Source organism: Halobium salinum (genome assembly GCF_026586625.1).
In the GTDB taxonomy this organism is placed as follows: Archaea; Halobacteriota; Halobacteria; order Halobacteriales; family Haloferacaceae; genus Halobium; species Halobium salinum.
The window spans coordinates 1-111511 of record NZ_JAODIW010000008.1; the positions used below are offsets into that span (position 1 = coordinate 1).

Consider the following 111511-nt stretch of genomic DNA (forward strand, 5'->3'; position numbering starts at 1 on the left):
GCTGATTTCTGGCATAGAGCACCAAGAAATCACGTCGCCTCACTTTTCACGCTTAACTAAACACGACCGTTCACGCCACCTCAACATTCATATACACGGACACACACTCCTACCCAGGAGACCCACGAGATGGCACAGGACCCGCCGGACGATTCTGACACCGAAGGCGACGACTCGGCGTCGATGGAGCCGTTCGAGACCGACTCGCTCGCGGACCCGGAGGGCCGGGTGCTCGACCCGTCGGAACTCGACTTCTCCGAACGCGACGAAGTGTCGGACCTCGGCGAGGGTCGGTTCATCGTCTCGGCGGGGTCCGACGGCGGACCTGGTGACGTGTCCGACCCGGCTGGGGCCGTGCCGTCACCGTCCGAGTCGAGCCCTCGGACGCCGGCGCCGACCGAACAGGGCGCCGTCGGCGCCGACGGGGCCGACGAAGCCAGCAACGCCGGGAACGGTTCCCGAGACGCCGTAGAGGACACCGACGAGGCGAACGCCGCACCGCCCCCCGACTCCGCTTCGGAGGGCGACCGTAGTCGGCGCCCGAACTCGCGCGAGCCCGTCGAGTCCGAGCCCGTCGACGGCGAGGCGGTCTCGGAGTGGCTCACCGAGTCGATGACCGACAACGGGTTCGACTACGGCTTCGACGCGACGCTGAAACACGACGGGGAGGTGATGCGTCACCGCATGGACTCCACGGAGGCTGAGGCGACCTTCGAGACGCTCCTGCTCTGGTACGCGCGCCAGGTCGACGACGACCGCCCGGTCGAGGAGACGCTCGGTCGGTTGCTCGCCGACTCGGAGGTGCCGGTGACGTTCCCGCCGGACGCGTTGGTCACGATGCTCTGTCACCACGGACTCTCGCGCGACGACACGATAGACGACCTTCTGGGGGCAGTCAAGCGGGACGGCGGGCTCCAGCTCTCGACCCGATAGCTCCCGACTCCGGCGGTGTTGCACTCGTAGTCGAGAATCAGTACCGATAATTTCGACGGTGGGGTTATATCCCGCCTCCCGTAACCCGACGACAGAGTAGCAATGGCTGTACGAGTGATGATAGCGGACGATTCGGAGTTCATGCGGAGCCTGCTGCGTGAAATCCTCGAGGGGGAGTACGAGGTTGTCGGCGAAGCCGAGAACGGGGTCGAAGCGGTCGACCTCTACGGGGAGAAGAACCCGGACCTCGTGATGATGGACATCGTGATGCCCATTCGCAACGGTATCGAGGCGACGACGGAGATTACCGACGGCGACCCGGGCGCGAAGGTCATCATGTGCACCAGCGTGGGGCAGGAAGAGAAGATGAAGGAGGCCATCAAGGCCGGTGCCCAGGGGTACATCACGAAGCCGTTCCAGAAGCCGAACGTCCTGGAGGCGATCGACGACGTGGTCCCGGCCTGAGCGATGCTGGTCGACATCCACTCGCTGGGCGTGTTCAGTCGACTCGCGAAGCAGGGGTCGAAGCAGGCGGCAGGGTCGCTCTCGCGGATGACCGGCGTCGACGTCCACGTCGACGTGACCAACATCTCGTTGCTCTCGCGGCGGGACCTTTCCGACGCGTTCGGGGACGAGGAATACGTCGGCGTCGAAATCGGGTTCGTGGGGGGACTCCAGGGCGAGACCGTGCTGGCGTTCGAGCGCGACTCCTCCGCACGGTTACTCGAACTCCTGATGCCGGGGCACGGGGGCGCCACCGACCCGGCCATGGCCCGGAGCGGTGTGAAAGAGGTGGGGAACATCATGACCAGCGGGTTCATCGACGGGTGGGCGAACCACCTCGGGGTGAGCATCGACATCACCCCACCGACGTACATCGAGCGCTCCGGGAGCGAACTGCTCGACGTGCAAGCGTCCGAGGCGGACGACCAGGTGTTCCTCTTCGAGAGCCGTCTCACCACCCCCGAGCGCGACCTGGACTTTCACATCTACATGAGCCCGGAGTACTCGGCACTCACCGAGTTGATGGCGGCCCACCGACGCGACGACGACGCCATCCCCGTCGACAAGCTCTCAGTGTTCAACGAGATGATGAAACGCGGCGCCGAGGGGGCCGCCACCCACGTCACGTCGATGACGGGTATCGAGACGACCGTCGACGTGAGCCGACTGAGTTTCGTCCCCATCGCGGACGCCCCCGACTACCTCGACGACGGGAGTCACGCGGGCGTCGTCTTCGGCATCGAGGGGCTCCCGAGCGGGTATCTCCTCATTCTCTTCGACGAACCCTCGGCGGTGAACGTCGCGGAGGCGCTCCTCCCGATGGAGACCGAGGAGTCGGGGTTGGGTGAGCTGGAACGGAGCGCCATCAAGGAGTTGGGAAACATCATGACCAGCGGGTTCATCGACGGCTGGGCGAACGTCCTCGGCACCTCGATAGACCACACGCCGCCCCAGTTCGTCCACGACATGGGGTCGGCCATCATGAGCCCGGTCATCGCGCGCCTCGGACAGCGACAGAACTACGCGTTCATGATAGATTCGACCATCGAGACCGCCGAGAACCGGTTCAGCTGTGACATCTACGCGCTCCCCGACGAGCGGGAGCTCGTCCGCGCGCTCGAGGCGCTCGGGCCGGAGTCGGGGACGCGGGTGGGAACCGACGCCGACGAAGTGGTCTGACCCGTGAGCGAGTCGGCTCCGGGGGCCGAACCGCGTCTCGTCAGGGTCGGCGTGGCCGAGTACGAGGTCGCGACCGGCGACGTCGTCCTCTCGACCAGCGGCTTGGGCTCCTGTCTGGGCATCGCTCTCCACGACCGGTCGGCAGGCGTCGGGGGACTGCTCCACGCCATGCTTCCCGCCGCTGCCGAGGGGAGAGAGGCGCACACGCCGGCGAAGTACGTCGACACCGGCGTCGCCGACCTCCTCTCGACGATGGTGGCGACGGGAGCGGAGCCCGGTCGGCTCCGGGCGAAACTCGTCGGAGGGAGTCGGATGCTCGACTTTTCCGACGAGGCGGGTCGAATCGGAGACCGCAACGCCGAGGCCGCCGAGGCGGCGCTGAGTGAGACCGACGTGGCCGTCGTCGCGCGCGACGTCGGCGGGAGTCACGGTCGGTCGGTCCGCCTCGACGTCTCCAGCGGCGACCTCCACGTCAGGACGGTCACCGACGGCGAGTCCGTCATCTGAGACGGCGGGACCGTTCGTCCCCCTTCGTCGACGATTCGTTTCCTCCCGTCGACGGGTCGCGACGCCCGCCGGCGTGGGCGAAACGTTCTTATCAGCTCGGTAGAACGACCTGGCGAAGTATCAGGAGTGATAGTGGGATGAGTGGGTTAAAGACGGATGACACGGTGGGTGAGGTAGAATGAGTTTCGCGACTCCGCACCACGCAGCGGCTTGGGTCGCCGTCACGGCCGGCGGAGCGCTCGTCAACGCGGACCCGACGTCGCTCGCCACAGTCGGCGAGGTCGGACCGTTGAGCGTCGTCCTACTCTCCTCGGGGCTGTTCGGGAGTGCAATCCTCGACCGTCTCCGCGGCGGAGACGACGAGGAGACGGTGGACGACGGCGACGACGACGCGCTCATGTCCGACGACGGGTTGGGCGGCGAGATGGGCGGCGAGATGGATGGCCTCGACGACATGGACGACTGGGGGGGCGACGACGACCCCTTCGGCGGCATGGGCGGCGACGAGGAGGGTGACACCGACGAACTCGAACACCGGCTCGACGAACTCGAAGGCGAGGTCGGGAGTCTCTCCTCGACGGTCGGAACCGTTCGGAGCGAGAACGAGGAGATCGCCGGGCAGGTCGAGGAGGTCACCGAGAACGTCCGGAAGCTCCTCGACATCTACGAGATGGTGACGCGCGGCATCAACCCGTTCGTCGACGACGTGGCCGCGGGCGGGAACGTGGCTGGTGGCCCCGGCGGTGCCGACGGGATGGACGGCTCCTTCGGCCTGTTCGGCGGCGAGGAGGCGGAGGAGGAGTCCGACGACGACGAACTCGACGAGGACATCGCGAACGCCGACGCCGAGGGGTTCTTCGACGAGGAGCTGGCGGAGGACGAGGCGGAGGACGAGGACGCCCTCGACGGGTTCTACGAGGAGGAAGACGGAGACGAAGCGGACGACGCGGAGCCCGCCGCCGACCTCGGCGGGATGGACGACCTGGAGGACTCAGACGAGATGACGACAGACGATACCGACGGTGGCGGGAAATCGTTCGCGGAACTGAAAGCGGAGTACGACTCCGGCGACGCCGAGTGGGCCGGGGAGGGCGAGCCCGAGCCGACCGAGGCGGCCGTCGACGACGACCAGACGGAGCCCGCCCCCGAACCGGAGGCCGCGCTCGACGGCCCCGAACTCGCCGCCGACGACAGCGCCACCGCACTCGACTTCGGCGACCGCGACGACGTCGGGAGCGACCCGGACGACACCCTCGGGGCCGGGCTCGACGACGACCCGGTGACGGACACGGAGACGGTCTCGTCCCCCGACGCCGAGGGCGACCGCTCGGAGGTCGACGACGCCGAGACCGCCGACGCGACTGCGCCCGACGGCACGCCTCACGAGGGGGTCGACGACGACTGGACCGTCTCCGAGAACGCCGACGACTCCGGGTTCCAGTTCGTCGAAGAGCCGGAGCCGGGTCGACCGTACCTCCGCGCGCTGCCGAGCGCCTACGCGGGCGACCTCGTCGTGATGGAGTGGCTCGAGTACCTCGTGTCCGAGTCGAGCCCCACCGACGCCGCGCGCGCCATCCGGTACTACGAGAACGTCGAGTGGATCAGCGAAGGCGTCAAAGAGGACCTGCTCGACTTCCTCGTCGGCTTCGGCGAAATCGACGAAGGGGAGGCGCTGGTTCCGGGCACCGCCGAGCTGTCGCGCAGTCACCACACCCGGAGCCTCTCCTACATCAACCGACTCGACGATGCCGACGCCGAGTCGCTGATCGTCGACCGCTGGGACCGGCTCTCGGGGGACCCGGATGGGCTTTAGCGTCTCGGGGTCCACCGCAATCATCTTCGTCGGTATGTTCATCGCCCTCGGAGTCCTGCAGCCGGCGGTGTCGAACGGGTTCGAGCGAGTGGAGGACGCCCGGTCGGCCGACGCGGACCGACTGCTCGACGAGCGGAACACGGACATCGACGCGACGGAGCTGATTCACGACACGGCGGCCGACGAGGTCACGCTCGTGGTGACCAACACGGGGACGACCACGCTGAACGTGGACGACGTGGACGTCATCTACAACGGCAGCTACGAGTCGTCAGTACAGACGACGGTCGCGGGAAACTCGACTACCGGCGTCTGGCTCCCGGGTGAAACCCTCAGAGCGACGGTGAGCGTTCCGGACGCGAACCAGACGGGCGCGCGGGCCGTAGTGGTCACCGAACACGGCGTCAGCGACGCCGAGGTGGTGTCGTAATGGCGAGCGTCTCGGTCTCCCATCTCATCCTCTTCATCGCGAGCCTCATCGTCGCCGGCAGCGTCGCCGGCACACTTATGACGGGGGTCGACCGTCTTGGAAGTGCCATAGAAGACGAAAGTCTCGATGTCAGTAAACAAGTGCGGACCGACATCGAGGTAATCAGCGACTCGGGGAGTGCGGTCTACGATACGAACAACGAGGGGAACATTACCTTGTACGTGAAAAACACCGGTTCTCGAAACTTACCGCCCGACGGAACTGGGCTCGACGTGCTCGTCGACGGGCAGTACGCGACAGACACTTCGCTGACGCTGTTGGACGGCGACTGGGACACCGGCGACGTCGTAGAACTCCAGATCTCGACGACGCTGTCCCCCGGCGACCACCGGGTGAAGCTAATCATGGGTGGCGACGAGGAGGTGTTTCACTTCCGCACATGAGTAGTCGACACAATCTCCTCTCGCTCGGCCTCGACGACCACGACCGGCTGAACAAGGAGCTCGGCGGGGGCATCCCGCGCGGGAGCATCGTCCTCATGGAGGGTGATTACGGCGCCGGCAAGAGCGCCATCTCCCAGCGGCTCGCGTACGGTCTCACCCAGGAGGACGCACGGGTCACGTACCTCTCGACAGAACTCACGGTCCGGGGGTTCATCGACCAGATGTACTCTCTCTCGTACGACATGACCCGGGCGCTGCTGGACGAGGAGCTCCTCTTCCTGCACGCGGACCTCGACGCGGGCGGGAGCAAGTTCGGCGGCGGGGGGAACGACGACCGCAAGGAACTCCTGCGCCGGCTGATGGAGGCCGAGGTGATGTGGCAGTCGGACGTCATCATCATCGACACGTTCGACGCCATCCTCCGCAACGACCCGACGTTCGAGTCGCTGGTCCGGAACAACGAGGAGCGACAGGCGGCGCTGGAGATCATCTCCTTCTTCCGCAACGTCATCTCGCGGGGGAAGGTCGTCGTCCTCACGGTCGACCCCTCCGCCGTCGACGACGAGGCAATCGGCTCGTTCCGTTCCATCGCCGACGTGTTCTTCGAACTGCAGATGGTCGAGGTCGGGAGCGACGTCAGACGGCAGATCTCCGTGAAGCGGTTCGCGGGGATGGGTGAACAGGTCGGTGACATCGTCGGGTTCTCCGTGCGGTCGGGGACGGGCATCGTCATCGAATCGCGGAGCGTGGCCTGAGATGGCGACGCGGGCGACTGGCCGAGGGGTGAGCGACGCGTGACGGAGCACGGGACGGCCAAACCGTCCGCCGACCTCAAGCGGCTGGCCGGGAAGCGCCCGCACCTCAGGGACCACCTGATGAAGTTCAAGCAGATTACGGGCGAGTTCCCCCGCCTCATCGAGGAGGCCGACGGGGAGTTCGAATCCCACCGCCCCAACGTGCTCTACCCCGTCGGCGGTCCCATCTTCTGTCACATCTACGGCGACATGGGACAGGACACGAAGTACTACACCGTCGAGCCGACGCTCTCGGAGGAGGAGGGCGGCGTCCTCCAGCAGGTCAAACGGAAGCTCCTGTCGAAGAGCGGCCACAGCCAGTCCCCCGAGAACGAGGCGGAGTACGACGACCTCATCGAGCAACTGCTCGAAGATTCGACGGTCGTCCGAGACGGGGCACCGTCGGGGCTGGCCGACCGAGCGCGGCAGGTCCTCGACTTCGGGAAGATTCAGGTGACCAGCGAGACCTACGAGAACATCCGCTACCGCCTGAACCGGGACATCATCGGCTTCGGGCCGCTCGAACCGGTGATGCGCGACCCGGCGAACGAGGACATCCACGTCATCGGCCCCCACGAGTGTCACGTCGACCACAGCGTCTACGGGATGCTGGAGACGACGGTCGACTTCGGCGACCCGCAGCAGTTCGACGGGTGGCTCCGAAACATGGGCGAGCGGATGGGCGACCCCGTCTCCGACTCCGACCCCATCGTCGACTCGACGCTGCCGGACGGCTCGCGTATCAACATCATCTACTCCGACGACGTCTCCATCAAGGGCTCGTCGCTCACTATCCGTCAGGGCGAGGACACGCCGCTCTCCATCAACCAGATCACGAACTGGGGGACGCTCTCGCCCGAGCTCGCGGCGTACCTCTGGATATGCCTGGAGAACGAACAGACGGTGTTCGTCGTCGGGGAGACGGCGTCCGGGAAGACGACGACGCTGAACGCCATCCTCTCGTACATCCCCGGCGACTCGAAGATATACACCGCGGAGGACACCGCCGAGGTGCTCCCCCCACACAACACCTGGCAACAGCTGCTCACCCGGGAGGGGAAAGGCGAGAACTCGACCAGCGTCGACATGTTCGACCTCGTCGCCGCCGCCCTCCGTTCCCGTCCCGACTACATCATCGTGGGTGAGGTGCGTGGGGCGGAGGGACGGATGGCGTTCCAGGCCGCACAGACCGGCCACCCCGTGATGCTCACGTTCCACGCGAGCGACATCGTCTCGATGATTCAGCGGTTCACCTCCGACCCCATCAACGTCCCCGAGACGTTCATGGACAACGCCGACGTGGCGCTGTTCCAGAACCGCGTCAAGCAGGGAGACAAGGTGCTGCGGCGGGTCACGTCGGTCCAGGAGATCGAGGGGTACTCGAAGGAGATGGACGGGGTCGTCACCCGCGAGGTGTTCTCGTGGGACCCCGTCGAAGACGAGATCGTCTTCCAGGGGATGAACAACTCCTACGTGCTCGAGGAACAGATCGCGACCCTGCTCGGTTACGCGGACACCCGGAAGATATACGACGACCTCCAGTTCCGGGCGGACATGACCGAGCGGATGATTCAGGAGAACATCCTCGGATACCACGAAGTGAACAAGACCATCAGGGACTTCCAGCGTGACGGCGTGGAAGGGCTCCCCTTCAACATGCATCGCTCGAGGCGGTGACCATGCGACGCGAGGGTGGGCCAGGAGCCGACAGGAGCACACCGGAGAGCGGGTACCACGCGCCGGGGCCGGACCGCCTCGACCGCCACGGTGCAGGGACAGGGGGACGTGACTGACCGTGGGGACGAGCCAGTCCTCCGGGTTTCTCGGCGGGTCGCTCGCGTTCGCCGAGACCGTCCTCGAGTCGTTCGACAAGATAGACATCTCGAAGCGGCGGTACGTCGGGGCCATCCTCCTCCCCTCGTTCGTCTTCTTCCTCCTCACCGCGGCGGTGGCCGTCGTCGCCGAGAGCCTCCCGACGTTCGTTCGGCTCCCGATTCCGATGCTCGGGCTCCTGTTGCTCTCGGCGGCCGTCTTCTACCCGAAGGTGTACGTGAGCGGCCGGCGGACGGCTATCGAGCGCCAGATCCACCTCGCGATGACGCACATGACCGTGCTGTCGACGACGAACATCGACCGGATGGAAGTCTTCCGCGAGCTCGCGGGTGTGGAGGAGTACGGCGTCCTCGCGGAGGAGATCGGTCACGTCGTCCACCTCGTCGACACCTGGAACCAGAGCCTCGACGACGCCTGTCGACGCCGTGCGAAGGAGGTGCCGAGCGACGTGCTGTCGGACTTCTTCGACCGGCTCGGTTACACGCTCGGGGCGGGTCAGGAGCTCTCCGACTTCCTGCTGTCCGAGCAGGGGGTCGTCATCCAGCGCTACCAGACCATCTACGAGGGCGCCCTCGGCAACCTGGAGGTCATGAAGGACCTCTACATGTCGATGATTCTCTCGATGACGTTCGCGCTCGTGTTCGCGACGGTGCTCCCCATCCTGACCGGCACCGACCCGACGACGACCGTCTCGGCGGTCATCACGATGTTCGGGTTCGTCCAGGTGGGGTTCTACCTCGTCATCCGGACGATGGCGCCGTACGACCCGGTGTGGTACCACCCCGAGGAGGGGGAGGAAGAGAGCGCCCACACCGAGACGAAGCTGACGCTCGTCGTCGTCGCCAGCGTCGCCCTCGTGTTCGTCCTGCTCGCGATTACGGCGGGCGGCATCTTCGGGGTGACGCCGGTCGGCCTCCCCGACCTCCTCTTCTTCCTCGACGAGGTACCGCTCCCGCTGTACATCGCGGTTCCGGTCACGCCGCTCGTGGTGCCGGGCATCGTCTTCCGGGCCGAGGAGGGGATGATCAGCGAGCGTGACGAGGAGTTCCCGAACTTCATTAGGGCGCTCGGTGCGACCGAGAGCGCGAAGCAGGCGACGACCGGCTCCGTCCTTGAGAGCCTCCGAAAGAAGGACTTCGGCGCGTTGACCCCCGACATCGAACGGCTCTACCGCCGGCTGGGCATGCGCATCGAGGCCGGCCGGTCGTGGGAACTGTTCGCCATCGACACCCGGTCGTACCTCATCCAGAAGTTCTCCGAGATGTACGTCGTCGGGCGGGCGATGGGCGGCGACCCGAAACAGCTCGGCGAGCTCATCAGCCAGAACATGAACACGGTGAACCAACTGCGCGAGCAGCGTCGACAGGCGGCGGTCACCCTCATCGGCCTCCTGTACGGCATCACGGCCGCCTCCGCGTTCGCCTTCTTCATCGGCCTGCAGGTCGTCGCCATCCTCGCCGAACTCTCTTCAGAGCTCACCGTCGACCAGTTCGACTTCGGGAACCTCATCTACGCGGGGGTGTACGACATTCCGACCATCGAGTACCTCCTCCTGCTCATCATCCTGTTCAACGCCGTGCTCTCCTCGCTGATGATTCGGACCATCGACGGGGGGAACAAGTTCAACGCCTACATCCACTTCGTCGGGCTGACCTGGCTCGGCTGTCTGACCGCCATCGCGACGAAGGAGCTCGTCACGGCCATCCTCATGATTTGAGGCGGGGTGGTGTGTCACCGTCCGCGGCGGCACTTTCCGACGATGAAAACAGTCAAGACCCGTGACTCGTATCCCCCGAACAGCAACGGGTAGCATGACTGAATCAATCGTCGCGGATTTCGTCGGTCGCTTCCAGACGCCCGAGCACGCGGGCGCGGAGCCGGTCACCGGTCGAATTCTGCTGAGTCGCAAACGGCTGGTGCTCGCCGCGGACGCGGGGAAGACGACGGTTCCCCTCTCGAGCGTGTTCGACGTATCGGTCGGGTTCGTTCCGGCGGAGATGGAGGAGTTCTTCGACGACACCGTCACGGTCGCCTACACCGAGAAAGGGGCGGGCAACCGGACGGTCGTCATCGAAGGGAAGGGGACGAACGTCGACAAGTTCGCCTCGGTGCTGTTCAAGACACTGCTCAGCGGCACGAAGACCTACTACCGCCATCCGGCCAAGGTCGGCGGGCGCGTCACCGACGCCCCCGTCAGAAAGGGGAAGCTGAAACTCGAACCCCGTCGGCTCGCCTTCGTCGGCTCCGAGCCGCTCTCCATCGACCTCACCACCGTGACGAACATCGGGCGCACCCACCGGGAGTTCGGCGGCAGCTCCCGGGAGGTGCTCGCCGTGAGCCACATGGACGGCGGGTCCGCCATCACGACCGACCTCGCGGTGAGCTCGCGCCGGAAGACGAACGTCCTCGGCCGGTACGTCCGGCTGGAGTACGCCTCGTTCGTCGAGGAGATCGCCGACCTCGAGCAGACCGAGGAGGAACTGGAGGCGCTCGTCGCGGTGTACTCGGCCGGCGGCGCCGTCGACCTCGGCTCCCTGCTCGACGCCGAGCCAGCGCAGGTGACGATGGTGCTCAACTCGCTTCGCGAGGACGACCTCGTCGTCGACCGCGAGGAGGCGACCGAGCTCACCCCCAAGGGCCGGGTCGTCGTCACGCGCCACCTCGAAGACGTGAACTTCTGACTCCCCTGCCGTGACCACGCCTCAGTCTCGGTTCCAAGCGGCGTCGTCCCGGTCGATGACCCGCGTTCGGTCGTCGACGCCGTCGAGCGCGTCGAGCGCCGCCTCGCCGAGTTCCACGTCGGTCGCGCGGTAGTTCTCCGCCACGTGGTCGCCCGTCCCCTTCGGGATGGGGACCACCCCGCGTGCCATCGCCCACGCGAGACAGACCTGTGCGGGGGTGGCGTCCACCTCCGCCGCGACGCGCTCGACGACCGGGTGGTCGAGAGTTCGTCCGCGGCCGAGCGGCGAGTAGCCGACGAGGGTGTGACCGTGGCGCTCGGCGTACTCGCGGAGTTCGCGCTGGGGGAAGAGCGGGTGACACTCGACCTGGTGGGCGACGACCGGGGCATCCAGGACGTGGCGGGCTTCGTCGAGCAGGTCCGGCGTGAAGTTGCTCACGCCGACGTTCCGGGTCAGGCCGCGGTCGCGTAGCTCGTCGAACGCCGGCAGCGTCTCCTCGGGGTCGTACGCCTCGGTCGGCCAGTGGACGTACAGGAGGTCGACGGCGTCGACGCCGAGGCAGTCGAGACTGGCTTCCGTCGTCGCCAGCACGTCCTCGCGGCCGAGGTTCGACGGATGCACCTTCGTCGCGAGGACGACCTCCTCCCGGTCGACCCCGCTCTCGCGGAGGCCCCGGCCGACCGCGGCTTCGTTGCCGTACATCTGTGCGGTGTCGACGTGGCGGTAGCCGCAGTCGAGGGCCGACCTGACCGCGGCCGCGCAGTCTTCGCCCTCGGCTCGGCTGGTTCCGAGGCCCATCGCGGGGAGTCGGAAGTCGTGGCGGGAGGTCACGACCGACACGACGGGCCGGAGCGACATAGTCCCGGGCGCATCGGCGCGGGCCGCCGCCTCGTCGCCGACGCCGGACCGTCTCCGTCGCCGGTCTCCCCGTCCCCGCTCCCGACCGAAACCGACAAACGACGCCGACGAGCAGAGTCGGGCATGTACGAGGCGGTGCACCCGTACCCGGACGGCCGGAGCACGCCGGCGCGCTACGCCCGCGAGGCCGCGAGGGGCGGTTTCGAGGGCGTCGTGGTCCGGGGTCGGAGCGCCGTCGACGAGGGTTGTGGGGCCGGACGGGCGGACGGCGGCGACGGCGGCGGCGGCGACGGCGACAACGGTGACACGCCGGCCGGTCCCTTCGGCGCCGTCGCCGACCGCTACGGGCTCGACGTGGTCGACGCCGTCGAGGTGAGCGGCGACGACCGCTCGTCGGTCAGCGGGGCCATCGGGAACTACCGCCCGAAGACGACCCTCCTGTTGGTTCGCGGCGGTGACGACGACGTGAACCGCCTCGCCGTCGAGCAGGTGCAGGTGGACGTGCTCACCCGCCCGATGCGCGGCGACGGCGGGTTCAACCACGTGCTCGCGAAGGCCGCCCGCGACAACGGCGTCCGCGTGGAGTTCGACCTCTCGTCCGTCCTGCGCCGGGACGGCGGCCACCGCGTCCAGGCCCTTCAGGACCTCCGTCTCCTCCGGAAGCTCGTGACGAAGTTCGACGTGCCCTACGTCGTCAGCGCGAACCCGCGCTCGCATCTCCAGCTCAGGGCGCCCCGCGAACTGGCCGCCCTCGGCGAAGTCGTCGGCTTCGAGGCGGCGGAGATTCGGGAGGGGCTCGCCGAGTGGGGCCGACTCGCCGCCCGGAACAGGGAGCGGTCGTCCGATTCGTTCATTGCGCCCGGCGTGCAACGCGGCAGGTATGAAGAAGACCATCGAGGAACACGCTGACCGCTTCTCGGACATCGCCGCCGACTACGACGACGACCAGTCGAGCGAGGAGTACCGCGCCTGCGTGAGTCTCGTCGTCGAGCACGCCGCCCCCGGCCCCGACGACGTGGTGCTCGACCTCGGCACCGGCACGGGCGCCATCGCGCTCGCGCTCGGCCCCGAGGCGAAGCGGGTCGTCGGTCGCGACATCAGCGAGGGGATGCTGGAGCAGGCCCGGACGAAGGCCGCCGAAGCCGGCATCGAGAACGTCGAGTTCGGCTACGGGGAGTTCCGCGCTCCCGACTACGACGGCGAGGTCGACGTGGTGGTGTCGAACTTCGCGATGCATCACCTCTCCGACGCGGAGAAGCGCGAGGCCATCGAGGTCGTCGCCGCGACCGGTGCCCGCCGGTTCGTCCTCGGCGACGTGATGTTCTTCGGCGAACCGGACCCCGAGGAGCCGTTCTACAGCCCCGAGGTCGACGACCCCGCGACGGTCGGGACGCTCGCCGACGCGCTCACCGACGCCGGGTTCGCGCTCACGGCCGTCGAGTCCGTCCACGACCAGGTCGGCGTCCTCGTCGCCGAGCGCGCCGCGGGCGAGGGGACGGAGGAGGCAGTCGTCGAGGACATCGAGGAGTGAGCGTGCAGGGGACGACACACCGAACCAGCAGAGGGGCGACGGTCGGCCCGACAACCGCCGGAACGGCGATAGGTCCGACACCCACCACGGGCGGGGCTCCGGAAGGGGCCGACGGCTCCGGGAAGCACGACGTTCACGAGAGCACTGCTCTCGTGCAGCCCACAAGAAGTGCCGCCGGCACTTCTTGGGACGACGCAAGCACCGCAGCCGCGAGCGAAGCGAGCGGCGAGGAGCGCAGAGCGTCGCGCGACCGGAGCCGTCGGGGGCTTCCGAGGGTCGTCTCCGAGGGTGAGCCGTCGACACCGACAACAACGCCGTACACCGAGAGATGAAACACCTACCCAAACACCTCACCGAACGCTGGCGCTACCTCGCCGTCGAGATAACTACCTGGCCGGACGCCTCCATCTCCCGGGGCGCCTTCCAGCGCGAACTCTGGTTCGCGGCCCAGAACCTCGTCGGGGACGTGGGGAGCGCCGACGCCGACCTCACCGTCTTCGACTTCGAGGGCGGGGCAGGGGAGTACGAGACGGTCGTGCGCGCCCGCCGCGGGGAGGTCGGGCCGGCGCGGGCGGCGCTGGCCTGCATCGACGCCGTCGGCGGCGACCCCGTGGGGGTTCGTGTCCGGGGCGTCTCCGGGACGGTACGGGCCTGTGAGGAAAGGTATTTAGGACGCGCGGCCGGAGCCACAGGACAGAGACACGTCGCGTTCGACGGCGCCGACCGGCCCGCGCACGTGCGGGACGACAGCCTCGACGTCTCCCTCCCGGACGGGTACGTCGGCGCGGCGGAACTCGATTTCGAGTGATACCATATGCAGGGACAAGCCCAACAGCAGGCGTACGACCGCGGCATCACCATCTTCTCCCCCGACGGCCGACTCTACCAGGTCGAGTACGCGCGTGAGGCTGTCAAGCGGGGCACCGCGAGCATCGGTGTTCGGGCCGAGGACGGGGTCGTGCTCGCGGCCGACAAGCGCTCGCGCTCGCGCCTGATGGAGGCCTCCAGCGTCGAGAAGATTCACAAGGCCGACGACCACGTCGGCATCGCCTCCGCGGGCCACGTCGCCGACGCCCGCCAGCTCATCGACTTCGCCCGCCAGCGCGCGCAGGTGAACCGCCTGCGCTACGGCGAGCCCATCGGTATCGAGGCGCTCACCAAGGAGGTCACCGACCACATCCAGCAGTACACCCAAATCGGCGGCGCCCGCCCGTTCGGCGTCGCGCTCCTGCTCGGCGGCATCGAGGAGGGTGAACCGCGCCTCTTCGAGACCGACCCGTCCGGCACGCCCTACGAGTGGAAGGCGGTCTCCATCGGCGCCAACCGCGGCGAGGTCCGCGACCTCCTCGAGGAGAAGTACTCCGAGGAGATGAGCCTCGACGACGCCGTCGACCTCGCACTGGAGGCCCTCGGCGAAGTGAACGAGGAGGGGCTCACCCCCGAGGGAATCGGCGTCGCCACGGTCAGCGTCGACGACGAGCAGTTCCACGAACTCTCGGACGAGGAACTGGAGAGCCACCTGACCGACAAGGACCTCCTCGCCGACGAGGACGAGGCGGGCGACGACGAGTCGGCCGCGGACGACGAGTAGCGACCGACGCTCCGGTCCCCCGCTTCGACGGCGTCTCGCCCGCACCGTCTCCGCTCCTCCGCACCTCCGTTCGTCTCGTCGCTCGACTCGACGACGAGCGCCTTTCGGGCGTGAGCCGCGGCTCCGCCACACCGTAGCCGTGGCTCGATACGACGACGGACGCGAGAAACGCTGCAGCGCTCGGCGGCGTTCGCAGAACGGGGTCGGTCTCCGGGGGTCGCGGGCGGGCTCAGTACTCCTCGTACGCGAGGTTCATCAGCCACTGGGAGAAGGCGTCGCTGTTGGCGTTGACCTCCTCCTCGCCGATGAACGGGGAGAGCATGTCGCCGGCCATCAGCAGTGCGAAGTCGAGGTCCTTCGCGGTCGGGCTGAGGTAGTAGGTGTTGTGTCCGTCGTACACCGCCTCCTCGCGGTCGACGAGCCCGAGGTCGTACAGCTTCTCGGCGATTCGACTCCCCTTGCGCGAGGAGACGTCCAGCTCCTTCCAGAAGTCGCTCTGGTGGATACCGCCCGATTCGCGGACCAGTTCGAGACCGGCACGCTCGTCCTCGGAGAGTTCAGACTCGGCCGCGCTCATGTACGAACCACCGCCCGCGCCCCGCTTAAACTTGGCTCTCTCCCGGTGCTGGTGAGGACGCGCCGGAGGGCCACCGCCGTCGCCGTCTCAGACCGGGTCCTCGACGGGGTCGAAGTCGGTGGTGCACGGCGGTCCCGGGGCGAACTCGTAGCGTCTCGACCCGTCCCGGCCGAGCCGAATCAGACACGACGAGACGGTGCCGTACCCGACCCCGTGCACACAGACGCCGTACTCGTGGTCGCCGAGCACGTCGGCGGCGCGGTCCAGCCAGTCGTCCGCGGTCTCGCCGGCACGGGGGTCCAGCGCTTCCCGCACGGTTCGGGCGTTCTCGGCCTGTTGACGGCCAGCCTCGGGTCGCCGGTCGGGGACGAAGAAGGAGTCGTCGGTGCCGACGTTGACGACGACGTGGACGCCGGGGGCGTACTCCCGGACGTGGAGGTGGCCGTCCCACTCCAGTAGGGTCGCGCTCTCCGCGTCGGCGACGACGAGGTTGAACCCGTCGTACTCGTGGTCGGCGACGGCGTCTTCGACCATCCGAACCGCGGCGTCGGCGCTCCCCTGTCGGAGGGCGTCGCGGACGAGGAGCCCGCGGGAGCGCTCGGCGGCCAGTCCGCCGACCCAGCGGTTCGTGACGCCGACGAACAGGCCGTGCTCGTTGTAGCCGACCCAGGTGCCGCCGGCCTGCGCGTCGGCGGGGGCGACGACGGCGGTCCCGTCGAAGTCGCGCGCCCGGGGCGGTTCGGAGGGTCTGTCGAGCGCCTCGTCACGGTTGGCGGCGACGACGACCGGCGCGTCCTCGAAGACCTGCCACGCGAGGGTGAGGGTACACACGGAACGGGGTACGGATGGGAGGTGCTTAGCTTTCCTCACCCTTCCGCGAAGCAGTTGAACTCGAGGACGAGGTGGTCGACGGGCGAGGCCGGCCGCCCGCTCATCGACGTCAGCGTCAGTCGGTCGTGGATGGGCCGCTGTCCCAACCGGAGCCAGTACTCCCGGCGGTCCTCGACGACGGGCACCTCGTGGTCGCCGTCCACGTCGACCCACCCGACGGCCTCCTCGTCGAGCGCCGACTCCGAGAGGGTGAACCGCAGGACCGCGTCCTCGTCGTCCAGCATGACGGTCGCTCCCTCGAGGAGCCCGCCGTCGCCACGGCGAGTGATATCGGTCCGGCAGGCGGCGTTCGACTGCGACTCCGACCCGGTCCCCGAGTCGGCGCTCGACCCGAACGGGCCGGAGCAGCCGGCGAGCGCTGCCGTGCCGGCGGCCGAGAGCGACGCGAGGAGGCGGCGACGGGAGGGCGAGTCGGTGTCTTCGTCTGCGTCGGAAGCGGAGGGCATCTGCGTCGGATGCCGGCTCCCACGACAAGTAGCCTTTCGTCTCACTCCGTCGCCGGGAACAGCGCCGCCACGTCCGGTTCCGCCTCGACCAGCGCGTACCGGTGGCCGCCGCTCTCGGCTCCCCCTTCGTCACACTCGACGACGCCCGCCGACGCGAGGTGGTCGAGGTGCGCGAACGCCTCCCCCGGCCCGTGGAGGATGTGGATGTCCGAGAGGTCGCCGAACAGGTGGGCACTGACGGTCCACGCGTCACAGGGGCCGTGTTCGTCGAGGACGGAGACCACGCGCTCGGTGCGCTCGCGGTGGTGAGCGAGAATCTCCCGGGCGCGACCCGCCGGGTCGTCGATGGGGTCGCGGTGGCCCGGCCACGCGCGGGCCCAGTCGCGTTCGACGACCTCGACGAGGCTCTCGGCGTAGGTCGCGAGCGGGTCCTCGACGCGCACGTCCGCGCCGCCGACGTTGGGCGTGTACTTCGGGAGGATGGCGTCGCCGACGAAGGCGTGTCGGCCGGGGGCGTCCGAGTCCAACGTCTCCCCGGCGGTCTCGAAGGCCGACAGGCCGGCGGCGTGGCCGGGGAGGTGGACGACTTCGAACGACCGTTCGCCGAGGTCGAGGACGTCGCCGCCGTCGAACGGCGTCACCTCGCAGGGCGTCCCCCGGATGTCCTCGTGGGTGTCGAAGAAGTCGAGGAGCTCCTCGCGTGGCCCGTGCGGGAGCCCCCACTCGTCGAGTCGGCGGCGGGTGCGCGCGGCCTCGTCGGCGACCGCCGCTTCGTCGCCGGCGACGAGCGGCGCGTCCGCGGCGTGGGCTCGGACGGTGGCGCCGCTCTCGGCCTGAATCTCGCCGGCGAGGCCGGTGTGGTCGTAGTGCCAGTGCGTGACCAACACCTCGTCGACGTCCTCGACCGCGAGCCCGGCCTCGGCGAGCCCCGCTCGCAGGGCGTCGCGGCCGGCGTCGGTGGCGATGCCGGCGTCGACGAGGACGGTCGGCTCGCCGGGGAGGAGATACACGTCGTTGCGCCCCTCGAACGCGCGGTTCGCGAGCTGAATTCGCTTCACGGCGGAGGGAGGTGGCGGGGGGAGAAAGGCGTTGGTGTCGACGTCGACGAGACAGCCGATGGCGACACCGTCTCCGGACCCAGGGCCGAGGACGGAACCGTCCCCGGAACCGTCCCGCCGGCTACACTTCGTCGACGTCCGAGTCGGCGCGCCGGTAGCGCCCGACGCGGCGGTAACCGGTCACCCGGGCGGACTCGTCGAGGTCGAGTTCGTACCGCCCGAGGATGTCCTGCGTGTCGGGTACGGAGTGGCGCTCGACCACCTCGACGACGGTGATCCACCCCTCGCCGTCGCTGGTCACCTGGATGACCCCGTCGAGGTCGTGGCCGATGAGTTCGGCGGCGGTCGCGCGTGCCGCGTCCCGCACTTCGACGATGCTCGCGACGGCGTCGCTCCCGTCGCCGTCGTCGCTGCCGGCGTTCGAGCCGCCGGCGTCGTCGGCCGTAGTACCCGAATCGGCGTCGGCCCCGTCTTCGTGGGTCTCGTCTTCGTCGTCTTCGCCCGCGTCGTCTTCGTCGCCACCGGCATCGCCGTCGTCTCCGTCCTCCTCGGCGCCGTCGCTGTCGTCACCGTCCGGGTGGTCGCCTTCGGTCGCCTCCTTCACGGCGGACAGCACCTGCGAGGCGTGGGAGGCGCCGATACCCTCCACGTCGAAGAGGGCCGAGCGCTCGACCCCTCGGAGGTCGCCGAGGGTCTCGTAGCCGCCCTTCCGGAGCTTCTCCGCCGTGGATTGGTCGATGCCGTCTACGTCGCCGACGTCGGTGTCGTCGTCCATCTCGTGTCTCCCTGTCCTCGCTCAGGTGGGGAGTTACTCCGAGGCGATGCCCATCTGGGCACGCTCGACGTCCTGACTGTGCTCGCGGGCGGCGGTCGTCTCGATCTCCAGGTCGCTGAGTTCGTCCATGTCTCCGGTCTGGGAGGCTTGCTCTATCTTCGATATTTCGGAGGCGTAGGTGAGGAACGTGTCGACGGAGGCGACGACGACCCGAGCCTCGACGGTGAGAATCTCGATGCCCACGACGGAGACGCGGGCCCAGACGTCGATGACGACGCCCTTGTCGAGGATGCGGTCGAGGACCTCCGCGAGACTGGCACTGCCGGGGGTTTGTGTTGCCATGCGGACAACGACTCTCTCCCCACTAATAGTCGCTGTGGCTGTATCTACCGAGACCCCCGGTTACGTCCGCCAGTTTTCGTCTCCGTGGCCACAACGGTTAGGCGGCCGCGACGAGTAGACGGTCGCATTATGAGTGGGAACCACCTCTACGTCTACGGCGTCGTCGAGGCCGAGGACCTCGAACTCGACGTCGAGGGCGTCGAGGGCGCGTCACCGGTTCGGACGGTCGACCACCGGACCCTCTCGGCCGTCGTCACCGACATCGACGACATGGAGCCCGAACGCACCGACGAGAACGCCCAGGCGCACGACCGGGTGCTCCGGGCCGTCCTCGACCACGAGGGCGGGCGGACGGTGGTGCCGATGCAGTTCGGGATGACGTTCAAGGGCGCCCGGGAGCTGAAGAACGTCCTCCGGAGCGGTCGCCGGGCGTTCACCAAGGCGCTCCGGGACGTGGACGGCGGCGTCGAGCGCGGTGTGAAGCTCGTCGCCGACGAGGGGGTCGACCTCGACCCCGAGCGCGTCGAGGCGGAGGTCGCCGAGTGGCTCGACGGCCTCGCCGTCGAGTCGGTCGCGAACGACCGCTACAGCGACCGACTCGTGCTCAACCGGTCGTACCTCGTCCTCCGGGAGGAGACCGAGGCGTTCGAGACGGCCGTCGACGACCTCGAAGACGTCTACGACGGCGTCACGGTGAAACAGAGCGGCCCGTTCGCGCCGTACAGCTTCGTCGACATCCGAATCGGGGCCCAGTGATGATTCTCGTCGACGACCTCCTCGTCCGGCCGTTCTTCTCGATTCTGAACATCCTCCACTCGATGGCCATCGAGGAGATGTACGACGTGCGGGCCATCTCGAACGAGCTGAAGGAGAACCAACTGCTGTACGAACTCGGCGACCGCGACACCGAGGAGTACGAGCGCCGCAAGGCCGAACTGGAGGCCGAACTCGAGGTCGCCGAGGCCGCCCACGAACAGCTCAGCGGTCGGGTGGAGGTGCGCCGATGACGCCCGGTCGGGGGCGGGATAACGACGCGAACGGCCCCGGCGGCGACGACCGCGACGACGGTCGGGAGGACGAACCGCGGGGGTTGTTCGGTGCGCTCCGGCGACTCGCCGACACGTTGGTCGACCTCGACGCCGGCGCTCGTACCGGGACCGGTTCCGGCGGTCCCGGCACTCCCGGTAGCCGGGGGCGACCGGAGGGCCCGAACCGGGTCGTCGGCGGCGACGACACCGGCCGGTTCGAGTACCGATTCGGCGTGTCGACGCTCGACGACCTGCTGGCCGCGAGCGAGGCGGAGGAGGCGGAGGAGGCGGACGGGGCGAGCCGTTACGGTCGAATCGACCCGCCGACGAGCGTCCACGAGGGGCCGGAGGGGGTCGTCGTCCACGTCGACCTGCCGGAGGTCGAGGGCGACACGGTCGCCGCCGGCGTCGACGGCGGGACGCTCTACGTCGGCGTCGGTTCGGAGGTGCTGACGCGCGTCCAACTCCCTCGTGAGGGCCTGGAGGTCCAGCACGGCACGTACAACAACGGCGTCCTCGAGTTCTTCCTCCGCGACGGCGGAAGCGAGGACGGCGAGCGCGACGACGAGGACGCGGGCGACGGTGCGAGCGGCGAACGGGAGACAGGAGACGCATGACCGACGAAGACACCACAGAGTCCACGGAAGAACCGAACGACCCCGAGTCGAACCGGGACGAAGGTGAGGACGGGAACGGGGCCGAAAGCGAGAACGGGGCCGAGCACGCGCCCGACACCGACGAGGCACCGGATGCCGACGAAGTCGTCGAGGACGCGGCCGAGGTGGCCGAAGACGCCGCCGACGCCGCGGTCGCGGAGGCGGCCGAGGCCGCGAAGGGAGCCGCGGAAGTCACCGAGGCGGTCCCGGTCGGGCGAATCCAAGAGCTCGCGGAGACCGCCGAGGAGCGCCTCGACGCGTTCGTCGAGGCGGAGAAGCAGGGGGAGGCCGACAAGGGGCTCCTGGAGGAGCTCTGGGACGTCGCCGAGGAGGCGGAGGCGCTGCTCGCGACGGTCGAGGAGTCCGCCGTCCACGAGGTCGTCGACGAGGACGCCGGGATGGAGGAGTTCGGGGAGTACGTCGAGGCCAACAAGGAGATGGCTGGCCTCCCCAGCACCGTCGACGAGGCCGAACACGAGGTTGCCGTCGCGTACCGCGAACTGCTCGACCTCGTGGAGCTGAGCGAGGTGTGGGACGCGGTCGACATCCGCGAGTTCCTGCGCAACAAGCGCGACCTCGACGAGGAGTTGGACGACGTGACCGACTACTTCGGGGGCGACGGCTGGGTGGGAGACGACGACGGCGGCTGGGTAGGTGACGACGACGAAGGGGTCTTCGAGACCGACGACGACACGCGGGTCGACCCGCAACTCGACCCGGACCTGGGCGAACTCGGCGGGAGCGAGGGCCAGCAGGCGGCCATTCAGGCGAAGGTGAACGACGCCGTCGAGGAGTTCAGGGGGAGCATCCTCGACGCCCACGAACGCCTGAAGGAGGTAGTCGAGAAGAACCGCGAGCGCACCCGACAGGCCGGCCAGCCGGACTCGCGCAACCCGACGGCGGTGTCGACGATGCCGCCGAGCGCGAGCCGGACCGACCTCAAGGGCGGCACCCGCCACTCGACGGTGCCCTCGGAGACGCTGCACTCCTCGGCACCGAACCACGGACGCATCTACGGGAGCCGGTTCGACCGCGCCCGGAAACGCCGGGACGAGGAGGACGACGATGAGTAACCCCGGCCCAACCCGACAGCAGGACAGCCTGAAAGACGTCGTCGAGATGCTGCTCGACAAGGGCGTCGTCATCAACGCCGACATCGCCGTCTCGGTCGGCGAAACGGAACTCATCGGCATCCGGCTCCGGGCCGCCCTCGCCTCCTTCGAGACCGCCGCGAAGTACGGACTGGAGTTCCCGAGCGGCACCGACATGCAGCGCGTCCAGGAGGCGTCGGGCGCCGACGGGGTGATTCGCGGGACGGCCGACGCCGCGAACGAGGTGGTCGGCGGGACGGCCGACGGGGAAGACGGAGACGCGGGCGACCGGGGCGAGAGACGGCTTCGCGGCCGCCCCACGGAGCCGGGACTCGCCTCGCGAATCGCCGTCGAGGACCCGAGCACCGACCCGGCCGAGGGGGCCGTCGAGGAGTCGGGTGAGGAAGATAGCGAGTCGACCGAGGTCGAAGCGACCGTCGAAACCAGCAGCGGCGAGGGCGAGTCGAGCGACGACGCTGTCGACGCCGCGAACGAGGGGACCGACGACACCGACGGTGACGACGGCACCGAGACGAGAGACGACGACGGCGAGGGGGACGAGCCGACGTGACGACCATCGACATCGACGGTGACGACGCGGCCGACGGCCTGCTGACGCTCGTCCTCGCGGTGGTCGACCTCCTCGTCGACGCCCTCGAACGCGAGGCGTTACGCCGGATGGAGTCCGGTCGACTCGAGGACGACGAAATCGAGCGCCTCGGCACCCAGCTCGCGAATCTCGAAGCCGAAATCGAGGGGCTGAAAGCCGAGCGAGGTATCGAAGACGAGGTGGCGCGCCTCCGCTCCGACCTCGACGGCCTGGTGAGCGATACGATGCGGGCCGCCGGCGGCGAGGCCGTCTTCGAGGAGGTGACGCGATGAGCGAGCGCGGCGGGACCACGGCCGCGGGCGCCGGCGCCGACGCCGACTTCGAGGAGGGTCGATACGTCTTCTGTGTCGTCGCCGTCGACGACCCCGACGACGTCGTCTTCTCGACAGCGGGTATCGAGGAGGGCGAGACCGAACTCGTCGTCGCGGACGGGGAAGACACCGACACGGTCGCGGCCGTCGTCCAGCCGGTGACTGGGCCGTTCGACTCCTCGGTACCGGCGGAGATACAGCGGTGGCTCCTCGACCACCAGCGTGTCGTCGACGAGGCCGGCGAGCGCTTCGGGACGCCGCTTCCGTTCCGCTTCGATACCGTCGTCCGAGGTGACGACGACGCGGTCCGAGCGTGGCTCAGCGAGGAGCGACCGCGACTCGTCGAGGCGCTCGACCGCTTCGACGGTCGCTGGGAGTACCGCGTCGAGGTCGTCTACGACCGGGAGGACGCCCGCGAAGAGGTCGCCGCGGCGGACGACGAACTCGCCGAGCTACAAGCGGAAATCGACGCCGCGGACGAGGGGACGGCGTTCCTCCTCGAGAAGAAGTACGAGCGGCGACTGGAGTCGCTGCTCGGGGAGCGCGAGGCCGAGCGCGCGGCCGGCCTCGCGGCACGGCTCGAACCGCTCGTCGACGGGTTCGGCGACCTCGGCGACCGCCCTTCGCTCGGGCTCGACGTCGGCGACGCGGACGACGAGTCGGAGACGCTCGCGCGCTTCGCACTCCTCGCAGACGACGATGGGACCGAGGCCGTCGGCGACGAGCTCGACGCGGTCGCCGCCGACCCCGGCGTCGAGGTCCGATTCACCGGCCCGTGGCCGCCGTACAGCTTCGCGCCGTCCTTCGGCGAGGTCGGCGACCGCGGCGAGGGGCGCGGAGACGGTGACGGCGGCTCCGCTCCCGGAGCCGACTCCGGGGCCGAAGCCGACGGTCCGGACTCCGACCCGACGCCATGAGACCGACGCGCGAGCAGGAGGACGCGCTCGTCGACCTCGTCGACGTCATCCTAGAGGAGGGCGTCGTCCTCCAGGCGGACGTGATTATCAGCGTCGCGGAGGTGCCCCTCGTCGGGCTGAAGCTCCGCGCGGCGCTGGCCGGGATGGCGACGATGACCGAGTACGGCCTGTTCGAGGAGTGGGACGAACGAATCCGTGGGGAGGCCTCGAACGACCGACGGGAGGCGACGCTCGGCCACGAGCGCTCGCCCGGCGTCGGCCACCGCCCGACGCCGCGAACGGGCAACGACGGGTAGCCGGCCACGAGCCTCCGAAACCCCCGTCGTCGGGTTCTGTTCGAACCGCGTGCAGACGGTCTGCTGGCGAACAGGCGGCACGTTCCGTCGCGGCGAGTCGGCGTGCCACACGTCCGCCGAGACCGACTCGCCTCCGGCGTCAGGTCACGTGGCGTCTGGTCCCGCCACCCGGGATAAACGTTCGTTGATAGAGTACCGTCCGGAAAGTTGAAATTACCCACTCACGTACGACTCGCGAGAGCCGGATGCACGAGGATTTCTACGAACTGCTCGGAGTCGAATCCGAGGCGACGCGGGACGAGCTCAAGCGGGCCTACCGGGAGGCCGCCCGCGAGTACCATCCGGACGTCAACGACGACGACCGAGCGGGCGCGCAGTTCAAAGCCGTCCGCCGCGCCTACGACGTCCTGCGGGACGAGGACGAACGCGCCGATTACGACGAGATGGGCCACGAGACGTACGTGAGAAAACGTCTCGGGGGGCTCCCGTCGACCTCGCCGAAACGGTCGGGTGGGAGCGACGGGGGTCGGTCGGGCACCGCATCACGGTCCACCTCCCGGTCGTCCCGCGACTCCCGCGACGGCGCGCGGGGTGCGACAGCGGGCTCGGCGTCGGACACGTCGAGCACGTCGAGCGCGTCCGCAGGCTCGTCGAATTCCTCGGCCTCGAACTCGTCGACGAGGTCGGAGACGGACGGTCGTTCCCACCCCAGTCGGGAGGAGCGAGCCCGGCATCGTGCCCGGCGGAGCACGACGGCGGGCCGGGCCGGCGGGAGCGAGCGGGTCGGCCGGTCGTCGGATACGGCTCGGGGGGGATCGACGCGGCGTGCGTACGAACACCGGACCGACCAGGTGGAAGAAGCGACCACAGCGACCCCCGACCGGACCGCGGCGCTCCGGGTACGCTGGCTCGCGGTGCTGGCCGGAACGCTGGCCTATCTGGCCGGCGTCGCTCGCTACGTACTGTCGAGCGCCGACGCGCTGGCCGCGTACGTACGGGGTGTCGCCACCACACCGGCGGTCGCCTCGCTGACGGCCGACGCCGGCCTAACGGGTTCCGTGGCGTTCGTCCGTGAAGCGGTCGCCACCCCCTCCGCCGACCTGCTGTTCCCGGTCGGCGTCGTCGCGTTGCCCCTGGTTCTCGCGCTCACGGTCGCCCAGTACGGCCGCGGGAAGGCGTGGCTCTACGTGGTCGCCGCACTCGCCCCGGTGGCGCTCCCGGCCGCCGCGGGAGCGCCGACGGCGACGACCCTGTCGGCGGTCGTCCTGCTCGCGCTCCCCGTCGTCGCCGCGGGCGTCTTCCTGGGCGACGTCGGACGGTACCTCCTCGCCGCAGGTCGCACGGACGGGGCCACCGACCGCCGGTAACCGGCCCGTTTTTGTCAGTCGCGGAGCACGGTTCGGATATGACTCTCCCCCCGAACCGGGTCTGGCGGCTCAGGCTCCGCGGCGTCAACGCCTACCTCGTCGACGCCGACGTGCTCACGCTCGTCGACGCCGGGACACCGTGGGACGCGAAGCGAATTCGCTCGCGGCTCGAGGACGTGGGGTTCGAGGCGAGCGACATCGAGCGCGTCCTGCTGACGCACTTCGACCTCGACCACGTCGGGGCGCTCGCGGACCTCGGGCCCGACCTCGACGCGACGGTCCACGTCGCCGACCCGGACGGCCAGTTTCTCACCGGCACCGCCCAGCCGCCGATGACGAACCACAAAGGGGCGCTCCAGCGGCTGCTCGGGGCGTTCCTCACCCGCCCCGACCTCCCCGTCGAGGTCGTCGAGGACGGCGACGAGGTCGGTCCGTTCGAGGCCGTGCGGACCCCGGGACACACCCCCGGCCACACGAGCTTCCTCCACGAGGGGTTCGACGTGGCGTTCGCCGGCGACGTCGTCCGCGAGATAGACGGCGAGCTGAAACCCACCTCCTGGGTGATGTGTTACGACGCCGGCCAGAACAGACGGAGCGTCGGTCGACTCGCCGACCGCGCGCTCCGACTCGACGTGGTCGCTCCCGGCCACGGGAACCCGCTTCGCGGCGAGGCGGGCGACAGTCTCCGTCGACTGGCGGACCGGCTCTGACTCCCACCGCGTCGAGCGCCCCGGTCCGGGCCCGGTACGGCTCCCCCGGCCCCCACCCGCGGCATACAGTTTTCACACTTCGGTCCATCACGGTCGACGATGTCCGACCACAACCTCGGCGACTACGAGGAGCGGTACGCGTCGTTCGACTGGAGTGAAATCTACGGCGAGGCCGACTGGGACGCTCCGGAGCGGTTGAACATCGCCCACGAGGTCTGTGACCGGCACGCCGACGCCGACCCCGACCGGGTCGCCCTCCGGTACGTCGGCGTCGACGACGACGGTGGGGTCGGCGGGAGCGAGGAACTGACGTTCGGCGAACTCCGCGACCGCTCGAATCGGTTCGCGAACGTCCTCGAATCTCTCGGCGTCGACCGCGGCGAGCGCGTGTTCTCCTACATGCCGCGGGTCCCCGAGCACTACGTCGCGCTCGTCGGAACCCTGAAGCGAGGTGCCGTCTGGGGGAGCGTCAACGAGCGCTTCGGCCCCGACGGTATCGCCTACCGGCTCGACGACTGCGACGCCAAACTCGTCGTCACGACCGCCGACAACGAGGAGACTGTCGAACGCGCGCTCGACGACGCGCCGAGCGTCGAGACGGTGGTCGTCCTCGGCGCCGACGAGGCCGAGGGCGACGAGCGACACGACGACGTGGACTTCGAACGCGCGATGGGCGAGGCCAGCACCGAGTACGACGCCGCCGACACCGAAGGTGAGGACGACGCCCTGCTGTACTACACCAGCGGTACCACCGGGCTCGCGAAGGGGGTGCTCCACAAGCACCGCTGGGTCGCCGGCGTGGCCGCCACCCAGCGCTTCGCGGTCGACCTTCGAGACGACGACCTGTACTGGTCGACGGCCGATTTGGGGTGGCTCACCGGCCCCATCAACACCCTCGGCGCGTGGTTCTGGGGGACGACGCTGTTCACCTACGAGGGGGAGTTCGACCCCGAGTCGTGGGCGGAGCTACTCGACTCCTACCCGATTTCGGTGCTGTTCAGCGTCCCCACGGCGTACAGAATGCTCCGGACGAACGAGGAGCTACTCGACGACGTGGACCTCGACCTCCGCCACGCCCTCTCCATCGGCGAACCCCTGAGCGCCGGCGTGGTCGACTGGGCCGAGGAGACCCTCGGCGTCACCGTCCACGACACCTACGGCCAGACGGAGACGGGGAACATGGTCATCAACAACTACCCGACGATGGAGGTTCGACCGGGGAGCATGGGCCGTCCGCTCCCGGGCGTGACGAGCGACATCGTCGACCCCGAGACGGGCGAACCCCTGGGACCCGGGGAGACCGGCGAAATCGCCCACCGCGGCGACTTCCCCTGTTTCTTCGCCGAGTACTGGGAGAAGCCCGAGCAGACCGCCGACTGCTTCGAGAACGACTGGTATCTCTCCGGCGACCTGGCCCACAAGGACGAGGACGGCTACTTCTGGTTCGAGGGCCGCGCCGACGACGTCATCCTCTCGTCGGGCTACCGCATCGGCCCCTTCGAGGTCGAGTCCTCGCTCGGCGAACACCCCGCCGTCGCCGAGGCCGCGGTCGTCCCCAAACCCCACCCCGAGCGCGGCAACATCGTGAAGGCCTACGTCGTGCTCACGGACGACGCCGAGGCGAGTGACGAGCTGGCCGAGGAGATGAAAGAACACGTCAAGCAGGAACTCTCGGCACACGAGTACCCCCGCGAGGTCGAGTTCGTCGACGACCTGCCGAAGACGGTGACCGGGAAGATTCGCCGCACGGAACTCAGAGACCGTACCGACGACCCGACCGAGTAGTCACAGCAAGACCCGCCGCGAGCCGTCGCTCGGGACCGTAGAACGGGTCCGCCGAGTGCGGCGGACCTGACTGACCAAGCCACTGCGGTCTGTGAGCACCAGTCCGCAGTCGTCGACGGTCGCGGCGGAGACCACGAGCGTCACTTCCACCTTTGACGGATAGGGTAAAAGGCTCTCGTTTCGCGTCAATATCGGCCACCGGCGCTCGAGGGATTGTAGGGAAGTACATCTAATCGCCGACCAGTACCAGATTTTTCAACTAGTATCGAAAACCATTACGTTTCGTGTACGTGTGTCCGCCCGGACACGAACGGACCGACAGTTCTCGGCCGCTCCGTGGTACGAAATCACATGACGCGGCGGGGGTCACCGAACCATGTACGACTCGTCGCCGGCGAGGAAGCGGCCGAGGTCGACCTCGCGGCGGAAGTCGGTCGACTGGAGCTCGCGGAGGCCGGCGACGAGGCGGTCGTGGTCGGTCGGCGCTCCCTCGCCGCCGTTCGTCTCCGGGTCGCCGCCGTCTCCGTCGGTCCACTCGGCGGGCTCCTTGATGGGGACGACGAGGAAGCCCGACCCGCGAATCTCGGTGCCGTGGAGCCGGTCCATGTCGAGGTCGACCTTCCCGAGTTGTGCGGAGTAGTTCTCCAGGACGTGCGTGGTCGCTCGCAGGCCGACGGGGAGCAGGACGTGGGCGGCGATGGCGCGGAGCTCCGCGTCGAAGAATCGCTCCATGTCGCCGTACTCCGCGGGGGTGGGGTCGCGGTCGCCGTCGACCTCGCACATGTGGAGGTAGGAGAGGAATGTCCCCTCGGCCTCGGGTTCGACGCCGACCGATTGGAGCAGGCCGCCCTCGTTCAGCGCCCGCTGGAGGCGGAGCCCGGCGTCGTTGGTGAACGGGACGCCGGTGTCGATGCCGCCGTGGACTCGCGGGTGGTCGCCGACGACGTGGAAGTTCGCGTTGGCGTCGCCGTACCCCGGGACGTACCGGTCGCAGGACGGGCGCATCCCGAACGGGTTGCTCGTCCGGTCCGTGACGTTTTGCACGGGGACGGGTAGGTCGTCCGACGATAAAAGGCGGCTCGGTTTCGGGAGCGGCGAGTGCGAGGCGATACGGCTCCCGTTCCGACTTTCTTTCGACGTAGATGTCAGTGGGTCAGTTCCTGGAGATAGAGCGTCTGTCCGTCAGGCCCGGAGAAATCTCCCAAAACGAGATTTCGTCAAGGGGCGATGTGCCGAATGCTTATACGGCTCATCCGGCAACTATGGGTACGATGGCCAGCTCGACTCGGAATGGCGACGCCAACGATGGTGAAATTCGTCTCTGGCAGGAGGACGGCTGGTGGATCGCGAAGGACGTCGATACAGGCGTAACCACGCAGGGAGAGTCCAGAGAAGAAGCGCTGGTCAACCTTGACGACGCCGTCGCTGTCCACTCCGGCGAGAGCGGCCGCGAGCCAACGGAGGAAGAACTCCGTGCGCTGGGAATCGACCCGGCGAACAACACGACCGGCGACGAAGAACCACCGGACGTGCTGAAGTAGTCGATGAGTCGACGAACGTTCTCCGGGATGGAGGTCGTGAAAGTGCTGGTCAACGCCGGTGGATTCGAGTGGCGACGGACGACCGGCGACCACGCGCAACTTTACTACGAACACCCAACCAACGAGGAGGACCGTCGACGGGTGGACGGTCCCGCTACACGACGAACTCCGTACAGGGACGCTTCGGAGCGTTGCTGAGAGTGCTGGAGCAAACGACTTCGATGCGTTCTGCAAGTGGGTCGACAAAAACGCGTAAACACGAGGCACAGGTGTACGAGTTAGGTCTCGTTGAGTTCGGTTGGAACAAACATGTTTCTTCCACCGACGCTCGGAGTGATTCAGCTCCTAGAGATAGAGCGTGAGTCTAGAAGGACTCAGCTAACAACAAACCATTCCAGAGTTAGCTTGTCAATCTATCTCGCAAGGTGAATCGGTAGCTGATAGTAAGGACGAGAAACACCAGAGCGAGGACTGCAAACCAGACTGAACTCTCGACTACTGAGACGGCTCCAGATACTACGATACCACCAGGAAGTAGCTTCAGAACGTCTTCTTCCAGAATTGGCACCAAGAATCCGCAGAGTCCGATGAACAACCACGGGAGCATCCGAACATACTCGCCGTCCAAAAATGGACCAAGAGACAGGGCCAACCCTCCAAATCCGGCACCTATTCCACCCACCACAATCAGACTCCGCTGATACCACTCTGGTCGGTTCTTCGGAAGAATCGCTACTGAGACAAATAGCATGCTAAGCGACACGTAAAACAGGACGTTGTTGGGGGATAGCTGCGTGAGGGCGTACAGGAAGCCAATTCCAGAAGCGACCCCCTCCAGCCGTACTCGTCCTCGAACCACACAACATAATGTAATTTATAGATACAAATCAGTTCTGCTAGTAGTGAACGAAGCATCTCATTGGGTCGCGGCTCTAATAGAGTAGACACGCGGCACCCCTTTAGAATCTGATGCATCCGAGCCAGGGGCGAAAGAAACATCGAAGCCGTCGGCCCGCCGAAACGACAACGGCGTACTCCGACACGGTGGTGAGCGACTGCCTACCCTCATGACAACCTTCACGCCCCGGGGCGACGGAGGGTTGGCCATGCCCGAAACCCCCTTCGAGCGTCGCACCCGCGCCGCACAGGACCGTCTCCGCGACGGCGCCGGCGACGCGCTCGTCCTCTTCCCGAGTCGAAACCTGCTCTACACCGCCGGCTTCGACGAGGAGCCGGCCGAGCGCCACCTCCTGCTGTTCGTCCCGGCGGAGGGCGACCCGGTCTTCCTCGTCCCCGAGTTGTACGGCGAGCAGGTGCGCGAGGAGTCGTGGGTCGGGGACGTGCGGACGTGGGCCGACGACGAGGACCCGGTGGCGGCGCTCCGGAGCGTCGTCGACGACCTCGGACTCTCGGGTTCGGACGGTGCCGCCGGCGACGTCGCCGACGGCGACGTTCCCCACGTCCTCGTCGACGACACGATGTGGGCGCGGTTCACCTTCGACCTCCGCGAGGCCCTCCCGGACGCGACGTTCGGCCTCGCAAGCGAGGTACTCGCTCCACTGCGTCGGAGAAAAGACGAGGCCGAACTCGACGCGCTCCGTCGGGCGGGGGCGGTCGCCGACCGGGTCGTCACGGAGGTGCGGGCGCTCGGCGCCGACGCGGTGGGGATGACGGAGCGCGAACTCGCCGCCGACATCGAGCGTCGACTCCGTGAGGCGGGCGGCGAGGGGATACCCTTCGGCCCCATCGTCGGCTCCGGGCCGAACGGCGCGAAGCCGCACCACGCCTACGACGACCGGGAAATCGAGTCCGGTGACCCGGTCGTGCTCGACTTCGGTACCTACGTCGACGGCTACCCGAGCGACCAGACCCGAACCGTCGTCTTCGACGGCGAGCCGAGCGAGCGGTTCCGCGAGGTCCACGAGGTCGTCCGGGCGGCACAGGCCGCCGCCGTCGACGCCGTGGAACCGGGCGTGACAACGGGAGCGGTCGACGCGGCCGCCCGCGACGTCATCGAGGAGGCCGGGTACGGCGAGCGGTTCGTCCACCGCACGGGCCACGGTGTCGGCCTCGACGTCCACGAGGAGCCGTACGTCGTCGCCGGCGGCGAGGTCGAACTCGAACCGGGGATGGTGTTCAGCGTCGAACCCGGCGTCTACCTCCCGGGCGAGTTCGGCGTGCGGGTCGAGGACCTCGTCGTCGTCACCCGGGAAGGCTGTGAACAGCTGAACGACTCGGACCGCGGTTGGGCGTGAACCGGCCGCGGAGACGGGTCGCTACCGAGGGTTCGGCGTTCGGGGGTCTCCGCCCGGTGCCGAGGGTTCGTCCCCCGCCTCGGCGCCGTTCGCCGCGCCTGCGCCGCTCGCGTCGGCGTCGTCCGTCACGTCGCCGCCGTCTGCCGCGTCGACGTCGTCCGTCGGGCCGGCATCGCCTGCCGCGTCGGTGTCGTCCGTCAGGCCGTCCCCGTCGAGGGACTCTCGACCCACGTCGGCGACGATGTCGGCGGCGGTGTCGACGTTGCCTTCGACCGGCTCGGCCGTCTCGGACGTCCTCGCGGCCGATTGGACCGCCGCCGGCTCCTCGACGGTGGACCTGGCGTTCACGACCGCCGGCCCGTTCGCCCGTTCGGGGCTCCCTCCGAGGTGCGCTCTGATTTCGTCGGCGTACGGCGTCGAGTCGTACACGTCGCCGACGGTGATGGTGAGGTCCCCCGTCGCTCCCGCGCGGACGTACACCCGGCCGAGGCCGAACAGGGCGTCCCACATCGACTGGCGCTCCTCGACCGCCCGGACCTTCTCGAGGGGCACCTCGTTTCGGACCAGCGAGAGGAACCGGTACTCCTCCATCACCCGCTGGTCGGTCAGGAGGTACGTGGTGAGCGTGTTTCGCCAGTAGCGGTGGAGTCCGGTCGAGAACAGGTACAGCCCGACCGCGAGGGGGACGCCGGCGACGAGGTACGGCTGTGTCGTGGCGTAGAGGAGGTAGAACCCGACGCCGAGGAGCGGCAGGGACAGCGTCGCCTGCGCGAGCGCGTTGCGCTGTGCGGGGTCGCGCGTGTCGACGATGGACTCGCCCGGGCGCAGGGTCGGCGCGGCCGGCGCCGCCACGTACTGCACGTAGAGGCCCAACCCGACGACGAAGACCCCGAAGAGGGCGAGGACGGCGCCCGCGGCGGGCGGGGCCGTCGCCCCTCGCGGGAGCAGCGGGAACTGCGACTGGAGGGCGAACAGGTACGCCCCGACCGCGAGCAGCGGTCCACCGAGGGCGGCGCTCCACAGCGCCGGTCGTCCTCGCGTCATCTCAGTCACCCCTCGTCAGCTGGTGGACGATGCCGAACACGGACGCGAACGTCCCGAGGACGGTCAGCGTCGTCTCGTCCAGGGGGGTGCCGCCACACTTCGTGAGGAGTCCCCGCGAGCAGGTGTCCGGGTCGTCGGCTCCGACGGCACCACCGTCCGCGTCGGCAGCGTCGGCCGAGTCACCGGCGTCTGGCGTCGGCGAGAACGTCGCCGCCGGCGTCGGCGTGGTGGCGGTCGCGGTAGGTGCGTGGACGGTCACCGGCCGAGTCCGGACGGCGTCGTCGCCGACCCAGACGCCGTGGCTCGTGTCCTGTGCGGAGAGGGGTACCGCGGCCCGCTCGACGTCCGCGTAGCTCACACGGAAGCGCACCGTGCGGCGCTCGCCGCTCGGGACGCGCGCCCACTCGGTGGCGACGACCGAGTCGTCGAGGCGGTACGAGAGCTGGCCCTCGAAGTCGGTCGCGGCCACGTTTCGCAGCGTCACGTTCACCGTCACCGTGTCGCCCTCGCGGACGTCGTCGGTCGCCTCGAACCCTTCCACGGCGAGCGTCTCGGCGTCGGCGCTGGGGCCGCGGACGACGCGGACGGAGCCACCCCGACGGTCGCCGCCCGTCGTCCCGACCGCGTGGTAGTAGGTCGTCTCGTCGCGCACGTCACCGACGACCGCCTCGATTTCGTCGACGCCGACCTCGAAGGCGACCTGTCGCTGCTCGCCGGGTGCGACGGTGACGGCGCGCTCCGCGACGACCTGTGAATCGAAGCGATACGTCACTTGCCGGGTAATCGTCGACGCTCCGGGGTTCCCGACCGTCGCGAGGACGACGAACGGCTCGTCGCGGGAGATGTCGGTCGGGGCGTCCAGTCCGTCGACGGTGAAGTCCACGTCGGGGGTGACCCGGAGCCGGCGGGCGACGCCCGCACCGGACCCGTTTCTGACGCCGTGGACGTACGTCCGCACCTCGAGACCGTCGTCGCCGACGGCGTCGGCCAGCTCCGCGGTCGTCGCCCGGAACCGGACGTCGGTCGACTCGCCGGCGGCGAGCGTGAGGGTCGTCGAGTCCACGGTCGCGCCGCCGAACGAGTAGTTCACCCGCTCGGTGCCGCCGTCGCCCGCGTTGGTCACCGTCGCGGTGACGGTGACGGCGTCGCCGACACGGAGGTCCCGGGGCGCAGAGAGGTTCGAGACGACGAACGAGGGGTCACCCGTCGACGCCGGCGTGCGGGTCGGTGTGAGGGTGGGAGACGCCGTGGCCGTCGTCGGAGTCGGTGTCGACCTCGGCGTCGCGGTGGTCGTCTCGTTCGAGCGGGGCGTCGTGGTCGCGTTCGGGTGGTCGGTTCCGGGTTCCGACGCGTCGTCTTCGGCGTCCGTGTTCGGTCGGTGCGTGGTCGTCCCGCTCGTGCCGTTCGTATCCGTCGCGGCTCTGTCGAGTCGGAGCGTCCGGTCGCCGTCCGCGCTCCCGGTCGCGTCGGCGCTCGTGGCGGCCGTCACGGGGACGGACAGCGGCGCACCGACGACGGCGAGGAGAGCGAGGGCGAGGAGGGTGGTTCTCGCTGGCGGAGCCCGTTCTGGTAACACGAGAAGAGTGTATCCAGAACATTACGTATAAGATTACCGTTGTTTATGGTATCAATTATGAAAATCAGGGGTGCTCGGCCGGTTCTGCGGTGCCTCGAAGAATATAACAGCGGAAACCACATTCCATTATTCTGCCTTTTCAATCGGCGGCGTCCGACGCGCCGCGGAGGTTACTCGGTCGCCGGTTCGTCGAGCGGTCCCGCGGCGTACAGCCGCTTCGAGAGCGCCGTGAGTCCGACGAGGAAGGTGAACCCGACCAGCGTACTGGCGCCTCGCTCCTGGTAGTCGGGTTCGTCGGCCTGGTCGGAGGGTTCACCGCCGCCGACGAACGGAAGCTTCGACCACACCGTGCTAGCGAGATTTCGGCCCGCCGCGGTGCCCCGGAAGAGGAATCCACCGAGGGTGCCGACACCGAGCAGGAGGGCCCCGACGAGGAGTCGCCGGACGAGTGACCCGCCCTCCTCGTCCCCACCGTCGTCGGCGCGGTCCGCGGGTCGCTCGACCGTGACGTGCTCGTCGGCCGCCTCGGTTCTACCGTCGGCATCGGGGGCCACGTCGAACCGGAACAGCGTAATCTTCCGTCCCATGCAGGGGGGACGACGGCGGGGGACTTGGCAGTAGGGGCTCCGGTTCAGTTCCGCCGGTCGGTCCCGCCGTCGGTCGACGCCGGACCCGGCGGGTTGACGACGTTCTCGACGGCAGAGTCGCCCGAACCGGTCGAAATCGACCGACCGGCGGCCGTGACGTCCGTGGCGCCCGCGGCGCCGTCGACCTCGAAGCGTTCGAGTAGCGAGTGGAGTCGGTCCGCGCGGTCGGACAGCGACTGGACGCTCTCCGCCACCTCGTTTACCGACGCAGTCTGCTCCTCGGCGGCCGCGCTCACGTTCGACGCCTCGGCGGTGGTCTGTTCGCTGACGCTCGCGACCTCTTCTACCATCCCGACGACCTCCTCGGTCGAACTCGCCTGGTCGGCGGTCGCATCGTCTATCTCCTGAACCCCCTGGTTGGTCTCCTCGAACCCCTCGACCACGTCGTCGAGCGCCTCCAACGCCGATTCGACGGTGTCGACGCCCTCGGTGACGCTCTCGCCGGTCGCCTGCATGTCGTCGACGGCCTCCTCGGTGGAGGCGACTATCCCGTCGATGATGCCCTCGATATCGTCGGTGGCGCGACCCGCCTCCGTCGCGAGCCCCTTGATTTCGTCGGCGACGACCGCGAACCCTTCGCCGGCTTCACCCGCACGGGCGGCCTCGATGGAGGCGTTCAGCGCGAGCAGGTTCGTCTGTTCGGCGATGCCGTCGATGAGCTCGACGATGTCGCCGATGCGCTTCATCTCCTCGTCCAGCGACTCGACCTCCTCGACGGTCTGAACGGTGCGTCGTTCGACCGCGTTCATGTCCTCGATGGCTTCCCGTGCGTGCTGCTGTGCGTCCTCGCCGCGTGCGGCCGCCGCCTCGGCGGCGGTCGCGACCTGGTTGGCGGCGGCGGCGACCTCCTCGACGCTCGCCGACAGCGACCCCGTCTCGTCTGCCACCGCCAGCAGGTCCTCGTTCTGACGCTCGGCGCCGACGACGATCTCCTGGGTCGACTCGCTGACCTGCTCGCTCGCCTCTCGGACCTCGGTGGCGCTCGTGGCCGCCCGCTCGCTCTCGTCGGCGACGACGTCGGCGAACGTCTGAATGTCGACGACGGTCCCCTCGATGTCGTCCATCATCGCGTTGAACGTCGTCGCGATCTCGCGCATCGACTCGTTGTCGGACTCCGTCCCCATCCGCTGGGTGAGGTCGCCGTCCGCACAGCGGGCCATGACGGTGCCGTACTCGGTGGCCTTCCGTTCGAGCGTCTCCGCCATCTCCTCGACGGCCTCGCGCTGGCGTTCGGCCTCGGCCTTCGCCTCCTCGACCTCCTGAATCTGCTCGGTCCGTTCTTCGACCTGTTCGAGGCGGGCTTCGGACTCCTCCCGGGAGCGCTCGATAGAGTACCAGTTCGTCATCAGCGCCGCCGAGAGGGCGAGGATGAACGCCGCGTGGATGCCCGCCCACGCGAACGGGTACTCGATGGCCGCGGGGTGGTTGTACACGTTCGCCGGGTTGATGAGGCTGAAGACGACGTGCCCCGTGGCGACGTATCCGAGTCCGATGAGGAAGGGGAGCCAGTCCTCGTACAGCGCGACCACGGCCATGACGACGAAGAAGTGAAAGTGCGCCTCGATGTACCCGCCGGAGAACTGCACCATCAGGGTCGAAGTCGTCATCAGCCCGAACGAGCCGATGGCCGTCCGCGCGCGCCGACCGAAGCGCGACCAGTTCGCCAGCAGCGCGATGGCGACGACGATTCCCACCTGCCCGAGGACGAGCGGGGTCGGAATCGAGGGGAGGGTGGCGCCCGTAACCGCCGACTCGGTCCCCTCGTAGAGGCCGAGTACGAGCAGGAAGGGAACGTGTGCGAGCAGCGAGACAATGACCCCCTTGTGCCGTGCCGCCCATCGTTCCTCGGGAATCGTCGTTCCGTCGGGCACGTACCTGACCAGTTCGTCGAACTGTCGCCGCCACCGACCGACCGCCGAAGGGCCACCTCGCGACCCCGCCGTGGTTCCAGCCATGGGACGTGGCCTCCGGCCACGGTAAATAACGTTCGTGTCAAACTACACGTTCTGATAACGGAGCGCGAATTTTTCCGGTTTCCGGCCCGAATTCATCAGCGACACCCGGTCTGTCCGTCGTCCGGCCCCTCGACGACCGGCCCGCGGAGCCGGTCGCGTACGCCGTACAGCGCGCTCCCGGTGCCGGCGACGTCGAGCACACCGTGACTGCTCGAGTCAGCGACGGCCACCGTGTTCGTCTCGGTTGCCCCCGAATCCGCCGCCCAGCCCGCACCGTCGTCGGTGCGGTCGACAAAACCCCACCCCGCAGGCACCGGTGTGTTCGCGTTCGTGCCGGACGTGGAACAGACGACGGGCCGTGAGCGGCAGCCGTCGGTTCGCTACGCCACGCCGACGAGGGACGGGTCCGTCCAGAGGACGTAGTCGTCCTCGTGCCGGACGAGCCCCTTGATGGTGCGCTCGTTCGGGCGTTCCTCGACGTCCGCTCGCTCCGTGCGGAACACCGTGTGGACCTCGTCGACGAGCCAGCCGACCCGGTCGCCGCCCTCCCCATCGTCGAGGATGACGACGTGCTGGCCCCCGGAACCGGTCGTCCCGAGTGCGGCTTTCAGGTCGACGACGGTAGTCGTCCGCCCACGGAGGTCCAGCACGCCCAGTTCGGCGGGCGACGACCCGGGGACCGCCGTCACCGCGTCGAGGTTCGCTCGGACGATCTCCGTCACGTGCTCGATTCCGACACAGTAGCGGTTGTCACCGAGGCTGAACGCCAGCACCTCGAACTGCTCCCCGGTCATCGGTCGGGGCCACTCCCGTCCGTCGGCCCGTCGAAGTCGAACCCGCCGTCGGTCGACGCCGGGCCGGTCGGGTTGATGACGCCGTCGACCGCCGAGCGGGTCGACACCCGTTCGGAGTCGGATTCGAGGCCGGCGTCGGGGTCGGCAGCGCGCTCGGAGCCGACGTCGGGGTCGGCAACGGTCCCACGGGAACCGGCGTCGTCGACCTCGAACGCGTCGAGCAGGCCCTGAAGTCGCTCGGCGCGGCCCGAGAGCGACTGGACGCTCGTCGTCACTTCGTTCAGCGAGGCGGTCTGTTCCTCGGACGCCGCCGAGACGTTCGACGCCTCGGCGGTGGTCTGCTCGCTGACGCTCGCGACCTCCTCGACCATCCCGACGACCTCCTCGGTCGAACTCGCCTGGTCGTCGGTCGCGTCGTTTATCTCCTGGATTCCCTGGTTGGTCTCCTCGAACCCCTCGACCACGTCGTCGAGCGCCTCCAGCGCCGATTCGACGGTGTCGACGCCCTCGGTGACGCTCTCGCCGGTCGCCTGCATCCCGTCGACGGCCCCCTCCGTGGAGGCGACTATCTCGTCGATGAGTTCCTCGATGTCGGCGGTGGCGCGGCCGGCCTCCTCCGCGAGCTGTTTGATTTCGTCGGCGACGACCGCGAAGCCTTCGCCGGCCTCGCCCGCGCGGGCCGCCTCGATGGAGGCGTTCAGCGCGAGCAGGTTCGTCTGTTCGGCGATGTCGGTTATCATCTCGACGATGTCGCCGATCTGTTTCATCTCCTCGTCCAGCGACTCGACCTCCGCGACCGTTCGCTCGGTGCGGGACTCGACTTCGCTCATCTCGGCGATGGCCTCCTCGGCGTGAGCCTGCGCGTCCTCGCCGCGGTCGGCCGCCGCCTCGGCCGAGCCGGCGACCTGGTTGGCGGCGGCGGCGACCTCCTCGACGCTCGCCGACAGCGAACTCATCTCGTCTGCGGTCTCCGCGAGCGACTCGCTCTGGCGCTCGGCACCGGTGGCGATCTCCTGGGTCGACTCGCTGACCTGTCCGCTCGCGTTCTGGACCTCCTCGACGCTCGCGGTCGCCTCCTGACTCTCGGCGGCGACCTCGTCGGCGAACGCCCGAACGGTGACCATCGTCTCCTCGAAGTCGTCCATCATCCCGTTGAACGCCTCGGCGATGTCGCGCATCGCCTCGTTGTCCGTGCTCGCGTCCATCCGCTCGGTGAGGTCGCCGTCGGCACACCGCTGCATCACCGCTCCGTACTGGTCGGCGCGCCGCTCGAGCGTCTCGGCCATCTCTTGAACCTCCTCGCGTTGCCGCTCGGCTTCCTCGGCGGCCTCGTCGGCCTCGCCGATACGCCGCTTGAGCGAGTCGCGCATGCTCGCAAACCGTCGGTAGAGGGCGCCGATTTCGTCCTCGCGGTCGCTCTCGACGTCGACCTCCAGGTTCCCCCGTTCGAGTTCGGTCGCCTTCGCCTCGACGTCACGAATCGACCGCACCGTCGTCCGACCGAACGTGATTCCGAGAACCGCCAGCCCGCCGATGGCGACGGCGAGGAGCACCAGGAGGTTCGCCCCGACGCCCGAGGAGAGCGCGTACGCGGCCCCCTTCGGCGCGTGGACCACGACGCCCCAGTCGGTCCCGGCGACGGGCGCGAACGCCATCAGGTAGGGCTCGTCCAGCAGCCCCTCCGTCGGCTCCATCGACATGATGCCGGACTCGCCCTCCCCGGCCATCTGCACCGCCGGCGCGTCAGCGCCGAGGACGTACTGTCCCGCCGAGTTCTCGTCGGTGCTGTCCATCATGACCTCGCCGTCGCCGCTGTCGACGACCTTCACGAACCCGCCCGCGACGGTCGTGCCGACGTGGTTCGATATCGTGCCGGTGTCGACGCTGACCACGACCAGCCGGTTCTCGACGCCGGAGACGGGCGAGGCCCACGAGATGGTCGACGCGCCGGTCCGCTCGTCGACGAACACGTCCGACCGGAACACGTCGTTGGCGGAGTCGAACGAGCGCTTGTCGGCCGCCCACGCCGCGTTGGGCGCGTAGTTTCCGACGCGCTCCTCGTTCGTGCTCGTGACGATTCGGTTGGTGCCGGCGTCTACGTAGTGGACCGCGGTGACGTCCTCGGGGAGCGCCCCCATCTCACCGACGAGGAACGACCTGATTTGGGTCGGCTCGTTGCTCTTCATCACGCCGTACTCGGAGAGCATCCGAGCGGTCTGTCGCCGCTGGTCGACCCACACGCCCACCTCGTTGGCCTGTGCCTCGGCCGACGCGGTCAGCTCTTCGTTCACCTGTTGTTTCAGCTTCGAGTCGGTCTCGGCGTAGGTGTACGCACCGGCCGTCCCGACGAGCAGTCCGACGACGAAAATCCCCAGAAATATCTTGTACGCCAGATTTCGGCGCACTCGAGAGGGAATCACGCTGTTCAGCCAGTCTCGGCTCATCGATAGTGGCTGGTATATCAGATAGTATAAACTATCGGCCCTCAGTATCGGCTATGATAACGAACCGAGACTCCAGAGACGAACGGCCGGACCTCCGCAGACCGTCGATGAGTTCCCGACCGGCGACGGGACCGGCGGAGGCGACTGGCCGACCGACCTACTCGTCCGACTCGGTCGCTCCCCCGACCAGCGCGTCCACGTCCGCGTGGTCGTGGAGCAGGTCGCGCATCCGCTCGACCGTCGCCTCGTCGCGGGTGCGCCCGCTCCGAATCACGTCCTCCGCGCGGTCGACGACCGAGAGCGTGTCCTGGTTGACGACGAGCACGGGAACGCCGCGTTCCTCCGCTTTCCCGAGCACGGCGCTCGGGGGCCGGTGGCCGCCGGTGAGGATGAGACACTTCACGCCCGGCGCTTCGAGCGCGGCGGTGTGAATCTCGGCGCGGTCGCCGCCGGTGATGACCGCGGCGTCCTTCGTCCGGCGGAAGTACCGCAGGGCGGCGTCCCCGCCCATCGCGCCGACGAGGAACCGCTCGACGAACGCGTCGGTGTCGCCGTCGGTGGCGAGCTCCGCCCCGAGTTCGTCGGCGAGGTCGGCGACGGTGACGCCCGCGAGCTCCTGCACCCGCGGGAGGACGCCGAGCACGTCGACGCCGCGCCCCTCGAGGAACGGGACGACCTCGGTCTCCAGTTGGTCGTACGCGCTGTCGCCGACACGGTTGAACACGACGCCCGCGAGCCGGTCCCCGAAGTCGTCCGCCGCGGCGAGCACGTCGTCCAAGTCGCTCGGTTTGGTGTAATCGGCGACCAGCACGACCGAGGCGTCGAGCAGGTCGGCGACCTCGGGGTCGGTGAGGTCGATGACGCCGCCGGTGGTGTACTCGCCCGCCCCTTCGACGAACATCCGGTCGGCGCCGTCGGCGAGCCCGTCGAACTGCTCGCGGACGACCTCCGCGAGCTCCTCGGGGTCCTCCTGCCCGCGCACCGCGCCCTCGACGAACGTCGGCGAGTAGACGATGGGCTCCATCTGGTGCATCTCGGCGTCGAGGCCGAGCAGTTCGCGGGCGAGCATCGGGTCCTCGTCGAGCGTCTTACCGACGTTCGACTGCAGGCGGGTCCCCTTCGGTTTCATGTAGCTCACGTCGTTGCCGCGCTCCTTCGCGAGGAGCGCGAGCGCGAGCGTGATGGCGGTCTTGCCGGTGCTGTCCTGCGTCGAGCTGACGAGTAGGGTGTCGGTCATCGGGTGTCTCCTTCGGGTGCTTCGAGTTCCTCGGGCGTCTCGGGCTCCGGTTCCGCGGGCTCTTCGTCCGCCTCGGGGTGGGCGAGCGCGTCCGGGTCCACGGTCAGTCGCACGTCGACGGCGGCGACGCCGCGGTCGTCCTCCGTCTCGCCGTCCCCACCGTCCGTCGGCAGCGCGACGAGCGGGTTGATGTCCAGTTCGACGATGGCGGGGAAGTCGTCCACCAGTTGCGAGAGCCGTTGAATCGTCTCGACGACCCCGTCGACGTCGACCGGGTCGCGGCCACGGGCGCCACGGAGGAGCGGCGCCGACTTCACTTCGCGGGTCATCTCCCGCGCCTCGGACTCGGCGACGGGGGCGACGCGGAAGGTGGTGTCCTCCATCACCTCGACGAAGATGCCGCCCAGCCCGAACATCAGGAGCGGGCCGAACTGCGGGTCGCGGTTCATCCCGACGATGGTCTCCACCCCGTCCTCTAAGTCGACCATCTCCTGGACCTGCACGCCGATGATGTCGGCGTCGGGCTGGTAGTTGCGGGCGCGGGTGACGAGGTCCTCGTAGGCGTCGTAGGCGTCCTCGTTGGCGACGCCGACCTTGACGCCGCCGATGTCGGACTTGTGGAGGATGTCCGGCGAGACGATTTTCATCACCACGTCGCCGTCGATGTCCTGGGCGACCGCGACCGCGTCGCTCGCGTCGTCGACGATGTCGCCCTGCGGCGTCGGGATGCCGTAGGCGTCGAGCAGGCCCATCGCCTCGACGCCGAGGCGGTTGTCGCCCCGTTCCTCGACCCGGGAGAGGACTTCGAACGCGCGCTCGCGGTCCACGTCGAACTCGGTCGGCGCGTCGTACTCGCGCTCCGAGATGCGCTTGTACCGCAGGAGGGCGTCGAGGCTCTCGACCGCGCGGGCCGGGTCGAAGTAGTTCGGGACGCCGGCCTCCGAGAGCACGTCGGCGGCGGGGGCGACGCTGTCGCCGCCCATGAAGCAGGCCGCGACGGGCTTGTCGTGTTTCTCGCGCAGTTCGACGGTGGCCTCCGCGAGTTCCTCGTAGTCGAGCACGGCGGTCGGCGCCGAGAGCACGATGGCCGAGCCGACGTTCTCGTCGCCCAGCGCGGTGTCGAGTGCGGACTCGAAGCGGTCGATGTCGGCGTCGCCGACGATGTCGACCGGGTTGTAGATGTTCCCCTCCTCGGGGAGGTTCTCGCCGAACGTCTCCAGCGTCTCGTCCTCGAAGGAGGCCATCCGGAGTTCGGACTCGCCGACGGCGTCGGTCGTCATGACGCCGGGGCCGCCGGCGTTGGTGACGACCGCGACCGTGTCCGAATCGGGGAGGGGTTGGCCGGCGAGCATCTGCGAGGCGTCGAACAGTTCCTGGACGCCCTCGGCCCGCAGGACGCCGGCCTGGTCGAGACCGGCTTCGTACGCCTGCTCGGAGCCGGCGATGGTGCCGGTGTGTGAGGAGGCGGCCTGCGCCCCGGCCTCGGTCCGGCCGGACTTGACGAGCACGATGGGCGTGTCCTGTGTCACTTCACGGGCCGTGTCGATGAACTCGCGGCCGTGTTCGATGCCTTCGAGGTAGCCGATGACCACGTCGGTGTCGGGGTCGTCGCCCCACTCGTCGACGAAGTCCGCCTCGTCGAGGACGGCCTTGTTGCCGAGCGAGACGACGTCCTTGAACCCGATGCCCTCGTCGTTGGCCCAGTCGAGGACGGCGGTGATGAACGCGCCCGACTGCGACATGAAGGAGATGTTCCCCGGCAGGGCGTTGTCGGGGCCGAAGGTGGCGTTCATCATCTTCGTCGTCGACATCACGCCGAGGCTGTTGGGGCCGACGAGGTTCAGGTCGTAGCGTTCGGCGACCTCCGTCAACTCGCGCTCGCGGGCGGCGCCCTCGCCGCCGGTCTCGCCGAAGCCGGCGGTGATGACGACGACGTTCTCGACGCCGGCCTCGCCGCACCCCTCGACGGCGTCGACCGCGATTCCCGGCGGGACGACGACGATAGCCACGTCGGCGTCCGCCTCCCCGACCGAGTCCACGCAGTCGAGGCCGAGCACCTCGTCGTAGTTCGGGTTGACGGGGACGACGGTGCCGTCGAAGTCGGCGAGGAGGTTGTCGGTGATGGCCCGACCGATGGACCCCTCGCGTGCCGTCGCGCCGATGACCGCGACGCGGTCCGGCGCGAACAGTTCGGATAACGTTCCCATCGTCCCGGCGTTGGGTCCGAAATCGCTTAACTCCCGGTGTGGAGGCGATGGCGCGGGAGTCGGTGTCGTGGCTCGCGGCCGGTAAATCGTGAGGGTTCCGACGGTCGCGGCAACCCTCGAAGCACAAGCATAATCGCTGGGGCCGATACCGGTCGAGCCGGCCGCAATCGACAGTACCGGGTCGTCTCGCCCCCAGCCGACCGTTCTTTCCCCTCCCGTCCCTCCTCCCGACCACGATGAACGCAACCGTCGGCGACCTCGAAGGCAAAGCGGCAATCGTCACCGGCGCCTCCTCGGGTATCGGCGAGGCCACCGCGGAGATGCTCGCGGAGGCGGGCGCGAGCGTCGCGCTCGCCGCCCGACGCGAGGACGAACTCGAACAGCTCGCGGACCGCATCGAGGAGAACGGCGGCGAGGCGCTCGTCGTCCCCACCGACGTGACCGACGGCGACCAGGTCGACGCGCTGGTCGACGAGACCGTCGAGACGTTCGGGAGCCTCGATATCCTCGTCAACAACGCGGGCGTGATGCTGCTCGAACGCCTCGACGAGGCCGACACCGACAACCTCCGACAGATGGTCGAGGTGAACCTCCTCGGACTGATGGACGCGACCCACAGCGCGCTCCCCTACATGCAGAAGCAGGGCGAGGGCCACATCGTCAACATCTCCTCCGTCGCGGGGCGGAAGGCGATGGCCGGCGGTAGCGGCTACAACGCGACGAAGTTCGGCGTCAACGGGTTCACCGAGGCCCTTCGACAGGAGGTCTCCGGCGAGGACTTCATCCGGACGACGCTCATCGAACCCGGCTACGTCGACACCGAACTCGCAGAGCACATCCCCGACGACGAGGCACAGGAGCAGACGAAGGAGGCCCTGGAGCAGATGGACGCGCTCGAAGCCGAGGACATCGCCCGCACCATCGCGTTCGCCGTCGGTCAGCCCGCCCACGTCGACGTGAACGAGATTCTCGTGCGGCCGACCGAGCAGGAACTCTGAGGCCGCCCGTCGGCGACGCCGACGAACCGCGGAGCCGACTCCGTTTTCCGAGCCGAGGCCGGATTTGCACCCGAACGACCAGTGACACCTCCACCGTCTCCCGACACCGACTCCGGGACCGACACCGACTCCGGGACCGACACCGGTTCGGGTACCGGGACCGATAGCGACGCAAACGCCGACCCCCGGACCGACCCGACCCCCGACGACGGCCTGTCGGTCGTCGTCTCCGGCGGGTCGATGGGCGGGCTGTTCACGGGGCTCGCGCTTCTCTCCGCCGGCCACGACGTGGACGTGTACGAACGTGCCGAGGGCGGACTCCGGAGTCGCGGCGCCGGTATCGTCGCCCAGCCGGAGATTCTCGACTTCGTCGCCTCCCACGGTATCGGGCGGCCGGCCGACCTGACGACCACCACGTCCCGCCGGCAGTACCTCGCACGGGACGGGACGGTCGAACGGGAACGCCCCGAGCGCATGACGTTCACCGGTTGGGACGCCCTGTACCGACGGCTCCGCGGGGCGCTCCCGGACGAACGCTACCACGCCGGACGGCGCACCGTCGGCGTCGAGGGTTCGGTCGGAGACGGTGACGGGGGCAGAGACGACCTCTCGGACGCCGCGGCGCTGCGCTTCGAGGACGGGTCGAGCGCCGAGGGCGACCTCGCGGTCGTCGCGGAGGGAGGTCGGTCCGCGACCCGCGAGGCGCTCCTGCCGAACGTCGACCCGGAGCCCGCCGGTTACGTCGCCTGGCGTGGCGTGATATCCGAGGACGCCGTCCCGACGCGCGTTCGCGACGCCTTCACCGACACGTTCGTCTTCTACGAGGGGGACGGGGAGCTCGTCCTCGGCTACCGCATCCCGGGGCCCGACGGGGGAACGGAGCCTGGCGGGGGCCGGCTCAACTGGGTGTGGTACGACGACGTCGGTGACGCGGCCGACCGCCGGCGGCTCATGACCGACGCCGACGGGGAGCGAAACGAGTTCTCGGTATCGCCGGGGAGGCTCCGGGACGGCGTCCGGGAGGACCTGCTCGCGGCGGCCACGAGCCGGCTCCCGGACACCTTCACCGACCTCGTCGCGGCGACCGACGACGCGTTCGTCCAGACCGTGTACGACCTGTCGGTGCCGCGGATGCGCTTCGGCCGCGTCTGTCTCCTCGGCGACGCGGCGTTCGTCGCGCGGCCGCACACCGCCGCCGGTACCGCGAAGGCGGCCGCCGACGGGACCCGGCTCGCCCGCGCCCTCGACGGCGCTTGCGGCGTCGACGACGCGCTCGCCGACTGGGCGGGAGCGCGCCTCGACGCCGGACGTCGCCTCGTCGCCGAGGGCGTGCGGATGGGCGACGGGTACATGGAGTGAGCTGACGAGGCGTGCCGGGGGCCGACGAGCCGACCGAACCAGTGACGCGCCGGCCGAACCGAATCGGGGAGAAGGGGGGCCCAAAGCGGCAGAACCGTCTGTAGTGCCTTCCGGACCGACGACCGCCGGCATCGACCCCTCCGCTCGTCTGCTCGACCCGACTCAGTTCACGTGCGCGCCGCCGTCGACCCACACCGTCTCGCCGGTGACGTAGGAGGCGAGGTCGCTCGCGAGGTAGAGGTACGCCCCCGGCAGTTCGTCGGGGGTTCCGGCCCGAAGCGGGAGCGACGGCTCCTCGTCGTCGGGCTCCATCTCCCCCGCGCGCTCGGACCAGCCCTCGGTAATCTCGGTCGCGACGGGGCCGGGGGCGACCGCGTTCACCCGGATTCCCTCGGGGGCGAGTTCGAGCGCCGCCGACCGGGTTATCATCTCCACCGCCCCTTTGCTCGCGGCGTAGTGTGAGTGGGTCCACTCGGCGACCCGCGAGGTCGTCGAGGCGGTGTTGACGACGACGCCCGGTTCCTGCCGGTCGAGCATGTCGCGGGCGGCGGCCTGCGTCCCGAAGTACACCCCGCGGGCGTTGACGCCGAGCACCCGGTCGAACTCCTCGGGTTCGACGTCGAGAAAGCGCAGGTTGCGGTGGACGCCGGCGTTGTTCACCATGACGCTCACGCCGCCGTAGTCGCGGGCGGCCTCGACGACGGCCTCGACGGCGCTCGGCTCGGACACGTCGGTCTCGACGAACTCGGCCTCGCCGCCGTACTCGCGAATCAGTTCGTGGGTCGGCGTCGACTCGCCGTCGACTTTCGGCTCCTCGCGCACGTCGGCGACGAGGACGGTCGCGCCGGCCTCGCCGAACGCGCGAGCGACGGCCCGGCCGATACCGCTCGACCCGCCGGTGACGATGGCGACCTCGTCCGCGAAGTCGGGAGTGAGCGTTCGCATGGTCGTCGTTCGGGCCGACGTGGCCTCAACGTTCGTGTGGCCGTGAAGCGTGCCGGATTCTCGACGAGCGCGCCTTATATCAGGTCGTTCGGGTCGTGTTCCGCCCGCATCCGCCGAGCCTCCGCGGCGTAGCGCTCCCGTTCATCGGTGTCCTCGACCGCGCCGAGGCTGTCCTCGTCGGCGTCGACGGCGGCGGTGGTGTCCCGCCGGTCCCCGAAGCTCGTCAGCGCCCGCTCCTTGCGGAGGTAGCGCGAGCCGTCCGGCGTGGCGTAGACGAGGATGACGATGTTCTGTTCGTCGTCGGAGTAGGTGCGCTCGACGAGCCAGACCCGCTTCGTCTCGGTCTGCCGGTTCGTGGTCGTGTTCATGTCGTATGGTCGGGTTGGCGAAGAGTTAGCGGTTCTGTGAAGTGTGATATCAGCCCAGCACGCCGAAGCCGAACATCGGGCCGAACAGCAGATGCATGCCGACGCCGACGACGAGCGCCGGCACCGTCGTGTAGATGGACGCGATGACCGCGGCCTTCTTGTCGATGGCGATGAGCGGGAACAGCGCGTCGCCGTCCTGGCTGATTGCGTTCGCGGTGAGCGCCGAGAACGGGATGGCCCCCTCGGCGTAGGCCGTGGCGAGCACGATCTGCGGGCCGCAACCGGGGATGAGTCCGAGCGCCGCGCCGGCGACGGGCGCGAGGACGCCGACCGCGGCGGCGACCGCGGCGAGGTCGAGCCCGCTGAACAGCATGGTGTACTCGTACAGCAGGTACGCCGTGATGACCCAGACGGTGACGAAGGAGGTCTCCATCCCGGCGTGGGTCAGGGTCTCGCGGACGTTCGCGAACGTGTCTCGGGCCTGCCCGACGTGCCCGTGCCCGACGTACCGCCGGCCGACGAAGTACAGGTAGAACGACAGCGCGGTGCCGGTGATGCCGAAGACGGTGAAGACGCCGGCGTAGTCGAGACCGAGTGCGAGCGGCACGTCCGGGGCGCCGCGCAGGAGATAGAGGGTCCCGGCGACGAGCGCGACCGCGGCGGCGACCCACCAGAGGGCGAGCGCGCCGAGCGAGAGCCGTCTCATCAGGGGGTTGTTCCGGGTCGGTGCGTCGACCTCACAGCCGGCCTCGTCCTCGTAGTGGTGGACCTGACTGCCGACGCCGGCGGCGGCGAAGTGTTCACGTCGCCCCGCGCCGGCGACGGGGACGCCGCCGTCCGTGACGGAAGGCCGGAGGCTGGCGACCGCGCGGTCGATGCGGTCGACGCCGAGGCCGAACGTGTCGACGGCGTAGCCGAACACGACCGCCGAGACGAACGCGATGCCGTAGGCGTACAGCGCCGCCTCGGGGGCGAGCGCGAGGATGACGAACGCCGAGTCGCCGGCGGTGGCGATGAGCGTCGCGACGACCGTCCCGAACGACACCGAACCGCGCACGTACAGCGGCATCATGACGATGGCGCCGCCACAGCCGGGCGTGAGGCCCATCAGGGCGCCGACCAGCGGGCCGGCGCGGCGGTTCTCTTCGAGGCGGCGGATGAGCCTCCCGTCGGTCTTGTACTGGACGTAACTGAACAGCAGGACCGTGACCGCGACGAACGCGCTGACCTGGACGAACCCGTCGCGGACGGAGGCGAGAAAGATATCGAGTAGTTCTGACATAGCGGGGTTCCGGTTTAGACGTATCTAAATATCAGTTTCGTCGGAGAGAACTTATACGTTCGTATGTGAACGAGTGAATGTCGGTCGAGTTATAGGTCCGGCGACCAGCGGGCGAGGCCGTTCAGGTGGATCGCGTCTCGTCGCGGTCGGTATCAGGGGTCGGTAGGGTGTCCGCCGTCGACCCGTCGCCGTCGGCGACGACGTACCCGTGGCAGGCGAGCGCCCGTTCGACGACCGAGGAAAGGCGTTCTCTGGGGGTTCCGCTCAGTTCGAGCAGCGCCTGGTCCTCACGGACGAGACGGATCGGGGTTCGTTCGCCCACCGCATCCTCCTTCCCCTCCTTCACCCGGCCATCTTCGCTCTTGACGCCCTCGCGCTCCTCGGACTCCACGAGCGCGTACTGCCGGAGATACTTCTTCCCGTCGTCGCCGAAGAGGGCGACGAGCACGGTCGAGGGGCTCCCACTCGTGTCCCCGGTGTCGTCGACGTCGGGGTCGTAGTCGCCGCTCTCGACGACGGTGACGCGCTCGAAGTCCGAGAGGTCGGTGCTGAGTCTACCCCGGACGAGCTGCTCTTCGACCCACGAACGCTCCCACTCCTCGCGCTCGTCGGTGTTCTGTGTTCGGCCGACCACCCGGTCAGGGGTGACCTCGACGACCTCCCACTTTCGGACGTGTGCGGACTCCATCTCGGGGCGGCTCCGGCCCCGAACGTCCCCCTCCATCAGGAGGTCGCCGCGGCGGACGCGGAAGTATCGGGGGCTCGGGAGGGCGAAGTCCACGTAAATCTCGTCGGGCGTCAGGCCGACGCCCGCACGGGCGCCCTGATAGTGGCGCGTCTCTAGAGTCGTCGTCTCGGTTTTGCGGTCGATGTGTGTACTCATACGCCGCAGTATGAGGCGTCCTGAGGGGATAAGCGCAGAGTCGCCCCTGGCGGAACGAAACCGTCGGCTGGCGCGGTTTCGGCCGCGCGGCTCGGGTCGTTCGAGTCGTCTGTGTCACCTGCACCGTCCGCGCGTCCGTGTCACCTGTGTCGCCTACATCGCCTGCGCGTCCGTGTCCTCCCGGGTCGGAGAACTGGTCGCTCGATGGCGACGGTCAGCGGCGGATTCGCGAGCGCCCCCCCTCGACGGCGGCGTCTCGTACACTCGTCCACGTCGCTCGCGGGACGTGAGCCACGTTCCGAGCGTGAGCCCGTAAACGGCGTGACCGGCGTGGAAGACGAGCGCGTGGTCCGGCTCCAGCCCGCGCCGCAGGAGTCGCGGGAAGAGCACCCGCGTGCCGAATATGGAGAGCAGGAGGCCGTACGCCACGCCGAGGGTGACCCCGGTCGGGTCGCGCCCGAGCGGCGACCGACGCGTCGCCCACTCCAGAATCGGTCCGAAGAGGGCGCCGGCGACGGTTCCGTAGAGGAGGTGGAGCACGAACCCCTGAGCCGGGTACTGTTCGGCCTCGCCACCGCCGACGTAGCGCGCCCAGAACTCGGCCGTCGGCGGCAGGGCGCGGAAGACGGGGGCGCGATAGACTGTCATCACGACGGTCGCCACCAGCCCCCCAACCGCCCCGTCGACCGCCGCGTGGCGTGTGAGGGGGTCGGTTCGGTCGGTGACGACGGTTCGGAGTCGGGTCAGTGCGTTCACGGTCCGGAGTCAACGCTCGCCGAGCGGGTAGCCTTGTCGTGGCCGATTAGTCGATGAGCAGACATGAACCCGAACACGGCCGGCTGAGCCAGCCTCAGCCACGAACGCCACGACTCGGCCTCAGGCGGTCACGTCGGCGACGGTCGCCTCGGCCAGTTCGCGCAGGCGCTCCGGGTCGACCTCGAACACCGTCGTCGGGGTCCCGGCGGCCGCCCACACGGTGTCGTAGTCGAGCAACGCGGGGTCCATGAGCGTCGGATTCTCCGCGGTGTGACAGATGGGCGGAACCCCACCGATGGCCCACCCCGTCACTTCGCGGACGGTGTCGGCGTCGGCCATCGCGACCGCGTCGGGGTCGACGCCGAAGTGGTCGGCCAGTCGGGACTCGTCGACGCGGTTCGCGCCGCTGGTGAGCGCGACGACCGGTTCGCCGTCGACGACGAAGACGAGACTGCTCACGATGGCGCCGACGGGACAGCCGATGGCCGCCGCGGCGTCCGCGGCCGTCTTCGTCCCCTCCGGGAACTCCTGGACCGTCGGGTCGAGGTCGTATCGTTCGGTCGCCTCCGTGACGAACTCCTCCGCGCGAGCGTGCATGACGTGGTCGCGAGATTCCTCGGCGACAGCATAAGGTTTCTCGAACGGGGGCCGGGACGGAATCGACCCGCGCTACAGGAGGAGGGAGACGACGAACAGGACGAGGAAGATGATAACGAGGATTCTCGCGATTCCCATCGAGACGCCTGCGATTCCACGGAATCCGGCGACGCCGGCGAGAATCGCCAGGACGAGGAACACGACGGCGTACCAGAGGAAGCCGCCGCCGGACTGCAGCGGAACGGCCGCGAGAGCGAGCGCTGTCGCCGTCATCGTCGTACCTTCGGGTCCTCGCTCACTCCGCCCGATTCGATGCCGTGTTCTCCGTGTGGGCAACAGCAGTTGTGACGCATACGTCCCGATGGTCGGGTACCTCCACCTTCGTTCTGCTTCCCCTACACCCGATTATGAAGTTGATAGTGCGTGGCGTGTAGCCACCGACGACACCCTACGATGGCCTACGGTGGCGCTCCCTCGACGGAAAAAACTGGGTTCGGACCCGGTCGCTCAGTTCGGGTGCGGCCGGAGCCACACCGGTGTCTCGGTGCTCGCGCGCGCTTTCGTCAGGTCGTGGCGCTCGGCCAACTCGTCGAGGAGCCGAACGGCGCGCCGGCGCTCGATGTCGAGTTCCTCGGCGACCATCAGGGCCGTCTTGGGTTGGTAGACGGAGAACGTCGACAGGACGTCCTCTTCGGTCAGTTTCTCCCCCGTCGTCGCCCGCTGTTCGAGTCTCGCTGGCATTGCTCCTCCCTGCCCGTGAGGTATGCTACCGGTAACCAAAAACTTGTCTGACCCCTGAAAAACAGGTTCGGTTGGTGGAAATTCTCACCCGAATTCGAGTTGCGAACGGGTCGGTTGGTCGGCGCGGTCAGTGGCTGTGACCCGTCGCCTCGGCGAAGGAGACGCCGAAGCGCTCCTCGAACAGCTCCTGGGCGGCCTCGTCCATCTGCTCGAGGTCCGGGGGCACCTCGCCCTCGGAGTGGTGGACGATGGCGTGCGCGCGCTGGACGAACGCCATCAGCGTCACGTCGCCGACGACGGCCGTCGGCTCCTCACCCTGCTCCGCCAGTACGTCGACCAGTCCGGCCGGCAGTTCGACCTCGTCGCTGTCGCCGTCCGGCCCTTCTATCGTGTAGGTCTCGGTGTCTACCATACCGCGCACTGAGCGTCCGATACTTAAGGGTCTGTGGGAATCGAGCGGCCCGACTCCCGATAATACCATCCTCTGGAGACAGAGGGCGCTCCGTTTCCTCTCGCTCAACGTCGCATCAGAGGCATCTAGCAGTGACAGTTATTATTCATTCGTACCATTGGTCTCCAATGTCCCTCGTTAGTGTACTCATCCCGACGTACAACAGAGCTGGATACATCGGCGGGGCCATCGAAACGGCGTTACGCCAAACTTATCGGGATATCGAAGTCGTTGTCGTCTGCGATGGATCCGCAGACGGAACCGGGAGAGTCATCGAAGACTACACTAACGATGACCGAGTTCGGGTACGATACAACGACGAGAATCGGGGCATCTCATACAGTTTCAACCGGGCAGCCGAGGTGGCTGACGGGGAGTACTACTGTATTCTTGGGGACGACGACCGATGGCATCCGGAGAAAGTGCAACGCCAGGTCGAGCGTTTGAGCGAGTTAGACGAAGAGTTCGGGATGCTCTACACGGGCGGCGTCGTCACGGACGAGGACGGACGGGTCATCGTCCGCCACCGTCCGAAAAAGCGAGGAGACGTCTATCCGGAGGTGCTCGCCGCGTTCGATTTTGAACCACATTCGAGTCATATGATAAAACAGCGCTTCTACGAGGCGGTTGGCGGGTTCGATGTGTCGCTCCCTCGTGGTGTCGACTGGGATATGACCATCCGACTCGCGAAACGGTGTAAAATCGACTACCTACCAGAGGTGCTCGTGCGCCGTATTAGCCACTCCTCGAACGTCTCCGAGGATCCGAAGCAACAGCTCTACGGTAGTCTCGTCTGGCAGAAGTACCGCGACGAAATCGTGCAGCATCCGAACGTCGCCCGTAAGTTCGTCGCCGGTTGGCTTCGGGAGAAAGCACGCTACGACCTGCAGGAGAACCGAGCGTGGGCGGCGAGCGTCTGCGCCGCGGCTACGGCATTTGGATGCGACCGCTCGCTTGTCAGCGCCGTGTATCTCGGCGCCGCCCTCACAGGGCCGACTGGTTTTGACGCAACGGCCGCGGTGAGGCGCGAACTCGTGGACACTCGTTCGAGGCGTCTGAATAGGAATCACAGTTGGACGGAGTGGTGACGTACATCCCGATGGTTCGAGCAGTCGGATTTCGAATCTGATGACGATCACGCGTGACCAACGCAGTCCGGCGAACGTCCGTCTATGGCGTCCTGGATAGACGTACGTCTAGGCCGAAACGAGGCTAGCTGATTTTGGCACATTGAGTGTCCCTCCAATCGGTGTTCGTGGCATAGACTGGAACTGGAGCGCCACGAGGCTTTCTAGAGCCGAACTGACTCGACCTCTAAACTCGAAGCGCGAATTCGGACATATGTTAGAGAACTAGTTGCTGCTCGGAAATTGACCTCTGTTCCGTCTCGCAGTAATCGCAGTATTCGTCCTCTATGTAGACTCCGCTCACCTCCGTCCGCAGCTGGGGCACTTTCGGAGTGAGTCGCCTTCACCCTCCATCGGGTTCCCAGTCGAATCAGAACCAGTACGTCTCCGAGGCCCACATATCAGTATTTTCACTACCGGTGGGCGCCCCTTCGACGCAGGCACCGAATGTGGACCGAGAGAGCCGACGTGAACGTCACCTTCCTGAGTTGTGTATTCTAGTGCCCACCCTCATCAGGATCTGCAATCAAGAGTACGGGAATGTACCGTAGTACTATCGTGAGGGCTCGGGTGACAACTCGAAGGCAACGATTTCCGGCGAGGGAAGTCGAGCGACACGCGATACGAGCCCGTCAGCGCGCACCCACAGAGAACAGTCTCCATCGCCCCAACCCGTCTACTTCTCGATGATGCTCTCTTCGATCTCCTCGCCGAAGTGCCGGGCCTCGGCGCCGTAGTACAGCAGCACCTTGTCGCCCGGTTCGAGGTCGGTGACGGCCTTTCGCCCCTCGCTGGTGGGCACTTTGATGGTCTCCGCGTTCTGGAGGAGGGTCTCGACGCGGTCCTCGCCCTCCTCGGTCTCGACGCGGGCCTCGACGCGGAACATCGGGCGCTTCTCTATCTTGACGCGGCCGACGATGGCTTCTCTCGTCTTGCCGTCGCCGTCGACGATCTGCACCTCGTCGCCGGACTGGAGTTCGGCGAGGTACTTCGTCCCGCCGCCGGGGGTTCGAACGTAAGCGTGGACGGCGCCGGCGTTGACGCGGAACGGTCGGGAGGCGACGTACGGCGACTCGGCGGTCTCGCCGTGGACGAAGAAGAGTCCGCGGGACATGGAGCCGACGAGCATCCCCTCGTCGTGGTCGAGCAGGCTCCCGGTGTCGACGCAGACGCGGTCGGCCATCCCGGTGCGCTCGACGGTCGTCACTTCGGCCCAGACCAGGTCGAGCTGTTCGCGCTCGCTCGCGTCGCGCACCGCGACGGTCTCGCGAATCTCGTCGGGGTTGTCCGAGTCGAGAAGCACGGCGTCGGCGCCCTGTTCGAGCGTCTCGAAGGCGGTTTTGGCCTCCTCCGCGCTCGTGACGCCCGCGACGAGCGTCGTCTCCTCGCCGATGCGCGCGATGAGGTTCTCGAGGGGGATGATCTGCCAGTTCTCGCCGACGACGACTGTGAACTCGGCCTCGCGGGCAGCGGCCTCCGCGAACGCCTCGTAGTCCTCGTCGAAGACCCGAACGAAGGCCCCCTGTGCGCGGTTGTCACTCCGGCGAAGCGTCGAGAGGTCCGCCGAACCCGAGAAGTCGGAGGGGAGGTCGACCGTCCCGTCGCCCTCGCCGTCCTTCCCGACGACGTAGGCGTCCGGCTCCGCGCGGTCCGTCTCGGCCTCGTCGACCATGTCGGCGTCCGAGCGGAACGCCGCGACCTTCACGTCGCCCAGCTCACGGACGCGGGCCACGTCGGCCTCGTCGACGAGCACCCAGTCCACGCCGGCCTCCAACCCGGCGGTGATGCGTCGCTTTCGCACGTTCCAGTCGCCGACCTCGTCGTCGGCCTTCAACCAGACGCTCCGTGTCATTAGGTGGGCCTCACGGTGACGCGGTATCAAAATGGCGGATGGAGCAGGGTCGGACGACGACTCGAGTTGGGCCCGACACCCGTCGGCCGAAATTGTAAATAATATATTATTTCTACTCGGAGTACATGTCAGAATCCGATACATTGATGTCGGGGAGTTGCCATTGTCCGCAGGCATGGCAACAGCAGTAGAAGCCGAAAGACGGACGGATTCGCCGACCTCGGTGGGCACACCCACCCGGGAAGACACCGACATCATCGGGAAGCGCGTGGGCGCGGAGCTCATCGACAACGTCCTGATGTTCGTCCTCTACGTCGCCGTGATGGTCCCGTTCGTTGGCGCGAGCGCCCTTCTCGGCGGAGCGGGAGGCGACACGGCCGCTGCGGCCGCGATGGGCGGTGCACTCGTCGGCACGCTCCTCGCCTCGCTCTCGCTGTACCTGTACAACGTCGGTCTGGAGGGGTGGTGGGACGGGCAGACCGTCGGCAAGCGCCTCCTCGGCATCACAGTCGTTCAGGAGGACGGAAGCGACGTGACGCCCGGCAAGGCGGCCATCCGCGCGGCCCCGCTCCTGGCGATGGCCCCGTTCGGGATGCTCGGCGTTATCGGCGGCATCCTCTCGATGCCGGTGTTCGGCTGCTTCCTCGTCGTCGGTATCGTCTCCATCGCGGTCAGCGACAAGCGCCAGCGCCTTGCCGACCGCGTCGCCGGGACCGTCGTCGTCGAAGCGCACTGAGACCCGGACGCGAGACGCGTCGGTTTTCACCGGATTCACGCCCCGAAAGCGGCGGCCACGGTCGCTCGAGCCGACCCCCGAGCAGCGGGGCCCGTCGCCACGGGAGGAGTGGCCGCGACCGTCGCCGACCTAATACACCTGCCAGCCGCCGTCGACGTGCAACAGCTCGCCCGTCACGTACGAGGCGGCGTCGCTGGCGAGGTAGAGGTAGGCGCCGGCGCAGTCCTCGGGCGTCCCCGCCCGACCGAGCGGAATCGGCTTCGCGAGGCCGCCCTCGGCTCCCTTCTCGGTCGCCTCCGCGGTCCACCCCTCCACGAACTCGGTGGCGATTTGGCCCGGCGCGACGGCGTTCACCCGAACTCCGTGTTCGGCGAGTTCGAGCGCCGCGCCGCGCGTAATCATCCGGACCGCACCTTTCGTCGCGTCGTACTGCACCTGCCCGGCCTGCGCGAGGTTCGAGGAGATGGACGCCGTGTTGACGACGACGCCCTCGTGGTCGCGGTCGACGAACTCCCGCGCCGCGACCTTCGTGCCGAAGTAGACGCTCCCGACGTTCACCGACAGGATACGTTCGAGTTCGTCGCGCTCGACGTCGAACATGCGCTTCGGGAGCTGCATCGCCGCGTTGTTCACCATCACGTCCAACCCCCCGTAGTCGCGGGCGGCCTCGACCACCGCGGCCAGTTGGTCCGGGTCCGAGGCGTCGGTCTCGACGTACTCGGCCGTCCCGCCCGCCTCTCGGACGGCCTCGTGGGTCGGCGTCGACTCGCCCTCGTCTTTCGGCTCCTCGCGAAGGTCGGCGTTGATGACGGTCGCACCCGCCTCGCCGAACGCGCGGGCGACGGCCCGGCCGATGCCGCTCGACGCACCCGTGACGACGACGGTTCGGTCCGTGAAATCCGTGGGGCTTGTCGGCATAGGCCACGAGTCGACCGGGAGGGACAAAACGACTCGGTCGGTCTACGGCCCATCGAGTTTAGGCGAACCGAAAATTAGTTCGCTATTTGAAAAGATACTTCGCGTTCGGTGTGCTAGCCACACTCGTCATGGGGGTGCTCGAGAACCTCGTCTTCGTCTTCGTCGCCGGGCTTCTCACGGCGTTCGCGACGGGGCTCGGAGCGGTGCCGTTCTTCTTCGTCGACGAGTTCAGCGACCGCTGGCGCGTCGCGCTGTGGGGACTCGCCGGCGGCATCATGGTCTCCGCCTCCGTGTTCGGCCTCGTCACCGAGGGGCTGGCGGCGGCGACCGGACGCTGGCAGCTCGCGGTCGGGCTTCTCGCCGGCGTGGTGCTCGTCGTCGTCGCCGACGCCGTGCTCGACCACGTCGACATCGGCGGAGATGGCCACGACCACGACGACAGCCACCACCACGGAGCCGGAGACGACGACGACCACGACCACTCCGACGACCAGGCTCACGAGGTGACTCGGCCTTCACCGGACGGCGGTCGCGGTCACACCGACGGTCACACTCACGCCGACGGCCACGGCCACGACCACCACGTCGACCCGCAGGCCATCGTCGAGGGCGACCTCAAGAAGCTCGTGCTCATCCTCGGCGTGCTCACCGTCCACAGCTTCCCCGAAGGCGTCGCCGTCGGCGTCTCCTTCGCCGAACTCGGCTTCGAAGGTGGCATCCCCGTCCTCGGACTCACCGTCCCGGTACTCGCGGTGTTCATGACTGTCGCCATCTCCATCCACAACGTCCCGGAAGGGCTCGCCATCTCCATCCCGCTCCAGGAGCTGGGGGTGAGCCGCTGGCGGATGGTCGGCGCGGCGGTGTTCTCCAGTCTCCCCCAGCCCATCGGCGCCGTCATCGCCTTCTACTTCGTCCGCATCGCCCGGGAGTTCCTCCCTATCGGCTTCGGGTTCGCCGCGGGGGCGATGATATTTCTCGTCCTCACCGAGTTCATCCCCGAGGCGCTCTCGGTCGGTCGAGAGTTGCCCGGGAGGGGGTACCGCGAACTCGCCGTCGGGCTGACGGTCGGCGTGCTCGGGATGGTGCCGCTGGCGTTCGTCTGAACCGCCTCAGAACAGTCGCGCGACCACAGCGTCGAGTGCGAGCGTCCCGCCCCACGCCAGGAGGCCGACCGCGAGAACCGACCCGACGAGGACGACCACTCCCGGCGGGGCCGTCGCCGGTGCACCGCCGTGGAGCAGGGTCGGAGCCGTCGACCCGACGACCGGGACCGTCACGTCCGCGACACCTCCGCGTTCCGGTAGACGAGGACACCCGCCGCGGCGAGCAGCAGGCTCACGACGAACCAGTGAGGGTCGTAGGCCCCGTCCATCCCGACCGCGTGGTGGAGACCCAGCAGCCAGTGGTTGACGACGACGTCGAACACGTCGAAGGTGCCGAGGCCGAACAGCGCCGCCCCGGCGAGCGCCCGCGCCGGGAGCGGGTCGACCGCCCGACGCTCCGCGCGCCAGACGACCCCCGCGCCGGCGAGTGCGACGACGAGCATCGCCACGGAGAACAGGCCGTCGGCGACGAGGTTCGTCCGGAGTCCCGACAGCGTCGCCGGGGACACGACGTTCGAGACGAGGTGGTGCCACTGGAAGACGAGATGGAGTACGAGCACGTCGACGAGCCCGCTGACGCCGAACCCGAAGACGCCGGCGCCGACGAGTCCCCGCCGGGTCTGGTCGTCCATACCGAAGTCGCGCCCGGCGGGTAGGTAGGCGTTGAGGCCGCGAGAAGCGTCACGTCGTGGCGCGTGAGAGACGTACTCGATTCCCCTCCGAACCGCGCTTACTCGCCGCTCAATCCGGCCGTCGACAGCGCCTCCTCGACGGAGCGGTCGTCGTGGACGACGGCGGCGACGGCCCGCGCGATGGCCTCGGGGTCCTCGTGCTGGAAGATGGAGCGGCCCATCGACACGCCGGCCGCGCCGGCGTCCATCGCGCCGCGGACGTTCGAGACGGTGCGTCGGTCGGTTCCCTTCGCGCCGCCGGCGATGACGACCGGCAGTCGCGTCGACTCGGTCACGCGCTCGAAGGAGTCGGCGTCGCCGGAGTAGGCCGTCTTGATGACGTCGGCGCCGAGTTCCTCGCCTAGCCGCGAAGCGTGCGCGAGATACTCGGGGTCGTGTTCGGGGTCGTCACCTTCGAGGTTGACGCCGCGGGCGTACGTCATCGCGAGCACGGGGACGCCGTAGCGATGCGCCTCCTCCGTGACTCGCGCGAGGTCCTCGATCTGCTTCCCTTCGTAGTCGCTGCCGACGTTCAGGTGGAGTGAGACGGCGTCGGCGCCGGCTCGGAGCGCCTCCTCGACGGAGCCCGTGATGCGTTTGTCGTTCGAGTCGGGTCCGACCACCGTAGAGGCGTTCAAGTGGACGATGTACCCCGCACCGTTCGTGTTACCGTGGACGCGCGGGGCGATGCCCTTCTGCGTGAGGACGGCGTCCGCCCCGCCGCGCGTGACGGCGTCGATGGTCGATTCGATGTCCGCGAGTCCCGTGACGGCCCCCAGCGTGATGCCGTGGTCCATCGGGACGATGAGGTAGCGGTCGTCCGTGGAGATTCGTGTCAGTCGTGCCTGAATTCCCGTGTCCATAGTCGAAGTGTGTGAAACTGTGGCAACTCGCCTCAAGTGCGTTCCGGATTCGGTACTTCCTGCCCGTCGTCTTCCTCTTCGGTTTCGACTCCCGCACCCCGCATCGCCCCCGTCTTCAACTCCCGGGCCTTCGCCTCCAGTCGGTCGGCGACGACCTCGGCGTCCTCGCCGTCCGCCGCCCCCTCGGCGACGATGTCGACGAGCGCGCTGCCGACGATGATTCCGTCGGCACCGCCACGGACTATTCGCTCCGCCTGCTCGCCGGTCTTGATGCCGAAGCCGACCGCCTTGGGCACGTCCCACTGCGAGAGGCGACCGAGGCTCTCGTCGGTCTGACCGGACACGTCGTCGCGCGCACCGGTGACGCCGAGGCGGGCCTGCACGTACACGTACCCCGAGACCTGCGACATGATGCGTTCGAGACGCTCGCCCTGTGTGGTGGGGGCGACGATGAACACGAGGTCGAGGTCGAACTCGTCGCAGGCCTCACGGAGGGGGTCCGCCTCCTCCGCGGGGAGGTCGGGGACGACGAACCCGTCGATGCCGACTTCCTTCGCGCGCTCGACGAAGGCCCGAGGTCGGTCGGCTTCCTCGCTCGCGGCTTCACCGCTCGCCTCCGAGGCGCGCCGCGCCTCGCTACCCCCGTAGCGGTAGATGAGGTTGTAGTACGTCATGCAGACGAGCGGGACGTCGACGTCGAGTTCCGCGACGAACTCGAAGAACCGTTCGGGGGTCATCCCGCCCGAGAGCGACCGGACGACCGCTCCCTGAATCGTGGGGCCCTCCGCGATGGGTTCGGAGAAGGGCAGGCCGAGTTCGATGACGTCGGCGCCGCCGCGGGCCAGCGCCTCGACGTACTGCTTCGAGGACTCGTAGTCCGGGTCGCCGACGGCGAGGTACGGGACGAACGCGGGGCCGCCCTCGAACGCCTCGGGGATGCGGCTCATTCGTCGCCTCCCCGAGCGTCGGCGTCAGCATCGCCTGCGCCGTGTGCCCCGCCGAGCCCGCCGCTCAGCACCGAGAGGTCCGGCGCGTTCGACACCTCCCGCTGTTCGGTCTCCTCGAGCACCGTCTCGAGGTCCTTGTCGCCGCGGCCGGAGACGTTCACGACGACGACCTCGCCGAGCTCCTCCGGGTGTTCGTGGAGGTGGGCGAACGCGTGGGCCGTCTCCAGTGCCGGGATGATTCCCTCCTCCTGCGAGAGGCGGTGGAACCCTTCGAGCGCCGCGTCGTCGTCGACGTTGACCGCGCGGACGCGTCCCTCGTCGACGAGATGGGCGAGTTCGGGGCCGACGCCGGCGTAGTCGAGTCCCGAGGAGACGGAGTGTGACTCCATTATCTGGCCGTCCCGGTCCTGGAGCAGTTTGGTGCGGGCGCCGTGGAGCACCCCTTCGCTCCCGGTCGACAGCGACGCGGAGTTGGGCGCGACGCCCGCCTCCTCGTCCACGTCGAGCGACGAGCCGCCGGCCTCGACGGCGACGAGGTCGGTCCCCTCGTCGCCCACGAACTCCGCGAACGCGCCCATCGTGTTCGAGCCGCCGCCGGCGCAGGCGACGACCGAGTCGGGGAGGCGGCCCGCCTTCTCCTGCACCTGCTCGCGGGCCTCTTCGCTGATGACCGACTGGAAGTCCCGCACCATCGCCGGGAACGGGTGCGGCCCGACGACGGAGCCGATGACGTAGTGGGTGTCCTCGACGTTCGTCGCCCAGTCGCGCATCGTCTCGCTGATGGCCTCCTTCAGGGTGCCCCGCCCCGTCGTCACCGGGTTCACCTCGGCGCCGTTGATGCGCATCCGGAAGACGTTCGGGCGCTGGCGTCGGGTGTCGCGCTCGCCCATGTATATCTCACAGGGGAGGTCGAGGTGGGCCGCCGCCATCGCCGTCGCGGTGCCGTGCTGGCCGGCGCCGGTCTCGGCGACGATGCGCTCTTTCCCCATGTACTTCGCGAGCAACACCTGCCCGAGCGCGTTGTTCAGCTTGTGCGCCCCGCCGTGGAGCAGGTCTTCGCGCTTGAGATACACCTCGCGGTCGTAGCGCTCGGAGAGCCGGTCGGCGCGCTGGAGCGGCGTCGGTCGCCCGCCGAAGTCCGCCAGTCGGGACCGGAACTCGTCCATGAACCCGCCCTCGTTCTCGAGGACGTAGCGCTCGTAGGCGTCGGTCAGCTCCTCGATGGCCGGCATCAGCGCCTCGGGGACGTACTGGCCGCCGTAGCGGCCGAACTTCCCGTCGGCTCGAGCGCGCGAGTCGGCGTGACCGTCGCCGTCGCGCTCCCCGTCGGGTGTGGTGTCGGAGCTCATGACTTCCCCTCGGGACTCGCACGGGTAAACGTCTCCGTGTTCGACCGCACCGAGCCGTCGGCCATGATGGCGCTCCCGACGAGTAAGCCGTCCGCGCCCGCGTCCCGCATCCGACGGGCGTCGGCGGCCGTGGTGATACCGCTCTCCGCCACGAGGGTCACGTCGTCGGGAACTCGCTCGCGGTTCGGGCCGACGACGGACTCGAAGGTGCCGAGGTCGACCTCGAGCTTTCCCAAGTCCCGATTGTTGACGCCGACGAGCGTCGCACCGGCGTCGAGCGCCCGCTCCAGCTCCCCCTCGCCGTGGACCTCCACGAGCGCCTGGAAGCCGCGCTCCTCGGCCGCCTCCAGAAGACGGGGGAGGTCGTCGCCGACGAAGCGCGCGATGAGGAGGACGACGTCGCTCTCGACGGCGTCGAGTTGGTCCTCGCGCACGAGGAAGTCCTTGCGCAGGACGGGCACGTCGACGGCCGCCCGGATTCGCGAGAGGTTCTCGGTCGACCCGCCGAAGTGCGCCGGTTCGGTCAGGACAGAGAGCGCCGCCGCGCCGCCTTCGACCATCTCCCGGGCCAGTTCCACGGGGTCGTCCTCGCGGGTGCCCTCCGTGGTCGGGCTCGTCGGTTTCACCTCGGCGACCACCGGCACGCGCCCGTCGGCCTCGGCCGCCGCGAAGGCCTCGGGGAGCGAGCGGGCGTCCACCGCGAGGCGCTCCTCGCCCCCGGGTCGCTCGCGCGCGGCGTCGAGGATGGAGCGCACCGCCGGCGCCATCTCCTCGTCACTAGCGTTCATCGTTGTGCACTAATGGACTGATTTGTTCAAAAGGTTTCCGCTCCATCTTCTTCGGCGTCGGGTGCGCTCGCTCCGCTCACGCACCATTGTCGGAAGATGTGGGCGAAGAGCCGGCCGCTCCCTTCGGTCGTCGCCGGCGAGCGGTGCTCGCCGGCTTCAAGCGGAACCGACGGTTCTGCCTTAGTCGCGCGGTACTCAGCGGACTGCAGACCGCACTCAGTGGGCCACAGACCCCACACAACGGACCGCAGACTGTAGGCAGCAGACCGCAACCCCCACCGAATCCGATTCAGGTTCCTCCGAGTTCTCAACCTTCAAACCGCCTCGCGCCTTCCCTTCGCCCATGCAGGACACCGGCATCTACGCCCGCGAGTTCGAGGCGCTCGGTCGGACGGTCCAAATCGGCGTCGCCAGCGGCCGCGTCATCAACGTCGATTTCCCCGAGTCGATTCCCGACGACGCCGAGACGGACCACCCGCTACTCGACAGAGTCGCCGACTACCTCGACGGCGCCCCCGACCACTTCGACGACGTGCCCCTCGCGCTCACGATGGCGACCGACCAGCGGGAGGTGCTCGAGGCAGTGCGAAACGTCCCCTACGGCGAGACCATCACGGTCTCCCGGCTGACCACGCTCGCCGGCCTCGACGCCGACGACGAGGACGACCGCCTGCTCGTGGAGCGCGCCCTGCGTGCGAACCCGGCCCCCCTGTTCGTCCCGGACCACCGAATCGACGGGCCGGGCGCGGCCCCGCCGGCGGTCGCCGAGGCGCTCCGGCGGCTGGAAGCCTGACGGTACGCCCACAGACCGCGCTCACGCGACCGTAGCGGGTTGTCTCACCTCCCTACCCTCCCTACGCACGCGCCTCGGCCGGAGTGTGTAGCGAACTGCGCTACTGAGGAGGCCCGCCGCGAGACCGGAACCTCGGCACACGAGAGGGGTAGACCGATGGGTCGGTCGGCAGCCACCACAGTCCGACAGCGAGTGGGCCGAACGCCGAGTCGACCCCCGAGCCACCGCCACGCTTTTCAGTTCGACCGAAGTACGACGTGTCAACTCGGGTCGAACCATGACCGTCTCGATTCGCTTCTGACCGGCGACCGCCGCTACGGATACCCCTTCGGCAGGCCCACCGAGCGACCGCGTCGCCACCGGTTCGTACCGACTCACGCCGACCCGCGACGCCGGTCCGTGTCGCACCAACACACCAGTACACCAGCGAGATGTCACACCCCAACCGCGAGGATATCGACGACCGCTACACGTTCGACCTGACCCGACTGTTCGACTCCCCCGAGGCGTGGGAGCGTGAGTACGACGCGCTCGCGGAGGCGACGGCGGCCCTCCGAGAGCGGGTCGAGTCGAGCGACGACCGTGCCGACACCCCCGAAGTCGCCGACTCCGGCGAGGCGCTACTCGACGCCCTCGAATCCGTCGAGTGCCTCGTCCGTCGTCGGAGCCGCCTCGAACTGTACGCCCGACTCCGAGTAGACCTCGACACCGAGGACGGCGACAGACGCACCGACCGCAAGCGGGCGGCGACCCTGGCGAGCGACGTACGCGAGGTCGTGAACGCCGCCCGGCGCGAGGTCGCCCGCGTCGACCCGGCGACCCTCGACGCGTACCGCGAGTCGACGCCCGAACTCGCCGCGTTCGACCGCTACCTCGACGACGTCCGGCGACGGTCGGCGCACGTCCGGTCGGCCGAGGTCGAGTCGGTCCTCGCGACGGTCGACGAGCCGCTCGACGCACCGGTGAGAGTGCTCCGCTCGCTCAAAACCGAGACGTTCGACCCGCCGACCGTCGAACGCCCCGACGGCGAGCGGGTGACGCCGACGATGAGTCGCGTCTCCTCCGAGTTGCGTCGCCCGGACCGCGACTACCGTCGGCGCGTGTACGAGGCGTACGTCGGCGCGCTGGACGACCTCGCGCCCGCGTTCGCCACGGCGATAGGCGAGCGCTACGGGGCGGCCGCCGCCCGCGCCGAGGCGCGGAACTTCGGCTCGGTCAGGGAGATGGCGTTCTCGAAGCCGACGTATCCGGAGACGGGGCTCCACCAGCGCTTCCCGCCCGCGGCCCACGACGCGATGCTCGACGGAATTCGCTCGAATCTGGGCCCACACCATCGCCTGCTGGAGCGACGACGCGAGGCGCTCGGCGTCGGGACGCTCCGCCCGTGGGACCTGCGGGTTCCGCTGGCCGAAGAGGGTGAGGGGCCGACCGCCGACCCCGACCTCCCCTACGACCGTGCCCGCGAGCTAATCGTCGAGGCGGTCGCCCCGCTGGGCGCCGACTACCAGAGTCGGCTCGCCGACTTCCTCGACGAGCGCCGCGTCGACGTGTACGAAGCGGCGAACAAACGCGACGACGTCGCCTACTGCCCGTCCTCGTACGATTCGGGCGCGTTCGTCCTGCTGAACTACCAGGACGACCTCTCCTCGGCGTTCACCCTCGCACACGAACTCGGGCACGCCATGCACGTCGAGCAACTCCGGGAGGCGAACCGACCGCTGTACGCGACCGGTCCGCGTCCCGTCGAAGAGGTGCCGAGCCTCCTCCACGAGCTGTTGCTCGCGGACCACCTGCATACCGTCGAAGGGGACGTCTCGGCGCTCGCCACCCACGCGGACGCCCGCCTGCTCGATACGCTCGACGGGAACCTCTACAACGCCGCGCGCACGTCGCTCGCGATGCACGAACACTACGGCCGGATCGAGGGCGGCGAGTCCCTCTCGCTCGACCGTCTCGCGGAGACGTACACCGAGGGCCGCAGGGAGTTCCACGCACCCGTCGAGTACCCCGAGGACGACCGGTACTGGCTCGGCATCAGTCACGACCGGGCGCCGTACCACTACTACCAGTACGTCCTCGGCGCGACCGGCGCGCTCGTCGTCGCCGACCGCCTCCGCGAGGGGTCGCTCTCCCCCGAGGCGTACGGGAGCTTCCTCGAATCGACCGGGAGACGGGACGCCGTCGGGAGTTTCGCGGAACTCGGTCTCGACGTGACGACGCCGGCGCCGTTCGAGCGGGCGACCGAGACGTTCGCCGACTACGTCGACCGAGTCGAGCGTCGCTGACGCGAGCCCATACGCAGAGCGCGTCGGGGGCGACAACACGCTCTCGACGGGAGCACCACGTCTCTCCTTTCGGAGTCGACGCTCGACTTCTCGGCCTCCGGCGTCGCTGATACGCGAATCGGGGAGCCACCGAGGTGGTCCGGCCGACCGCGAACTACCGCCGGAACCGGATGACGACGAACAGGACGAGCGCGGCGACGAGGAAGAGGTCCGAGAGCTGTGCCGCGAACGCGACGCCGAACAGGGCAATCGCCTGCGTGACCCCCGTGCCGACGAACGCGCCCGCGGCGAGTGCCCGGAGCGAGTCGCCGGCTGCCGTCGTCGACAGGTAGAGTCCGAAGACGACTGTCGCGACGGAGAACGCGATGTCGACGGCCAGGCCCGCGAGCGGGTCTCCGGTCGCGCCGGCGTACAACACGAGGGCGACGTACGCGGCGAGCAACAGTAACTGGACGGCGATACGTGGGTCGCGGACGTCGAGGTCGGAACCGGACGCGCTCATAGCCGGAACTCGGCGCTGTGACACTTCACTCCGGCGGTTCGGGCGCTCTTCGGCCGGTGGCCCCGCATGCGGTCGCCGCCCACAAGAGTATCCTCCCGCCGAGCGTGGAAGAGTCGTGAACACCGACACCCCGAACACCACGGACACCCCGAACACCGTCCTCGTCACCGGCTGTTCCTCCGGCGTCGGCCGCGCGACCGCGCTCGCGTTCGTCGACGCCGGCTGGAGCGTCTATGCGACAGCCCGCGACGCGTCGACACTCTCGGAGCTCCGCGACGCCGGCTGTGAGACCGCCGCACTCGACGTGACCGACGACGACGCCGTCTCCCGCGTCGTCTCGCGTATCGCCGACGAGCGGGGCCGCATCGACTGCCTCGTCAACTGCGCCGGCTACGCGCAGTTCGGCGCGCTGGAGGACATCCCGGTCGAGCAAGCCCAGGCCCAGTACGACGTGAACGTCCACGGCCCGCACCGACTGATTCGGGCGGTCCTCCCCCACATGCGCGAGCAGGGTTCGGGACGCATCGTCACCGTCTCCGGGACGACCGGTCTCGTCTCGGCGCCCGGCGGCGGCGCCCACTGCGGGTCGAAAGCCGCACTGGAGGCGATGCACGACGCGCTCCGCGTCGAGGTCGAAGACGAGGGAATCGAAGTCGTCGTAATCGAGCCCGAGGCCGTCGCGACCGGGTTCAACGACCGCTTCACGGCGGAGTTCGATAACCTCGACCGTTCCGGCGCCTACGACTGGCTCTACCGGATGTACGACGACAACCTCTCCGTGTGGGGCGGCGGGTCGGCGTCGAGTTCGCCGGAGGAGGTCGCCGACGTCATCGTCCGGACGGCGACCGTCGACGACCCGAACGCTCGCTACTACGTCGGCGCCGCGGCCTACGGCTCGGCGGTCATCGGCCACCTCCCGGACCGCGCCCGGGACGGCCTGTTCAAACTCGGGAAGCGGCTGCTCCCGGTCGCGGCGAAGGTGAAGAACTGGCGCGACTGACCCGGTCTCCGTCGCGGCTCATGCCCAGTCCACCTCGAGCCCCTCGTGGACGACGAACTCCAGTGCGTTGACGAGGTAGTGGGCGAGAATCACGGCCGGGAGGCTCCCGGTGAGCACGTAGCCGGCGGCGAGGACGAACCCCAGGAGACCGGTGACGACGACGCCCGTCGGCCCCTGTGCGCCGTGGCCGAGCGCGAACGCGACCGACGAGAGGGCCGCGAGGAGCCACGGCGAGACGCCGAACCCGGCCGAGAGGGCGCCCACGAGTACCCCGCGGAACAGGAGTTCCTCGAAGCCGGCGATGACGGGGAGGACGACCAGCAGGAGCACCGCCCAGCCGAGCGCGGACTCCGGGGCGAGCGCCTCCCTGAGCGCCTCACCGCCGCCGAGGCCGAATCGCTCGCCCACCGCCGCGCCGACCTCGTTGGCGCCGTACAGCGTCACGCCGAGGGCCGCCCCGGCGAGGAGCGTCGCCGGCGCGAACGCCTCGGCGTCGAGACCGAACGCGCTCGCAGGAACCCCCGTGAGGACGGCGCCGGCGACGAGGAGGCCCCCGAACAGCCCCTGCGAGACCGCGACGTTCAGAAGGAGCGTGCCGGGTGAGAGGTCCGTCAGGGCGGACGGCCGGGCCGGACCGGTCGAGGCGTGCCCGCCGACCGAGGAGTGCGGCCAGTCGGCGAAGGGGTAGACGAGGCGGTCACCGCTGGCGGTACCCGCCCTGGCGCCGTCGCGGACGCGGTCGGGGCTGGGTCCGGAGTCAGCGGGTTCGTCGTCCGCAGACGGCGGTCGCTCGCGGAACTGGCCCTGTGAGAGTCGTGCGAGAAGCAGGAGTAAGGTGAGGACGACGGCCGTGAACCCGGCGAACGTCGTCCAGTCCGCCATTCGATTCGGATGCCTTACTGCGGGCTGGGGCTACTCGGGCCGCGGGCGCTGCCCTTCTGGCCCTTGCCGCCTTCGAAGGCCGAGCCGGTGATGCTGCGCAGGCGGTCGACGAGCGAGTCCTTCTCGGGTTCGCCCTCGAGCGCCACGTCGAGCACCTCCGAGATGTGCGAGACCGGGATGATCTCGACCATCTCCTTGTACTCGTCCTCGATCATGACGTCTTGCATGTTCGCCTGCGGGATGATGACGCGGTCCATCCCGGTCTTGGCGGCGGCCTCGATCTTGTGGGTGACGCCGCCGACGGGGAGCACGTCACCACGAACGGAGAGCGAGCCGGTCATGGCGAGGCTCTGGTCGACGCCCACGTCCTCGAGGGCGCTGATGACCGCCGTCGCCACGGTGATGGAGGCGGAGTCGCCGTCGACCCCGCCCTGGCCCGCCTGGACGAACTGGATGTGGATGTCCTTCTCCGAGATGTTCTCGTCGGAGAACTTCTTGATGATGGCGGAGACGTTCGAGACGGCCTCCTGGGCCATCTCCTTCAGCTGCCCGGTGGCGATGACCTCGCCCGGCCCCTGCGAGGGCGTGACCTCGGCCATGACGGGGAGCACGATGCCCGAGTCCTCGCCCATGACGGCGAGCCCGTTGACGCGGCCGGCCACGTACCCCTCGGAGACCTGCAGTTCGTAGTCCTTCCGGCGCTCGATGTAGTCGTCGGCGAGCTGCTGCTCGATGGAGCGCGAGCGACTCTTGGCCTGGAGCACGTGGTCGCGCGTGACGACGTCCGCGTCCTCCGAGCGGCCGATGTCGCCCGAGACGCGGACGAGGCCGCCGAGGTTACGCAGTTCGAGCGTGAGGTGACCCTTCCGGCCCGAGCGCCGGCGGGCTTCGAGGATGACCTCCTCGATGGCCTCCTTCGAGAAGTCCGGGAGCCGTCCGTCCTTCGCGACCTCCTGGGCCACGAAGCGGGTGTACTTCCGGCGCATCTCGGGGGTGTCCTCGATGGTGTCGTCCATGTACACCTCGTACCCGTACCCCTTGATGCGGGAACGGAGCGCGGGGTGCATGTTCTCCATCGCGTCGAGGTTCCCGGCGGCGATCATGATGAAGTCCGTCGGGACGGGTTCGGTCTGGACCATGGCACCCGAGGAGCGCTCGGACTGGCCCGTGATGGAGAACTCGCCCTCCTGGATGGCCGTCATCAGATGCTGCTGGGAGCGGATGTCGAGGGTGTTTATCTCGTCGATGAACAGCACGCCCTTGTTCGCCTTGTGGATGGCGCCGGGCTCGACGCGGTCGTGGCTCGGCGTCTCCATCCCGCCGGACTGGAACGGGTCGTGGCGCACGTCGCCCAGCAGGGCACCGGCGTGGGCGCCCGTGGCGTCCTCGAACGGCGCCGTCTTGGTGTCGGCGTTGTTGACGACGAGGTTGGGAATCATCGCGTCGCTGGAGCGCGAACCGTAGCGGAACGCGAGGTAGATGATACCCGCCGCCAGGATGCCGAGGAGAATCTGGCCCGCGATGATGAGCGAGTAGCCCAGCACCACGGCGATGATGATCCACATGAGGAACGAGCGCATCTGGTTGCGCTTTCTGGCTTCCTCCTTGTGGGCCTCGACGATCTGGTCACCCTTGCCCGCGGGGACGGTGCGGACCTTCGGGTTGTTGCCGTCGTCGGGGTTGTGGTAGACGAGAACGTCCTGCAGTTCCTCTTTGGGGAGGAGTTCGGCCATCGCCTTCGCGAGCATCGACTTCCCGGTCCCGGGCGAGCCGATCATCATGACGTGGCGGCGCTGCTTGGCCGCCTTCATCACCACGTCACGGGCGTGTTCCTGCCCGATGACCTGGTCGACTAGCCGGTCGGGAACCTCGATTTCGGCGGTCGAGTCGATGCGGAGACCACCGAGGAGGTCGTCCTTCCCGACGTCCTCTGCGATCTCGGCCTCGATCTCGACTTCGCTCCCGAGGTCGTCGATGGACCGGTCCTCGATCTCCTCCTCGTCGCGAATCTTCGAGGGGGTGTTCGCGTTGTCGCGCCCCTCCTCGTGTGGGGACGACAGCCCGTCGATCCCCTCCTCCGGGGGGTCGTCGTCGTGGTTTCTATCGTTACTCATAGAACTGCGTCGCTACTTCAATCGTAGGGTCCTCAACTGATATACTTTCTCCCCCGGTGCGAGGCGATTGCATCGCCGATTCGACACGGAGGGGCGCTGTATCCCCCGAATACGTCGGGCACACCGTCCCGCGGATTTTATAAATACTGGGTGGGAACGGTGGGGTATGCGGGGGTTCTACATCGGGCGGTTCCAGCCCTACCACAACGGCCACCAACACATGGTCGAAGCAATCAGCGACGAGGTCGACGAACTCGTCCTCGGCATCGGGAGCGCCGGGGACTCACACACGCCGCGAAACCCCTTCACGGCCGGCGAACGGGTCATGATGCTCACGAAGTCCCTCGCCGAGTTCGACCTCACGACCTACGTCGTCCCCATCGAGGACCTCGACCGCAACTCCGTCTGGGTGAGCCACGTCCAGTCGATGAGCCCCAAGTTCGACGTGGCCTACTCCAACAACCCCCTCGTCATCCAGCTGTTCGAGGAGGCGGGCGTCGAGGTGCGTCGCTCCCCCATGTTCCGCCGCGAGGTGCTCGAAGGCACGGAGCTCCGCCAACGGATGATCGACGACGGCGACTGGGAGAACCTCGTCCCGGAGCCCGTCGCCGGCGTCATCGAGGAGATCGGCGGCGTCGACCGCATCCAACACGTCGCCGACTCCGACTCGAACGGCGCCGGCGACGACGTAGCGGACGACGAACTCCCCGCCGCGGCCCGCGAGATGCCCGACGGCACCGCGGACCCCGAGTGAGGGCGTCCGAGACCGACCGCGACCGATGATTACTCTCGCCTCCGACTTCGGCTCGGTGTACCCCGCCGCGATGCGGGGCGTCCTCGCCCGCGAGTGCGACGCTCGCCTCGAAGACGTGGCCCACGACCTCCCTCGACAGGACGTTCGAGCGGCGGCGTTCTGGCTCCGGTTCGTGCTCGCCGAGTTCCCGCCCGCGGTCCACCTGGTCGTCGTCGACCCCGGCGTCGGCACCGACCGCGACGCCCTCGTCGTCCGGGTCGGCGACCACGCCCTCGTCGGCCCGGACAACGGCGTCCTGCTCCCGCCGGCCCGCGCGCTCGCCGAGCGACAGGGGCTCGGCGGGGACGACGGAACCGACGCGGACGCCGGGGCCGACGCCGACGGGGCGGTCGAGGCGTTCGTCCTCGACCACCCGGAGCCCGACTCCACGACCTTCCACGGGCGGGACGTGTTCGCGCCCGCCGCCGCGCAGCTGTACGAGGCCGGCGTCGACCACCTGCCCTCACTCCCCGACCTCGACCCCACCGACGACCCGGTCGACCTGCGGCTCCCGGCGGCGAGCGTCGACGCCGACGGCGCCGACGGGGAGGTGCTCGTCGTCGACGACTTCGGAAACGCGATTACGAACGTTCCCGGCGACGCCGTCCGGGGCAGGGAGTCGGTGTCGGTGGACGGCGAACGCGTCCCGGTGGGTCGCTCCTTCGCGGCCGTCGCTCCGGGTGACCGCCTCGTCACCGTCGGTAGCCACGGGTACGCCGAGTGCGACGTGAATCGGGGGCGCGGAGCGGAGGCGTTCGGGCTCGCCCCCGGCGACGCAGTGCGGTTCGACTTCTGATGGCGCCGGCACCGGAAGCCGGCGGCGTCTTCGCTCTCATGAACGTCGTCGGGCTCGTCGCCTTCGCGATGGTCGGCTCGCTCAAGGCGGCCGACGCCGACCTCGACCTCTTCGGCGTCGCCGTCCTCGGCGTCCTGACGGCGCTGGGCGGGGGCACCGTCCGCGACGTCCTGGTGGGTCGCGTCCCGGGCGCCCTGCGCTCGACCGGCGACGTGGCGGTGGCGCTCCTCGGCGTCGCGCTCGCGGTCCTCCTCGCCCGTCGGGTTCGAGGTCGACTCCTCGACCACCCGTTGCTCCTGGCGCCCGACGCGGTCGGCCTCGCCGCCTTCGCCGCGACGGGGGCGCTCGTCGGCCACGAGGCCGGACTCTCGCCGTTCGGCGTCGTCGCCCTCGCGACGCTCACCGCCGTCGGTGGGGGGAGTCTCGCGGACGTGCTCCTCTCGCGGGTGCCGGTCGTGCTCCGAGAGGAGTTCTACGCCACACCCGCGGTGCTCGGCGGGGCACTGTTCTGGCTCGCGGAGTCAGTTGGCGTCGACCCGTCGGCCGCCGCGCTCGGCTGTGCGGGACTCGTGCTCGGCGTTCGGCTGCTCGCGCTTCGACGGGGCTGGGACCTGCCGTCGCCGTAGTCGTCCCGCCGAGCGGATTCTTACCCGTCGTTCGCTCCCCCGTCCGGAGCGTCCGGTCGCTCGTCCGGGTCGAGGAACCCCTGATACGGACAGACGTACTCGTCCCGAATTATCTGCTCGTCGACGATGTCGAGGCCGACCGCGTCGAGTTCCTCGCCGATGCGGTTGAGGTCGTCGTGGTCCTCGCCGATGGCGTTCACGTAGACGTTCCGTTTCCCGGTCATTATCTCGCGGACGGCCGTCACCCCGTGTACCTCGCGGGCGCGGTTCGCGAGCTCGCCGCGCTCCGTAATCGGGGCGGTACAGACGATTTTCGTGTAGAGGGGGTACCCCGCCAGTTCGTAGTCGATGTCGAGGTGGTACCCACGGATGATGCCACTGCTCTCGAGCTTTTCGAGGCGGGTTCGGACGGTACTGGGAGAGAGGTCGAGTCTCTCCGCCATATCACTGGAGGAGGTCCGTCGAGCGTCCTCCTGGAGATAGTAGAGGATGTGTCGGTCGACCGAATCCAGTTCGCCGTGTTTCATCGGGCACGTAGCACCTGACCCGACGCGCTAATCAGTGTTGCTCCGCGGGGAACCGAGCGGTCGGGCCGCGAAACGACACTGTGCGGCCGTCCTGCTCCGGGTTCTGGTGCGCCCGAGCGACACCCGACCCCCGAACCGAGACGATTCCGTGTATTATCCGTGTTGTTTTGACGGAACCGGATTTGGACCGCCTAGTTTATCCGGTTCCGTCAAATAGACACGGACAGAAGCGCGCCCGGCGGTCACGACGGCCGACCGCGGCGACACCCAAATCATGAACTGGAGACTGAACCGGACGAGAGGAGAGGAGACCGGACACGAGGCGTCCGACGCCGAGTATCACGTCCTCGGTGGCGGCCCCGTCGGTGCGTCCGTCGCCCGCCGCCTCAGGACGGAGGGGTACGCCGTCAGCGTCGTCGACGAGTCACACGACGGGTCGACGCTCCCCGGACTGCGAGGGGACCCGACGGACGTCGAGACGTTACGGGAAGCGGGGTTGGCGGACGCGTCGACCGCCGTCGTGGCGTCGCGCTGTGACGGCCGCAACCTGCTCATCGCACAGCTCGCTCGCACGCGCTTCGAGGTGCCGGAGGTCGTCGTGCTCGCCAACGTTCCGAACCGCTACGACGCGCTGGCGGCGGCCGGTCACGAGGTCGTCTGTGCGACGAACGTCCTCTCGGGTGCGCTCGCGGAGAGGGTATGAAGGAGCTGGAGCGGGACCTCGGTCTCCCGTCGGTGCTCGCCATCAGCATCGGGGCGATGATCGGGAGCGGCATCTTCATCCTGCCGGCGCTCGCGCTCGAAATCGCCGGGCCGGCCGTCATCGTCGCCTACCTCCTCGCCGGACTCCTCGTGATACCGGCCGCGCTCTCGAAGTCCGAGATGGCGACCGCCATGCCGGAAGCCGGCGGGACGTACATCTACATCGAACGTGGCATGGGACCACTGCTCGGCACCGTCGCCGGCGTCGGGACGTGGTTCTCGCTCTCGTTCAAGGGCGCGCTGGCGCTCGTCGGCGGCGTCCCCTACCTGCTGCTCCTGTTCGACCTGCCGCTGAAGCCGGTCGCGCTGGGGCTGGCCGCGGTGCTCATCCTGGTGAACGTGCTCGGCGCGAAACAGACGGGACGGCTCCAACTCGGCATCGTCGTCGTCATGCTGGCGGCGCTCGGCTGGTTCGCCGCCGGGAGCGCCCCATCCGTCGAGTCGGCCAACTACGTCGGCTTCTTCGATTCGGGCGTCGGCGGGCTGCTGGCCGCGACCGGCCTCGTGTTCGTCTCGTACGCCGGGGTCACCAAGGTCGCGAGCGTCGCCGAGGAGGTCGAGAGCCCCGGGCGGAACATCCCGCTCGGCATCCTCGGGTCGCTCGCGTTCACGACGCTCCTGTACGTGGGCATCGTCGCCGTGCTGGTCGGGACGACGGACCCCGGGAGCGTCGCCGGGTCGCTGACCCCCGTCGCGGTCGCCGCCGAGGCGACCCTCGGGAACGCTGGCGTCGTGGTCATCATCCTCGCGGCCGTGCTCGCGCTCGTATCGACGGCCAACGCCGGCATCCTCTCCTCCTCGCGGTACCCCTTCGCGATGAGCCGCGACCGACTGGTGCCGGAGACGTTCTCGGTCGTCAGCGAGCGCTTCGGAACGCCGGTGTCCGCCATCACGCTCACCGGCGCGGTGCTGCTCGCGCTCATCGCGTTCGTCCCCATCCTGGACATCGCGAAGCTCGCGAGCGCCTTCCAGATCATGGTGTTCGCGATGATCAACGTCGCACTCGTGGCGTTCCGGGAGGGGAGCACCGACTACGACCCCGAGTTCACGTCGCCGCTGTACCCCTGGATGCAGATATTCGGCGCGGTGACCGGCGTCGCCCTGCTGACGCAGATGGGGACCGTCGCCCTCCTCGGCGCCGTCGTCATCACGCTCGGGAGCGTCGCCTGGTACTTCCTCTACGCCCGCTCGCGGGTCCAGCGCGACGGAGCGGCCGCCGACGCGCTTCGCCGCCAGGTGGACCGGAACGCGCTCGCGGACATCGAGTCCGCCGCCGACGCCGACGACGGCGCCCGTCGGACGCTCGTTGCGCTGACAAAGGACGTCGACGAGGCGCGCGAGCGCTCGCTCGTCGCGCTGGCGGCCGACGTCGTCCGCCCGCACGACGGGCAGGTGGTCGCCGTCCGGTTCCAGGAGGTGCCCGACCAGGTGCCGCTCACCGAAAGCGTCACCGTCCAGTCCTCCGCGGACCGTTCCTTCGAGGAGCGGATGGGGACGCTCGGTGCCGAACTCGGCGTCGACATCGAGGCGGACGAAATCGTCAGCCACGACACGAAACACGCGGTCGTCAACTTCGCCGACCATCACGACGTGGGGACGATTCTGGCCGAGCACGAGCCGCTGCGCCTGCGGTCGCGCCTGTTCGGCGACCCGGTGGACTGGATTGTCCGACACGCGCCGTGTGACGTGCTCCTCGTCGACAACCTCGGCTACGACGCTCCCCAACGCGTCGTCCTCTCGGGTGAGAGCGGTCCGCACGCCCCGCTCGCGGTGAGCGTCGCGGAGGCCGTCGCGGACGCTCACGGCGGGAACATCTCGCTGTGGTACCCGGAGGACTCGGACCGGACGGAGCGCTCGGCGCGCGCGACCGACGACTACCGGTCCGAACTCTCGGACCTGCTCTCGGTACCGGTGCAAGTGGAGGCCGTCCGGACCGACGGCGGTCGGCTCTCGCGCCCGGACGTTCTCGTGCGCCGCCGGGAGGACCACGGTCTCCGGAGCGCCCTGTTCGACGAGCGGCCGGCGTTCCCGAGTCCGGGCTGTACCACCGTCACGGTGTACCCGCGGGAGTCCCGCCGACCCCCGCTCTCACGCCGACTGGTCGAGCGACTCGTGTTCTGAGGGCCATCCCTCCGGCGCGGCCTCCGACGGGGACGTCGTCCTCGCGGCGGTCGTCCGCCGGAGGCTGTCGTCGCCGGCCCTCACCCGTTCGGCGTCGCCGTACGTCGGGCGAGCGTCGACTCCCAACCCCCAGTCGACGCTCCGCTCTCCCCGCTCCGCCGTCCACGACGCGATGGCCTCGGCGACCTGGCGGCGCGCTTTCTCGTCCGAGACGGTCCCTCTGTCGTCGACCTGCCCGCCGTAGACGCCGAACTGGGTGTGGTTCATCCCCTCGACGGCGACGAACCGCGCGTCGGCGGGGAGCCGGTCGCGGGCGGCCGCCAGCGCCTCCCGGTTCACGACGGCGTCACGCGTGCCGACGACCGTGAGGGCGTCGAGGTCGGTGTCCCGAAGGTCCACGTCGCAGTACGCGCCGAGCAGGACGACGCCCTCGACTCGGTCGGCCGCTTCGCCGGCGAACCGGCAGGCCATCGCGCCGCCGAGCGAGTGGCCGCCGACGTACCAGCGGTCGACCTCGGGGTGCGCCTCGACGACCGCGCCCGCCGCGTCGGCGTCGAGGACGGCGAGGTGCAGGGGCACGTCGACGAGAAACACCGTGAGCCCCGACGCCGCGGCGACCTCGGCGGCGAGCGGGAGGTAGGCGCGTTTCGGGACGAGCCCACCGGGGTAGAGAATCAGTCCGGCGGTGGCGTCCGAACCGTTCGCGTTGTCCGTGCCGTCGCCGGCGACGCGAACCGTGTACCCGGTGTCGGTTTGGACGACGGTCACGGACGGGTCCTCGACGACGGCGGCGACCGCCCGCTCGTCTACCGGGTGTGGCTGGACGTAAACGGTGCCGACGCTCGCGAGGACGAGCACCAGGACGAGGGCCCAGACGGCCAGTCGTTCGCCGTTTCGGCGGGCCCAGGGTCGGGTCACGGGGTCCGTACCACCGGCGACAGTATGAAGCCCCATCACCGGCCGGGGCCCCGACCCGGGGCCGGACCGTCGGCTCACCAGCCGGTCGGCGGCACGAAGAGAGTCCGGGCGTCGGCGTCCACGGACGCCGCCCCGGGGAAGAGAAGTGTAGGGAGGACCTGGCCCCACCAGGTCCGAGCGACTGACTGGCTTACTCGGCGGCGATGACGTCGTCGATGCGGACGATCATCGTCGCGGCCTCGGTGGCGGACTGGACCGCCTCGCGCTTGACGGCCGCGGGGTCGATGATACCGGCCTCGACGGGGTCGCCGATCTCGCCGGAGCGACCGCCGGAGATGATGCCGGCCACGCCCTCGCGTTCGAACTCGGCGCGGAGGTCGACGAGCGCGTCGATGGGGTCCATCCCCGTGTTCTCGGCGAGCGTGCGGGGCAGAGAGTCCACCGCGTCGGCGAACGCCTCGACGGCGAGCTGCTTGCGGCCCTCGATGCCGGCGGCCTCGGAGCGGATGTGGTCCGAGATGGCGATTTCGGTCGCGCCGGCGCCGGGAACGACGCCGCCCTTGTCGACCGCGGCGATGACCACGTCGACGGCGTCGTTCATCGCGCGCTCCAGTTCGTCGACGACGTGCTCGGTGCCGCCGCGCAGGAACAGCGTGACGGCCTTCGCGGCCTCGCCGCCCTCGACGAAGGTGAGCTCGTCGTCGCCGAACTTCTCGACGCGGACGGTGTCGACGTGGCCGAAGTCGGACTCCTCGACGTCGGAGAGCGAGCCGAGACGCTTCGCGCCGGTCGCGCGGGCGAGTGCCTTCGCGTCCGAGGACTTCACGCTCTTGTACGCCATGATGCCCGCGTCGGCGAGGAAGCCGGCCACGCGGTCGTCGATCTTCTTCGTGCAGAAGACGACGTCGACGCCGGCCTCTTTGAGGGTCTTCGCGTAGCCGCGGAGTTCGCGGTCCTCGGCCTCGATGGCGGCGTTGAGCTGGTCGACGCTGGTGATGTTGTACTCGCTGTCGACCTCACCCTTGCGCACCTCCAGCTTCATGTCGAGGATGGCCACGGTGGCGTCCTCGGCCTTCCGGGGCATGTTGTCGTTGGCGGGCTCCTTGTCGATGAGCACGCCCTCGACCATCTCCGTCGCTGACGACGAGGCGCCGGTGCGGGTGTGGACGTGGATGTCGTCGCGGTCGGCCGTCCCGTTCTCGTCGGCGACGTGACGGACCGCCGAAACGACGTGTTTTGCGAGCGCGTCGGCGGTCACGTCGCCGGTGCCCTTGCCGGTCATCGAGGACTCGGCGACCTTCACCAGGGTCTCGTCGTCCAGGTCGACGTCGAGCACCTGCGCGTCGATGGCCTCGCGGGCGAGGCGAGCGGCCTCGTGGTACCCTTCGACGATGACGGTCGGGTGGAGGTCCTGTTCGAGCAGGTCCTCCGCGCGGGCGAGGAGTTCACCCGTCAGCACGGCCGCGGTCGTCGTACCGTCGCCGACCTCGTCCTCCTGTGTCTCGGCGACTTCGACGATCATCTGGGCGGCCGGATGCTCGATGTCCATCTCCTCGAGAATCGTCGCGCCGTCGTTCGTGATGACGACCTCGCCGGAGGAGTCGACGAGCATCTTGTCCATGCCGCGGGGGCCGAGCGTGGTGCGTACCGCGTTCGCGACGGCCTTCCCCGCTCGGATGTTCGAGTCCTGGGCGGCCTGTCCGTGCGTTCGCTGGCTACCCTCCGCGAGAATGAACATGGGCTGCTGCATCTGTGATGCCATTGTGAGTAAACCTCGATACTCCAGAGGGTAGCGGTTCTACATAAACGTTTCTGGCACTCAGCTACCGAATCGCACGACGGGAGCGGGGTAGATTGCGACTGATTCACACACCCATCGGCAGTTCCTTATAGGATGCTCGGCGACCGGGGTACGATGCTGGAGCTGAACCACGGGTTCCGGGCCGTCGACGTGCACGCCCGGCTGGAGCCCGACGAGCGGGCGGTGGCGGCACAGGGCCGCGACGTGTCGCCCGAGCGACTGGAGCGCGAGATGCACCAGTCGGGGCTCGTCCGGGCGGTCGTCTCGGCGGGCCCGCGGGAGGGTCCCGCGGACTACCTCCGTGCGAACAACGCCGTCGCCCGCCTGTCGGTCGACCGTCCGCTCGTCGCGGTCGCCCGCATCAGCGGGCCGCGCGACCCGACCGGCACCCCCGTGGCGCGCCTGCGCAACCTCGCCGCCTCCCCGAGCGAACACCACACCACCGTCCGCGACGTGGAGCGCTACGGGTACGACGACCGATTCCACGGGTTCGTCCTCGACCCCGCGACCGACGGCCTCCCCGAGACGGACGTCTTGGAGAAACTCGACGACGTGGCCGCCCCGGTGTTCGTCCACGCCGGGCGGGGGTTCCCACCGGCCGCCGTCGCCGAGACCCTCCTCCGCTACGACTTCCCGGTGGTGCTCCGGAGCTTCGGGGGCCACCCGCTCGACCGCGAACTGATGCTCGTCGCCCTCGACCTGCTCTCCGACCACGACCGGCTCTACCTCGACACCAGCGCCGTCCGCTACCGGGGCGTGCTCGAACAGGGGTTGCTCGAACACCCCGACCGCGTCCTCTTCGGCAGCGGCGCCCCCGACGTACACCCGGACGTGGCCGTCATGGAACTGCTCACGCTCGACGTGCCCGAGGACGCGATGCGCAAGGCGTTCTCGAAGAACCCGGCCCGCGTCGTGCCGGCGCTCTCCGGGAGCGAGGAGTAGCGCTCGGGTCGCTCCCGCGCGTCGGGCGGACCCTTACCGGTCAGACCGGTTCCAGCCGGGCACCCGCGGGAACCCGAGACGCTCGGGTGGCGCCTCGACCGGCTCCACGTCGGCCTCGCCGAGGACGACGTTCACCACGACCCCCAGCAGGAGAATCAGCCCGCTGAAGTACAGCCAGATGAGCAACACCAGCACCCCGCCGAGCGCCCCGTAGGCGTCGTACGAGGAGAAGGAGACGTACACCTGGAACGAGGCCTGCAGCACCGACCAGCCGACGGCCGCGGTGACGGCGCCGGGAACTGCCTCGCGCAGCGGGATGTCGACCGGCGGAAACAGGTAGTACACCGGGAAGAACACCGTCGCGAGGCCGAGCGCGACCAGCAGCGGACTCAGCGGACCGAGTAGCTCCCGCGCCGGCAGGAGCGCGAACGCCGCGGCGGCGGCGCTGACGAGGGCGACCGCGGCGACGACCGCCACGAGGCCGACCAGCGCGTCGCGGAGTTGGCGGGGGAGCGGCTCCGGCTCCGTTACCCCGTACAGCTGGTCGAACGCCACGTCGACGCCGCGGAAGATGCGGACCGAACTCCAGAGCAGGACGGCCACGCCGAGGACGGAGCCGCCGGCGCTCTCGGAGGCGTCGACCACCGCGTCGAGGACCAGCGACTGCCCGGCCGGGCTGAGGTACTCCGCGGTGATGCGCAACACGTACTCGGTCAGGAACTCGCCGGCGAACACGCTCGCGAAAACCAGCGCGAGCAGGAGGAGCGGGAGCAACGAGACGAACGCGTGGAAGGCCAAACTGCCGGCGAGAAAGGGGAGGTTCCCCGCCCGCGCCGTCGCGACGATGGTCTTCAGGGTCGACGTGGTCGCCGCGGTATCCATGTCCACCGAACGGACTCCGTAGCCAACACGTTTGTGGCTCGTCAGCCTCCGGTAACGGTCCCTCCTGCGCTACCCGTCCGACTCCCGAAGGATGAGCGGGCCGATAGCGAGCGTCCGCTGGGCGACCGTCGCGATGCGGAGCACGTAGGACGCGAACACGAGGAAGGGGACCAACGAGAAGGTGAACGCGGCGCCGACGACCCACGTCGCGTCCGGCACGCCGAGGGTGACGCCGCCGAACGTCTCGGCACCGACGATGGCCTGCATCGACCCCGCCACCGCCAGCGCCGGTATCGCGGCGTAGAGGATGTACCGCGAGAGGTCGACCAACGCCCACTGGAAGTACAGCGTCTTGATGTGCTCGCGGACCGGCCCGAACATCGTCAACGCCGTCTGGAGCTGGTGGAAGGCGTGCTGCTCGTCCTCGCCGAGTTCGTCGCCGAACGTCTGGGTGAGACGCTCCACCTGGTATATCTTCCAGGAGTAGTTGAAGTTGAGCGCCGCCGTGAGCACCTTGAAGTCGCCGAACTTGGCGTCCTGGAGCTCCTCTTTCACCTCCTCCGCGTTCCCTTCGAGGCTGTCGACGAACTCGTCGACCTGTTCGCGTAGGTCGTCGTCGTTCCCCGCGTCGCCGGCGACGAGTCGCCGCAGCGCCAGCGCCCGCTCGTGGCTCACGTCGACGAGCCGATACAGGAACTCGTTCGGGTCCGACGGCGGCGCCTCGTCGAACAGCTCCGAGGAGTAGGTCCGGAAGTCCATCGCGTCGCTCATGCGCTTTCGCTGGTCGCCCAGCGGGCCGTTCTCCTGTGAGATGACGAGTTGGTTGATGGTGATGACGAGCGTCGTACCGGTGACGATGACCGAGAGCATCGTCGAGAACAGCGTCTCGATGGTGTCGGCGCTTCGAATCTCGGCCTGCAGATTCGGCGCGATGAAGACGCTCACGAGGAGAAAGGCGCCGTAGACGAACAGAGCGAACCCCGCCGCCAGGAGGAGTCGGTTGGCGCCCAGCAGGACCCACATCTTGGCGCGGCTCGCGTCGACCCGCCCGCGCATCGTGTTCTTCGTGCCGACGTCGGAGTCCGACCCCTCGCCGTCACTCATCGGCGCCCTCGCCCGACTCCTCGCACCCATCGTGCTCCGCCGTCCCGCCGTCCTCGGAGCCGCTGTCGTCGGCCTCCTCGGCGTCCTCGGACTGGTCCAGGTCCTCCGCCTCGTCGGGGTCGTCGCCACCTTCTGCGGGACGCCTGAACACGAGGAACTTCGTCCCTCCGCCCACGTAGTCGACCGTCTCGATTAGCTTCCACCCGTCGCTCCCGAGTTCGTTGAACTCCGTCGTCGGGTCGCGGGCCTCCTTCTTCGCCGGTTCGCGTGGCGGGCGGAGCACGCGGTACTCCCACGCCTCGGCGGACTCGTCGCTCATGATGAGAGGAGTGACTCCCGGGGGCGCGTTGAAGATAGTGGCCGGTCACCGAAGCCTGCAGTGCTCCCCTCCCCGCTCCCCCGGCTACCGCCAGTCGTAGCGCGCCACCGCACGGTCGGCGCGCTTCGAGACGCCGTGGGGGTTCCGCGTCGGCGACCGGTCCCGGGCGCGGGCGACGAGTCCGTCGGAGGCGCCCGTGGCGATGCCGGCGGTCACGTCCCGGCCGGTGCCCAGCCACGCGGTCGGGGTGGCGTCGCCGCCGACCACCTCGCGGGCGGTGGTGGCGGCGTCGGAGGCGGCGTGTGAGAGGACCCGCCGGACGACCGTGGGTCGGACGCCGTAGTTCTTCGTCAGGCGGTAGGCGAGCGCCCGGTACTTCCACCCCCAGTCGCGGCCGTCGCCGTCGCCGTTGGTGCCGGTCGCTCCGGCGGCGTGTGCGGGCGAGTCGGGCGGTTCGTGTCCGCCGTCCGCTTCGGCCTCCCGGCGGGCACACAGCTCCCGGCTCCACTGCACGGTCGCGTCCATCCCGGCGAGTCGGTGGGCGGCGTCGCGGGCGCCGCCGGTCTCGAGATACTCGTCGAACCCGTCGAGTTCCCGGAGCGTTCGCTCGCGGAAGGCGACGTTGCCGCCGGTGAAGTAGGTCACCTCGCGGCCGGAGATGGTCCGGCTCTCGGGCTCGTCGGTGGTCATCCCGCCGGTGAGGGTCCGGTGGGTCGGACCGGTGACGACGTCCGCCTCGGCGAGGCCCGCCTCGAGCGCGTCGGTCCAGCCGTCCTCGACCGCGAGGTCGTCGCCGAGGAAGGCGACGGCGTCCCCGGACGCGGCCTCGATGCCGGCGTTGCGCGCGACGTTGATGGTACGGTCGGAGAGTTCGACGAGCACGTCCACGTCGTCGCGCTCGCGCACCATCCCGGTCGTCCCGTCCGCGGAGGGGCCGTTGACGACGACCACTTCCGCGTCGGGCGCCCGCTCGGCCAGGGAGTCGAGGCTGGCCGCGAGTCGGTCCCGCCCGTTGAGCGTCGGGACCACGACCGAGAGCTTCATACCGACCGGAAGTGTGGGCGGCTACTTAAATGAACGTTTCCGGGTCGGCGCGGCTGACGGTGGCGACGACGGGAGTCGGAACGTAGAGACGACGAGGAGAGCAGGAACGGGCGTCGCGCGGGCGGTACGGAACGAACACGAACTCCGGTCGGGACGGCGGGGTGGTCAGTCCGGCCGTCTACGTGTTGAGGAAGTAGACCTGCTTCCGGGCGTCCTTGAAGCTGTAACGGGAGCTGACGAGGTCGGCGTCCTCGAGACGGTTCAGCGCGTAGCGGACGGTGCGGTCGGGCAGCAGCGACTCCTCGGCGAGCTGGCCCTGCGAGAGCGGGGAGTCGCCTTCGAGAACCTTCGCGACGAGCTTCGCGCTGGGGGGAAGCTCGCGGAGCCGGTCGCGGTACTCCTGCGTGCTGAGTAGGTCCTCTGCTGCAACCTCCGCGGTACTGGTGCTCATACTGCACTCCACCCATCTCTCAGTGGTAAAGCTTCGCTACATATGCGGTATACGAATTGGTATGAACCAAGGACCTTATATCAGTATAAGGGCCACGACCGCGGGAACGGTTTAGACGGTGGTGGACGAAGCCGAACCGTGATTCACTCGTGATTCCGGAGTCCCACGCCGACATCCTCGAATCCGAATCGTTCGGTCACCTCTCGACGCTGATGCCCGACGGCTCGCCGCAGGTGACGCCCGTCTGGGTCGACCACGACGACCGCGAGGCCGTCCTCGTCAACACCGCCCGCGGCCGGCAGAAAGAACAGAACATCGAGCGCGACCCCCGTGTCGGCATCTCCGTCTGCGACCCGGCGAACCCCTATCGCTACGTCGCGGTCAGAGGGGAGGCGACGCTGACCGAGGAGGGCGCCGTCGACCACATCGACCGGCTCACGCGTCGGTACATGGACCGCGAGCAGTACCCGCACCACGGCGAGGAGTCGGGCCCGCGGGTCATCGTCCGCATCGAGGCCGAACACGTCACGACGAGCGGCTGAGCGCCGTCGGCCGAACGGAGCCCGAGCGGCCGACGACGCGGGCCGACGGTCGGACGCCGAGACCCGACGCTCAGGCCTCCCGCAGGCGGTCGGTCTCCGGTGCGTCCCCGTGACGACGGTAGCGCCCCAGCAGGCAGTCGCAGTCGGGACAGTGGACCAGCACCACGCCCGGGCGCTCGTGTCGCGTCAGCTCCTCGGCAGTGTGGGTGGCGTCGCAGTGATGGCAGGTGGGCATGCTTGCCATGGTATTCGGTGTCACGGCAGATAAGCCTCGGCGTCGCGCTCGCGACCGCCTGCCTTCCAATACGCCTTTAGTCCCTGGGTGAGCAGGAAGGTGTAGTGTGAAAGGGAAGGAGTGGTACCAGGCCGACGACGTGGCTCAGGAGTACGACGACAAGCGGTTCTCCGACGGTGGCCGCCACATCGACCGCCGCGAGAAGCAGGCCGTCCTCGAGGCGCTCGGGCCCGTGGACGGGCAGCGGGTGCTCGAAATCGCCTGCGGGACCGGCCGGTTTACCGTGATGCTGGCCGAGCACGGCGCCGACGTGGTCGGACTCGACATCTCGGGGGCGATGCTCGCACAGGGCCGCGAGAAGGCCCGACGAGCCGGGGTCCTCGACGCGGTGGAGTTCATGCGTGGCGACGCCGCGCGGCTCCCCTTCCCGGACGACCACTTCGACGCCGTGTTCGCGATGCGCTTCTTCCACCTCGCGGACACCCCGCGGGCGTTCCTCCGCGAGATGGCCCGCGTCTCCAAGGAGATCGTCTTCTTCGACACCTTCAATCGGTTCTCCTCGCGGAGCGTCTACAACTGGCTGCTCCCGATGGGGTCACGGCTGTACGCCCGCTTCGAGGTCGAGGACCTCCTCGGGGACGTGGGACTCCACCTCGTCGGCGAGGCCCACGACTTCGTGCTCCCCTACGGGCTCTACCGCGAGATACCCGACGAAGTCGCCGGGCACCTCCGCGAGATGGACATGGGGCTCCGAGGAAGCGCGCTCGGCGAGAAACTGGCGTCGGTCTCCTACTGGACGGCGAGCGTCTGAGTACGACCGGGTCCACGGTCGGCGGGGCCGTGTTCGGTAAACGCGACGGCTCGAAGACAAAAAATCGTCGCGCGGTCAGACTTCGTCGTCGACGACCTCGCCCACCGCAAAGTTCGACTTCACTTCGGTGACCTCGATCTTCACCTGCTCGCCCACCTCGGCGCCGGGGACGATGATGACGTACCCACGCTCGACCCGGGCGATGCCGTCACCCTGCTTGCCGAGGTCTTCTATTTCGACGTAGCGCAGCTCGCCGATTTCGACCGGCGGCTGGGGACCGTCGGAGGGCGCGCTCCGCTCTTCACCCTCGTCGCTCGACTCCGCCGCCCGAGAGATGAGCGCGACGCGGTACACCTCGCCGGGGTCGACGGAGCCGGTTTCGACCTCGCGTCGAGGGATTTCGACCACGTAGGAGTCGTCTTCCGCACGCACTTCCGCGTTGAACAGACACAGGAGCTTATCCGAGATTTCCACAGTCAAACCTCCGGGTTGCGTGTAACGGGGGGAGTGTAAAGAGGTACCGCCGCCGTCGGTCGGGGACTCCGTCGGATTCGTCGGTGCGATGCCCCCGGAAGCCCCCCGACTGCTCGCCGACGCCTTCCGAAATCCTACCCTGCGGCTGTCCGGCCCGTCGTCGTCAGCGGTTGTCGGGTGCGTCGTCTCCGCGGGACGCACGCTTCAGCGGGGTCCCGTCCTCTCGCTTCGCACCTTCGGAGTCGTGGACGACGATCTCGCCCGGCCCCGTCTCGGTCGGCTCGTAGTTGTCGCGGACTCCGATAGCCTCCTCCAACTCGCGGACTGCGCGCTCTTTGAGCGCCGCCGCCAGTTCCTCGGCGTGCTCCCGGTCGATGTCGCGGCCGAGTCCCTCGCACTCGTGGGCGCGGACCATCCCCGCTTCGTCGACGGCCTCCCCCATCGGCTGGCTCGTCCCGCCGAGCGCGACGCTGAAGGGGTAGGTCTCGCAGATGAGCGGCCGGTCCTCGTGGACCGTGCAGGCGCCCCGTCCGTCGTCGTCCTCGGTGTAGAAGGTACAGTCGCCGCAGGCGTCGGTCTGGAGCGCCCACTCGAACGTCTCCCCCTCGGGACCGTTCTCGCCTTCGGTCAGCCCGTAGGGCATCGGGCGGGCCACGTCACGATAGTCGTAGCCGGTCTTCGACTGAATGTGTCGCACCTCGTCCGGAAACACCGTCGCGGTGTGGGGCTCCTCGTCCCCCTCTTTCGTGGTGGCGCCCTTACAGCAGGCGCCACAGCGGGTGCACTCGAAGCCGATGGACTCGATGGCGTCGGCGAGGTCGGGGACCGAGAGGTCGCGGGCGCGGTCGAGTTCGGCTTCGAGGCTCTCCATGGTCGTCGTCGGGTGCTGAACGGGAAAACGCTGACGAGTCCCCGGCGGGCCGAGCGAGTCGGCGGAGTCGGACCGCTCGACCGGCTCAGACGACTTCGACGTGCCCGACCGTCGCGTCCCAGCGGAGACGCCCCTCGCGAGCCAGCTTCTCGACGTGGGCGACGACCGTCGCCCGGGCGAGGTCGCGGACGCCGGCGAGGTCCTTCTCGTACGCGGCGTCGACGATTTCGTCGGGTGTTCTCGCGCCCGACTCGGCCGCCACGAGGACCTTCCGCTCCCGTTCCCTGCGGTGGTCGACGAGGCGGTCGAGGGTCTCCCGCGGGTCGCGTATCTCGGGGCCGTGGCCGGGGAGAAGCACGTCCGGGTCGCGGGCACGGAGGCGGCGGAGCGAGGTGAGATACGCTCGCATATCCCCCTCCGGCGCGCCGACGGTGACGCTCCCCTCGGCGACGGCGAGGTCGCCACAGACGACCACCTCGCTCGGGTCGACGGCGCCCGGCGCGAGAGCCTCCTGGACGGCGAACCCGACGTGGTCCGGGGCGTGCCCCGGGAGGTCGAGGATGGTGACCGGTCCGTCACCCGTCTCGATGGCGTCCCCCTCAGCGAACGTCCGGTCGGGGGCGACGCCGGTCGCGCGCTCGAACGCGTCTTCGCGTCCACGCCGACACCAGACGGTCGCGCCGGTCGCCTCGGCGGCGCCGGCCACGTCGCCGACGTGGTCCGGGTGGGTGTGGGTGACGGCGACGTGGGCGACGTCCCCGGCGTCGACGATGGCGTGGAGGTCCGGGTGGTCGACCGCCGGGTCGACGAGCAGGGCGTCGTGCTCGCCCAGCACGTAGCAGTTGGTCGACCCGGTCGGTGCGCGGGTGTCGACCGGAAGCTTCACGCGGCCCACCTCGAACGGCATCAGTCGCCCCGAGAGACCGCGCCGTGCTTTCGGTCCGGTCCGGCCTCGGGGTCGGCGACGGTGAACGACGCGATGTCCACGTCGACGGGTGCCTCCGTCGGCGCCGCGTACGGCCGGTTCACGACCACGTCGCCCGCAGACTGCTTCCCGATGCCCGGAATCGCCGCTAACTCGTCCATCGACGCGCTGTTCACGTCGAGCGGGTAGGGGACGCCCGTCACCGAGCGGTACCCGTGGTCGACGACGGCCACGTCCATCGACGTGCCGAGTTCGCGCTCGCCCGGGATACCGACGAGCAGGGAGTAGGTGCCGAGTTGGCGACCGAACGTCATCCCGTCCTGGTGGTACTCCAGATGGACGTCCGGGAGCACCGTACCGAGCGGCGTCACCCGTTTCAGCATCGGACGGTCGACCTCCTCGCGGACGCGCGTCTTGTACTCCTTGAACAGCGCCTTGTGGTCGCGGGCGATGTCGGCGCCGGTGTCGGCCATGTCGGTGCCGTCGAACGCCATCACCTGCCGGATGTTGATGCGCCGGAGCATCAGCCCCTCGTCGTACACGCGCTTGAGGAACCGCTCGTTGTGCTCGAAGGTCTCCTCGCGCTCGCCCTGCAGACCGTGGACGAGGTTGATTCCCGGCAGGAGTTTGGGGAGGCGGTTCTCCTCGGGACGCCAGCCGGCGGCCTCGTTGACGACCCGAACGGCCTCCAGACACTCCTCGGCCGTGACGAGCAGGTTGTTCTGCTCCTGGACCACGGGGTCCGCGGATTCGAGGCCGAACGCCGCCGTGTCGCCGGCGGTGTTGTGCTCCGCGATTATCTCGATGGCCTCCCGCGACTGCTCGGGGTAGTCGACGATGGTCACGGGGTTCATGTTGTCGAGGTGAAGCGTCCGTAGGTCGGGCGCCACCTCGCGGATGCCGCCGTACAGTCGCTCCAGCGTGTCGGGGTTCGGCGCCTCCCCGTCGCCGCCGAACGCGAGGATGTCGGCCTGCCGGCCCAGTCGGAAGTGCTCGACGCCGGCGTTCGACAGTTCGTCGACCTCCTTCACCACCGATTCGGCCGTCCTGAACGCCGGGTTGCCGTACAGCGGCTCGGTACAGAACGAACAGCGGTAGGCACAGCCCCGCGAGGTCTCCATCTCGGCGATGAGGTAGTCCGGGTGGTTCGGGTGTTGTTCGACGACGAACGCCCCCTTCGCGGCCCAGCGGTCGAGTTCGTCGTTGTCCCGCACCCGGTTGCCGAACCCTTCGAGTCCGGAGTCGACGAGGTCGTAGGCGGCGGCCTCCACGTCGCCCTTCGCGACGAAGTCGAAGTCGAGGTCGTCGCGTTCCATGTCCTGTGCGCCGGCGTTCTCCTCGCCGACGCCGAAGCGGATGGGGCCGCCCATCATGCTCGTGCCCTCAGCGGTCCACGCCAACTCGCGCACCTCGTCGGGTTCGGCGGGCGTCCCCCCGACGTACTTCCCGGGGACGGTCATCCCGCCGACGTAGACGAAGAGGTCGGCGTCGGCCACGTCGGCCCACTTGGAGCGGTCGTCGCGCAGTTCGTCGATGGTGTGGTAGGTCACCTGCGACGCCGGGACGCCGGCGTCGACGAGCGCCCCCGCCGTGAACCGGGGGTACGTCGAGATATACGGCGGCACCCCGAAGTGTGCCGGCTCGTCGACGTAGCCGTCGACGAGCGTCACGGAGAGGGTCTCGGGGTCGGTCATGGCCGACCGTTGAGTGTGTAGACGGTAAAGGTGTGCGCTTGTGGGTCGGGTTCAGCTGTAGATGTAGCCCTCTATCGCGTGCTCGCCGTTCGGGTCGTAGTCGGCGGGTGCGTCGAAGTCGGCGTCGCTCCGTGTGTTCCGCCACGTCGCGAACGCGGCGACGACGGCGTCGAGCGCGTCGTCGTCGTGGGCGGCGCGTTCGTGGAGGCTACAGTCGTCCCCGTCGTCCCCGAATTCGACGCCCGCTTCGGCGAGAGCGTCGAGATTGTTTCGCCGGTTCCGGAGGTCCGCGTCAGTCGTCCCCTTGTAGTTGCGATTGACGGCGCCATCGAACTCGCACGAGAGTTCTCCGAGCGTGCCGCCGGGGTACACCTCCATCACGACCGGTCCGGCGTCGCCGTGCTCGCCGACCGACTGCATCGGCACGACGGTGGCCGAGCCGTCCGCCACCAGCGGCTTCAGCACGCGCTCGATGCCGTGGTAGGTGAGGTACTTCATGAGCCACCCCGCCGCCGGTTTCGCTCCTCCGGCGTCGACCGCTCTGGCGGTTTCGCCGGCCGCCGTGGCCCTGTCGCGGAGGCCGTCGGGCGACGCGTCGTCGTCGCCGAGTCCGACGCTCGCCGGGAACTCCGCCACGAACGCGTCCCACTCGTCGTGGTTCTCGATTATCGAACCCGGCACGGCGAACGGGAAGTCGAGTCCCCACGCCGCGTCGTCAGCGATGTCGGGGTCGGCCTGGCGGCCGTCGCCGTCGACGCCCGCGATTCCCCGCCACAGCGCCTCCAGCGTCTCGTCGCGGCCCCGAGGGCCGTCGTCCGCGTCCGGACCGCTCCCGAAGAAGTCCCGCGCACACTGCAGCCTCGTGATTCGCAACTCGCCGTCCTCGACGCGCCCCTCCGCGACCCACACCTTCCGGTCGGCGTCCGTCTTCGCGACCGCGAAGTCGACGCCGTACACCGTGTCGAACTCCGTCATTCGCTCCGACGTTCGACCGACCACTCAAAAGCGTAGCGACGCGCCCGGTCGACTCAGACGTAGATGTACCCCTCGTGGACGTGCTCCTCGTCGTCCGTCCGGATGGCGCCGCCGTCGAGGGTGTTGCGGTAGGCCGCGAAGGCGACGAGCACCGCCGAGAGCGCGTCGTCCGAGCGGTGCATGGCCTCACGCACCTCGTCGGTCGGCCGGACGCCGGCGTCGGCGAGCCGAGCGACGATTCGCTCCCGGCGGGCCGCACTCTCCTCGGGGTCCGACGCCGAGGCGGGCGGCGAGAGCGACATCGTGTCGAGGGTGCCCGCGGGGTACGTCTCGAGCAGGGAGGGACAGTCGGGGTCGGGTTCCTGGATGGGGACGGCGACCGCCTGCCCGGTCGTGACGAGCGGCCGGAGGACGTCGCGGATGCCGTGGAACGTCTCGGTCGCGAGACGCTCGTCGTACGGCGACACGGCGCTCAGGGGCCGGTCCGTCGCCCGGAGGAGGAGCAGCTTCTCGCCGCCGGAGACGAGTTCGGCGTGCATCCGACACCGCTCGCGCATGTCGTCGGCGCTCGCGAACCAGTTGGGGAACTCGAAGAGGAACCCCTCCCAGGGGCGGTCGACCACGATGTGACGCGGGAGTCCGAACGGGAAGTCGAAGCCGACGGCGGCGTCGCCGTCGAGCCCGGCGACGAAACGCGTCACCGCGGGGACGGCCGCTTCGCGGGCCGCTCGAACGCCGAGCGCGTCGCTCGCGGACCGACACGACTCGACGACGAGCTCGTCGCCGTCGACCCGACAGGACGCGAGCCACGTGTCGTCGCCGGCGGTCAGCTTGCCGGCTCTGAACCCCACGCCGTGCACCCTGTTCGGGGGGCTGTATCCGCCACCCATACGGGTGTTGTCCCCCGTGTGCACAATAAACACTCCGGCACCTCGGCCCGTCACCGGAGACGCCGGAATCGAGCGGCAGACGCGACGCCGGCGGGCCCTGCCGACCCCGCGTCACTTATCAGGGTCGCGGTGTAACCTCCGGACATGCCTGCCACGCTCGAGGTCAAGTGCACGAGCGACGACTGCGAGGTCGACATGTTCGAACTGCACTACACCTACGACATGCCCGACGACGTGGGCGTCTCGGACTTCGTCTGTCCCTACTGCCGCGAGACCGACTGTCTCGAAGCCATCGAACTGTAACCATGACGAGCCTCAAGGAACTGGGCGAATCTGCCCGCAACGCCGTCCTCGAACAGGTCGGACGGGGGATGAGCCGCGTCCAGGAGCGCACGCCCCTGCGACACGACGTGCTCGAGACCGACGAGGAGTTCCTCGTCGTCTTCGACGCCCCCGGCGCCGCCCGGAGCGACATCCAGGTCCGCTTCGTCGAGAACACCGTCGAGGTGCGCGTCGACCGCTTTCGCGACTTCTACGACGACTTCGAGATGCGCTTCCCCGGCCGCGGCCTCTCGCTCCACGGCGAGGCCGAACTCCCGGAGGGCGTCCTCGTCCGTCCCGCCGACTCCACCGCCACGCTCACCAAGCGCGGCGAACTCCACGTCCGCGTCCCGAAGGACGAACGCGGCCGCACCGTCTCGGTCGAGGACGAAGACGAGGTGGAGCCCGAGAGCATCGAACTCGACACCGAACCTGCGGAGTCGCCCGATGCGGGCGGGGACGGCGTCGACGACACCGACTTCGGTGGCGACGCCGACGCGGTCGACACCGACGGCTCCGTAGACACCGAGGACGGAGACGACGAGACCGGCGCCGGCGGCGACACCGCCATCGACGGCAAGGACTCGTAGCGGCCGTTCCCGTCGTCCGGGTCGTTCCCGTCGTTCGGGCCGTTCCGGCCCACGACGCCCCACTCGGCACCTCGAACTACGCCTCTTCTTCACCCAGCGACATCCCCTCGACGACCTCGAAGCGCTCCGAACCGTCGAACCGTCCCGGGTCGAACCCGGGGAGCGAATCCCCGCCGAGCACCGTCCGCGCCGCCGCCTCCGCGGTCGCCGGAGCGCGCATGAATCCGTGGCCCTGCCACCCGGCGGCGACGTAGAGGCCCGCACGGAGTTCGCCGACCATCGGGTTCCGGTCCGGCGTCGCGACGCAGAGCCCCGCCCACGCCCGGTCCACGTCGAGGGTGTGCCCGGCGCGGTGCTGGAGCCCCGACCGGAGGTCGTCGACGAACCAGTCGTCGGCGTCGCGGGGCCAGTCGTCGGGGTCGATCTCGACCGGTTCGGTGCCGTCGCCGGCGAGCAGGCCGGTCGGATGCGGCCTGAAGTAGAACCCGGCGGTCGCGTCGTACCCCATCGGGCCGTCGTAGCCGGCGCGCGAGGTGAGCGCCTGCACGCGGTAGGGCTTGAGCGGCACCGGGACGCCGGCGTCGGCGAGTAGCGCCTTCGTGTGCGCGCCGGCGGCGACGAGCACCGCGTCGAACCGCTCCGGGTCGCCCTCCGTGGTGACGGCGGGAGCGTCACCGTCGAACGACAGTCCAACCGGGCAGTCCGACCGGAGGTCGACCCCCACCTCGACGGCTCGCTCCGCGACCGCCCGGACGTAGCTCCCGGGGTCGGTCCAGCCGGCGCCCTCGGCGACGGCGGCGACGCCGACGTCGTCGGTCCGGAGCGTCGGAAACCGGTCCCGGAGTCCGTCGGCGTCGACGAGGGACACGTCGCGGCCGTGTCGGCGCATCCCCACCACGGCCTCCTCCACCGCCGCGGCCCGGCGCTCGTCGCCCTCGCGGGCGAGCAGAACGTACGGACAGGGGTGGAACGCGAAGTCGCCGGCTCCCGAGAACGCCCGGAAACGGGAGAGCGCGCGGTCGGCGACGCGGGCGTCCACGTCCTCGGCGAAGGCGTCGTACAGCACGCCCGCGGCGCGGCCGGAGCTCCCGGCGGTCGGCCCCTCGGCGGCGAGCGGGTCGCCGCGGTCGAACAGCGTCACGTCGGCGCCGGCGACGGCGAGGTCGCCCGCCGCCGTCGCACCCACGGCGCCGGCGCCGACGACCGCGACCCGTCTCCCCGAGGCGTCGGGGGAGCCGGAGCGGTCGGGAAGGGGAGGGAGGCCGGAGAGGTCGGGTGCGAACGCCTCCGGGTCGGTTCCCGACCGCCACCCGTCGCTCATCGTCCACCCGGCGTCAGGAGGTCGTCGAGCGGGCGGGCGACGAGCCAGTCGACCAGCGCGTCGAGGTCGGCGACGGCGGCGTCGAACAGCCGCTCGCCCGCCTCGGGCGACCAGTCCGCCGGATGTCCGGTCGTCCCGCTCTCGCTCAGGTCGGCGAAGTCCCACGGCGGAGCCGCTCCCGACGGCGTGAGCGACTCGTCGTCGCCGCCCGTCCCGACCTCGGCCGCGTCGAGTCGGTCCTCGCGGACGAGGTCGGGGTCCACGTGGTGAATCACGCTCGTCTCCGCCGCGCCGGCGTGGCCGAGGCTCTCGCGGCCGAACAGCTCCGCGTGCAGGTCGCCGAGGTTGGCCCACCAGTTCCACGGGACGGCGAAGGCCGTCCCCTCGGCGCGGAGGCGACGGGCCGCCCGTTCGAGGGCGTCGTCGTTGCCGCCGTGCCCGTTGACGACGACCGCCTTCCGGACGCCGTGGCTCGCGAGGCTCGCGAGGGTATCGTGGACGTAGTCCTCGAAGGTCGAGGGGTCGACGTAGAGGCTCCCCGGGAACCCCCGGTGGTGTTCGCTGACGCCGACCGGGACGGGTGGGAGGACGAGGGTGTCGTCGCGTTCGACCGCTCCAGCGACCGCGTCGGCGGCGAGGAAGTCCATCCCGAGCGGGAGCGCCGGCCCGTGCTGTTCGGTCGCGCCGGTCGGAAACAGCGCCACCTGGACGCCGTCTAACTCGTCGAACGTAGTCGAGGTGTGGTGTGCGAGGAGCGTCGGGTCCATACGACGCCGTGGACGGGGGGCCACTTAGGGGTTGACGCGGGCCGGAACGAGTCGGAGCGGTCGCCGCTGAGGCCACCGACCCCGCCTCGGCGTCTCACTCACTGAAGTCGGCGACGCCGCGGGCAGGGTAGCCGACGACGCGGTCGACGCCGGCTTCCTTCAGGGCGGCGACGCGCTCGCCGACCGTCTCGGGCGCCCCGACGAGCGCGTAGTCCCGCACCGCCTTCGAGAGGACTTCGCGGGCGCGCCCGGTCGCCGCGGCGTCGGTGTCGGCGTCGTCGGGGAGCGCGCGGGCGACCGGTCGACGCCGGGCCGCGTAGCCACCGACCGCGTCGAGGACGGCGTCCTCGTCGTCGGTGAGGACGGTGGGCGCGTAGACGAGCACCTCCCCGTCGAAGCCGGCGGCGCGGAGTGCCCGCACGTCGCGTTCGGTCGACCGCGAGAGCAGTTCGTACTGGGGACCGCCCGCGGCGAGGGCGACGCGCTCGACGCCCTCCGTGCCGACCCACGCGTCGGGCGCCGCCTCCCGGGCCGCGCCGAGGCGGGGGGCGACCGGGCGGCCCCGCTCCTCGTCGGTGAGGTACGCCGGGTGGCCGGCGACGACGACGCGGCCGACCTCGTCGGGAATCTCGGCGAGGAGTTCGCCGTCGCCGAGGGGGTCGTACCCGTCGGCGCGGACCGGTGTCGTCAGCCGGACCCGTTTCTCCGCGGCGAGGGTGGCGAGGGTCTCCCGGTCGGGGACGTGCTCGCGGCCCTCGTAGTCGACCGTGACGGTGTCGAGCGGGAGGTCGAGCGCCCGCCGTACGTCACACTCGGCGGGCTTGAGCGCGACCGCGTCGAGGCCCGCGAGGGCGACGCGGGACTCGCCCGCCTCGCCGGTCAGCATCGGCTCGCTTCCCCGGTTGTTTCGGACAGTGAGTCGAACATAGAGTCGGTGGTAGAAGGCTCGTTAGCGTCGTCGCGGAACGCGATCCATCGTCTGTGCGACCATGTACCCCTCTCTACCCCTGTCGCGTGGATAAGCGTTGCGTCGGGCGCACAAAGTTGCCGCTCTCCCGTCGGGCCGAGAGACCTACCGCTCCACTTCGAGTACCCGCGCTCCGCAGTCGCCACAGTCGTAGGTGACGACGTCGACGGTGCGACAGCAGGACTCCGTCCGTTCCTCGCTGAAGGCGAGCGGCCCGTCACACGAGGGACAGTTCTCCGCGAAGATGCGTAGGCCCGCGAGCAGTTGCCCCTGTGTCACGCGGTCCAGTTCGTCCCAGTTCGCGACGCGCTCCCGGAGGAGCGGGACCGCCCCGAGGTCGGCGAGCAGGGCCGCCTCGGAGGGCCAGCGCGCCCGCTCGACGCCGCCGTCGGTGACGATACAGGCGACCTCGCGGTCCTCGACTCGCGGCTCCTCCAGCGCCAGGAGCGACCCGACGTGGGCGGCCGTGTCGCGCCGGACCGACTCGATGGAGTCGCGCCAGGCCGCCCGGAACTCGTCGGTGATTCGGAGGTCGTCGTCGGCCTCCTCGACCGCACCGATGGCGAGCAGTTCGGTCTCTGGGTCGACCTGTGGCGTGTCGGGGTCGACCTCGACGCGTGCCTCGGCGCCGACCCCCGTGGCCGGCCCCTTGTCGAAGCGACGGAGCACCCAGTCGGGGAAGTACCGCTTCGTCAACTCGGGCGTTCCCGGGACGAGGTAGCCGCGAAGCCAGATGGCCCCGAGCGAGAGTCCGAGGACGACGACGGCGAGGACCGGGGAGACGACGCCCGCGACGAGCGTGAGCAGGGCGGCGATGGCGGTGTTCGCGACGGTGCAGGGGAGACACCGGTTCTCGCCGGTGTACTCCGGCCGGTGGAAGCGCCGCAGCGGCGCCGGTACCGAGTCCATGGTCGAATACGAGTGGGCTCTCGGTGAAAAGCCTCTCCCTCCCCGTCGTTCGGTTAGTTCGGGGGGCCGAAGCGCCCCTCCGAGGGCACAGTACTCATCCACAGACACATTCAGAGAGAATTAACAGTCAGTTTACCCAAAATTTTGGGCTCATTAGCTAAGGGGGAACGGGGCGACGGATGGAGTACGGGGTTCGTGTGGGAATCCCGACGAAAGCGGCCGCGGTGCGGTACGACGTGGGTTGTGTGACCCGACGCGGTTCGACGCAGTTCGGTGTACGAGACGGTCGAGCGCGGTCGGGTGTGGATGCGGTCGGACGTGGGTACGGTCGGTCGGGAGCGCGGTGATGCGCCCCCGACACGGTGTGTCGGCGTGTCTGTCGCCCGTGGTGGGGCGGCGTCGACTGTGGTGGTGTAGTGTGAGACGCGCCGTCGCTCGTGGTGGAGCGACGGCACTCGGTGCGATGGCGGGCGCGCGGTCGTGCCGCCCGTCCCGGTGGTGTATCGCGAACGCGAACGGGCCCGGGTCGATGTCGGGGTGCGGTTCCCGACGCCGGTCCGGACTTCATCCTTCCCGACTACTCACGCCTCGTGACCGGACGGTTCCGGGAGCGGACGGTTCATTACCGTCGTGGGCCCAACGTGTGTGCATGAGCTGGGTCGAAGCCGACGCCGACGGCGTCGTCGAGTGGGAGCGCTCGGACGGGTACGCGACCATCAGGCTCCGCGAGCGCCACGACGGCTCGTGGGCGGTACGACTCGACCGGCTGTTCCAGGCGCCCGAGGGCCAACTGTACCGCAGGGAGACGGCGCCGACCGAGACGGCGGCGCGGGCCGTGGTCGAGCGCTGGCAGACCGAGTTCGACGTCGAGGAGCCGGCGGCCTGAGGTCGGCCGCGTTCGCCCCCCGACCGCACGAGTAGGACGGCGAACCTCAGTAGTGACCGAGGACGCCGAGCCGCCGCGCCCGCCGGCTGGCGAGACCGAACAGGACGTAGCCGACGAGGAGGTAGGCGACCGCGGTGCCCGACAGGACGGCGAGCGCGGACGGCTCGAACTCCCAGAGGCGCACCCCCTCGCGCATGGCTCGGCCGAGCAGGCTACTTCCCTGTGCCAGCGGGAGCCACCGGAGGAACGGGTACTGTCCCAGCGGGGCGGCGATGAGCCCGACGAACGCGAACTGGACGAGGCTGAACACGTTCTCGATGCGCTTGTAGACGAGCGCCAGCCCGCCGAAGACGAAGCCGACGCCGACGGCGGAGGCGAGCGTGAGGAGCGCGAGGGGGACGACGGTGAAGAGGTCGACGACCAGCGTCCGTCCGGTCGTCAACAGCATCAGCCCGAGAATCAGGCCGCCCCAGAGGAGGCTGAACAGGACGTTTACCACCACCTTGACCGCGAACACGCGGCCGAACCCGTGAGGCGACATGAACAGCTGTTCGAGGGTCCCCCACTGCGCCTCGCGGGTCACGTCCCAGGAGAGGCCGGCGTAGGCGACGACGGCCATGGTGAACAGGAAGAACCCGACGACCAGCCCGCCGAGACTCTCGTCGAACGCCGCCCCGCCGACCGCCTGTCCGCCGTAGAACAACAGGAGGAAGAAGACGTAGAGGCCGAACACCTGCGAGACGGTGTTGAGCGGGTATCTGACGAGGAGGAGCGCCTGCTTGCGTGCCACCGCCCGGAGTAGGGTCAGGGTCGTCACCGGTCCGCTCCCACGTCGGCACCCGAGTTGGCGCCGGAACCGGGCCGAACTCCGGTGTCGGCTCCGTTCGCGGCGTCGGCTCCACCCTCGGGGTCATCTCCGACCGGCGCGTCCGTCACCGGTGCCGCGTCCCGCTCGGTGAGCCGGAGGAACACCTCCTCGAAGTCCGGGTCGGCGGCGTCGACGGACGCCACCTCGTGGCCCGCGTCGAGGACGGCCCCGAGTGCGGCGTGGAGCTCGCGACCGCTCTCGACCGCGAGTTCGAGGTGGGTGGTGTCGCCCACGGGCTCGCTCCGAATGACCTCGTACTCCCGACGGAGGCGTGCGTCGAGGCGGTCGTCGATCCGGCCGTCGACGACGACCCGGTAGCGCTGGGTCCGGAACAGAGCTTTGAGCGCCGCGACCGAGTCGTCGGCGACGACGCGACCCTCGCTCAGCACGACGACCCGGTCACAGACGGTCTCGATGACGCCCATGTCGTGACTCGACAGGACGACCGTCGTCGACTCGTCCTCGGCCAAACGCCGAAGCTCCCGGCGGAGCGACAGAGAACTCTCCACGTCGAGCCCCAGCGTCGGCTCGTCGAGGAACACCACGGGGACCCCCCGTGAGAGCGTGCAGGCCAGCGCGGTCTTCTGCTTCATCCCGCGCGAGAGGTCGTTGACGGGGGTGTCGGCTTTCTCCTGCAGGTCGAGTCGGTCGAGTAGCTCCTCGCCTCGCTCCCGCGCCTTCGCCGGGTCGACGTCCCCCAGCGCGGCGAAGAACCGCAGGTTCTCCCGGACGGTGAGGCGCCAGTAGACGTTGCGGGCGCCCTCCAGCATCGCGCCGACGTGGCGGTACGCCTCCCGAGTGTCCGCGTACACGTCGACGCCGTCGATGTCCACCGCCCCGGCGTCCGGCAGGACCAACCCCAGGACGGACTTGATGAGCGTCGTTTTCCCGGCGCCGTTCGGTCCGAGGAGGCCGACGACGGTTCCAGGCTCGACGTCGAATGAGACGCCGTCCACCGCACGCACGTCGTCGCCGTAGGTCTTCGTCAGGTTTCGGACGGAGACCGCGGCGGCGCCCGAGTCGAGGTGAGGGCGGGTCGCCGCGTCCCCGTCGGTCGCGGCCCCGTCGACCGCCTCCGGCGGCTCCGCGCCGGCACTCGTCGCGGCGGTCCCCTCGTCGGCGCCGGGAGGTTGCATAGCTGTCACCTGCGGTCGAACGCGGATAACGGTTTCCGGGCCGTGGACTCACGGATAGGGCCGCTCGCTACCCCAACCGCTTCGTCGTCTCGCACCTCCACGGTGGCAGGTATCGCGCCGATAAACCGGCGCGTCACTGCAACCGCTTCGTCGTCTCGCACCTCCGCGACGGCAGGTCGCTCACAGACGAGACTGCTAGCTACTGCAGTCGCTTCGTCGTCTCGACCAACGGATGCCGTGCGTAATCCACCACGGAGATGTCGTCGATGGAGCGCAGCCCCTCCTTCTCGGCGGTCTTCGCCATGCCGAGTTCGACGGACTTCGGGAGGACGATGACGTAGGCGTCCATCTCCGCCACCTCGATTCGGTCGGCCGCGAGCACGCGGTGGTGACCGTCGGCCAGCAGGAGCGTGCCGTCGTTGTCGATGACGACCAACGGCTCGGCGAGGCCGCGTTCGAGCTCGTACCGCCGTCCCTCCAGTTCGTCCGCGTACACCCGCGCCTGCGTCGGGATGAGTTCGGCGAGGGGCACTCGCCGGCGCTCCTGTGCCACCTCGATGCCGTGAATCTGTTCCAGGGTCCGCATCAGCTTCCCCACCTTCTCGGGGGTGACGCGTTCGATCTGTGAGCGCACCACGTCCGTGTTCGAGATGATACCGACGAGGTTGCCGGCGTCGTCGACGACCGGAAGCTTCTGGATGCCCGACCGGAGGATGACGCGGGCGGCGTCGGTCACCTTCATCTCCGGGTGGGCAACGATGAGGTCGTCGGTCATCACGGTGAAGATGAGCGCGTCGTCGTCCGCGAGCAGGAGGTCGCTCGCGGTGACGAACCCCTCGACCTTCCGCCCCTCACAGACGGGGAACCCGTTGTGCCCGTCGCTCTCGGCGATACGGCGGGCGACGGCCGCGACCGTGTCGTCCGGCGAGACGGTCTGGACGTCCCGCGTCATGTACTCGTCGACGGTCGCCTTTCCGGACATGCCGCCCGCTACGCGAGGCCGGATGAAAAGCGTGGCCCCGCCGAGTCGGCCGTGTGCGGTCGTGAAGCGACCGCCGACGGGGTCGTCGCCTACGTCCGCTCCTCCTCGTCGTCGCCGGACTCGTCCCCCTCCGCCCGTTCGAGCGCGGAGAGGCCGGCGCCGTCACCCCCCGACGTCGCCGATTCCCCGGCACTCGACGGGTCGGAATCGTCGACGCCGTCTCCCGGAAGTTCGTACGCGAGGTCCGTGCCGAGGTCCCCCGGTGGCGTCTGCGGAGCGTCCTTCAGCGTCTCGAAGAAGCGCTCGGAGACGATGTCCCGGACGACCTCGGCGAGCGACTCGGCCGACCCCTCGTCCACGTCGGCGAGGATGCCGAGCGGAATCTGGGCGCCCGCCATGTCGGCGTGACCGCCGGCGCTCCCGATGGCGTCGAAGGCGTCACGCAGGGTCTCGCCGAGGTCGAGACCGGTCCCGCGCGCCCGGGCGGAGACGTAGACGGTGCCGTTCTTGAACCCGTAGACGAGCGTCGCGGAGACGCCCTCCATGTCGAGCAGGCGGTCCGCCGCCTGCGCCAGCGCGTCGCGGTCGCGGATGCGGCCGACACCGGTCGCCAGCGCCGAGTCCCGCAGGTCGCGGTTTCGGATGGCCTTCGCCAAGGTCTCCAACACCTCGGCGCTCATGCTCGGCGTCTCGACGCGTTCGAGCACGCTCTCGTCGGCCGTCGAGAGGAGGTACGCCGCCGCCTCGAAGTCCATACTCGAGGCCTCTCGAGTGAAGTCCTTGGTGTCGATGCGGATGCCGTAGAGGAGCGCGGTGGCGGTCGTGCGGTCGGGAGCGACGCCGAAGCGTTCGAGGTAGTCCGTGAGGAGCGTGCTCGTCGCCCCCGCGTCGCTCCGAAGGTCGACGAAGCGGGCCTCGACGGGTGCGCGGGGCGGATGGTGGTCGACGACGATGTCCACTTTCGTGTCCTCGGAGAGGCCGTCGTTCACGCCCGGCCGGGAGTGGTCGACGAGCGCGATGCCGGCGTAGTCGTCGAGGGTCTCGTCGGGGTCGAGGTCCCGGAGGTCGAGGTCGAGCAGGTTCACCAGGGCGCGGTTCTCCTGGTGGGATATCTCCCCGAAGTAGCAGGCGTCGGCGTCGACGCCGGCGTCCTCGGCGAGCCTGACGAGGGCGACGGCGCTCGCGAGCGCGTCGGGGTCCGGGTTGTCGTGGGCGACGACCGCCAGCGGCCCGTCGAGCGACCAGAGGACGCGCCTGAGCTTCTGCATCCGCACCGCGGCGTCGCCGGTGGCGACGTCGAGCACGCGGTCCCCGACGGCGTGTTCGAGGTCGAGCACGCGGTCCGCGACCGCTCCGATGGCGGCTTTGCTCTCCGCGTCGGCGCCCTCGCCGGTGTACGCGAAGAGGAGCGCGTCCGGATAGCGCGCGCGGGCGGCCTCGGCGGCGACTCGGTTGCGCTCGGGGTCGTCGCCGGCGACGACGACCACGTCGGCGCTGTCGGGGTACACCGCCGGCTCGGTGGGGTCGGCCTCGACCGCCCGGACGCTGTCGTCGCGGAGGACGTCCACGCGGCTCGGGTCGCTCGTGATGACGTGGAGGCGACCGGGCTGGTCGACGGCCCACTCGATCACGTCGTGGCCGACGGTGCCACAGCCGAGCACCAGTCGCCTGTCCATACCACGACGGTCGGCGCGGCGGGTGAAAACGTTGCCGTCCGGCCCCGACGAGTCGGTTGTTTCCCGTCGCCCCCGATGGAATTATACATCCGTGCCTATTGGTGCCAAACGGCATGAACGAACGGACCGGCCTCGTCGACGGGGAGCGCGCCGACCGCTTCGAGAGCGCCTGCCGAACCGTCGTCGGCGACACGCTCAGGAGCATCACCTACTTCACGCCCGACGGCTTCGAGCAGACCTACCTGCGGAGCGACCTCGACGCCGACGCCGACCTCGCCGGCTTCGTCGAACACGAGTCGCTCGGCTTCCGCGCCCGGACCGCCTACCGCGACTCCGAACTCGGCGACTACGAACACACCGTCCGGTCGTTCGAGAACGGGTACATCACCCGCGTCGTCGGGCACGAGGAGGGCGTGTTCGTCACGACCGACGGCCTCACCATGCGCCGCTCCGAGGAGGTGGCGACGGCGCTCGGAGAGCTCCTCGACTGAGACGAAAGAGAGAACCGGCCGTGGGAATCGACGGACCGCTTACGCGCCGAAGAGCGCGGAGGCGGCCGTCTGGGCGGTCTCGATGATCGGGCCGAACGCCGGGAGGAGGAGGAACGTCCCCACCGCGGCGATCATGATGCCGGCGTAGAGGCCGACAGGCTTCGAGCGAATCTCGAACTCGCTCGTCGCGTCCTCTATCCACATCGCCTTGACGACGCGGGAGTAGTAGAACAGCGACAGCGCGCTGTTGATGGCGCCGAGCGCCGCCAGCCACCAGAAGCCGGCGAAGACGGCGTTGGCGAACAGGAAGTACTTCGAGAAGAACCCGCCGCCGACGGGGAGGCCCGCGAGGCTGAACATGAACAGCGCCATGGCCGCGCAGGCCATCGGCGCCTTCGACGCCAGCCCGTTGAAGTCCTCGAAGGTGCGGCCGATGCCCCAGTGTTCGGTGAGGGCGATGAACAGGAACGCGCCCGTGTTCATGAACCCGTAGACGAACAGGTGGGCCATCGCGGCGCCCATCACGTCGCCGTTCTGGCTACTCGCGCCGCCGGCGAGGGCGGCGAGGCCGATGAGCACGTACCCCGCCTGACCGATGGAGGAGTACGCGAGCATCCGCTTGACCGTGTCCTGGGTGGCCGCGGCGAAGTTGCCGAGCGTCATCGTGACGACGGCGAGAATCTGGAACAGGATGACCCAGTTGATGCCTTCCGGGATGGCCGAGAGCGAGAACGCCTCGACGAACACGCGGAAGGCGACGGCGAAGCCGGCCGCCTTCGACGCCGAAGAGAGGAAGCCGCTGATGGGTGCGGGCGCGCCCTCGTAGGCCTCCGGCGCCCAGAAGTGGAACGGCACCGACGCCGTCTTGAACGCGAACCCGCCGGCTATCATCAGCACGCCGACGCCGGCGACGCCGACGAGTTCGGTCTCCCCGAGCGCCTCGGCCACGTCGCTGAACAGCAGCGACCCCGTGACGGCGTAGACGAGCGAGATGCCGAACACGAAGATGGCCGAGGAGAGCGCGCCGATGAGGAAGTACTTGAGCCCCGCCTCGACGCTCCCCTTGTTCTTCTTGAGGAACGCGACGAGCGCGTAGGAGGGGAGCGAGGCGAGTTCGAGCGCGACGAACGCCGACGCGAGACTGTTGGCGGACGCCATGAGCGTCATCCCCGTCGCCGCCAGCATCGTCAGCGCGTAGAACTCGCCCTGGTACTCCTTGCCCGCGAGGTAGTCGTAGCTCGCGATGGCGACCATCGCCGCCACGGAGGCGAAGATGGCCGAGAAGAACAGGTACATGCCGTCCACGACGAGCGCCTCGCCGTAGAGGACGATCTCGCCGCCGGTGCCGGACTGGCCGGTGCCGGCCGCGAGGTACCAGCCGCTGAACGCGAGCGAGACGAACGACCCGACGGCCGTCGTGCCCGCGAGCAGGGCGTTGTTCTTCGTCTCCGGCGAGATGCTGTCGACGAGCAACAGCGCCAGCGCGGTGAGCGCAAGCGCGAGCGTCGGCGCGAGCGCCGTCCACTCGGGCAGGGCGCCACCGCTCTGGAGCAGCGTCGCGGTGACCGATGGGAGCGACATCAGGCACCACCCCCGGTCTCGAGGACCGGCTCAACGGCGTCCAGAATCATCCCCCAGAACAGCTCGGGGGCGACACCCAGCGCGATGACCAGAAGCAGGAGCACCGCGATGGGGAGCTTGTCGTGCAGCGGCGCCGGCCCGACGGTGTAGTCGGTCTCCAGCCGGAACGGGCCGAACAGCGTGCGCTGCATCGCAAACAGCAGGTAGCCGGCGACGACGACGATGCCGAACATCGCGAGCGCCGTGAACAGCGGCGCGAACGGCAGGGTCTGCGAGCCGAAGGAGCCGACGAAGATGAAGAACTCCGCGGCGAAGCCGGCCATCAGCGGCAGTCCCATGTAGCCGAACGCGGCCGCGACGAGGATGCCCACCGTGACGGGCATCCGGTCTGCGAGCCCGGACATGTCGCCGACCATCCGCGTGTGCGTCGTGTTGTAGATGACGCCGACCGTCATGAACATCAGCCCCGAGATGAGGCCGTGTGCGACCATCTGGAACGTCGCGCCGCCGACCCCGTAGAGGGTGTAGGCGACGAGACCCAGGATGACGTACCCCATCGACGAGACGGAGGAGTACGCGACGATGCGCTTCAGGTCCTGCTGGGCCAGCGCGAGGAACGCGCCGTAGATGACCGAGACGACCGCGAACACCGCGATGATTATCGCGTACTGCGCTGCGACGTCCGGCAGCATCGTGAAGTTGAACCGCAGCAGGGCGTACGTCCCCATCTTCAGGAGGACGCCCGCCAGCATCACCGACACCGGCGTCGGCGCCTCGACGTGGGCGTCCGGCAGCCACGTGTGGAACGGGGCGATTGGCACCTTCACGCCGAAGCCGACGAACATCGCGGCGAAGGCGACCGTCTTGATGGCGCCGGCGCCGAGGCCGAAGTACGACCCCACTTCGCCGGCGCGGGTCGCCTGCGCGATTTCGGGGAGGCCGAGCGAGGTGACCGAGTCCCCGAGCGCGAACACGAGCGCCATGAAGCCGATGAACATCGCCAGCGACGCGACGTTCGTGTACACGAAGAACTTGATTGCTGCGTACTTCCGGCGCGGGCCGCCCCAGACGCCGATGAGGAAGTACATCGGGACGAGCACGGCCTCCCAGAAGACGAACCACGCGAAGAAGTCGAGCGCGGAGAACACGCCGAGGAGGCTCGCCTCCATGAACAGCATCAGGCCGTAGAACTGCGAGGCCCGCGTGTCGATGGGCGTCCACGCGCTGACGATAGCCAGCGACGTGAGCACCGTCGTCAGCACGAACAGCGGCAGGCTGATGCCGTCCAGGCCGACGTGCCAGGCGATCTCGTACCCGCCGAGGGAAATCCACGGCATGTTCGTCTCGAACGCGACCTGGCTGCCCTGCAGCAGGGCGTTGCCGGACGCGTCGAACAGTGACCACATGTAGAGGCTCCCGACGACGGGAACCAGACTGAGCGCGAACGCCAGTTTCCCCGACACCCGGTCGGGTGCGAAGAACGTTGCCAGCGCCGCGACGAGCGTGAAGGCGATGAGAATCTCGATTATCACAGGAACCACCCTCCGTAGAGGCCGAGCGCGACCATCAGCACGACCACGCCCAGCGTCAGCAGCGCCGCGTAGTTGCTCACGACGCCCGTCTGGACCCGCTTGACGCGACTACCCGAGAACAGGCTGACCGAGGAGACGCCGTTGACGACGCCGTCAACGACGCCCTGGTCGAACTTGTCGCTCCCGCGGGCGATGCCGAGACCGCCCGTCTCCGCGAGCCACACCTGGAACTCGTCCTGGTAGTAGTTGTGGTACCAGAGGTCCTTCACGGCGCCGAGCTTCGCGGTGTGCTCCTCGGGGCTCGGGTCGTTGTAGAGCATCCACGCGAGGCCGACCCCCGCGAGGGCCATCCCCAGCGAGACGGCCGCCGAGATGAGGACGCTGAAGTCGGCGGCCGTGTAGCCGGCCACGTCGTGCAGCAGCGTCGAGTAGTGCTCGCCGTTGAGCGTCTCCGGCCCGTGGTAGAGCCAGTCGTGCAGGAAGTCGACGTTCGCACCGGTCAGTTTCTCGACCGGCACGAGGTTGGCGAAGCCGGCCGTCGCCGCCAGAACGCCGAGCACGACGAGCGGCCCCTTCACGTTCCAGCGCACGCCGTGGGGGTTGCGCGCCGTCTCCGAGCGGGGCTCACCGTGGAAGGTCAGGAGGACCATCCGGAAGGTGTAGAACCCGGTGAAGAAGACGGCGAGCAGGCCCATGGCGTAGGCGGCGAGGAGCAGGGGACTGCCCCCCAGTCCGTGGACGAGCGTCTCGTACAGCACCTCGTCCTTCGACCAGAAGCCGGCGAAGGGGAAGATGCCCGCGAGCGCGAGCGACCCCGAGAGGAACGTGTAGTAGGTGACGGGCATCCGCTCTTTCAGCCCGCCCATGTCCCACATGTTCTCGTTGTGGTGCATGGCGATGATGACCGACCCGGCGCCGAGGAACAGCAGCGCCTTGAAGAACGCGTGGGTCATCAGGTGGAAGGTCGCCGCGACGTACCCGCCGCCGCCCAGCGCGAGCATCATGTACCCGTACTGGGAGATGGTGGAGTACGCGAGCACCTGCTTGATTTCGCGCTTGACGACGCCCATCGTCGCCGCGAACAGGGCGGTGAACCCGCCGATGAACGCGATGATGGCGAGGGTCGTCGGGATGAGCGCGTAGAAGCCGTACATCCGGGCGACGAGGAACACGCCGGCCGCGACCATCGTCGCCGCGTGGATGAGCGCCGAGACGGGCGTCGGACCCTCCATGGCGTCGGGGAGCCAGGTGTGCAGTGGGAACTGCGCGGACTTCCCGACGACGCCGCCCAGCACGAGCAGGCCGACGATGTTGAACCACGTCGCCGCGTCGAAGCCGAACGTGTTGATGCCCTCGGCACTCCCGGTGAGCGCCTCTTCGGCGAGGACGGGGAACGCTTCCATCCCGCCGATGGGCGAGAACTGCGAGGTGCCGAACGTGGCGAACACGGCGACCACGCCGATGAGGAAGAAGTAGTCCCCGAAGCGAGTGACGAGGAACGCCTTCTTCGCGGCGCTCGGCGGGCCGGGCTCGCGGAACCAGAAGCCGATGAGGAGCCACGAGCAGAGTCCGACCAGTTCGAAGAACATGAACGCCATGAGGAGGTTGTCCGCGACGACGAAGCCGAGCATCGACGCCGAGAACAGTCCGAGACCGGCGTAGTACCGCGGGAGGCCGGTCTCGTCCTCGTCGTTCATGTAGCCGAGGCTGAACACGTGGACCAGCAGCGAGACGAGCGTCACGATGACGAGCATCATCGCCGACAGCTGGTCGACGAGCACCCCGAAGGTGAGGGTGAACGTCCCCTCACCGGGGCCGGACGCCCACGTGTAGAGCGTCTGGTCGTACGCCCCCTGTGCCTCGACGGTGACGAACATCCAAATCGAGAGCAGCAGCGCGCCGGCCATCGCGACGATGCCCGGGAGCGCGCCGCCCTTCGGGAGGACGTTCTTCCCGCGCGCGAAGATGGCCGTGCCGATGGCCACGAGGAACGACAGGAAGGGAAGCAGGACGATGACGGGTGCGTAGTCGAATGCTGCCATAAGTTACCACCTCATCGTCGTCGCCGACGTGACGTCGGTGTCTCTGAAGTTGCGATACAGGACGAGGATGATGCCGATGCCGATGGCGACCTCCGCGGCCGCGATAGCCATCGTGAACAGGCCGAACGTCTGGCCCGTGACGTTCCCCCACTGCAGGGAGAACGCCACGAAGTTGATGTTGGCTGCGTTGAGCATCAGCTCGACGGACATCAGGAACATCAGCGCGTTGCTCCGGGTGAGCACGCCGAACACGCCGATGCAGAACACCGCGGCGGCGAGCAGGAGGTACCACTGTGCCGGCACCATTACTGCTCGCCCTCCTCGGTCTCCGTCTCCTTACGCGTGCGCCCGCCGTCCGTGACGAGGGCCGTGAGACTGCGCCCGTCGGCCTCGCGGCGCGCGAGTAGAATCGCGCCCGCGAGCGCCCCCACGAGCACGAGCCCCATGACTTCGAGGGCGACGACCATCCCTTCGCCGGGGACGGTGTTCTCCATGCCCGTGATGTTGAACATCGAGTAGCCGATGCTGCCGACGACGTTGGTTCCGTCGGGGAACCCGGCGGGCTCGGGGAACGACGCGCCGAGGAACACGATCGCCAGTACGACGAACAGTGCGACCGCGGCGAGCCCCTGGACGAGGTTGCCGCCCGTGTTGAGCGACGGTTTGTCTGTCATACGCTCTCTACCTCCGGTCCGTCCCGGCGCGTGAGCATCACGGCGAACGTGATGAGGATGAGTACCCCGCCCACGTAGACGAGGATCTGCATCGCTGCGAGGAACTCCGCCTGCAGCATCACGTAGTGCACCGCGACCGTCAGCAGGGCCCCGCCCATGAGAAGTGCGGCGTGCCACACGTCCTCGACGAGGACCATGCCGGCGCTGAACCCTATGGTGGTGAGGGCGAACAGCGCGAACGCGATTATCTCCACGACTGTAGCCATTGTGTGTGTCTCCTATCGATATCCCTTTGAAGATTACTGAACCGACCCGAGCCGCGCCCCCGAAGGACGCACCCGCCGGTCCCGAGAGTTACTGGTAGTCGACCTCCCCTTCACCCTCGCCGATCCACGCGCCACGGTCGGGGTTCCGGGAGTTGAGCGGGTCGATGTCCTTGTACCACGGTACGTTCTTGAGCTGCTCCTTGTTGTAGACGAACTCGTCTTTCGTGTCCGCGGTGAACTCGAAGTTCTGCGTGAGCAGGATGGCGTCTACGGGGCAGACCTCCTCACAGAGTCGGCAGTAGATACACTGGCCGATGTGGAGGTTGTACTGTTCGCCGTTGCGCGAGCTGTCCGTGACGATCTGGATGGTGTCGTTCGGACAGACGTTCTCACACTGGCGACACCAGATGCAGCGCTCCTGGCTGAACTTGTGGACCCCGCGGAACCGGGGGCTCACCTCGGGTGCGACGTCCGGGTACTCGACCGTGAACGTCTCGCCGTCGAGCGCGTGCTTCAGCGTCGTCGCCATGCCTTTCAAAATTCCGATCATTAGATGATCACTCCCACGATGATGGCCGTGAGCACCAGGTTGGCGAAGGCGAGTTCGAGCATCCCCTTCCAACCGATTTCGATGAGCTGGTCGATGCGGACGCGGGGCACCGCCGACCGGCACCACTGGGTGAACAGGAAGAACGCCCAGATTTTGATGACGAACCAGACGAACCCGGGGATGAACCCGAGCGCCGGGACCGGCGGGGCGGCCCCGCCGAGGAACAGCACGGCCATCAGCGCGCCGCCCAGGAAGATGTGGATGAACTCCCCGAGGTAGAACAGCACGAAGTACACCGAGCTGTACTCGGTCTGGTACCCGGCGACGATTTCGGTCGGCGCCTCCGGAATGTCGAAGGGGTTCCGGCCGATTTCGGCCATGTTCGCCACGAGGAAGAGGACGAACGCGAACGGGTTGACGAACGCGAACCACGAGGGGATCGTCAGCGCGCCGGCCTCGATCAGCGGCTGGCTCTGCACGGCGACGATCTCGCTCATCCGCAGCGTCCCGGTGAAGATGACGACCGACGCGGCCGTCACCACGAGCGGAATCTCGTAGGCGAGGTTCTGCGCGATGGAGCGCAGCCCGCCGAGCATCGAGTACTTGTTGTTCGAGGCGTAGCCGGCCATCACGAGGCCGAGCGAGGCGATGGAGGCCGCCGCGAAGGCGAACACCAGCCCCGTCTCGGGGTCGGCCAACTGGATGCCGCTTCCCATCGGGATGACCGCGAACCCGAGCAGCGCCGAGAACGGCAGGATGATGGGCGCCAGGTCCCACGCCGGGCGGTCAGCGCCCTCGGGGACGATGAGCTCCTTCGACAGGAGCCGGACGGCGTCGGCCACGATGATGAGCAGGCCGAACGGTCCGATACGGTTGACGGCGATGCGGTCCGTGAACGCGGCGGTAATCTTCCGCTTCGCCCACGGGCCGGCGACGGCCGTCATCGTGAGCATCACGTTGGCAATGAGGAACGCACCCAGCAGCGCGGCGACCGCGTCACCCCAGATGCCGAAGCCGTCGAGGCCCAGGAGGCCGGAGATGAGGTCCGGGAGCGGCGTCTCGGAGGTCGGCCCGGCGGCGGTCGCGTTGGTCGCGTTGCCGGCCGTGGCGTTGGTCGCGTTGCCGGCCGTGGCGTTGGTCGCGTTGCCGGCCGTGGCGTTGGTCGCGTTGCCGGCCGTGGCGTTCGTGGCGTTCCCCGTGGCGTTACCGCTGCCGTTCTGCTGGAGGAGTACCGAGGCGAGGTCGACCCCGCTCATCGATCGACGCTCCCCAGCACGATGTCGAGGCTACCGAGGGCCGCGACGAGGTCGGGGATGTACTCCCCGTTGGACATCGGCGCCAACGTGTGCAGGTTGTTGAAACAGCCGGCGCGAATCTTGAAGCGGGCCGGCGTGTCGGTGCCGTCCGAACGGATGTACACGCCCATCTCCCCCTTCGCGGCCTCGACGGCCTTGTACGTCTCCGTGTCGTCGTCGGGACGGATGGTCCGCGGCACGTTGCTCTGGATGGTGCGCTCCTCCTCGGGCCAGTCCTCGAGGAGGTCGATGCACTGCCGGATGATCTTCGCGGACTCCTCGACCTCGCGCAGGCGCACGAGCAGGCGCGAGTAGTTGTCACAGCCGTCCTCGACGGCCACGTCCCAGTCCAGCTCGTCGTAGTAGCCGTACGGGTCGTCCCGACGGAGGTCCATGTCGATGCCGGAAGCCCGGGCGACCGGCCCGGTCGCCCCGTACTGCTTCGCGGTCTCCTTCGGGAGCATCCCCTTGCCGACGGTGCGGAGCTGGAGAATCTCGTTCTGCGAGATGAGGTCGTGGTACTCCTCCAGCGCGCTCGGGAGCTCGTCGAGGAAGTCGCGCACCTTCTCGAACCACTCCTCGCGGGGTTCGGGGAGGTCCCAGACGACCCCGCCGAGCCGGAAGTAGTAGAACATCATCCGCTGCCCGGTGAGGTCCTCGAGAATGTTCTGTACCTTCTCGCGGTCCCGAATCGCGTACATGAAGATGGCGGTGAAGTCGCCGTACACGTCGAGCGCGAACGTCCCCACCGCGAGGAAGTGCCCGAGCATCCGGCCGAACTCCGTCGCCATCGTCCGCAGAACCTGTGCGTACTCCGGCACCTCGAGGTCCGCGAGGTCCTCGATGGCGCGGGCGACCGCCCACTCGTTGGGCATGTTCGCCGTGTAGTCCCACCGGTCGGAGTAGGGGATGATCTGGTAGCGGTAGGTGCCCTGCTGGGCCATCTGCTCCTCACAGCGGTGGAGGTAGCCGATGTCGGGTTCGACGTCGACGACTTGCTCCCCGTCGAGGATGGTCTTCAGGTGGAGCACGCCGTGGGTCGCCGGATGGTGCGGCCCGATGTTGAGGTACATCGTATCCGAGTCCGCCGCGTCGTCGACGGCGCCCGACTCGACCGTGTTCGAGTGTGCGTTGGCACCCGTCCCGGACGCCCGCTGGTCCTCCTCGAGCGGGTTCGCGTGCTCGCGAAGGGTGACGATCTGCGGGCGGTCCTGGTCGTAGTCGAGCGACAGCGGGTGGCCCTGCCACGTCTCCGGCAGCAGGATGCGCCGCAGGTCCGGATGCCCCTCGTAGTCGATGCCGACGAGGTCGTACGCCTCGCGCTCGTGCCAGTCGGCCGTCTTGTAGACGGGTTCGGCCGTCTGGGACACCGGGTTCTGTTTCGAGGTGGGGACCACGACGCTGACCTCGTCCATCGGGTTGTCGTACCGCTTCAGGTGGTAGATGGACTCGTAGCGGTCCTCGTACTCCTGTGCGGTCACACAGGAGAGGAAGTCGTAGCCCGCCTGGTCGCGCAGGTCGAACAGCACGTCCTGCACCTCGTCCGGGCGGATGACGAACGCCGGCGCGTTCTTGTGGTCGTCACGCGAGAGCGCGCGCTCGCCGAGCAGGTCGGCGAGTTCGTCCTCGCGGGAACGACCCTCCAGTGCACCCTGTTGTTCCTTCTCCGGGTCTTCGAGGCTCATGGCGAATCAGCCCAGTTGTACCGCATGACGAGGTCGTCCTCGTTGATCTCCTCCGAGAGCTTGTCGACCACCTCGTCGCGCGGGAGGTCGCCGAACTGCTCCAGTTCGTACGGCTTCACGACGACGGGGCTCGACTCGCCGTTGGCGATGCGCTCCTGAAGCTTGGCGATGCCGTAGACGAGCGCCTCGGGGCGGGGCGGGCAGCCGGGGATGTGGATGTCCACCGGGATGACCTCCTCCGCACCCTTGATGACGTTGTACCCCTCCTGGAACGGCCCGCCGGAGATGGTACACGAGCCCATGCCGACGACGAACTTCGGCTCGGGCATCTGGTCGTACACCCGCTTCATCCGCGGGGCGAACTTCGAGACGATGGTCCCCGGGACGATGATGACGTCGGCCTGTCGCGGCGACGCGCGCGGCACCCCGGCGCCGAAGCGGTCGAGGTCGTGTTTCACCGCGTACGTGTGCATCATCTCGATGCTGCAGCAGGCGATGCCGA

117 protein-coding genes and 2 pseudogenes (1 of these 119 cut by a window edge) are annotated in these 111511 nt (G+C 68.9%); 49 read left to right on the forward strand and 70 right to left on the reverse strand.

All coding sequences use genetic code 11. The features are described 5' to 3' along the window. Positions 1-129 precede the first annotated feature (129 nt). The 11 genes from N5095_RS12090 to N5095_RS12140 all read left to right on the forward strand — a co-directional run bounded on the left by N5095_RS12090 (position 130) and on the right by N5095_RS12140 (position 11117). The gene (locus N5095_RS12090; protein WP_267623140.1) at positions 130-933 is read left to right on the forward strand and encodes a DUF7500 family protein; all 804 of its coding nucleotides are present in this window, start codon (positions 130-132) and stop codon (positions 931-933) included. A gap of 102 nt (positions 934-1035) precedes the next feature. Then, a complete protein-coding gene (gene cheY, locus N5095_RS12095; RefSeq protein WP_267623141.1) occupies positions 1036-1398 on the forward strand; it encodes a chemotaxis protein CheY in 363 nt (120 codons plus the stop codon). Positions 1399-1401: 3 nt separating this feature from the next. Continuing rightward, a complete protein-coding gene (locus N5095_RS12100) occupies positions 1402-2616 on the forward strand; it encodes a chemotaxis protein CheC (RefSeq protein ID WP_267623142.1) in 1215 nt (404 codons plus the stop codon). A gap of 3 nt (positions 2617-2619) precedes the next feature. Further along, complete coding sequence (locus tag N5095_RS12105; protein WP_267623143.1) at positions 2620-3123, forward strand: chemotaxis protein CheD; 504 nt, start codon at positions 2620-2622, stop codon at positions 3121-3123. A 178-nt stretch (positions 3124-3301) separates the two neighbouring features. After that, the gene (locus N5095_RS12110) at positions 3302-4936 is read left to right on the forward strand and encodes a FlaD/FlaE family flagellar protein (protein WP_267623144.1); all 1635 of its coding nucleotides are present in this window, start codon (positions 3302-3304) and stop codon (positions 4934-4936) included. Then, positions 4926-5366, forward strand: a complete 441-nt coding sequence (gene arlF, locus N5095_RS12115; protein WP_267623145.1) for an archaellum stator protein ArlF — start codon at positions 4926-4928, stop codon at positions 5364-5366. The genes N5095_RS12110 and arlF overlap by 11 nt, the downstream gene beginning before the upstream one ends. Continuing rightward, on the forward strand, positions 5366-5809 hold the full coding sequence (gene arlG / locus N5095_RS12120; RefSeq protein ID WP_267623146.1) for an archaellum stator protein ArlG: 444 nt from the start codon (positions 5366-5368) through the stop codon (positions 5807-5809). The genes arlF and arlG overlap by 1 nt, the downstream gene beginning before the upstream one ends. Next, entirely contained in the window at positions 5806-6564 is a 759-nt protein-coding gene (gene arlH / locus N5095_RS12125) for an archaellum protein ArlH (protein WP_267623147.1), read from the forward strand. The genes arlG and arlH overlap by 4 nt, the downstream gene beginning before the upstream one ends. 39 nt (positions 6565-6603) lie before the next feature. Next, on the forward strand, positions 6604-8280 hold the full coding sequence (locus N5095_RS12130; protein WP_267623148.1) for a type II/IV secretion system ATPase subunit: 1677 nt from the start codon (positions 6604-6606) through the stop codon (positions 8278-8280). Between the two features lie 118 nt (positions 8281-8398). Continuing rightward, positions 8399-10153, forward strand: a complete 1755-nt coding sequence (gene flaJ, locus N5095_RS12135; protein WP_267623149.1) for an archaellar assembly protein FlaJ — start codon at positions 8399-8401, stop codon at positions 10151-10153. A 94-nt stretch (positions 10154-10247) separates the two neighbouring features. Then, positions 10248-11117, forward strand: coding sequence for a CheF family chemotaxis protein (locus N5095_RS12140; RefSeq protein WP_267623150.1), 870 nt, complete (start codon positions 10248-10250; stop codon positions 11115-11117). Between the two features lie 21 nt (positions 11118-11138). Here N5095_RS12140 and N5095_RS12145 read toward each other — a convergent pair whose 3' ends face one another. Further along, positions 11139-11915, reverse strand: coding sequence for an aldo/keto reductase (locus N5095_RS12145; RefSeq protein ID WP_267624470.1), 777 nt, complete (start codon positions 11913-11915; stop codon positions 11139-11141). Between the two features lie 183 nt (positions 11916-12098). Between N5095_RS12145 and N5095_RS12150 the strand changes: the two genes are divergently transcribed. The 4 genes from N5095_RS12150 to psmA all read left to right on the forward strand — a co-directional run bounded on the left by N5095_RS12150 (position 12099) and on the right by psmA (position 15097). Then, positions 12099-12884, forward strand: a complete 786-nt coding sequence (locus N5095_RS12150; protein WP_267623151.1) for an RNase P subunit p30 family protein — start codon at positions 12099-12101, stop codon at positions 12882-12884. Then, a complete protein-coding gene (locus N5095_RS12155) occupies positions 12856-13506 on the forward strand; it encodes a class I SAM-dependent methyltransferase (protein WP_267623152.1) in 651 nt (216 codons plus the stop codon). The genes N5095_RS12150 and N5095_RS12155 overlap by 29 nt, the downstream gene beginning before the upstream one ends. A 328-nt stretch (positions 13507-13834) precedes the next feature. Further along, a complete protein-coding gene (locus tag N5095_RS12160) occupies positions 13835-14314 on the forward strand; it encodes an Rpp14/Pop5 family protein (protein WP_267623153.1) in 480 nt (159 codons plus the stop codon). Positions 14315-14320: 6 nt separating this feature from the next. Beyond that, positions 14321-15097 (forward strand): archaeal proteasome endopeptidase complex subunit alpha, encoded by a 777-nt coding sequence (gene psmA, locus N5095_RS12165; RefSeq protein WP_267623154.1) that lies wholly within the window; start codon positions 14321-14323, stop codon positions 15095-15097. Positions 15098-15326: 229 nt separating this feature from the next. Here the strand turns inward: psmA and N5095_RS12170 are convergent, their stop codons facing one another. The 6 genes from N5095_RS12170 to gvpA all read right to left on the reverse strand — a co-directional run bounded on the left by N5095_RS12170 (position 15327) and on the right by gvpA (position 19186). Beyond that, positions 15327-15674 carry a helix-turn-helix transcriptional regulator gene (locus N5095_RS12170; protein WP_267623155.1) on the reverse strand — a complete coding sequence of 116 codons (348 nt, stop codon included), beginning with the start codon at positions 15672-15674 and terminating at the stop codon, positions 15327-15329. Between the two features lie 87 nt (positions 15675-15761). Beyond that, positions 15762-16505 carry an NRDE family protein gene (locus N5095_RS12175; RefSeq protein WP_267623156.1) on the reverse strand — a complete coding sequence of 248 codons (744 nt, stop codon included), beginning with the start codon at positions 16503-16505 and terminating at the stop codon, positions 15762-15764. A gap of 35 nt (positions 16506-16540) precedes the next feature. After that, positions 16541-17011 carry a hypothetical protein gene (locus tag N5095_RS12180; protein ID WP_267623157.1) on the reverse strand — a complete coding sequence of 157 codons (471 nt, stop codon included), beginning with the start codon at positions 17009-17011 and terminating at the stop codon, positions 16541-16543. 41 nt (positions 17012-17052) lie between these two features. Further along, positions 17053-18069, reverse strand: coding sequence for an MBL fold metallo-hydrolase (locus N5095_RS12185; protein WP_267623158.1), 1017 nt, complete (start codon positions 18067-18069; stop codon positions 17053-17055). A 121-nt stretch (positions 18070-18190) separates the two neighbouring features. Next, a complete protein-coding gene (gene gvpO, locus N5095_RS12190) occupies positions 18191-18844 on the reverse strand; it encodes a gas vesicle protein GvpO (RefSeq protein ID WP_267623159.1) in 654 nt (217 codons plus the stop codon). 33 nt (positions 18845-18877) lie between these two features. Then, the gene (gvpA, locus tag N5095_RS22575; RefSeq protein ID WP_267623160.1) at positions 18878-19186 is read right to left on the reverse strand and encodes a gas vesicle protein GvpA; all 309 of its coding nucleotides are present in this window, start codon (positions 19184-19186) and stop codon (positions 18878-18880) included. Positions 19187-19315: 129 nt separating this feature from the next. On the opposite strand from gvpA, the gene N5095_RS12200 reads away from it, so the two are divergent. From N5095_RS12200 to N5095_RS12250, 11 genes are all read left to right on the forward strand, one after another. Further along, positions 19316-19942 (forward strand): GvpL/GvpF family gas vesicle protein, encoded by a 627-nt coding sequence (locus N5095_RS12200; RefSeq protein WP_267623161.1) that lies wholly within the window; start codon positions 19316-19318, stop codon positions 19940-19942. After that, positions 19942-20193 carry a gas vesicle protein GvpG gene (gvpG, locus tag N5095_RS12205; protein WP_267623162.1) on the forward strand — a complete coding sequence of 84 codons (252 nt, stop codon included), beginning with the start codon at positions 19942-19944 and terminating at the stop codon, positions 20191-20193. Before N5095_RS12200 ends, gvpG begins: the two co-directional genes overlap by 1 nt. Next, entirely contained in the window at positions 20190-20831 is a 642-nt protein-coding gene (gene gvpH / locus N5095_RS12210; protein ID WP_267623163.1) for a gas vesicle protein GvpH, read from the forward strand. Before gvpG ends, gvpH begins: the two co-directional genes overlap by 4 nt. Continuing rightward, the gene (locus tag N5095_RS12215; protein ID WP_267623164.1) at positions 20828-21943 is read left to right on the forward strand and encodes a hypothetical protein; all 1116 of its coding nucleotides are present in this window, start codon (positions 20828-20830) and stop codon (positions 21941-21943) included. Before gvpH ends, N5095_RS12215 begins: the two co-directional genes overlap by 4 nt. Next, complete coding sequence (gene gvpJ, locus N5095_RS22580) at positions 21936-22532, forward strand: gas vesicle protein GvpJ (protein WP_390203123.1); 597 nt, start codon at positions 21936-21938, stop codon at positions 22530-22532. Before N5095_RS12215 ends, gvpJ begins: the two co-directional genes overlap by 8 nt. Further along, on the forward strand, positions 22529-22843 hold the full coding sequence (gvpK, locus tag N5095_RS12225; protein ID WP_267623165.1) for a gas vesicle protein GvpK: 315 nt from the start codon (positions 22529-22531) through the stop codon (positions 22841-22843). Before gvpJ ends, gvpK begins: the two co-directional genes overlap by 4 nt. Then, a complete protein-coding gene (gvpL, locus tag N5095_RS12230; RefSeq protein WP_267623166.1) occupies positions 22840-23799 on the forward strand; it encodes a gas vesicle protein GvpL in 960 nt (319 codons plus the stop codon). The genes gvpK and gvpL overlap by 4 nt, the downstream gene beginning before the upstream one ends. Next, on the forward strand, positions 23796-24095 hold the full coding sequence (gvpM, locus tag N5095_RS12235) for a gas vesicle protein GvpM (protein ID WP_267623167.1): 300 nt from the start codon (positions 23796-23798) through the stop codon (positions 24093-24095). Before gvpL ends, gvpM begins: the two co-directional genes overlap by 4 nt. Positions 24096-24340: 245 nt before the next feature. Next, positions 24341-25462 (forward strand): DnaJ domain-containing protein, encoded by a 1122-nt coding sequence (locus N5095_RS12240; protein WP_267623168.1) that lies wholly within the window; start codon positions 24341-24343, stop codon positions 25460-25462. A gap of 38 nt (positions 25463-25500) precedes the next feature. Beyond that, a complete protein-coding gene (locus tag N5095_RS12245) occupies positions 25501-26172 on the forward strand; it encodes an MBL fold metallo-hydrolase (protein ID WP_267623169.1) in 672 nt (223 codons plus the stop codon). Between the two features lie 99 nt (positions 26173-26271). Further along, positions 26272-27957, forward strand: coding sequence for an acetate--CoA ligase (locus N5095_RS12250; RefSeq protein WP_267623170.1), 1686 nt, complete (start codon positions 26272-26274; stop codon positions 27955-27957). A gap of 366 nt (positions 27958-28323) precedes the next feature. Here N5095_RS12250 and N5095_RS12255 read toward each other — a convergent pair whose 3' ends face one another. Next, positions 28324-29001, reverse strand: coding sequence for a uracil-DNA glycosylase family protein (locus tag N5095_RS12255; RefSeq protein ID WP_267623171.1), 678 nt, complete (start codon positions 28999-29001; stop codon positions 28324-28326). A 227-nt stretch (positions 29002-29228) separates the two neighbouring features. On the opposite strand from N5095_RS12255, the gene N5095_RS12260 reads away from it, so the two are divergent. Further along, on the forward strand, positions 29229-29498 hold the full coding sequence (locus N5095_RS12260; protein WP_267623172.1) for a type II toxin-antitoxin system HicB family antitoxin: 270 nt from the start codon (positions 29229-29231) through the stop codon (positions 29496-29498). Positions 29499-29501: 3 nt separating this feature from the next. After that, a pseudogene (locus N5095_RS12265) lies at positions 29502-29754 on the forward strand (type II toxin-antitoxin system HicA family toxin). Positions 29755-29898: 144 nt separating this feature from the next. Here the strand turns inward: N5095_RS12265 and N5095_RS12270 are convergent. After that, positions 29899-30357 carry a hypothetical protein gene (locus N5095_RS12270; RefSeq protein ID WP_267623173.1) on the reverse strand — a complete coding sequence of 153 codons (459 nt, stop codon included), beginning with the start codon at positions 30355-30357 and terminating at the stop codon, positions 29899-29901. A gap of 247 nt (positions 30358-30604) precedes the next feature. On the opposite strand from N5095_RS12270, the gene N5095_RS12275 reads away from it, so the two are divergent. After that, positions 30605-31753, forward strand: coding sequence for an aminopeptidase P family protein (locus tag N5095_RS12275; protein WP_267623174.1), 1149 nt, complete (start codon positions 30605-30607; stop codon positions 31751-31753). Positions 31754-31774: 21 nt separating this feature from the next. On the opposite strand, the gene N5095_RS12280 is transcribed toward N5095_RS12275, so the two are convergent. The 8 genes from N5095_RS12280 to N5095_RS12315 all read right to left on the reverse strand — a co-directional run bounded on the left by N5095_RS12280 (position 31775) and on the right by N5095_RS12315 (position 43657). Next, positions 31775-32797: a PH domain-containing protein gene (locus N5095_RS12280; protein WP_267623175.1), complete on the reverse strand. Its 1023-nt coding sequence runs from the start codon at positions 32795-32797 to the stop codon at positions 31775-31777. 1 nt (position 32798) lies between these two features. Then, positions 32799-34373, reverse strand: coding sequence for a CARDB domain-containing protein (locus N5095_RS12285; RefSeq protein ID WP_267623176.1), 1575 nt, complete (start codon positions 34371-34373; stop codon positions 32799-32801). A gap of 170 nt (positions 34374-34543) precedes the next feature. Continuing rightward, the gene (locus tag N5095_RS12290; RefSeq protein WP_267623177.1) at positions 34544-34960 is read right to left on the reverse strand and encodes a hypothetical protein; all 417 of its coding nucleotides are present in this window, start codon (positions 34958-34960) and stop codon (positions 34544-34546) included. 44 nt (positions 34961-35004) lie between these two features. Then, complete coding sequence (locus N5095_RS12295; RefSeq protein ID WP_267623178.1) at positions 35005-36975, reverse strand: methyl-accepting chemotaxis protein; 1971 nt, start codon at positions 36973-36975, stop codon at positions 35005-35007. A 380-nt stretch (positions 36976-37355) separates the two neighbouring features. Next, entirely contained in the window at positions 37356-37769 is a 414-nt protein-coding gene (locus N5095_RS12300; RefSeq protein WP_267623179.1) for a chemotaxis protein CheW, read from the reverse strand. Then, a complete protein-coding gene (locus tag N5095_RS12305; RefSeq protein ID WP_267623180.1) occupies positions 37766-40213 on the reverse strand; it encodes a methyl-accepting chemotaxis protein in 2448 nt (815 codons plus the stop codon). Before N5095_RS12305 ends, N5095_RS12300 begins: the two co-directional genes overlap by 4 nt. Positions 40214-40370: 157 nt before the next feature. Next, positions 40371-41450, reverse strand: a complete 1080-nt coding sequence (locus N5095_RS12310; RefSeq protein ID WP_267623181.1) for a phosphotransacetylase family protein — start codon at positions 41448-41450, stop codon at positions 40371-40373. After that, the gene (locus N5095_RS12315; protein WP_267623182.1) at positions 41447-43657 is read right to left on the reverse strand and encodes an acetate--CoA ligase family protein; all 2211 of its coding nucleotides are present in this window, start codon (positions 43655-43657) and stop codon (positions 41447-41449) included. The genes N5095_RS12310 and N5095_RS12315 overlap by 4 nt, the downstream gene beginning before the upstream one ends. Positions 43658-43893: 236 nt before the next feature. On the opposite strand from N5095_RS12315, the gene N5095_RS12320 reads away from it, so the two are divergent. Together N5095_RS12320 and N5095_RS12325 are read left to right on the forward strand one after the other, a co-directional pair. Further along, positions 43894-44655 (forward strand): SDR family oxidoreductase, encoded by a 762-nt coding sequence (locus tag N5095_RS12320; protein WP_267623183.1) that lies wholly within the window; start codon positions 43894-43896, stop codon positions 44653-44655. Between the two features lie 81 nt (positions 44656-44736). After that, positions 44737-46014 carry an FAD binding domain-containing protein gene (locus tag N5095_RS12325; RefSeq protein WP_267623184.1) on the forward strand — a complete coding sequence of 426 codons (1278 nt, stop codon included), beginning with the start codon at positions 44737-44739 and terminating at the stop codon, positions 46012-46014. 162 nt (positions 46015-46176) lie between these two features. Here N5095_RS12325 and N5095_RS12330 read toward each other — a convergent pair whose 3' ends face one another. The 9 genes from N5095_RS12330 to N5095_RS12370 form a co-directional block, all read right to left on the reverse strand. Next, positions 46177-46959: an SDR family NAD(P)-dependent oxidoreductase gene (locus N5095_RS12330; RefSeq protein WP_267623185.1), complete on the reverse strand. Its 783-nt coding sequence runs from the start codon at positions 46957-46959 to the stop codon at positions 46177-46179. Positions 46960-47033: 74 nt separating this feature from the next. Beyond that, a complete protein-coding gene (locus tag N5095_RS12335) occupies positions 47034-47327 on the reverse strand; it encodes a DUF7967 family protein (protein WP_267623186.1) in 294 nt (97 codons plus the stop codon). A gap of 49 nt (positions 47328-47376) precedes the next feature. Then, on the reverse strand, positions 47377-48609 hold the full coding sequence (locus N5095_RS12340) for a putative manganese transporter (protein ID WP_267623187.1): 1233 nt from the start codon (positions 48607-48609) through the stop codon (positions 47377-47379). 121 nt (positions 48610-48730) lie between these two features. Next, positions 48731-49492 (reverse strand): hypothetical protein, encoded by a 762-nt coding sequence (locus tag N5095_RS12345; protein ID WP_267623188.1) that lies wholly within the window; start codon positions 49490-49492, stop codon positions 48731-48733. A 153-nt stretch (positions 49493-49645) separates the two neighbouring features. After that, positions 49646-50248, reverse strand: coding sequence for a DUF6789 family protein (locus N5095_RS12350; protein ID WP_267623189.1), 603 nt, complete (start codon positions 50246-50248; stop codon positions 49646-49648). A 120-nt stretch (positions 50249-50368) separates the two neighbouring features. Beyond that, positions 50369-50845, reverse strand: coding sequence for a YbaK/EbsC family protein (locus tag N5095_RS12355; protein ID WP_267623190.1), 477 nt, complete (start codon positions 50843-50845; stop codon positions 50369-50371). Positions 50846-50917: 72 nt separating this feature from the next. Beyond that, positions 50918-51118, reverse strand: coding sequence for a DUF1328 domain-containing protein (locus N5095_RS12360; protein WP_267623191.1), 201 nt, complete (start codon positions 51116-51118; stop codon positions 50918-50920). Positions 51119-51352: 234 nt separating this feature from the next. Next, on the reverse strand, positions 51353-51586 hold the full coding sequence (locus tag N5095_RS12365; protein WP_267623192.1) for an ArsR family transcriptional regulator: 234 nt from the start codon (positions 51584-51586) through the stop codon (positions 51353-51355). A gap of 127 nt (positions 51587-51713) precedes the next feature. Further along, positions 51714-51998, reverse strand: coding sequence for a DUF7545 family protein (locus N5095_RS12370; RefSeq protein WP_267623193.1), 285 nt, complete (start codon positions 51996-51998; stop codon positions 51714-51716). A gap of 167 nt (positions 51999-52165) precedes the next feature. Between N5095_RS12370 and N5095_RS12375 the strand changes: the two genes are divergently transcribed. Continuing rightward, a complete protein-coding gene (locus N5095_RS12375; protein ID WP_267623194.1) occupies positions 52166-53125 on the forward strand; it encodes a glycosyltransferase family 2 protein in 960 nt (319 codons plus the stop codon). 715 nt (positions 53126-53840) lie between these two features. Here N5095_RS12375 and N5095_RS12380 read toward each other — a convergent pair. Then, complete coding sequence (locus N5095_RS12380) at positions 53841-55016, reverse strand: 3-dehydroquinate synthase II (RefSeq protein ID WP_267623195.1); 1176 nt, start codon at positions 55014-55016, stop codon at positions 53841-53843. A gap of 175 nt (positions 55017-55191) precedes the next feature. Here N5095_RS12380 and N5095_RS12385 point away from each other — a divergent pair, with 175 nt between their 5' ends. Next, complete coding sequence (locus tag N5095_RS12385; protein ID WP_267623197.1) at positions 55192-55752, forward strand: RDD family protein; 561 nt, start codon at positions 55192-55194, stop codon at positions 55750-55752. A gap of 129 nt (positions 55753-55881) precedes the next feature. Here the strand turns inward: N5095_RS12385 and N5095_RS12390 are convergent, their stop codons facing one another. Beyond that, on the reverse strand, positions 55882-56670 hold the full coding sequence (locus N5095_RS12390; RefSeq protein WP_267623198.1) for an SDR family NAD(P)-dependent oxidoreductase: 789 nt from the start codon (positions 56668-56670) through the stop codon (positions 55882-55884). A gap of 128 nt (positions 56671-56798) precedes the next feature. On the opposite strand from N5095_RS12390, the gene N5095_RS12395 reads away from it, so the two are divergent. Continuing rightward, entirely contained in the window at positions 56799-57773 is a 975-nt protein-coding gene (locus tag N5095_RS12395) for a ZIP family metal transporter (RefSeq protein ID WP_267624471.1), read from the forward strand. A gap of 6 nt (positions 57774-57779) precedes the next feature. On the opposite strand, the gene N5095_RS12400 is transcribed toward N5095_RS12395, so the two are convergent. From N5095_RS12400 to trpC, 6 genes are all read right to left on the reverse strand, one after another. Next, positions 57780-57947 (reverse strand): hypothetical protein, encoded by a 168-nt coding sequence (locus N5095_RS12400; protein WP_267623199.1) that lies wholly within the window; start codon positions 57945-57947, stop codon positions 57780-57782. Then, positions 57944-58405, reverse strand: a complete 462-nt coding sequence (locus tag N5095_RS12405; RefSeq protein WP_267623200.1) for a DUF2243 domain-containing protein — start codon at positions 58403-58405, stop codon at positions 57944-57946. Before N5095_RS12405 ends, N5095_RS12400 begins: the two co-directional genes overlap by 4 nt. 98 nt (positions 58406-58503) lie before the next feature. Beyond that, on the reverse strand, positions 58504-59307 hold the full coding sequence (locus tag N5095_RS12410) for a 2-amino-3,7-dideoxy-D-threo-hept-6-ulosonate synthase (protein ID WP_267623201.1): 804 nt from the start codon (positions 59305-59307) through the stop codon (positions 58504-58506). A gap of 32 nt (positions 59308-59339) precedes the next feature. After that, a complete protein-coding gene (gene trpA, locus N5095_RS12415) occupies positions 59340-60254 on the reverse strand; it encodes a tryptophan synthase subunit alpha (protein WP_267623202.1) in 915 nt (304 codons plus the stop codon). Further along, a complete protein-coding gene (gene trpB / locus N5095_RS12420) occupies positions 60251-61603 on the reverse strand; it encodes a tryptophan synthase subunit beta (protein ID WP_267623203.1) in 1353 nt (450 codons plus the stop codon). The genes trpA and trpB overlap by 4 nt, the downstream gene beginning before the upstream one ends. Beyond that, on the reverse strand, positions 61600-62391 hold the full coding sequence (trpC, locus tag N5095_RS12425) for an indole-3-glycerol phosphate synthase (protein WP_267623204.1): 792 nt from the start codon (positions 62389-62391) through the stop codon (positions 61600-61602). Before trpC ends, trpB begins: the two co-directional genes overlap by 4 nt. Before the next feature lie 343 nt (positions 62392-62734). Between trpC and N5095_RS12430 the strand changes: the two genes are divergently transcribed. Both N5095_RS12430 and N5095_RS12435 read left to right on the forward strand, forming a co-directional pair. Then, positions 62735-63184 carry an MGMT family protein gene (locus N5095_RS12430; protein ID WP_267623205.1) on the forward strand — a complete coding sequence of 150 codons (450 nt, stop codon included), beginning with the start codon at positions 62735-62737 and terminating at the stop codon, positions 63182-63184. Positions 63185-63615: 431 nt separating this feature from the next. Continuing rightward, complete coding sequence (locus N5095_RS12435; RefSeq protein WP_267623206.1) at positions 63616-65469, forward strand: M3 family oligoendopeptidase; 1854 nt, start codon at positions 63616-63618, stop codon at positions 65467-65469. A gap of 154 nt (positions 65470-65623) precedes the next feature. On the opposite strand, the gene N5095_RS12440 is transcribed toward N5095_RS12435, so the two are convergent. Further along, positions 65624-65971 (reverse strand): hypothetical protein, encoded by a 348-nt coding sequence (locus tag N5095_RS12440; protein WP_267623207.1) that lies wholly within the window; start codon positions 65969-65971, stop codon positions 65624-65626. Positions 65972-66086: 115 nt separating this feature from the next. Here N5095_RS12440 and N5095_RS12445 point away from each other — a divergent pair, with 115 nt between their 5' ends. After that, positions 66087-66971, forward strand: coding sequence for an SDR family oxidoreductase (locus N5095_RS12445; RefSeq protein ID WP_267623208.1), 885 nt, complete (start codon positions 66087-66089; stop codon positions 66969-66971). 18 nt (positions 66972-66989) lie between these two features. Here N5095_RS12445 and N5095_RS12450 read toward each other — a convergent pair whose 3' ends face one another. Both N5095_RS12450 and lonB read right to left on the reverse strand, forming a co-directional pair. Then, positions 66990-67853 (reverse strand): CPBP family intramembrane glutamic endopeptidase, encoded by an 864-nt coding sequence (locus tag N5095_RS12450; RefSeq protein WP_267623209.1) that lies wholly within the window; start codon positions 67851-67853, stop codon positions 66990-66992. A gap of 14 nt (positions 67854-67867) precedes the next feature. Beyond that, on the reverse strand, positions 67868-69967 hold the full coding sequence (gene lonB, locus N5095_RS12455) for an ATP-dependent protease LonB (RefSeq protein ID WP_267623210.1): 2100 nt from the start codon (positions 69965-69967) through the stop codon (positions 67868-67870). Between the two features lie 166 nt (positions 69968-70133). Here lonB and N5095_RS12460 point away from each other — a divergent pair, with 166 nt between their 5' ends. From N5095_RS12460 to N5095_RS12470, 3 genes are read left to right on the forward strand one after another with little or no spacing between them, the layout of a single operon-like run. Next, positions 70134-70721, forward strand: coding sequence for a nicotinamide-nucleotide adenylyltransferase (locus tag N5095_RS12460; protein WP_267623211.1), 588 nt, complete (start codon positions 70134-70136; stop codon positions 70719-70721). Positions 70722-70746: 25 nt separating this feature from the next. Then, a complete protein-coding gene (locus N5095_RS12465; protein ID WP_267623213.1) occupies positions 70747-71556 on the forward strand; it encodes an SAM hydrolase/SAM-dependent halogenase family protein in 810 nt (269 codons plus the stop codon). Continuing rightward, positions 71556-72182: a trimeric intracellular cation channel family protein gene (locus tag N5095_RS12470; RefSeq protein WP_267623214.1), complete on the forward strand. Its 627-nt coding sequence runs from the start codon at positions 71556-71558 to the stop codon at positions 72180-72182. Before N5095_RS12465 ends, N5095_RS12470 begins: the two co-directional genes overlap by 1 nt. A 20-nt stretch (positions 72183-72202) precedes the next feature. Here N5095_RS12470 and N5095_RS12475 read toward each other — a convergent pair whose 3' ends face one another. Further along, positions 72203-72709 carry an Lrp/AsnC family transcriptional regulator gene (locus N5095_RS12475; RefSeq protein WP_267623215.1) on the reverse strand — a complete coding sequence of 169 codons (507 nt, stop codon included), beginning with the start codon at positions 72707-72709 and terminating at the stop codon, positions 72203-72205. 274 nt (positions 72710-72983) lie between these two features. Between N5095_RS12475 and N5095_RS12480 the strand changes: the two genes are divergently transcribed. Together N5095_RS12480 and N5095_RS12485 are read left to right on the forward strand one after the other, a co-directional pair. Further along, positions 72984-73412 carry an NAD-binding protein gene (locus tag N5095_RS12480; protein ID WP_267623216.1) on the forward strand — a complete coding sequence of 143 codons (429 nt, stop codon included), beginning with the start codon at positions 72984-72986 and terminating at the stop codon, positions 73410-73412. Continuing rightward, positions 73409-75592, forward strand: a complete 2184-nt coding sequence (locus N5095_RS12485) for an amino acid permease (protein WP_267623217.1) — start codon at positions 73409-73411, stop codon at positions 75590-75592. Before N5095_RS12480 ends, N5095_RS12485 begins: the two co-directional genes overlap by 4 nt. Here the strand turns inward: N5095_RS12485 and N5095_RS12490 are convergent. Both N5095_RS12490 and thsA read right to left on the reverse strand, forming a co-directional pair. Then, on the reverse strand, positions 75560-76510 hold the full coding sequence (locus tag N5095_RS12490; RefSeq protein WP_267623218.1) for an alpha/beta fold hydrolase: 951 nt from the start codon (positions 76508-76510) through the stop codon (positions 75560-75562). The two genes, N5095_RS12485 and N5095_RS12490, sit on opposite strands and share 33 nt — an antisense overlap. A 190-nt stretch (positions 76511-76700) precedes the next feature. Further along, positions 76701-78260, reverse strand: coding sequence for a thermosome subunit alpha (gene thsA / locus N5095_RS12495; RefSeq protein WP_267624472.1), 1560 nt, complete (start codon positions 78258-78260; stop codon positions 76701-76703). A gap of 165 nt (positions 78261-78425) precedes the next feature. On the opposite strand from thsA, the gene N5095_RS12500 reads away from it, so the two are divergent. Beyond that, entirely contained in the window at positions 78426-79253 is an 828-nt protein-coding gene (locus N5095_RS12500) for an amidohydrolase family protein (protein WP_267624473.1), read from the forward strand. Positions 79254-79286: 33 nt separating this feature from the next. Here N5095_RS12500 and N5095_RS12505 read toward each other — a convergent pair whose 3' ends face one another. The 5 genes and pseudogenes from N5095_RS12505 to N5095_RS12525 form a co-directional block, all read right to left on the reverse strand. Further along, the gene (locus N5095_RS12505) at positions 79287-80135 is read right to left on the reverse strand and encodes a YihY/virulence factor BrkB family protein (RefSeq protein ID WP_267624474.1); all 849 of its coding nucleotides are present in this window, start codon (positions 80133-80135) and stop codon (positions 79287-79289) included. Positions 80136-80204: 69 nt separating this feature from the next. Next, on the reverse strand, positions 80205-81239 hold the full coding sequence (locus N5095_RS12510) for a DUF7972 family membrane protein (protein WP_267623219.1): 1035 nt from the start codon (positions 81237-81239) through the stop codon (positions 80205-80207). Positions 81240-81357: 118 nt separating this feature from the next. Beyond that, positions 81358-81558, reverse strand: a pseudogene (locus N5095_RS22585) (DUF4177 domain-containing protein); the annotation flags it as partial. A gap of 84 nt (positions 81559-81642) precedes the next feature. After that, positions 81643-82602, reverse strand: coding sequence for a glycosyltransferase family 2 protein (locus N5095_RS12520; RefSeq protein ID WP_267623220.1), 960 nt, complete (start codon positions 82600-82602; stop codon positions 81643-81645). 178 nt (positions 82603-82780) lie between these two features. Further along, positions 82781-83053 carry a helix-turn-helix domain-containing protein gene (locus N5095_RS12525; RefSeq protein ID WP_267623221.1) on the reverse strand — a complete coding sequence of 91 codons (273 nt, stop codon included), beginning with the start codon at positions 83051-83053 and terminating at the stop codon, positions 82781-82783. Between the two features lie 149 nt (positions 83054-83202). Between N5095_RS12525 and N5095_RS12530 the strand changes: the two genes are divergently transcribed. Then, positions 83203-83595: a PPOX class F420-dependent oxidoreductase gene (locus tag N5095_RS12530; protein ID WP_267623222.1), complete on the forward strand. Its 393-nt coding sequence runs from the start codon at positions 83203-83205 to the stop codon at positions 83593-83595. 70 nt (positions 83596-83665) lie between these two features. Here the strand turns inward: N5095_RS12530 and N5095_RS12535 are convergent, their stop codons facing one another. Then, positions 83666-83830 carry a hypothetical protein gene (locus N5095_RS12535; protein ID WP_267623223.1) on the reverse strand — a complete coding sequence of 55 codons (165 nt, stop codon included), beginning with the start codon at positions 83828-83830 and terminating at the stop codon, positions 83666-83668. A 106-nt stretch (positions 83831-83936) separates the two neighbouring features. On the opposite strand from N5095_RS12535, the gene N5095_RS12540 reads away from it, so the two are divergent. Beyond that, positions 83937-84641 (forward strand): class I SAM-dependent methyltransferase, encoded by a 705-nt coding sequence (locus N5095_RS12540; protein WP_267623224.1) that lies wholly within the window; start codon positions 83937-83939, stop codon positions 84639-84641. A gap of 75 nt (positions 84642-84716) precedes the next feature. On the opposite strand, the gene N5095_RS12545 is transcribed toward N5095_RS12540, so the two are convergent. The 6 genes from N5095_RS12545 to N5095_RS12570 all read right to left on the reverse strand — a co-directional run bounded on the left by N5095_RS12545 (position 84717) and on the right by N5095_RS12570 (position 90470). Then, positions 84717-85115, reverse strand: a complete 399-nt coding sequence (locus N5095_RS12545; protein WP_267623225.1) for a TRAM domain-containing protein — start codon at positions 85113-85115, stop codon at positions 84717-84719. A gap of 163 nt (positions 85116-85278) precedes the next feature. Beyond that, a complete protein-coding gene (locus tag N5095_RS12550) occupies positions 85279-85986 on the reverse strand; it encodes a YkgJ family cysteine cluster protein (RefSeq protein ID WP_267623226.1) in 708 nt (235 codons plus the stop codon). A gap of 85 nt (positions 85987-86071) precedes the next feature. Then, complete coding sequence (locus tag N5095_RS12555; protein WP_267623227.1) at positions 86072-86893, reverse strand: MBL fold metallo-hydrolase; 822 nt, start codon at positions 86891-86893, stop codon at positions 86072-86074. Continuing rightward, a complete protein-coding gene (locus N5095_RS12560) occupies positions 86893-88605 on the reverse strand; it encodes a radical SAM protein (protein WP_267623228.1) in 1713 nt (570 codons plus the stop codon). Before N5095_RS12560 ends, N5095_RS12555 begins: the two co-directional genes overlap by 1 nt. Positions 88606-88656: 51 nt before the next feature. Beyond that, positions 88657-89580 carry a DUF429 domain-containing protein gene (locus N5095_RS12565; protein ID WP_267623229.1) on the reverse strand — a complete coding sequence of 308 codons (924 nt, stop codon included), beginning with the start codon at positions 89578-89580 and terminating at the stop codon, positions 88657-88659. A gap of 53 nt (positions 89581-89633) precedes the next feature. Further along, positions 89634-90470, reverse strand: coding sequence for a DUF429 domain-containing protein (locus tag N5095_RS12570; protein ID WP_267623230.1), 837 nt, complete (start codon positions 90468-90470; stop codon positions 89634-89636). Positions 90471-90614: 144 nt separating this feature from the next. On the opposite strand from N5095_RS12570, the gene N5095_RS12575 reads away from it, so the two are divergent. Next, a complete protein-coding gene (locus N5095_RS12575) occupies positions 90615-90773 on the forward strand; it encodes a DUF7559 family protein (protein WP_267623231.1) in 159 nt (52 codons plus the stop codon). Between the two features lie 2 nt (positions 90774-90775). Continuing rightward, positions 90776-91381 carry an Hsp20/alpha crystallin family protein gene (locus N5095_RS12580; protein ID WP_267623232.1) on the forward strand — a complete coding sequence of 202 codons (606 nt, stop codon included), beginning with the start codon at positions 90776-90778 and terminating at the stop codon, positions 91379-91381. 76 nt (positions 91382-91457) lie between these two features. On the opposite strand, the gene N5095_RS12585 is transcribed toward N5095_RS12580, so the two are convergent. From N5095_RS12585 to N5095_RS12600, 4 genes are all read right to left on the reverse strand, one after another. After that, positions 91458-92702, reverse strand: a complete 1245-nt coding sequence (locus N5095_RS12585) for an NAD(P)/FAD-dependent oxidoreductase (protein WP_267623233.1) — start codon at positions 92700-92702, stop codon at positions 91458-91460. Beyond that, on the reverse strand, positions 92699-93469 hold the full coding sequence (locus N5095_RS12590) for a creatininase family protein (protein WP_267623234.1): 771 nt from the start codon (positions 93467-93469) through the stop codon (positions 92699-92701). The genes N5095_RS12585 and N5095_RS12590 overlap by 4 nt, the downstream gene beginning before the upstream one ends. Before the next feature lie 94 nt (positions 93470-93563). Further along, complete coding sequence (locus N5095_RS12595) at positions 93564-94355, reverse strand: DUF7388 family protein (RefSeq protein WP_267623235.1); 792 nt, start codon at positions 94353-94355, stop codon at positions 93564-93566. A gap of 186 nt (positions 94356-94541) precedes the next feature. Beyond that, a complete protein-coding gene (locus N5095_RS12600) occupies positions 94542-95345 on the reverse strand; it encodes a DUF8054 domain-containing protein (RefSeq protein WP_267623236.1) in 804 nt (267 codons plus the stop codon). A gap of 649 nt (positions 95346-95994) precedes the next feature. Between N5095_RS12600 and N5095_RS12605 the strand changes: the two genes are divergently transcribed. Beyond that, positions 95995-96231 carry a DUF7543 family protein gene (locus N5095_RS12605; protein ID WP_267623237.1) on the forward strand — a complete coding sequence of 79 codons (237 nt, stop codon included), beginning with the start codon at positions 95995-95997 and terminating at the stop codon, positions 96229-96231. 46 nt (positions 96232-96277) lie between these two features. Here N5095_RS12605 and N5095_RS12610 read toward each other — a convergent pair whose 3' ends face one another. From N5095_RS12610 to N5095_RS12625, 4 genes are all read right to left on the reverse strand, one after another. Next, positions 96278-97048 (reverse strand): ABC transporter permease, encoded by a 771-nt coding sequence (locus tag N5095_RS12610; protein WP_267623238.1) that lies wholly within the window; start codon positions 97046-97048, stop codon positions 96278-96280. Then, on the reverse strand, positions 97045-98235 hold the full coding sequence (locus N5095_RS12615; RefSeq protein ID WP_267623239.1) for an ABC transporter ATP-binding protein: 1191 nt from the start codon (positions 98233-98235) through the stop codon (positions 97045-97047). Before N5095_RS12615 ends, N5095_RS12610 begins: the two co-directional genes overlap by 4 nt. Positions 98236-98434: 199 nt before the next feature. Beyond that, a complete protein-coding gene (locus N5095_RS12620; RefSeq protein WP_267623240.1) occupies positions 98435-99217 on the reverse strand; it encodes a CBS domain-containing protein in 783 nt (260 codons plus the stop codon). An 89-nt stretch (positions 99218-99306) separates the two neighbouring features. After that, positions 99307-100893 (reverse strand): DHH family phosphoesterase, encoded by a 1587-nt coding sequence (locus N5095_RS12625; RefSeq protein WP_267623241.1) that lies wholly within the window; start codon positions 100891-100893, stop codon positions 99307-99309. A 113-nt stretch (positions 100894-101006) separates the two neighbouring features. Here N5095_RS12625 and N5095_RS12630 point away from each other — a divergent pair, with 113 nt between their 5' ends. Then, positions 101007-101384, forward strand: coding sequence for a DUF7522 family protein (locus N5095_RS12630; protein ID WP_267623242.1), 378 nt, complete (start codon positions 101007-101009; stop codon positions 101382-101384). Positions 101385-101423: 39 nt separating this feature from the next. Here N5095_RS12630 and N5095_RS12635 read toward each other — a convergent pair whose 3' ends face one another. The 10 genes from N5095_RS12635 to N5095_RS12680 form a co-directional block, all read right to left on the reverse strand. After that, entirely contained in the window at positions 101424-102965 is a 1542-nt protein-coding gene (locus tag N5095_RS12635) for an NADH-quinone oxidoreductase subunit N (protein WP_267623243.1), read from the reverse strand. Then, positions 102965-104497 carry a complex I subunit 4 family protein gene (locus N5095_RS12640; protein WP_267623244.1) on the reverse strand — a complete coding sequence of 511 codons (1533 nt, stop codon included), beginning with the start codon at positions 104495-104497 and terminating at the stop codon, positions 102965-102967. The genes N5095_RS12635 and N5095_RS12640 overlap by 1 nt, the downstream gene beginning before the upstream one ends. Then, on the reverse strand, positions 104494-106539 hold the full coding sequence (gene nuoL / locus N5095_RS12645; protein ID WP_267623245.1) for an NADH-quinone oxidoreductase subunit L: 2046 nt from the start codon (positions 106537-106539) through the stop codon (positions 104494-104496). The genes N5095_RS12640 and nuoL overlap by 4 nt, the downstream gene beginning before the upstream one ends. A 3-nt stretch (positions 106540-106542) precedes the next feature. Next, entirely contained in the window at positions 106543-106845 is a 303-nt protein-coding gene (gene nuoK, locus N5095_RS12650; protein ID WP_267623246.1) for an NADH-quinone oxidoreductase subunit NuoK, read from the reverse strand. Further along, positions 106845-107213 (reverse strand): proton-conducting membrane transporter, encoded by a 369-nt coding sequence (locus N5095_RS12655; protein WP_267623247.1) that lies wholly within the window; start codon positions 107211-107213, stop codon positions 106845-106847. Before N5095_RS12655 ends, nuoK begins: the two co-directional genes overlap by 1 nt. After that, positions 107210-107479, reverse strand: a complete 270-nt coding sequence (locus N5095_RS12660) for an NADH-quinone oxidoreductase subunit J (protein ID WP_267623248.1) — start codon at positions 107477-107479, stop codon at positions 107210-107212. The genes N5095_RS12655 and N5095_RS12660 overlap by 4 nt, the downstream gene beginning before the upstream one ends. 88 nt (positions 107480-107567) lie before the next feature. After that, a complete protein-coding gene (locus N5095_RS12665) occupies positions 107568-108029 on the reverse strand; it encodes a NuoI/complex I 23 kDa subunit family protein (RefSeq protein ID WP_267623249.1) in 462 nt (153 codons plus the stop codon). Further along, positions 108029-109285 carry a complex I subunit 1/NuoH family protein gene (locus N5095_RS12670; protein ID WP_267623250.1) on the reverse strand — a complete coding sequence of 419 codons (1257 nt, stop codon included), beginning with the start codon at positions 109283-109285 and terminating at the stop codon, positions 108029-108031. Before N5095_RS12670 ends, N5095_RS12665 begins: the two co-directional genes overlap by 1 nt. Then, on the reverse strand, positions 109282-111009 hold the full coding sequence (locus tag N5095_RS12675; RefSeq protein WP_267623251.1) for an NADH-quinone oxidoreductase subunit D: 1728 nt from the start codon (positions 111007-111009) through the stop codon (positions 109282-109284). Before N5095_RS12675 ends, N5095_RS12670 begins: the two co-directional genes overlap by 4 nt. After that, a protein-coding gene (locus N5095_RS12680) for an NADH-quinone oxidoreductase subunit B (RefSeq protein ID WP_267623252.1) crosses the window boundary here: on the reverse strand, positions 111006-111511 show its 3' portion. 196 nt of this gene lie beyond the right edge of the window; 506 of the gene's 702 nt are visible here — the last part of the coding sequence; the start codon falls outside the window, past its right edge — the gene reads right to left on this strand; it ends in the stop codon at positions 111006-111008. The genes N5095_RS12675 and N5095_RS12680 overlap by 4 nt, the downstream gene beginning before the upstream one ends.

Bases quoted from the DNA above. Each gene is read 5' to 3' on its own strand.
- N5095_RS12090 (WP_267623140.1), top strand. From the start codon at position 130: ATGGCACAGGACCCGCCGGACGATTCTGACACCGAAGGCGACGACTCG.
- cheY (WP_267623141.1), top strand. From the start codon at position 1,036: ATGGCTGTACGAGTGATGATAGCGGACGATTCGGAGTTCATGCGGAGC.
- N5095_RS12100 (WP_267623142.1), top strand. From the start codon at position 1,402: ATGCTGGTCGACATCCACTCGCTGGGCGTGTTCAGTCGACTCGCGAAG.
- N5095_RS12110 (WP_267623144.1), top strand. From the start codon at position 3,302: ATGAGTTTCGCGACTCCGCACCACGCAGCGGCTTGGGTCGCCGTCACG.
- arlF (WP_267623145.1), top strand. From the start codon at position 4,926: ATGGGCTTTAGCGTCTCGGGGTCCACCGCAATCATCTTCGTCGGTATG.
- arlG (WP_267623146.1), top strand. From the start codon at position 5,366: ATGGCGAGCGTCTCGGTCTCCCATCTCATCCTCTTCATCGCGAGCCTC.
- arlH (WP_267623147.1), top strand. From the start codon at position 5,806: ATGAGTAGTCGACACAATCTCCTCTCGCTCGGCCTCGACGACCACGAC.
- N5095_RS12140 (WP_267623150.1), top strand. From the start codon at position 10,248: ATGACTGAATCAATCGTCGCGGATTTCGTCGGTCGCTTCCAGACGCCC.
- N5095_RS12145 (WP_267624470.1), bottom strand. From the start codon at position 11,915: ATGGGCCTCGGAACCAGCCGAGCCGAGGGCGAAGACTGCGCGGCCGCG.
- N5095_RS12150 (WP_267623151.1), top strand. From the start codon at position 12,099: ATGTACGAGGCGGTGCACCCGTACCCGGACGGCCGGAGCACGCCGGCG.
- N5095_RS12155 (WP_267623152.1), top strand. From the start codon at position 12,856: ATGAAGAAGACCATCGAGGAACACGCTGACCGCTTCTCGGACATCGCC.
- N5095_RS12160 (WP_267623153.1), top strand. From the start codon at position 13,835: ATGAAACACCTACCCAAACACCTCACCGAACGCTGGCGCTACCTCGCC.
- psmA (WP_267623154.1), top strand. From the start codon at position 14,321: ATGCAGGGACAAGCCCAACAGCAGGCGTACGACCGCGGCATCACCATC.
- N5095_RS12170 (WP_267623155.1), bottom strand. From the start codon at position 15,674: ATGAGCGCGGCCGAGTCTGAACTCTCCGAGGACGAGCGTGCCGGTCTC.
- N5095_RS12180 (WP_267623157.1), bottom strand. From the start codon at position 17,011: ATGCCCTCCGCTTCCGACGCAGACGAAGACACCGACTCGCCCTCCCGT.
- gvpO (WP_267623159.1), bottom strand. From the start codon at position 18,844: ATGGACGACGACACCGACGTCGGCGACGTAGACGGCATCGACCAATCC.
- gvpA (WP_267623160.1), bottom strand. From the start codon at position 19,186: ATGGCAACACAAACCCCCGGCAGTGCCAGTCTCGCGGAGGTCCTCGAC.
- N5095_RS12200 (WP_267623161.1), top strand. From the start codon at position 19,316: ATGAGTGGGAACCACCTCTACGTCTACGGCGTCGTCGAGGCCGAGGAC.
- gvpG (WP_267623162.1), top strand. From the start codon at position 19,942: ATGATTCTCGTCGACGACCTCCTCGTCCGGCCGTTCTTCTCGATTCTG.
- gvpH (WP_267623163.1), top strand. From the start codon at position 20,190: ATGACGCCCGGTCGGGGGCGGGATAACGACGCGAACGGCCCCGGCGGC.
- N5095_RS12215 (WP_267623164.1), top strand. From the start codon at position 20,828: ATGACCGACGAAGACACCACAGAGTCCACGGAAGAACCGAACGACCCC.
- gvpJ (WP_390203123.1), top strand. From the start codon at position 21,936: ATGAGTAACCCCGGCCCAACCCGACAGCAGGACAGCCTGAAAGACGTC.
- gvpL (WP_267623166.1), top strand. From the start codon at position 22,840: ATGAGCGAGCGCGGCGGGACCACGGCCGCGGGCGCCGGCGCCGACGCC.
- gvpM (WP_267623167.1), top strand. From the start codon at position 23,796: ATGAGACCGACGCGCGAGCAGGAGGACGCGCTCGTCGACCTCGTCGAC.
- N5095_RS12240 (WP_267623168.1), top strand. From the start codon at position 24,341: ATGCACGAGGATTTCTACGAACTGCTCGGAGTCGAATCCGAGGCGACG.
- N5095_RS12245 (WP_267623169.1), top strand. From the start codon at position 25,501: ATGACTCTCCCCCCGAACCGGGTCTGGCGGCTCAGGCTCCGCGGCGTC.
- N5095_RS12250 (WP_267623170.1), top strand. From the start codon at position 26,272: ATGTCCGACCACAACCTCGGCGACTACGAGGAGCGGTACGCGTCGTTC.
- N5095_RS12260 (WP_267623172.1), top strand. From the start codon at position 29,229: ATGGCCAGCTCGACTCGGAATGGCGACGCCAACGATGGTGAAATTCGT.
- N5095_RS12275 (WP_267623174.1), top strand. From the start codon at position 30,605: ATGCCCGAAACCCCCTTCGAGCGTCGCACCCGCGCCGCACAGGACCGT.
- N5095_RS12280 (WP_267623175.1), bottom strand. From the start codon at position 32,797: ATGACGCGAGGACGACCGGCGCTGTGGAGCGCCGCCCTCGGTGGACCG.
- N5095_RS12290 (WP_267623177.1), bottom strand. From the start codon at position 34,960: ATGGGACGGAAGATTACGCTGTTCCGGTTCGACGTGGCCCCCGATGCC.
- N5095_RS12295 (WP_267623178.1), bottom strand. From the start codon at position 36,975: ATGGCTGGAACCACGGCGGGGTCGCGAGGTGGCCCTTCGGCGGTCGGT.
- N5095_RS12300 (WP_267623179.1), bottom strand. From the start codon at position 37,769: ATGACCGGGGAGCAGTTCGAGGTGCTGGCGTTCAGCCTCGGTGACAAC.
- N5095_RS12305 (WP_267623180.1), bottom strand. From the start codon at position 40,213: ATGAGCCGAGACTGGCTGAACAGCGTGATTCCCTCTCGAGTGCGCCGA.
- N5095_RS12310 (WP_267623181.1), bottom strand. From the start codon at position 41,450: ATGACCGACACCCTACTCGTCAGCTCGACGCAGGACAGCACCGGCAAG.
- N5095_RS12315 (WP_267623182.1), bottom strand. From the start codon at position 43,657: ATGGGAACGTTATCCGAACTGTTCGCGCCGGACCGCGTCGCGGTCATC.
- N5095_RS12320 (WP_267623183.1), top strand. From the start codon at position 43,894: ATGAACGCAACCGTCGGCGACCTCGAAGGCAAAGCGGCAATCGTCACC.
- N5095_RS12330 (WP_267623185.1), bottom strand. From the start codon at position 46,959: ATGCGAACGCTCACTCCCGACTTCGCGGACGAGGTCGCCATCGTCACC.
- N5095_RS12335 (WP_267623186.1), bottom strand. From the start codon at position 47,327: ATGAACACGACCACGAACCGGCAGACCGAGACGAAGCGGGTCTGGCTC.
- N5095_RS12340 (WP_267623187.1), bottom strand. From the start codon at position 48,609: ATGTCAGAACTACTCGATATCTTTCTCGCCTCCGTCCGCGACGGGTTC.
- N5095_RS12345 (WP_267623188.1), bottom strand. From the start codon at position 49,492: ATGAGTACACACATCGACCGCAAAACCGAGACGACGACTCTAGAGACG.
- N5095_RS12355 (WP_267623190.1), bottom strand. From the start codon at position 50,845: ATGCACGCTCGCGCGGAGGAGTTCGTCACGGAGGCGACCGAACGATAC.
- N5095_RS12360 (WP_267623191.1), bottom strand. From the start codon at position 51,118: ATGACGGCGACAGCGCTCGCTCTCGCGGCCGTTCCGCTGCAGTCCGGC.
- N5095_RS12365 (WP_267623192.1), bottom strand. From the start codon at position 51,586: ATGCCAGCGAGACTCGAACAGCGGGCGACGACGGGGGAGAAACTGACC.
- N5095_RS12370 (WP_267623193.1), bottom strand. From the start codon at position 51,998: ATGGTAGACACCGAGACCTACACGATAGAAGGGCCGGACGGCGACAGC.
- N5095_RS12375 (WP_267623194.1), top strand. From the start codon at position 52,166: ATGTCCCTCGTTAGTGTACTCATCCCGACGTACAACAGAGCTGGATAC.
- N5095_RS12380 (WP_267623195.1), bottom strand. From the start codon at position 55,016: ATGACACGGAGCGTCTGGTTGAAGGCCGACGACGAGGTCGGCGACTGG.
- N5095_RS12385 (WP_267623197.1), top strand. From the start codon at position 55,192: ATGGCAACAGCAGTAGAAGCCGAAAGACGGACGGATTCGCCGACCTCG.
- N5095_RS12390 (WP_267623198.1), bottom strand. From the start codon at position 56,670: ATGCCGACAAGCCCCACGGATTTCACGGACCGAACCGTCGTCGTCACG.
- N5095_RS12395 (WP_267624471.1), top strand. From the start codon at position 56,799: ATGGGGGTGCTCGAGAACCTCGTCTTCGTCTTCGTCGCCGGGCTTCTC.
- N5095_RS12405 (WP_267623200.1), bottom strand. From the start codon at position 58,405: ATGGACGACCAGACCCGGCGGGGACTCGTCGGCGCCGGCGTCTTCGGG.
- N5095_RS12410 (WP_267623201.1), bottom strand. From the start codon at position 59,307: ATGGACACGGGAATTCAGGCACGACTGACACGAATCTCCACGGACGAC.
- trpA (WP_267623202.1), bottom strand. From the start codon at position 60,254: ATGAGCCGCATCCCCGAGGCGTTCGAGGGCGGCCCCGCGTTCGTCCCG.
- trpB (WP_267623203.1), bottom strand. From the start codon at position 61,603: ATGAGCTCCGACACCACACCCGACGGGGAGCGCGACGGCGACGGTCAC.
- trpC (WP_267623204.1), bottom strand. From the start codon at position 62,391: ATGAACGCTAGTGACGAGGAGATGGCGCCGGCGGTGCGCTCCATCCTC.
- N5095_RS12430 (WP_267623205.1), top strand. From the start codon at position 62,735: ATGCAGGACACCGGCATCTACGCCCGCGAGTTCGAGGCGCTCGGTCGG.
- N5095_RS12435 (WP_267623206.1), top strand. From the start codon at position 63,616: ATGTCACACCCCAACCGCGAGGATATCGACGACCGCTACACGTTCGAC.
- N5095_RS12440 (WP_267623207.1), bottom strand. From the start codon at position 65,971: ATGAGCGCGTCCGGTTCCGACCTCGACGTCCGCGACCCACGTATCGCC.
- N5095_RS12450 (WP_267623209.1), bottom strand. From the start codon at position 67,853: ATGGCGGACTGGACGACGTTCGCCGGGTTCACGGCCGTCGTCCTCACC.
- lonB (WP_267623210.1), bottom strand. From the start codon at position 69,967: ATGAGTAACGATAGAAACCACGACGACGACCCCCCGGAGGAGGGGATC.
- N5095_RS12460 (WP_267623211.1), top strand. From the start codon at position 70,134: ATGCGGGGGTTCTACATCGGGCGGTTCCAGCCCTACCACAACGGCCAC.
- N5095_RS12465 (WP_267623213.1), top strand. From the start codon at position 70,747: ATGATTACTCTCGCCTCCGACTTCGGCTCGGTGTACCCCGCCGCGATG.
- N5095_RS12470 (WP_267623214.1), top strand. From the start codon at position 71,556: ATGGCGCCGGCACCGGAAGCCGGCGGCGTCTTCGCTCTCATGAACGTC.
- N5095_RS12475 (WP_267623215.1), bottom strand. From the start codon at position 72,709: ATGAAACACGGCGAACTGGATTCGGTCGACCGACACATCCTCTACTAT.
- N5095_RS12480 (WP_267623216.1), top strand. From the start codon at position 72,984: ATGAACTGGAGACTGAACCGGACGAGAGGAGAGGAGACCGGACACGAG.
- N5095_RS12485 (WP_267623217.1), top strand. From the start codon at position 73,409: ATGAAGGAGCTGGAGCGGGACCTCGGTCTCCCGTCGGTGCTCGCCATC.
- thsA (WP_267624472.1), bottom strand. From the start codon at position 78,260: ATGCAGCAGCCCATGTTCATTCTCGCGGAGGGTAGCCAGCGAACGCAC.
- N5095_RS12500 (WP_267624473.1), top strand. From the start codon at position 78,426: ATGCTGGAGCTGAACCACGGGTTCCGGGCCGTCGACGTGCACGCCCGG.
- N5095_RS12505 (WP_267624474.1), bottom strand. From the start codon at position 80,135: ATGGATACCGCGGCGACCACGTCGACCCTGAAGACCATCGTCGCGACG.
- N5095_RS12510 (WP_267623219.1), bottom strand. From the start codon at position 81,239: ATGAGTGACGGCGAGGGGTCGGACTCCGACGTCGGCACGAAGAACACG.
- N5095_RS12520 (WP_267623220.1), bottom strand. From the start codon at position 82,602: ATGAAGCTCTCGGTCGTGGTCCCGACGCTCAACGGGCGGGACCGACTC.
- N5095_RS12525 (WP_267623221.1), bottom strand. From the start codon at position 83,053: ATGAGCACCAGTACCGCGGAGGTTGCAGCAGAGGACCTACTCAGCACG.
- N5095_RS12535 (WP_267623223.1), bottom strand. From the start codon at position 83,830: ATGCCCACCTGCCATCACTGCGACGCCACCCACACTGCCGAGGAGCTG.
- N5095_RS12550 (WP_267623226.1), bottom strand. From the start codon at position 85,986: ATGGAGAGCCTCGAAGCCGAACTCGACCGCGCCCGCGACCTCTCGGTC.
- N5095_RS12555 (WP_267623227.1), bottom strand. From the start codon at position 86,893: ATGCCGTTCGAGGTGGGCCGCGTGAAGCTTCCGGTCGACACCCGCGCA.
- N5095_RS12560 (WP_267623228.1), bottom strand. From the start codon at position 88,605: ATGACCGACCCCGAGACCCTCTCCGTGACGCTCGTCGACGGCTACGTC.
- N5095_RS12565 (WP_267623229.1), bottom strand. From the start codon at position 89,580: ATGACGGAGTTCGACACGGTGTACGGCGTCGACTTCGCGGTCGCGAAG.
- N5095_RS12570 (WP_267623230.1), bottom strand. From the start codon at position 90,470: ATGGGTGGCGGATACAGCCCCCCGAACAGGGTGCACGGCGTGGGGTTC.
- N5095_RS12575 (WP_267623231.1), top strand. From the start codon at position 90,615: ATGCCTGCCACGCTCGAGGTCAAGTGCACGAGCGACGACTGCGAGGTC.
- N5095_RS12580 (WP_267623232.1), top strand. From the start codon at position 90,776: ATGACGAGCCTCAAGGAACTGGGCGAATCTGCCCGCAACGCCGTCCTC.
- N5095_RS12585 (WP_267623233.1), bottom strand. From the start codon at position 92,702: ATGAGCGACGGGTGGCGGTCGGGAACCGACCCGGAGGCGTTCGCACCC.
- N5095_RS12590 (WP_267623234.1), bottom strand. From the start codon at position 93,469: ATGGACCCGACGCTCCTCGCACACCACACCTCGACTACGTTCGACGAG.
- N5095_RS12595 (WP_267623235.1), bottom strand. From the start codon at position 94,355: ATGCTGACCGGCGAGGCGGGCGAGTCCCGCGTCGCCCTCGCGGGCCTC.
- N5095_RS12600 (WP_267623236.1), bottom strand. From the start codon at position 95,345: ATGGACTCGGTACCGGCGCCGCTGCGGCGCTTCCACCGGCCGGAGTAC.
- N5095_RS12605 (WP_267623237.1), top strand. From the start codon at position 95,995: ATGAGCTGGGTCGAAGCCGACGCCGACGGCGTCGTCGAGTGGGAGCGC.
- N5095_RS12615 (WP_267623239.1), bottom strand. From the start codon at position 98,235: ATGCAACCTCCCGGCGCCGACGAGGGGACCGCCGCGACGAGTGCCGGC.
- N5095_RS12620 (WP_267623240.1), bottom strand. From the start codon at position 99,217: ATGTCCGGAAAGGCGACCGTCGACGAGTACATGACGCGGGACGTCCAG.
- N5095_RS12625 (WP_267623241.1), bottom strand. From the start codon at position 100,893: ATGGACAGGCGACTGGTGCTCGGCTGTGGCACCGTCGGCCACGACGTG.
- N5095_RS12630 (WP_267623242.1), top strand. From the start codon at position 101,007: ATGAACGAACGGACCGGCCTCGTCGACGGGGAGCGCGCCGACCGCTTC.
- N5095_RS12635 (WP_267623243.1), bottom strand. From the start codon at position 102,965: ATGTCGCTCCCATCGGTCACCGCGACGCTGCTCCAGAGCGGTGGCGCC.
- nuoL (WP_267623245.1), bottom strand. From the start codon at position 106,539: ATGGCAGCATTCGACTACGCACCCGTCATCGTCCTGCTTCCCTTCCTG.
- nuoK (WP_267623246.1), bottom strand. From the start codon at position 106,845: ATGGTGCCGGCACAGTGGTACCTCCTGCTCGCCGCCGCGGTGTTCTGC.
- N5095_RS12655 (WP_267623247.1), bottom strand. From the start codon at position 107,213: ATGACAGACAAACCGTCGCTCAACACGGGCGGCAACCTCGTCCAGGGG.
- N5095_RS12660 (WP_267623248.1), bottom strand. From the start codon at position 107,479: ATGGCTACAGTCGTGGAGATAATCGCGTTCGCGCTGTTCGCCCTCACC.
- N5095_RS12665 (WP_267623249.1), bottom strand. From the start codon at position 108,029: ATGATCGGAATTTTGAAAGGCATGGCGACGACGCTGAAGCACGCGCTC.
- N5095_RS12670 (WP_267623250.1), bottom strand. From the start codon at position 109,285: ATGAGCGGGGTCGACCTCGCCTCGGTACTCCTCCAGCAGAACGGCAGC.
- N5095_RS12675 (WP_267623251.1), bottom strand. From the start codon at position 111,009: ATGAGCCTCGAAGACCCGGAGAAGGAACAACAGGGTGCACTGGAGGGT.